General features: G+C 68.8%; 110 protein-coding genes and 4 tRNA genes (2 of these 114 only partly in view). 76 read left to right on the top strand and 38 right to left on the bottom strand.

Annotation, left to right across the window (positions count from 1 at the left end):
- Together ACWEPG_RS10015 and ACWEPG_RS10010 are read right to left on the bottom strand one after the other, a co-directional pair.
- A protein-coding gene (locus ACWEPG_RS10015; RefSeq protein ID WP_450115425.1) for a lipid-transfer protein crosses the window boundary here: on the bottom strand, nt 1-316 show its start. It extends 881 nt beyond the left edge of the window; the window shows 316 of its 1197 coding nt (coding positions 1-316); it begins with the start codon at nt 314-316; its stop codon lies beyond the left edge, outside the window.
- On the bottom strand, nt 313-759 hold the full coding sequence (locus tag ACWEPG_RS10010; protein WP_450115424.1) for a Zn-ribbon domain-containing OB-fold protein: 447 nt from the start codon (nt 757-759) through the stop codon (nt 313-315). The genes ACWEPG_RS10015 and ACWEPG_RS10010 overlap by 4 nt, the downstream gene beginning before the upstream one ends.
- A gap of 144 nt (nt 760-903) precedes the next feature.
- Here ACWEPG_RS10010 and ligD point away from each other — a divergent pair, with 144 nt between their 5' ends.
- Nucleotides 904-1875, top strand: coding sequence for a non-homologous end-joining DNA ligase (gene ligD / locus ACWEPG_RS10005; RefSeq protein WP_450115423.1), 972 nt, complete (start codon nt 904-906; stop codon nt 1873-1875).
- 72 nt (nt 1876-1947) lie between these two features.
- Here ligD and ACWEPG_RS10000 read toward each other — a convergent pair whose 3' ends face one another.
- Nucleotides 1948-2160, bottom strand: coding sequence for a BldC family transcriptional regulator (locus tag ACWEPG_RS10000; protein WP_450115422.1), 213 nt, complete (start codon nt 2158-2160; stop codon nt 1948-1950).
- 193 nt (nt 2161-2353) lie between these two features.
- Between ACWEPG_RS10000 and ACWEPG_RS09995 the strand changes: the two genes are divergently transcribed.
- The gene (locus ACWEPG_RS09995; protein WP_450115421.1) at nt 2354-2668 is read left to right on the top strand and encodes a DUF4229 domain-containing protein; all 315 of its coding nucleotides are present in this window, start codon (nt 2354-2356) and stop codon (nt 2666-2668) included.
- Between the two features lies 1 nt (nt 2669).
- Entirely contained in the window at nt 2670-3761 is a 1092-nt protein-coding gene (locus ACWEPG_RS09990; RefSeq protein WP_450115420.1) for a PLP-dependent cysteine synthase family protein, read from the top strand.
- Nucleotides 3762-3810: 49 nt separating this feature from the next.
- Here ACWEPG_RS09990 and ACWEPG_RS09985 read toward each other — a convergent pair whose 3' ends face one another.
- Entirely contained in the window at nt 3811-5694 is a 1884-nt protein-coding gene (locus ACWEPG_RS09985; RefSeq protein ID WP_450115419.1) for an ABC transporter ATP-binding protein, read from the bottom strand.
- 188 nt (nt 5695-5882) lie between these two features.
- On the bottom strand, nt 5883-6347 hold the full coding sequence (locus ACWEPG_RS09980; RefSeq protein ID WP_450115418.1) for a cupin domain-containing protein: 465 nt from the start codon (nt 6345-6347) through the stop codon (nt 5883-5885).
- A 230-nt stretch (nt 6348-6577) separates the two neighbouring features.
- On the opposite strand from ACWEPG_RS09980, the gene ACWEPG_RS09975 reads away from it, so the two are divergent.
- On the top strand, nt 6578-7054 hold the full coding sequence (locus ACWEPG_RS09975) for a hypothetical protein (protein ID WP_450115417.1): 477 nt from the start codon (nt 6578-6580) through the stop codon (nt 7052-7054).
- A gap of 21 nt (nt 7055-7075) precedes the next feature.
- On the opposite strand, the gene ACWEPG_RS09970 is transcribed toward ACWEPG_RS09975, so the two are convergent.
- A complete protein-coding gene (locus ACWEPG_RS09970) occupies nt 7076-7375 on the bottom strand; it encodes a hypothetical protein (protein ID WP_450115416.1) in 300 nt (99 codons plus the stop codon).
- 104 nt (nt 7376-7479) lie between these two features.
- Here ACWEPG_RS09970 and ACWEPG_RS09965 point away from each other — a divergent pair, with 104 nt between their 5' ends.
- Both ACWEPG_RS09965 and ACWEPG_RS09960 read left to right on the top strand, forming a co-directional pair.
- Entirely contained in the window at nt 7480-7692 is a 213-nt protein-coding gene (locus ACWEPG_RS09965) for a helix-turn-helix domain-containing protein (protein ID WP_450115415.1), read from the top strand.
- A 1-nt stretch (nt 7693) separates the two neighbouring features.
- Nucleotides 7694-8269: a Clp protease N-terminal domain-containing protein gene (locus ACWEPG_RS09960; RefSeq protein ID WP_450115414.1), complete on the top strand. Its 576-nt coding sequence runs from the start codon at nt 7694-7696 to the stop codon at nt 8267-8269.
- Between the two features lie 22 nt (nt 8270-8291).
- Here the strand turns inward: ACWEPG_RS09960 and ACWEPG_RS09955 are convergent, their stop codons facing one another.
- Nucleotides 8292-8834: a GNAT family N-acetyltransferase gene (locus ACWEPG_RS09955; RefSeq protein WP_450115413.1), complete on the bottom strand. Its 543-nt coding sequence runs from the start codon at nt 8832-8834 to the stop codon at nt 8292-8294.
- A 34-nt stretch (nt 8835-8868) separates the two neighbouring features.
- On the opposite strand from ACWEPG_RS09955, the gene ACWEPG_RS09950 reads away from it, so the two are divergent.
- Nucleotides 8869-9246, top strand: a complete 378-nt coding sequence (locus ACWEPG_RS09950) for a phage holin family protein (RefSeq protein WP_450115412.1) — start codon at nt 8869-8871, stop codon at nt 9244-9246.
- A 42-nt stretch (nt 9247-9288) separates the two neighbouring features.
- On the opposite strand, the gene ACWEPG_RS09945 is transcribed toward ACWEPG_RS09950, so the two are convergent.
- A complete protein-coding gene (locus ACWEPG_RS09945; RefSeq protein ID WP_450115411.1) occupies nt 9289-10158 on the bottom strand; it encodes a 1,4-dihydroxy-2-naphthoate polyprenyltransferase in 870 nt (289 codons plus the stop codon).
- Between the two features lie 57 nt (nt 10159-10215).
- Between ACWEPG_RS09945 and ACWEPG_RS09940 the strand changes: the two genes are divergently transcribed.
- Complete coding sequence (locus ACWEPG_RS09940) at nt 10216-13533, top strand: BTAD domain-containing putative transcriptional regulator (RefSeq protein ID WP_452594331.1); 3318 nt, start codon at nt 10216-10218, stop codon at nt 13531-13533.
- 50 nt (nt 13534-13583) lie between these two features.
- On the opposite strand, the gene ACWEPG_RS09935 is transcribed toward ACWEPG_RS09940, so the two are convergent.
- Together ACWEPG_RS09935 and ACWEPG_RS09930 are read right to left on the bottom strand one after the other, a co-directional pair.
- Nucleotides 13584-14414, bottom strand: a complete 831-nt coding sequence (locus ACWEPG_RS09935; protein WP_450114390.1) for an ABC transporter permease — start codon at nt 14412-14414, stop codon at nt 13584-13586.
- The gene (locus tag ACWEPG_RS09930) at nt 14411-15400 is read right to left on the bottom strand and encodes an ATP-binding cassette domain-containing protein (RefSeq protein WP_450114391.1); all 990 of its coding nucleotides are present in this window, start codon (nt 15398-15400) and stop codon (nt 14411-14413) included. Before ACWEPG_RS09930 ends, ACWEPG_RS09935 begins: the two co-directional genes overlap by 4 nt.
- 173 nt (nt 15401-15573) lie before the next feature.
- Here ACWEPG_RS09930 and ACWEPG_RS09925 point away from each other — a divergent pair, with 173 nt between their 5' ends.
- Entirely contained in the window at nt 15574-15777 is a 204-nt protein-coding gene (locus ACWEPG_RS09925; RefSeq protein ID WP_450114392.1) for a hypothetical protein, read from the top strand.
- A gap of 13 nt (nt 15778-15790) precedes the next feature.
- Here the strand turns inward: ACWEPG_RS09925 and menE are convergent, their stop codons facing one another.
- The 6 genes from menE to ACWEPG_RS09895 form a co-directional block, all read right to left on the bottom strand.
- Nucleotides 15791-16960: an o-succinylbenzoate--CoA ligase gene (menE, locus tag ACWEPG_RS09920; protein WP_452594330.1), complete on the bottom strand. Its 1170-nt coding sequence runs from the start codon at nt 16958-16960 to the stop codon at nt 15791-15793.
- 27 nt (nt 16961-16987) lie between these two features.
- Nucleotides 16988-18364 carry an FAD-dependent oxidoreductase gene (locus ACWEPG_RS09915; RefSeq protein ID WP_450114394.1) on the bottom strand — a complete coding sequence of 459 codons (1377 nt, stop codon included), beginning with the start codon at nt 18362-18364 and terminating at the stop codon, nt 16988-16990.
- A gap of 94 nt (nt 18365-18458) precedes the next feature.
- Nucleotides 18459-18785 (bottom strand): DUF3349 domain-containing protein, encoded by a 327-nt coding sequence (locus tag ACWEPG_RS09910; RefSeq protein ID WP_450114395.1) that lies wholly within the window; start codon nt 18783-18785, stop codon nt 18459-18461.
- Nucleotides 18786-18802: 17 nt separating this feature from the next.
- Nucleotides 18803-19126 carry a DUF3349 domain-containing protein gene (locus ACWEPG_RS09905; RefSeq protein ID WP_450114396.1) on the bottom strand — a complete coding sequence of 108 codons (324 nt, stop codon included), beginning with the start codon at nt 19124-19126 and terminating at the stop codon, nt 18803-18805.
- 62 nt (nt 19127-19188) lie between these two features.
- Nucleotides 19189-19473: a hypothetical protein gene (locus ACWEPG_RS09900; RefSeq protein WP_450114397.1), complete on the bottom strand. Its 285-nt coding sequence runs from the start codon at nt 19471-19473 to the stop codon at nt 19189-19191.
- Between the two features lie 17 nt (nt 19474-19490).
- Nucleotides 19491-20807: an anion permease gene (locus ACWEPG_RS09895; protein ID WP_450114398.1), complete on the bottom strand. Its 1317-nt coding sequence runs from the start codon at nt 20805-20807 to the stop codon at nt 19491-19493.
- A 314-nt stretch (nt 20808-21121) separates the two neighbouring features.
- On the opposite strand from ACWEPG_RS09895, the gene ACWEPG_RS09890 reads away from it, so the two are divergent.
- From ACWEPG_RS09890 to ACWEPG_RS09870, 5 genes are all read left to right on the top strand, one after another.
- Entirely contained in the window at nt 21122-22540 is a 1419-nt protein-coding gene (locus tag ACWEPG_RS09890; RefSeq protein WP_450114399.1) for an ABC transporter substrate-binding protein, read from the top strand.
- A 109-nt stretch (nt 22541-22649) separates the two neighbouring features.
- Nucleotides 22650-24995, top strand: a complete 2346-nt coding sequence (locus tag ACWEPG_RS09885) for an ABC transporter permease (RefSeq protein WP_450114400.1) — start codon at nt 22650-22652, stop codon at nt 24993-24995.
- A complete protein-coding gene (locus ACWEPG_RS09880; protein WP_450114401.1) occupies nt 24982-25761 on the top strand; it encodes an ABC transporter ATP-binding protein in 780 nt (259 codons plus the stop codon). Before ACWEPG_RS09885 ends, ACWEPG_RS09880 begins: the two co-directional genes overlap by 14 nt.
- Nucleotides 25758-26501: an ABC transporter ATP-binding protein gene (locus ACWEPG_RS09875; protein WP_452594329.1), complete on the top strand. Its 744-nt coding sequence runs from the start codon at nt 25758-25760 to the stop codon at nt 26499-26501. The genes ACWEPG_RS09880 and ACWEPG_RS09875 overlap by 4 nt, the downstream gene beginning before the upstream one ends.
- Before the next feature lie 2 nt (nt 26502-26503).
- The gene (locus ACWEPG_RS09870) at nt 26504-26857 is read left to right on the top strand and encodes a hypothetical protein (RefSeq protein ID WP_450114403.1); all 354 of its coding nucleotides are present in this window, start codon (nt 26504-26506) and stop codon (nt 26855-26857) included.
- Between the two features lie 47 nt (nt 26858-26904).
- On the opposite strand, the gene ACWEPG_RS09865 is transcribed toward ACWEPG_RS09870, so the two are convergent.
- The gene (locus ACWEPG_RS09865) at nt 26905-28515 is read right to left on the bottom strand and encodes an MFS transporter (protein ID WP_452594328.1); all 1611 of its coding nucleotides are present in this window, start codon (nt 28513-28515) and stop codon (nt 26905-26907) included.
- 169 nt (nt 28516-28684) lie between these two features.
- Between ACWEPG_RS09865 and ACWEPG_RS09860 the strand changes: the two genes are divergently transcribed.
- On the top strand, nt 28685-30124 hold the full coding sequence (locus tag ACWEPG_RS09860) for a hypothetical protein (protein WP_450114405.1): 1440 nt from the start codon (nt 28685-28687) through the stop codon (nt 30122-30124).
- A 48-nt stretch (nt 30125-30172) separates the two neighbouring features.
- Here the strand turns inward: ACWEPG_RS09860 and ACWEPG_RS09855 are convergent, their stop codons facing one another.
- Both ACWEPG_RS09855 and ACWEPG_RS09850 read right to left on the bottom strand, forming a co-directional pair.
- Nucleotides 30173-30553 (bottom strand): VOC family protein, encoded by a 381-nt coding sequence (locus tag ACWEPG_RS09855; RefSeq protein WP_450114406.1) that lies wholly within the window; start codon nt 30551-30553, stop codon nt 30173-30175.
- A 1-nt stretch (nt 30554) separates the two neighbouring features.
- Complete coding sequence (locus tag ACWEPG_RS09850; protein WP_450114407.1) at nt 30555-31028, bottom strand: hypothetical protein; 474 nt, start codon at nt 31026-31028, stop codon at nt 30555-30557.
- Nucleotides 31029-31212: 184 nt separating this feature from the next.
- Between ACWEPG_RS09850 and ACWEPG_RS09845 the strand changes: the two genes are divergently transcribed.
- Nucleotides 31213-32028, top strand: coding sequence for an IclR family transcriptional regulator (locus ACWEPG_RS09845; protein WP_452594327.1), 816 nt, complete (start codon nt 31213-31215; stop codon nt 32026-32028).
- 58 nt (nt 32029-32086) lie between these two features.
- Here ACWEPG_RS09845 and ACWEPG_RS09840 read toward each other — a convergent pair whose 3' ends face one another.
- Nucleotides 32087-33004, bottom strand: coding sequence for a 1,4-dihydroxy-2-naphthoyl-CoA synthase (locus ACWEPG_RS09840; protein WP_450114409.1), 918 nt, complete (start codon nt 33002-33004; stop codon nt 32087-32089).
- Nucleotides 33005-33101: 97 nt separating this feature from the next.
- Here ACWEPG_RS09840 and ACWEPG_RS09835 point away from each other — a divergent pair, with 97 nt between their 5' ends.
- The 10 genes from ACWEPG_RS09835 (at nt 33102) to ACWEPG_RS09790 (ending at nt 42966) form a co-directional block, all read left to right on the top strand.
- Nucleotides 33102-33740: a PaaI family thioesterase gene (locus ACWEPG_RS09835; RefSeq protein WP_450114410.1), complete on the top strand. Its 639-nt coding sequence runs from the start codon at nt 33102-33104 to the stop codon at nt 33738-33740.
- Nucleotides 33741-33772: 32 nt separating this feature from the next.
- Nucleotides 33773-34558 carry a 2-phosphosulfolactate phosphatase gene (locus tag ACWEPG_RS09830; RefSeq protein WP_450114500.1) on the top strand — a complete coding sequence of 262 codons (786 nt, stop codon included), beginning with the start codon at nt 33773-33775 and terminating at the stop codon, nt 34556-34558.
- Nucleotides 34559-34659: 101 nt separating this feature from the next.
- Nucleotides 34660-35640 (top strand): o-succinylbenzoate synthase, encoded by a 981-nt coding sequence (locus tag ACWEPG_RS09825; protein WP_452594367.1) that lies wholly within the window; start codon nt 34660-34662, stop codon nt 35638-35640.
- A 143-nt stretch (nt 35641-35783) separates the two neighbouring features.
- On the top strand, nt 35784-36230 hold the full coding sequence (locus tag ACWEPG_RS09820) for a DUF6918 family protein (protein WP_450114411.1): 447 nt from the start codon (nt 35784-35786) through the stop codon (nt 36228-36230).
- A gap of 95 nt (nt 36231-36325) precedes the next feature.
- Nucleotides 36326-38029, top strand: a complete 1704-nt coding sequence (gene menD, locus ACWEPG_RS09815) for a 2-succinyl-5-enolpyruvyl-6-hydroxy-3-cyclohexene-1-carboxylate synthase (RefSeq protein WP_452594326.1) — start codon at nt 36326-36328, stop codon at nt 38027-38029.
- The gene (locus ACWEPG_RS09810; RefSeq protein ID WP_452594325.1) at nt 38026-38436 is read left to right on the top strand and encodes a DUF3592 domain-containing protein; all 411 of its coding nucleotides are present in this window, start codon (nt 38026-38028) and stop codon (nt 38434-38436) included. Before menD ends, ACWEPG_RS09810 begins: the two co-directional genes overlap by 4 nt.
- Nucleotides 38437-38462: 26 nt before the next feature.
- A complete protein-coding gene (locus ACWEPG_RS09805) occupies nt 38463-39161 on the top strand; it encodes a demethylmenaquinone methyltransferase (protein ID WP_450135920.1) in 699 nt (232 codons plus the stop codon).
- A gap of 52 nt (nt 39162-39213) precedes the next feature.
- The gene (locus tag ACWEPG_RS09800; RefSeq protein WP_450114415.1) at nt 39214-41562 is read left to right on the top strand and encodes an ATP-binding protein; all 2349 of its coding nucleotides are present in this window, start codon (nt 39214-39216) and stop codon (nt 41560-41562) included.
- 160 nt (nt 41563-41722) lie between these two features.
- On the top strand, nt 41723-42583 hold the full coding sequence (locus tag ACWEPG_RS09795; protein ID WP_450114416.1) for an alpha/beta fold hydrolase: 861 nt from the start codon (nt 41723-41725) through the stop codon (nt 42581-42583).
- Entirely contained in the window at nt 42580-42966 is a 387-nt protein-coding gene (locus ACWEPG_RS09790) for a Zn-ribbon domain-containing OB-fold protein (protein ID WP_452594324.1), read from the top strand. Before ACWEPG_RS09795 ends, ACWEPG_RS09790 begins: the two co-directional genes overlap by 4 nt.
- Here ACWEPG_RS09790 and ACWEPG_RS09785 read toward each other — a convergent pair.
- A complete protein-coding gene (locus tag ACWEPG_RS09785; RefSeq protein WP_450114502.1) occupies nt 42959-44197 on the bottom strand; it encodes a geranylgeranyl reductase family protein in 1239 nt (412 codons plus the stop codon). The two genes, ACWEPG_RS09790 and ACWEPG_RS09785, sit on opposite strands and share 8 nt — an antisense overlap.
- Before the next feature lie 195 nt (nt 44198-44392).
- Between ACWEPG_RS09785 and ACWEPG_RS09780 the strand changes: the two genes are divergently transcribed.
- A complete protein-coding gene (locus ACWEPG_RS09780) occupies nt 44393-45424 on the top strand; it encodes a polyprenyl synthetase family protein (RefSeq protein WP_452594323.1) in 1032 nt (343 codons plus the stop codon).
- Nucleotides 45425-45528: 104 nt separating this feature from the next.
- Entirely contained in the window at nt 45529-46401 is an 873-nt protein-coding gene (htpX, locus tag ACWEPG_RS09775) for a zinc metalloprotease HtpX (RefSeq protein ID WP_450114419.1), read from the top strand.
- Nucleotides 46402-46430: 29 nt separating this feature from the next.
- On the opposite strand, the gene ACWEPG_RS09770 is transcribed toward htpX, so the two are convergent.
- On the bottom strand, nt 46431-47060 hold the full coding sequence (locus ACWEPG_RS09770) for a TetR family transcriptional regulator (RefSeq protein WP_450114420.1): 630 nt from the start codon (nt 47058-47060) through the stop codon (nt 46431-46433).
- A 90-nt stretch (nt 47061-47150) separates the two neighbouring features.
- Here ACWEPG_RS09770 and ACWEPG_RS09765 point away from each other — a divergent pair, with 90 nt between their 5' ends.
- A complete protein-coding gene (locus ACWEPG_RS09765) occupies nt 47151-48626 on the top strand; it encodes an MDR family MFS transporter (protein WP_450114421.1) in 1476 nt (491 codons plus the stop codon).
- 87 nt (nt 48627-48713) lie between these two features.
- On the opposite strand, the gene ACWEPG_RS09760 is transcribed toward ACWEPG_RS09765, so the two are convergent.
- On the bottom strand, nt 48714-49205 hold the full coding sequence (locus ACWEPG_RS09760) for a YajQ family cyclic di-GMP-binding protein (RefSeq protein WP_450114422.1): 492 nt from the start codon (nt 49203-49205) through the stop codon (nt 48714-48716).
- A 166-nt stretch (nt 49206-49371) separates the two neighbouring features.
- On the opposite strand from ACWEPG_RS09760, the gene ACWEPG_RS09755 reads away from it, so the two are divergent.
- From ACWEPG_RS09755 to ACWEPG_RS09630, 26 genes are all read left to right on the top strand, one after another.
- A tRNA-Tyr gene (locus ACWEPG_RS09755) sits at nt 49372-49454 on the top strand.
- A gap of 146 nt (nt 49455-49600) precedes the next feature.
- Nucleotides 49601-49673, top strand: a tRNA-Thr gene (locus ACWEPG_RS09750).
- A gap of 47 nt (nt 49674-49720) precedes the next feature.
- A tRNA-Met gene (locus tag ACWEPG_RS09745) sits at nt 49721-49793 on the top strand.
- Nucleotides 49794-49858: 65 nt separating this feature from the next.
- A complete protein-coding gene (rpmG, locus tag ACWEPG_RS09740; RefSeq protein WP_031937658.1) occupies nt 49859-50026 on the top strand; it encodes a 50S ribosomal protein L33 in 168 nt (55 codons plus the stop codon).
- Nucleotides 50027-50166: 140 nt separating this feature from the next.
- Nucleotides 50167-50622, top strand: coding sequence for a (3R)-hydroxyacyl-ACP dehydratase subunit HadA (gene hadA / locus ACWEPG_RS09735; RefSeq protein WP_450114423.1), 456 nt, complete (start codon nt 50167-50169; stop codon nt 50620-50622).
- Nucleotides 50622-51050, top strand: coding sequence for a (3R)-hydroxyacyl-ACP dehydratase subunit HadB (gene hadB / locus ACWEPG_RS09730; RefSeq protein WP_450135924.1), 429 nt, complete (start codon nt 50622-50624; stop codon nt 51048-51050). Before hadA ends, hadB begins: the two co-directional genes overlap by 1 nt.
- 199 nt (nt 51051-51249) lie before the next feature.
- Nucleotides 51250-51322: transfer RNA gene (locus ACWEPG_RS09725), tRNA-Trp, on the top strand.
- A 31-nt stretch (nt 51323-51353) separates the two neighbouring features.
- Entirely contained in the window at nt 51354-51782 is a 429-nt protein-coding gene (gene secE / locus ACWEPG_RS09720; RefSeq protein ID WP_450114425.1) for a preprotein translocase subunit SecE, read from the top strand.
- A 41-nt stretch (nt 51783-51823) separates the two neighbouring features.
- Nucleotides 51824-52627 carry a transcription termination/antitermination protein NusG gene (nusG, locus tag ACWEPG_RS09715; RefSeq protein WP_450114426.1) on the top strand — a complete coding sequence of 268 codons (804 nt, stop codon included), beginning with the start codon at nt 51824-51826 and terminating at the stop codon, nt 52625-52627.
- Nucleotides 52628-52707: 80 nt separating this feature from the next.
- On the top strand, nt 52708-53142 hold the full coding sequence (rplK, locus tag ACWEPG_RS09710) for a 50S ribosomal protein L11 (protein WP_450114427.1): 435 nt from the start codon (nt 52708-52710) through the stop codon (nt 53140-53142).
- Between the two features lie 126 nt (nt 53143-53268).
- A complete protein-coding gene (gene rplA, locus ACWEPG_RS09705) occupies nt 53269-53985 on the top strand; it encodes a 50S ribosomal protein L1 (protein ID WP_450114428.1) in 717 nt (238 codons plus the stop codon).
- A 427-nt stretch (nt 53986-54412) separates the two neighbouring features.
- A complete protein-coding gene (rplJ, locus tag ACWEPG_RS09700; RefSeq protein WP_450114429.1) occupies nt 54413-54949 on the top strand; it encodes a 50S ribosomal protein L10 in 537 nt (178 codons plus the stop codon).
- Nucleotides 54950-55072: 123 nt separating this feature from the next.
- On the top strand, nt 55073-55459 hold the full coding sequence (gene rplL, locus ACWEPG_RS09695; protein WP_450114430.1) for a 50S ribosomal protein L7/L12: 387 nt from the start codon (nt 55073-55075) through the stop codon (nt 55457-55459).
- A gap of 283 nt (nt 55460-55742) precedes the next feature.
- On the top strand, nt 55743-56816 hold the full coding sequence (locus ACWEPG_RS09690; RefSeq protein WP_450114431.1) for an ABC transporter ATP-binding protein: 1074 nt from the start codon (nt 55743-55745) through the stop codon (nt 56814-56816).
- A 7-nt stretch (nt 56817-56823) separates the two neighbouring features.
- Nucleotides 56824-57618: an MlaE family ABC transporter permease gene (locus ACWEPG_RS09685; protein ID WP_450135927.1), complete on the top strand. Its 795-nt coding sequence runs from the start codon at nt 56824-56826 to the stop codon at nt 57616-57618.
- Nucleotides 57619-57622: 4 nt separating this feature from the next.
- On the top strand, nt 57623-58483 hold the full coding sequence (locus tag ACWEPG_RS09680; RefSeq protein ID WP_452594322.1) for an MlaE family ABC transporter permease: 861 nt from the start codon (nt 57623-57625) through the stop codon (nt 58481-58483).
- Entirely contained in the window at nt 58480-59859 is a 1380-nt protein-coding gene (locus ACWEPG_RS09675; RefSeq protein ID WP_450114434.1) for an MCE family protein, read from the top strand. Before ACWEPG_RS09680 ends, ACWEPG_RS09675 begins: the two co-directional genes overlap by 4 nt.
- 8 nt (nt 59860-59867) lie before the next feature.
- Nucleotides 59868-60935, top strand: a complete 1068-nt coding sequence (locus ACWEPG_RS09670) for an MCE family protein (RefSeq protein WP_450114503.1) — start codon at nt 59868-59870, stop codon at nt 60933-60935.
- On the top strand, nt 60932-61930 hold the full coding sequence (locus tag ACWEPG_RS09665; RefSeq protein WP_450114435.1) for an MCE family protein: 999 nt from the start codon (nt 60932-60934) through the stop codon (nt 61928-61930). The genes ACWEPG_RS09670 and ACWEPG_RS09665 overlap by 4 nt, the downstream gene beginning before the upstream one ends.
- Nucleotides 61930-63216 (top strand): MCE family protein, encoded by a 1287-nt coding sequence (locus tag ACWEPG_RS09660; protein WP_450114436.1) that lies wholly within the window; start codon nt 61930-61932, stop codon nt 63214-63216. Before ACWEPG_RS09665 ends, ACWEPG_RS09660 begins: the two co-directional genes overlap by 1 nt.
- A 119-nt stretch (nt 63217-63335) precedes the next feature.
- Entirely contained in the window at nt 63336-64619 is a 1284-nt protein-coding gene (locus ACWEPG_RS09655; RefSeq protein ID WP_450135930.1) for an MCE family protein, read from the top strand.
- Nucleotides 64616-65863: an MCE family protein gene (locus ACWEPG_RS09650; RefSeq protein ID WP_450114438.1), complete on the top strand. Its 1248-nt coding sequence runs from the start codon at nt 64616-64618 to the stop codon at nt 65861-65863. The genes ACWEPG_RS09655 and ACWEPG_RS09650 overlap by 4 nt, the downstream gene beginning before the upstream one ends.
- 73 nt (nt 65864-65936) lie before the next feature.
- Nucleotides 65937-66548, top strand: coding sequence for a hypothetical protein (locus tag ACWEPG_RS09645; protein WP_450114439.1), 612 nt, complete (start codon nt 65937-65939; stop codon nt 66546-66548).
- A 180-nt stretch (nt 66549-66728) separates the two neighbouring features.
- Nucleotides 66729-67529, top strand: a complete 801-nt coding sequence (locus tag ACWEPG_RS09640) for a hypothetical protein (protein WP_452594321.1) — start codon at nt 66729-66731, stop codon at nt 67527-67529.
- 458 nt (nt 67530-67987) lie between these two features.
- A complete protein-coding gene (rpoB, locus tag ACWEPG_RS09635) occupies nt 67988-71488 on the top strand; it encodes a DNA-directed RNA polymerase subunit beta (protein WP_450114441.1) in 3501 nt (1166 codons plus the stop codon).
- A 96-nt stretch (nt 71489-71584) separates the two neighbouring features.
- Complete coding sequence (locus ACWEPG_RS09630) at nt 71585-75547, top strand: DNA-directed RNA polymerase subunit beta' (protein WP_450135934.1); 3963 nt, start codon at nt 71585-71587, stop codon at nt 75545-75547.
- Between the two features lie 68 nt (nt 75548-75615).
- Here the strand turns inward: ACWEPG_RS09630 and ACWEPG_RS09625 are convergent, their stop codons facing one another.
- Nucleotides 75616-75834: a hypothetical protein gene (locus ACWEPG_RS09625; protein WP_452594320.1), complete on the bottom strand. Its 219-nt coding sequence runs from the start codon at nt 75832-75834 to the stop codon at nt 75616-75618.
- A gap of 58 nt (nt 75835-75892) precedes the next feature.
- Nucleotides 75893-79900, bottom strand: coding sequence for a hypothetical protein (locus ACWEPG_RS09620; protein ID WP_452594319.1), 4008 nt, complete (start codon nt 79898-79900; stop codon nt 75893-75895).
- A 147-nt stretch (nt 79901-80047) separates the two neighbouring features.
- Between ACWEPG_RS09620 and ACWEPG_RS09615 the strand changes: the two genes are divergently transcribed.
- The 3 genes from ACWEPG_RS09615 to ACWEPG_RS09605 all read left to right on the top strand — a co-directional run bounded on the left by ACWEPG_RS09615 (nt 80048) and on the right by ACWEPG_RS09605 (nt 81539).
- Nucleotides 80048-80728, top strand: coding sequence for a hypothetical protein (locus ACWEPG_RS09615; RefSeq protein WP_452594318.1), 681 nt, complete (start codon nt 80048-80050; stop codon nt 80726-80728).
- 30 nt (nt 80729-80758) lie between these two features.
- Nucleotides 80759-81214, top strand: coding sequence for a helix-turn-helix transcriptional regulator (locus tag ACWEPG_RS09610; RefSeq protein ID WP_452594317.1), 456 nt, complete (start codon nt 80759-80761; stop codon nt 81212-81214).
- A gap of 121 nt (nt 81215-81335) precedes the next feature.
- Nucleotides 81336-81539 (top strand): hypothetical protein, encoded by a 204-nt coding sequence (locus tag ACWEPG_RS09605; protein ID WP_450114446.1) that lies wholly within the window; start codon nt 81336-81338, stop codon nt 81537-81539.
- 12 nt (nt 81540-81551) lie between these two features.
- Here ACWEPG_RS09605 and ACWEPG_RS09600 read toward each other — a convergent pair whose 3' ends face one another.
- A complete protein-coding gene (locus ACWEPG_RS09600; protein ID WP_450114447.1) occupies nt 81552-82715 on the bottom strand; it encodes a lipid II:glycine glycyltransferase FemX in 1164 nt (387 codons plus the stop codon).
- Between the two features lie 329 nt (nt 82716-83044).
- Between ACWEPG_RS09600 and ACWEPG_RS09595 the strand changes: the two genes are divergently transcribed.
- On the top strand, nt 83045-84715 hold the full coding sequence (locus ACWEPG_RS09595; RefSeq protein ID WP_450114448.1) for a 4Fe-4S binding protein: 1671 nt from the start codon (nt 83045-83047) through the stop codon (nt 84713-84715).
- A 3-nt stretch (nt 84716-84718) separates the two neighbouring features.
- On the opposite strand, the gene ACWEPG_RS09590 is transcribed toward ACWEPG_RS09595, so the two are convergent.
- Together ACWEPG_RS09590 and ACWEPG_RS09585 are read right to left on the bottom strand one after the other, a co-directional pair.
- Nucleotides 84719-85489: an acyl-[acyl-carrier-protein] thioesterase gene (locus ACWEPG_RS09590; protein WP_452594316.1), complete on the bottom strand. Its 771-nt coding sequence runs from the start codon at nt 85487-85489 to the stop codon at nt 84719-84721.
- 110 nt (nt 85490-85599) lie between these two features.
- Nucleotides 85600-86094, bottom strand: coding sequence for a SixA phosphatase family protein (locus ACWEPG_RS09585; RefSeq protein ID WP_450135941.1), 495 nt, complete (start codon nt 86092-86094; stop codon nt 85600-85602).
- Nucleotides 86095-86377: 283 nt separating this feature from the next.
- Between ACWEPG_RS09585 and ACWEPG_RS09580 the strand changes: the two genes are divergently transcribed.
- Nucleotides 86378-87910 carry a DHA2 family efflux MFS transporter permease subunit gene (locus ACWEPG_RS09580; RefSeq protein WP_450114451.1) on the top strand — a complete coding sequence of 511 codons (1533 nt, stop codon included), beginning with the start codon at nt 86378-86380 and terminating at the stop codon, nt 87908-87910.
- A gap of 88 nt (nt 87911-87998) precedes the next feature.
- Here the strand turns inward: ACWEPG_RS09580 and ACWEPG_RS09575 are convergent, their stop codons facing one another.
- Nucleotides 87999-88445 carry a PaaI family thioesterase gene (locus tag ACWEPG_RS09575; RefSeq protein ID WP_450114452.1) on the bottom strand — a complete coding sequence of 149 codons (447 nt, stop codon included), beginning with the start codon at nt 88443-88445 and terminating at the stop codon, nt 87999-88001.
- A 125-nt stretch (nt 88446-88570) separates the two neighbouring features.
- Between ACWEPG_RS09575 and ACWEPG_RS09570 the strand changes: the two genes are divergently transcribed.
- Complete coding sequence (locus ACWEPG_RS09570) at nt 88571-88945, top strand: hypothetical protein (protein WP_452594315.1); 375 nt, start codon at nt 88571-88573, stop codon at nt 88943-88945.
- A 12-nt stretch (nt 88946-88957) separates the two neighbouring features.
- Here ACWEPG_RS09570 and ACWEPG_RS09565 read toward each other — a convergent pair whose 3' ends face one another.
- Together ACWEPG_RS09565 and ACWEPG_RS09560 are read right to left on the bottom strand one after the other, a co-directional pair.
- Complete coding sequence (locus tag ACWEPG_RS09565; RefSeq protein ID WP_452594314.1) at nt 88958-89167, bottom strand: PLDc N-terminal domain-containing protein; 210 nt, start codon at nt 89165-89167, stop codon at nt 88958-88960.
- An 83-nt stretch (nt 89168-89250) separates the two neighbouring features.
- Nucleotides 89251-89856, bottom strand: coding sequence for a class I SAM-dependent methyltransferase (locus tag ACWEPG_RS09560; protein WP_450114455.1), 606 nt, complete (start codon nt 89854-89856; stop codon nt 89251-89253).
- Nucleotides 89857-90019: 163 nt separating this feature from the next.
- Between ACWEPG_RS09560 and ACWEPG_RS09555 the strand changes: the two genes are divergently transcribed.
- On the top strand, nt 90020-91261 hold the full coding sequence (locus ACWEPG_RS09555; protein ID WP_450114456.1) for an acyl-CoA dehydrogenase family protein: 1242 nt from the start codon (nt 90020-90022) through the stop codon (nt 91259-91261).
- Nucleotides 91262-91283: 22 nt separating this feature from the next.
- On the opposite strand, the gene ACWEPG_RS09550 is transcribed toward ACWEPG_RS09555, so the two are convergent.
- On the bottom strand, nt 91284-92354 hold the full coding sequence (locus ACWEPG_RS09550; RefSeq protein ID WP_450114457.1) for a class I SAM-dependent methyltransferase: 1071 nt from the start codon (nt 92352-92354) through the stop codon (nt 91284-91286).
- 75 nt (nt 92355-92429) lie between these two features.
- Nucleotides 92430-92891, bottom strand: coding sequence for an SRPBCC family protein (locus ACWEPG_RS09545; protein WP_450114458.1), 462 nt, complete (start codon nt 92889-92891; stop codon nt 92430-92432).
- A gap of 108 nt (nt 92892-92999) precedes the next feature.
- On the opposite strand from ACWEPG_RS09545, the gene ACWEPG_RS09540 reads away from it, so the two are divergent.
- Complete coding sequence (locus tag ACWEPG_RS09540) at nt 93000-93470, top strand: DUF309 domain-containing protein (RefSeq protein ID WP_452594313.1); 471 nt, start codon at nt 93000-93002, stop codon at nt 93468-93470.
- Between the two features lie 129 nt (nt 93471-93599).
- Here ACWEPG_RS09540 and ACWEPG_RS09535 read toward each other — a convergent pair whose 3' ends face one another.
- Entirely contained in the window at nt 93600-93740 is a 141-nt protein-coding gene (locus tag ACWEPG_RS09535; RefSeq protein ID WP_450114460.1) for a hypothetical protein, read from the bottom strand.
- Nucleotides 93741-94244: 504 nt separating this feature from the next.
- Nucleotides 94245-94382, bottom strand: coding sequence for a hypothetical protein (locus ACWEPG_RS09530; RefSeq protein WP_450114461.1), 138 nt, complete (start codon nt 94380-94382; stop codon nt 94245-94247).
- Between the two features lie 418 nt (nt 94383-94800).
- On the opposite strand from ACWEPG_RS09530, the gene ACWEPG_RS09525 reads away from it, so the two are divergent.
- From ACWEPG_RS09525 to ACWEPG_RS09495, 7 genes are read left to right on the top strand one after another with little or no spacing between them, the layout of a single operon-like run.
- The gene (locus ACWEPG_RS09525; RefSeq protein WP_450114462.1) at nt 94801-95592 is read left to right on the top strand and encodes a TIGR03084 family metal-binding protein; all 792 of its coding nucleotides are present in this window, start codon (nt 94801-94803) and stop codon (nt 95590-95592) included.
- Nucleotides 95589-97352 (top strand): acyclic terpene utilization AtuA family protein, encoded by a 1764-nt coding sequence (locus ACWEPG_RS09520; protein WP_452594312.1) that lies wholly within the window; start codon nt 95589-95591, stop codon nt 97350-97352. Before ACWEPG_RS09525 ends, ACWEPG_RS09520 begins: the two co-directional genes overlap by 4 nt.
- Nucleotides 97349-98500: an acyl-CoA dehydrogenase family protein gene (locus tag ACWEPG_RS09515; protein ID WP_452594311.1), complete on the top strand. Its 1152-nt coding sequence runs from the start codon at nt 97349-97351 to the stop codon at nt 98498-98500. Before ACWEPG_RS09520 ends, ACWEPG_RS09515 begins: the two co-directional genes overlap by 4 nt.
- A gap of 34 nt (nt 98501-98534) precedes the next feature.
- Nucleotides 98535-100133 (top strand): acyl-CoA carboxylase subunit beta, encoded by a 1599-nt coding sequence (locus tag ACWEPG_RS09510; protein ID WP_452594310.1) that lies wholly within the window; start codon nt 98535-98537, stop codon nt 100131-100133.
- A gap of 7 nt (nt 100134-100140) precedes the next feature.
- Nucleotides 100141-102240 carry an acetyl/propionyl/methylcrotonyl-CoA carboxylase subunit alpha gene (locus ACWEPG_RS09505; protein ID WP_452594309.1) on the top strand — a complete coding sequence of 700 codons (2100 nt, stop codon included), beginning with the start codon at nt 100141-100143 and terminating at the stop codon, nt 102238-102240.
- A gap of 4 nt (nt 102241-102244) precedes the next feature.
- Nucleotides 102245-103405 carry an acyl-CoA dehydrogenase family protein gene (locus tag ACWEPG_RS09500; RefSeq protein ID WP_450114467.1) on the top strand — a complete coding sequence of 387 codons (1161 nt, stop codon included), beginning with the start codon at nt 102245-102247 and terminating at the stop codon, nt 103403-103405.
- 2 nt (nt 103406-103407) lie between these two features.
- The gene (locus tag ACWEPG_RS09495) at nt 103408-104211 is read left to right on the top strand and encodes an enoyl-CoA hydratase family protein (RefSeq protein ID WP_450114468.1); all 804 of its coding nucleotides are present in this window, start codon (nt 103408-103410) and stop codon (nt 104209-104211) included.
- Nucleotides 104212-104293: 82 nt separating this feature from the next.
- Here the strand turns inward: ACWEPG_RS09495 and ACWEPG_RS09490 are convergent, their stop codons facing one another.
- Nucleotides 104294-104428: a hypothetical protein gene (locus ACWEPG_RS09490; protein WP_450114469.1), complete on the bottom strand. Its 135-nt coding sequence runs from the start codon at nt 104426-104428 to the stop codon at nt 104294-104296.
- Between the two features lie 166 nt (nt 104429-104594).
- Between ACWEPG_RS09490 and ACWEPG_RS09485 the strand changes: the two genes are divergently transcribed.
- A complete protein-coding gene (locus tag ACWEPG_RS09485) occupies nt 104595-105254 on the top strand; it encodes a TetR/AcrR family transcriptional regulator (RefSeq protein ID WP_452594308.1) in 660 nt (219 codons plus the stop codon).
- Between the two features lie 33 nt (nt 105255-105287).
- On the opposite strand, the gene ACWEPG_RS09480 is transcribed toward ACWEPG_RS09485, so the two are convergent.
- Both ACWEPG_RS09480 and ACWEPG_RS09475 read right to left on the bottom strand, forming a co-directional pair.
- Complete coding sequence (locus ACWEPG_RS09480) at nt 105288-107033, bottom strand: DUF5615 family PIN-like protein (protein WP_452594307.1); 1746 nt, start codon at nt 107031-107033, stop codon at nt 105288-105290.
- A gap of 203 nt (nt 107034-107236) precedes the next feature.
- Nucleotides 107237-107494 (bottom strand): hypothetical protein, encoded by a 258-nt coding sequence (locus tag ACWEPG_RS09475; RefSeq protein WP_450114472.1) that lies wholly within the window; start codon nt 107492-107494, stop codon nt 107237-107239.
- A gap of 409 nt (nt 107495-107903) precedes the next feature.
- On the opposite strand from ACWEPG_RS09475, the gene ACWEPG_RS09470 reads away from it, so the two are divergent.
- The 5 genes from ACWEPG_RS09470 to tuf form a co-directional block, all read left to right on the top strand.
- Nucleotides 107904-109328, top strand: a complete 1425-nt coding sequence (locus tag ACWEPG_RS09470) for a wax ester/triacylglycerol synthase domain-containing protein (protein WP_450114473.1) — start codon at nt 107904-107906, stop codon at nt 109326-109328.
- A gap of 273 nt (nt 109329-109601) precedes the next feature.
- The gene (gene rpsL / locus ACWEPG_RS09465; protein WP_345349761.1) at nt 109602-109976 is read left to right on the top strand and encodes a 30S ribosomal protein S12; all 375 of its coding nucleotides are present in this window, start codon (nt 109602-109604) and stop codon (nt 109974-109976) included.
- Complete coding sequence (gene rpsG / locus ACWEPG_RS09460; protein WP_345349758.1) at nt 109976-110446, top strand: 30S ribosomal protein S7; 471 nt, start codon at nt 109976-109978, stop codon at nt 110444-110446. The genes rpsL and rpsG overlap by 1 nt, the downstream gene beginning before the upstream one ends.
- A 144-nt stretch (nt 110447-110590) precedes the next feature.
- Nucleotides 110591-112693, top strand: coding sequence for an elongation factor G (gene fusA / locus ACWEPG_RS09455; protein WP_450114474.1), 2103 nt, complete (start codon nt 110591-110593; stop codon nt 112691-112693).
- An 88-nt stretch (nt 112694-112781) separates the two neighbouring features.
- Nucleotides 112782-113690: the 5' portion of an elongation factor Tu gene (gene tuf, locus ACWEPG_RS09450; RefSeq protein WP_450114475.1), read on the top strand. It continues 282 nt past the right edge of the window; only the first 909 of its 1191 coding nucleotides appear in the window; its start codon is at nt 112782-112784; its stop codon lies off the right edge, out of view.

Raw genomic sequence — 113690 nt, 5'->3', positions numbered from 1 at the left:
CGGACAGGCCGGCGAGGATCCGGGCGCGGGCGGTGTCGAGGGCCTGGGCGCCGGTCGCGCACGCCGCGTAGGAGGTGGCGACGCGGGCGCCGTTCCAGCCGAGGGCCTGCGCGAAGGTGGCGCCGGCGACGTAGCCGCCGTAGCCGTTGCGGACGGTCTCGCCGCCGACGATGTAGTCGACGTCCTGCCAGTCCACGCCCGAGTCGGCGAGGGCGGCGCGGGCCGCGGCGACGCCGTACTTGACGAACGGCTGGCCCCACTTGCCCCAGGCGTGCATGCCGACGCCGAGGATCGCCACATCGTGGTTGCTGCTCATGCCTGTGCCCCGTTCTGTGCGGTGACCGGCCTCCAACGCCAGATCGTGCGATCACCGGTCTCGTCGGTGTAGAGCGTCTCGACGACCAACTCCACCTCGTTGCCCACCTTCAGGTCCGCGACGCCGAAGCCGTCCGCGACCTGGCCCAGGACCACCAGGCCCTCGGCCAGCTCGACCGCGGCCAGCGCGAACGGCACGTACGGGTCGGTGGTCGGGATGTACGGTGCCGGCGGCTTGTACTGCGCGTCGGTGTACGACCAGACGGTGCCGCGGCGGGACAGCTCGACGTCGTCGAACTCCTCGCCGGAGCACGCCGGGTTCTTGCAGAAGGTGGTTTCCCGGGGGAAGGAGATCGTGCCGCAGGACCGGCACGAGCTTCCGATCAGGGCCGGCTCGGGGCCGGTGGTGAACCAGCCCTCGACGGCGGGGGTCGCGTCGCTCATCAAGTCCTCATCTGCAGGGGCAAGACCCGACTCGGAGGGTGGTCACGAGGCGGGTAGAACGCGTTGCAGTATTACACGAATCGGGCCGGTTTCGGGGCCGAGTTCCCACCCAGCGGGCCCTGACTCCGGGGTAGGTTGAGCGGCATGGCCGCCGCTGGTTCGGGTGCCGCCTCCATCGAGGTCGGCGGTCGAATCGTGCGGGTCACCCACCCCGACCGGGTCTACTTCCCGGCGACGGGTGCGACGAAACTGGACCTGGTCGAGTACTACCTCGCCGTCGGTGACGGCATCGTGCGGGCGCTGCGGGAGCGGCCGTGCATGTTGCACCGGTTCCCCGACGGTCTCGCGGGGGACAAGGTGCACCAGAAGCGGGTGCCGCGCGGCGCCCCGCCGTGGCTGCAGACCGTCCGGGTGCACTTCCCGCGCTACGACCGGGACGCCGACGAACTGTGCGTCACCGAACTGGCCGAGGTGATCTGGGCGGTGCAGATGTCGACGGTGGAGTTCCATCCGTGGAACTCGCGGCGCGCCGACGTGGAGAAACCCGACGAGTGGCGGATCGACCTGGACCCGATGCCCGACTGTGGGTGGGACCGGGTGCTGCGGGTCGCGGGTGTCGTGCGCGAGGTCCTCGGCGAGCTCGGTGCCATCGGCTGGCCGAAGACGTCCGGGGGTCGTGGCCTGCACGTCTATGTCCGGATCCCGCCCGACCACGGATTCGCGGACGTGCGGCGCGCGGCGCTGGCGTTCGCGCGTGAGGTGGAACGGCGCGCCCCCGGCGACGCCACCACCACGTGGTGGCGCAAGGATCGGGACCCGGCGGCCCTGTTCGTGGACTACAACCAGAATGCGCGCGACCACACGATGGCCGCCGCCTACTCGGTACGCGGGGTGCCGACCGCGCGGGTGTCGGCTCCCGTTCACTGGGACGAGCTGGATGACGCGCTCCCGGACGACTTCACGCTGGCGTCGATGCCCGCGCGGTTCGCTCGACTCGGCGACCTGCACGCGGGTATCGACGACGCGCCCTACGATCTGACGCCGCTGCTGGAGTGGGCCGATCGGGACGAGCGCGACGGCATCGCCGAGCCGCCGGAGCCCGCCCGAACGGAATGAGCGGAAGCGGTCGGTCGAGGTGGTCGACCGGCCGCTTCCGCTCACTCGGTGGGGCTGACGCGCTGCTGAAGGTCAGTGCGCGGTGGCCTCGGTGGTCAGCGACTGGAGCAGTGCCATCACCTCGGACTCGCGGAACCGGCGGTGTCCGCCCGGAGTGCGCAGGGATCCCAGGCGTCCCGCGTGTGCCCATCGGGTGACCGTCTTGGGGTCGACGTGGAACAGGGCGGCCACCTGGCCAGGGGTGAGAAGTGATTCCTGGGTGGCGTGGAACGCGGGGACGCTCATCGAGGCCCTCCCTCTAGAGTGTTGGCACGCTGCGGCCTTGGCCGCGGGCGTAGCTTCGCGGGCAGTGCGGACATCGTGGCACTCGACCCCCCGGGTACTCGAACTGTCTAAGTTCGGTAAAGGGGAGGTAATTCGCAAATCGGATAAGTCCGGCAGTGGCCGCCCGGTTCGACCCGGTCGGTAACCTGGAGGGGTGACTGACTCGACCCCCGCCCCCACCCCACCGAACGCGAAGGGCAAGCTGGCCCGCGATCTCGCGCTCTACACCGTTGCCCGGCTCGGCCTGGTCGTGGCTCTCGCGGCGGTCATCCTCGGTGGCAGCCGGTTGGTCGGTGTCGACGTGCCGCTGCTGGTTGCCCTGATCTTCGCGGTCCTGATCGCGCTGCCGCTCTCCCTGGTGCTGTTCAAGTCGCTGCGCACCCGGGTCAACCAGCAGATCGCGGTGGTGGACGAACAGCGCCGCAAGGACCGCGACGACCTGCGTTCGAAGCTGCGCGGCGAGAAGTGAGGTGACGCCCACCGTCGTGGACCGCAGCGGCCCGCGCGACTGGCTCGACGGCGCGGTGCGGCTGATCGACGCCGACACCCAGCGCAGCGCGGACACCCACCTGCTGCGGTATCCGCTGCCGCGGGAGTGGGACGTCGCCCTCTACCTCAAGGACGAGTCCACGCACGTCACCGGCAGCCTCAAGCACCGGCTGGCCCGCTCGCTCTTCCTGTACGCGATCTGCAACGGCTGGGTTACCGAGGGCACCACCGTCATCGAGGCGTCCTCGGGGTCGACCGCGGTCAGCGAGGCGTACTTCGCGAAACTGCTCGGCCTGGACTTCGTCGCCGTCATGCCGCGCAGCACGAGTCCGGCGAAGATCGCGTTGATCGAGGAACAGGGCGGTCGCTGCCACTTCGTCGACCGGTCGTCCGAGATCTACGCCGAGGCGCAGCGGCTGGCCGACGAGGTCGACGGGCACTACATGGACCAGTTCACGCACGCCGAGCGGGCGACCGACTGGCGCGGGAACAACAACATCGCCCAGAGCATCTACGACCAGATGCGACTCGAACGGCACCCGGTGCCGGACTGGGTGGTCGTCGGGGCGGGCACCGGCGGCACCAGCGCGACCATCGGCCGCTACATCCGCTACCGCAGGCACGCGACCCGGCTGCTGGTCGTGGATCCGGAGAACTCGGCGTTCATCGGCGGCTACGAGACCGGGTCGGCCGACCACCGGACCGGAATGCCGTCCCGGATCGAGGGGATCGGCCGGCCGCGCGTCGAACCGTCGTTCATCGGGCAGGTCGTGGACCGGATGATGACCGTCCCGGACGCCGCGTCCGTCGCCGCGATGCGGCACGCCAGTAGTGTCCTCGGCCGCCGGGTCGGCGCCTCGACCGGAACGAACCTGTGGGGCGCGTTCACGGTGCTCGCGCAGATGCGGGCAGCCGGGCGCGCGGGCAGCATCGTCACCCTGATCTGTGATGGCGGCGAGCGCTACGCGGGCACCTACTTCGACGACGACTGGGTGCGCGACCAGGGCATGGACCTGACCGGTCCGAGCGCGGTGCTCGCCGAGTTCGCGGCCACCGGCAACTGGCGCGGCTGAACCCCGGTGCAGTGCGCCCGGTCCGGGCTCCCGCGGTGCGCGCGCCGCCTCAGTGGACCGGCGCGCGCTGGTCGGTGTCGGCGAACTGGGTGCGGTAGAGCTGCTCGTATCGGCCGCCCGCGGCGAGCAGTTCGGTGTGGGTGCCGCGTTCGACGACGCGGCCGCTTTCGACCACCAGGATCTGGTCGGCCGCCCGGATCGTCGAGAGCCGGTGCGCGATCACCACCGACGTGCGGCCCGCCAGTGCCTCCCCGAGTGCCGCCTGCACCGCCGCTTCCGACGTCGAGTCCAGGTGTGCGGTCGCCTCGTCGAGGATCACCACCCGCGGATGCGCCAGCAGCAGCCGGGCGATCGTCAGCCGTTGCCGCTCGCCGCCGGACAGCCGGTAGCCGCGCTCGCCCACCACGGTGTCGAGGCCGTCGGGCAAGGCCCGGATCAGCTCGGTGAGCCGGGCCCGGCCGAGCACCTCCCACAGCTCGTCCTCGGTTGCCTCGGGCCGGGCGAGCAGCAGGTTCGCCCGGATCGAGTCGTGGAACAGGTGACCGTCCTGGGTGACCATGCCGACCGTCGCCCGGATGGTGTCCGCCGACAGGTCGCGCACGTCGACTCCGCCGAGGCGGACCGTGCCGCTGTCGGCGTCGTAGAGCCGCGGCACCAGCTGGGCGATCGTCGACTTGCCCGCCCCGGACGAGCCGACCAGCGCGACCATCTGGCCCGGTTCGGCGCGGAACGAGAGGTCGTGGAGTACTTCGACACCGCCGCGGCTGTCGAGGGCCGCGACCTCTTCGAGCGACGCGAGGGACACCTTGTCCGCCGACGGGTACGCGAACCGGACCCGCTCGAACTCCACCGCGACCGGGCCGTCCGGCATCGGCCTCGGGTGTTCGGGATCCGCGATCAGCGGCTCGAGGTCGAGAATCTCGAAGACCCGCTCGAAGCTCACGAGGGCGCTCATCACCTCGACCCGCGCGGACGCGAGCGCCGTCAAGGGTGCATAGAGCCGGGTCAGCAGCAGGGCGAGCGCGACCACCGATCCCGCCTCGAGTCGGCCGTTCAGCGCGTACCAGCCGCCGAGTCCGTAGACGAGGGCCAGTGCCAGCGCCGACACCAGCGTCAGGGAGGTCACGAACGCGGACTGCGTCATCGCGGTGCGGACCCCGATGTCGCGGACCCGATGGGCGCGGACCTCGAACTCGGCGGATTCCTCCCGGGGCCGCCCGAACAGCTTGACCAGGGTGGCGCCGGGGGCCGAGAACCGTTCGGTCATCTGCGTGCTCATCGCGGCGTTGTGGTTGGCGGCCTCGCGCTGCAGGCCGGCCATCCGGGCGCCGATCCGGCGGGCGGGCAGCACGAACACGGGGAGCAGCAGCAGTGCCAGCACCGTGATCTGCCAGGAGATCCCGAGCATCACGACCAGCGTCAGGACCAACGTCACCAGGTTCGCGACCACTCCGGACAGGGTGTCGCTGAAGGCCCGCTGCGCGCCGATCACGTCGTTGTTGAGCCGGCTGACCAGCGCTCCCGTCCGGGTGCGGGTGAAGAACGCGATCGGCATCTTCTGCACGTGATCGAACACCGAGGTGCGCAGGTCGAGGATCAGGCCCTCGCCGATGCTCGACGACAGGAACCGGTTGTAGAGACCCATCGCGGCCTCGACCACGGCGATGACGGCGATCGTGACGGCGAGACCTATCACGACACCGGAGTCGGTGCCCTTGACGATCGCGTCGACCACCCGGCCCGCGAGCACCGGGGTCGCGACGGCCAGAGCCGCGGTGACGACGCTGACGATCAGGAACAGTGCGATCTTGCGGCGGTGGGGCCGGGCGAATCCGAGGATGCGCCGCATCGTCGCCATCGAGAACGGCCGGCGGTCGTCGCTGGCGTTCATCATCCGGTACATCGAACTCCAGGCGACCGATTCCATGCTCATGACCGGACTCCCTCGATGCTCGTGCCGTGCTCTGCAACGACGTTGTTCACTGCCGTCCCCTCGGTTTCGGTGCTGCTCGGTGCAACGCTACGGCCCGGGTGCGACATACCCTGCCCGCCGTACTTTCCCGGGTGCGCGGCAAGGGCGACCGTAGGACCTCAAGTGAACTTCAGGTCAAGGCGGGGAGGTCAGGGGCATCGGGCGGGTGCGTCCTCCGAGAAGGGTTCGTCGTCCGGCAACAGGTAGGTCACCAGCAGGACAACCGGGTCCGGTCCGAGGTTGAGTCCGACGTGGTCGTCTCCGGGGTCCTCGGTGACCCAGGATCCCGCGGGTGAGCTGATCCGTGAGCAGTCGGCGAGGACCCGGGTGAGGGTGCCCGCGACGACGAGGCCCTGGACGTGGCCGTCGTGGTGGTGCCAACCGGTGCTGCCTCCGGGGTCGATGACGATCCGTCGCAGGGTGCCCTCCGTCTCGTCCGGGACCGGCGGGTGTCCGGGCGGAGGTGGCGGCAGGAGCGTCGGCGCGAGTTCGAGTTCCGCGAGCGTCTCCGCGGTGACGCCTTGCGCGGCTGTGGCCTGGGCGGGCGCGGCGAGGGCCAGAGCGGTGGTGGTCGTCAGGGCGACGGTGGCTGCCAGACGGGGGAGAGTGCGCATGACGGTCGGTCCGTTCGGTGATCGAGGTGGTCTTCGGTGCGAATCGTTTCGCTGCGGGATCCCTCGGGGCCGTACGCCGGTGACGTGCCGGTTCGTCGGTCTCGGAACGCGTACTGCCCGTTCATCCTCACGCGACCGGCCGGTCGGTGTCCGGGGAACGCGTGACCCTGAGTGCACGACCTGCGGCGTTGTGTTCACATCTGGAACACGTTCTCGCTAGGCTCCGGGGCATGCGCACCCCTCGACTCGTCGCCCTGTCCGTCCTCGGAGCCGTTGCCGCGGTCGCCGCGGTGGTTCTCGCCGCCGGGCCGGCGGCCGCCGGCCCGGCCGTGTCGGCCGACCCGACGCGCGTCGACACCGAACGGGAAGCGGTCGCCCGCGCCTACATCGACGCTCTGCTCTCCCACGACGCGTCGGCGGTGCGGTTCGCGTCCGGTGCCACCCGCGTCGAGGCGGGTCTCAAGACCGGGTTCAACGGTTCGCAGATGGCCTGGGACCTCGCGCACGGTCCGCAGTACCGGGTCATTCAGGGCATCCGGGACCTGGAGATGAGCGAGCAGGGGGATGTGGTCTCCACTCGCTACCTGCTCGATGCGGGCATCGCCGGGGCGAAGTTGATGACCGTGGAGATCACCGAGACGTTCGAGATCCGGGACGGCAGCATTCATGCCGTCGTCGCGCACATCGCGCCGAAGTTCGGCGCCTGAGCCGCCCCGGATCCGCGCGGGTCACTTGCTGACGAGCTGCGACGCCAGAGCGGTGCCTGCGGCGACGACACCGACCGACGGCCACGCGCCGATCTTCTTCGCCAGCGGATGCGAGGCACCGAACGCGCCCACGTAGGTGGCGACGAGTGCGGCCGTCCGGGCGGGTCCGGAGGTGCGCGCCCAGTACGTCCCGCACACGGATCCGACGACGCCGAGCACCGCGCCGCCGAGTGGGCGGTTGCCGGTCTGCCGGGCGACGGCGTAGCCGCCGACGAGCCCGCCTGCGGCGAGGGCGGATACGGCGGTCTTGTTCAGTGCCATGGAATCTCCTCCTGGGTGGTTGTCCAACTCTGATCCACGGTAGCGCTGTCCCCGATCTGTCAACTTTCCTTGACGTGGCGCGCGTGTCAATTTAGATTGACATCATGTCCGAGGCGACGAATCTGGCGGCAGCGGCGGGCAGCCCCGACCCGAAGGTCGGCCTGCGGGCGGTGCTCGCGCTGCGCCGACTGCTCGAACGGCTCGAGGCGGTGCAGGTGCAGAACGCCCGCGACCAGGGGTGGTCCTGGCAGGCGATCGCCGACTCGCTCGAAGTCAGCAGGCAGGCCGTGCATCAGAAACACAACCGGAGGAAGTGAAATGTTCGAGCGATTCACCGCAGCGGCGCGTTCGGTCGTCGTCCAGGCTCAGGGGGAGGCGAAGGACCTGTCCGCGCCGCGAATCGGGACGGATCACGTTCTTCTCGGAATCCTTGTCGTGGAATCGAACTCGCCGCTCGGGGCGATGTGCGCCGAGGCCGGCCTGACTGCGCCGCAGGTGCGGGCGAGCCTCGCTCGGGGCGCCGAGGACCGGCCGCTCGGGGAGACCGACGCGGAGGCGTTGCGGTCGATCGGGATCGATCTCGACGCGGTCCGTGACAGCGTCGAGGCGAGCTTCGGTGCCGACGCCCTCGACCGCGGCGACGAGGGCGTCGGGCGGCGGGGCTGGTTCGCGCGCCGCACCGGCCGCATCCCGTTCACCTCCGACGCGAAGAAGGCCCTCGAACTCGCCCTGCGGGAGACGTTGGCCCGCAAGGACACCGAGATCGGCACCGAGCACGTACTGCTGGGATTGCTGCGTGGCGCCGACCCCGCGGTCGTCGCGGTGATCGGGCCGCACATCGTGCCGTCCGAACTGCGGCGTCGGGTCGTCGAACTCCTCGATCGGGCCGCCTGACCGGGCCCCGTCGACGATCCGGTCACGCCCCCGGAGAGAGGTGGCGGCGCATCGCGATGCGCGGCCAGGCGTCCAGTCCGTGCGCGGCCTCCTCGGCGCGGACGGCCCGCAGACCGGGGCCGATCTCGGCCTCCGGGATCGGCTCGAAACCCAGCCGCCGGTAGTACGGCGCGTTCCACGGGACGTCGACGAAGGTGGTCAGCGTCAGCCACCGGTCGCCGCGGTCGGTGGCCCACTCGACGACGGCGTCGATCAACGCGGCACCGAGCCGGCGGCCGGCCCAGCGCGGATCGACGGACACCTGCTCGAGGTGGCCCCGCCCGTCGACGACCTCGGCGGTCGCATAGCCGACCGGGCGCTCGGGCCGGTGGTCGCCGGCCGCCGAGGCGGGGGGTGCGGTGGCGACCCAGAGCCGGCCGGCGCGCAGGAACGGCAGGAGATCGGCGACCGTCGGCGGGGCGTCGTCCGCGACCGCGGTCATGCCGAGGGCGCGGAACGGCTCACCGGCGGCGACCTCGATCACGGGCAGCAGGGGCAGGTCGGCGGTGGTGGCGGCTCGAATCACCACCCATGTCTAGCGCGTGTGCCAGCATGGGCGCATGAGCTTTCTGTTGCGTCTGGTGATCAACGCGATCGCGATCTGGCTGGCCTCGGAATGGGTGAACGGTATCGACATCGCCACCAAGGACAACGTCAACCAGGTCCTCGTGGTGCTGTTCATCGCCTTGGTGTTCACCGTGGTGAACGCCTTCGTCAAGCCCATCGTGCAGCTGCTGTCGCTGCCGCTGCTGATCCTCACGCTCGGACTGTTCACCCTGGTGATCAACGCTCTGATGCTGCTGCTGACGTCGTGGATCACCGACTCGACCGGCCTCGGCATCACCGTCGACGGGTTCTGGACGGCCGTCTGGGGCGCGTTGATCATCTCGCTCGTCAACTTCGTGCTCACGGCGGTGTTCCCCAGCGCCAAGCGCTGACCCGAGACAACCCGGTGCGGCGAGAGGTGGCGGACGTCCCGCTCAGCCGATCCAGAGCGCGAGGCCGGTTGCGGCGCCCCACACCAGCATCGCCGCGCCGGTCCCGGCGAGCGCGGGGATCAGCGCGAGGCCCCGGCCGCCGGAGCGGACCGGCGCGTTCGCCTTGACCGCCAGCGGCAGCGCCAGCAGGCCGAGCAGCGCCCACGGGGTGCGGGCGACGAGGACCAGCGTGACGACGAACGGCACCGCAAGCAGCGCCAGGTGCAGGGTGCGGGTGCGGGCGTCGCCGAGCCGCACCGCGAGGGTGAGCTTGCCGGACTCGGTGTCGGTGGGGATGTCGCGCAGGTTGTTCGCCACCAGCACCGCCGACGAGAACGATCCGACCGCGATCGCCGACACCAGGCCAACCCAGTCGACCCGCTCGGCCTGCACGAACTGGGTGCCGAGCACGCCCACGAGCCCGAAGAACACGAACACCGCGATCTCGCCGAAGCCGCTGTAGCCGTATGGCTTCGATCCGCCGGTGTAGTACCAGGCGCCGAGGATGCAGACCGCGCCGACGAGGATCAGCCACCACGCGGACACCAGCGACAACGTCACTCCGGCGACCGCGGCGACACCGAAGCAGGTGAATGCGGCGCCCTTGACCGCGGCCGGCGACGCGAGCTTCGAACCGACCAGGCGCAGCGGGCCGACCCGTTCGTCGTCGGTGCCGCGGATGCCGTCCGAGTAGTCGTTGGCGAAGTTGACGCCGATGATCAGCGCCATCGACACCACCATCGCGAGCACCGCCTTCCACCACACTGCGCCGTCGATCGACGCCGCCGCGCCGGTTCCGACGAGCACCGGCGCGATCGCATTCGGCAGGGTGCGCGGGCGGGCGCCTTCGATCCATTCGGAAACTGAAGCCATTCCCCGATCTTTCACCACGCGGCCGCGGGCCCGCGTAGGTGGCTAGCATTGGCGGCGGTGCAACCCGATTCGAACGACCTCGCCCCGGCCGCGTCCACCGGCGTCGAGGTGGCCTTGCTTGGCGAGGTGGCGACCCGGCGTGGCGGCGCGCTGGTCCCGCTGCCGGGCGCGCGCGCCCGCACGCTCCTGGTCGCGTTGGCGCGGACCCCCGGCCGGGCCCGCAGCGCGCAGGCCCTGATCGAGGACGTGTGGGGCGACGACCCGCCGCGCTCGCCGACGAACGCGCTGCACACCCAGATCTCCCGGCTGCGGGCCGCGTTGCCCGACGGTGTCCTCGAGAGCGGCCCCGCCGGCTATCGGCTGGCCCTGTCCCGGACGCAGGTCGACGTGACGCTGGCCCGCGCACTCGAACAGCGGGCGCAGCAGCAACAGGCCGACGGGGACCCTCTGGCCGCGGTGACGACGGTCCGGCAGGCGCGGGCACTGTGGCGCGGGGACCCGGGCGCGGACCTGCCGGTCGGGGAGCAGGCCGACGAACTCGCCGGCGAGGCCGCGGCGAGGGCCGCGGCGCTGGACGTCGTCGAGCTCACCGCGCTCGTCGCGACGGGCGAACTGCGGCAGGCGCTCCCGCTGGCGCGGGCGGTGGTCGCGCGGGCACCGCTCGACGAGCAGGCCCACGGGCAGCTGATGTTGGTGCTGTCGGGACTGGGGCTGGGCAACGAGGCGCTCGAGGTGTTCGCCGGGCTGCGGGAGCGGCTCGCCGACCGGCTCGGCACCGACCCCTCGCCGAGGCTGGTGGAGCTGAACACGGCGCTGCTCACCGGGACGGCGCCGTTGCCGAAGACCCGGACGATTCCGGCGATCGACGCGGAACCCGCGTCGCTGCGGCCCACCTCGGTCGGGCTGCGGGCCGCGCCGAACACCCTGCTCGGCCGCGACGCGGACCTGGCCGCGGTCGAGGCACTGCTCGGCGCGTCGCGGGTCGTCACCGTGCTCGGTCCGGGCGGCACCGGCAAGACCCGCATCGTGCACGAGGTCGGGCTCCGTGCCGCGCAACGACTTCCGGTTGCCCTGGTCGAGCTGGCGTCGCTGCGCAACGGTGCGGACGTCATCGCGGCGATCAGCGGCACACTCGGTATCGGAGAGGTGGAGCTCGCCCCGGGCACGGCGCTGACCCGCGCCCGGATCCGCGATGCCCGCGACCGCCTGCGGGAAGCGCTGTCGGCGCGTCCGTCGCTGTTGATCCTCGACAACTGCGAACACCTGATCGACGACGTCGCGGAGGTCGTCGCCGACCTGGTGGCGGCGAGCGACCAGCTGACGGTGCTCGCGACCAGTCGGGCGCCGATGGCGATCACCGCGGAGGCCGTGTACCCGCTGCCGCCGCTCGCCGTCGACGAGAGTGGTTCGCCGGCAACGGAACTGTTCCGCTCCCGGGCGCAGGCGGTGCGCCCGTCGGTGCGGCTGGACCCGTCGGCCGTCGCCCGGCTGTGCCGCACGCTGGACGGGCTGCCGCTGGCGATCGAGCTGGCCGCCGCGCGTGTCCGGACGATGAGCGTCGAGGAGATCAACGATCGCCTCTCGGACCGGTTCACGCTGCTGCGGTCCGGTGACCGGACGTCGCCGCAGCGGCACCGCACCCTGCACGCCGTCATCGAGTGGAGCTGGAACCTCCTCGAACCCGACCAGAGGACGGCCCTGCGGAGGCTGTGTCGTTTCCCGGCCGGCTTCACCCTCGAGGCGGCCGTCGCGGTCGCGGAGTGGGGCGAGGTCGTCGACGCGGCGGCCGCGGTCGAGGGGCTGGTCACGCAGTCGATGCTCACGGTCGTCGAGGATCAAGTCGGTCTGCGGTATCTCATGCTCGAAACCGTCCGCGAGTTCGGCGAGGAGCAGTTGGCCCTGGCCGGTGCCGACGAGGACGCCGTCGTCACGCAGCGGACCCTCGGCTGGGCGGAGCGGTTCTGCCGCAGCGCGGTTCGCGGATTCCTGGACGGCGACCAGGCCGCGATCACCCACGCGGCCGACGCCGAGCACGACAACCTGCTCGCGGTGCTGCGCCACGCGGTGGGTGCGGGCAGGTCCACCTCGGCGCTGACGGTGTTCCCGGTGCTCGGCGCGCTGTGGACGTTCCGTGGCACGCACTCCGAGGTGGTCGCGTGGGCGCCGCGAATCCTCGACCTCGACCCGCGCGGTGCGGGGGCGCGGGCGGTCCCGGGCAACCACGTCGCGCTGACCTACGTCCTGCTCGCCGGCGTGATCGCGTTCGGAGGTGTCAGCCGGACCTTGGCGCTCGCGCGGGTACGACTGCGCGAGATAGTCCGGGTGAGAACCGATCTCGATCCGGTGGTTGCGACGGGTGCGGGACTGATGGTGCTCCCCGTGACCGGCCGCGGCGTGCCGCGAACACTGGCCCACGCGGTCCGTCACCCCGACCGTGCGTCCCGCTGCGCGGCACTGCTCGTGCGGGCGAATCTGCGTGAGAACGCCGGCGACCTGTACGGCTCCGGCGTCGACGCCCGGGTGGCGCTCGAACTGGCCGACAGCGCCGGCGAGTCGTGGACGGTGTCGATGGTGTGCCAGCACCTGGGCAGCATCGCCGCCCAGTCGGCCCGCTACGAGGAGGCGGTGCGGTACTACCGCCGGGGCGCCGAGTTGATGCGGGAACTGCATGCCTTCGACGAGTCGGCGGCGACGCACAGCTACATCGCCGCCGCGCTGGTCGGGTTGGGGCGCGTCGACGAGGCGCGGAGCGAACTGGAGTCGGCCGGACCACTGGCCGACCTCGCGGCCGGGACGCAGGCCGACATCCCCGCGGGGGCGGCCAGATCCGATCGGACGCAGGGCGCGGCGGCGATCGCGGCCAGTCGGGCCGAGGTGGACCTGGCGTCCGGTGACCTCGACGCCGGGCTCCGCGGCTACCGGTCGGCGCTGCGGCTGGTCGGGTGGCCGGAGTCCGGGGTCGACGACGATCCGGATCCGTTCGGGCTGATGGTGTTGTCGGCCGTTGTCGACGCCCACGTCCTCGCCGGTCGGGCGACCGAGGCCGGGGATGTGGTCGACTGGTTGACCCCGCGGGTGCTCGACCAGCTCGGTCCCGGCGGGCACCGGGACCATCCGCAGACGGGCGCCGTCGCGTGTGCGGTCGGCAGCCACGACATCGCGACCGGTCACGACAGTGGTCTGCGCCTGCTCGCCCTGGCCACGAGAGTGGCCCCACGGCAGGACTTTCCGTCGATGCGGGTGGCGCGGCACCTGGATCTGGCCCGGGACGTGCTCGGCGGTGACCGCGTCGAGCAGGCGCTCGACGCGGTCACCGGCACGCCTCGTCACCGGGCCCGACTCCTGATCCTCGAGGCGCTTCGCGCCCGTGAGTAGTTCCGGCCCGCATGGGGACCGGAACCACTCACGAGCGTGCAGCGCCTGTCCTACGTCTTGCGCATGTAGGTGCGGACGGCGAGCGGGGCGAAGATCGCGATCACGGCGGCGGCACCGACCAGCGACCACACGACGGGCATGCCTGCGTGGCCGTCGTTCACCAGTTCGCGGACGGCGGTCACCAGGTGCGAGACCGGGTTGACGCTCACGAACGTCTGCATCCAGCCCGGCATGGTGTGGGCGGGCACGAACGCATTGGACATGAAGGTCAGCGGGAACAGGACCAGCATCGAGATGCCCTGCACCGACGAGGCCTTGCTCATGAGCACTCCCATCAGGGCGAAGATCCAGCTGATCGCGAACGCGCACACCATCACCAACAGGCCCGCGGCGACGAGGCCGAGTGCCCCGCCGTCCGGGCGGTAGCCCATCGCGTAGCCCATGGCGAACGTGATGGTGGTGGCGATGGCGTACCGCACCATGTCGGAGATCAGCGCACCGGCGAGCGGGGAGATACGCGCGATGGGAAGGGATTTGAATCGGTCGAAGACCCCCTTGTCCATGTCCTCGCGCAGTTGGGTGCCGGTGACGATGGATGCAGTGATCACCGTCTGCACGAGGATGCCGGGGATGATGATCGGCAGGTACGCGGAGACGTCGCCGGAGATGGCGCCACCGAAGATGTAGGTGAACATGACCGTGAAGATCAGCGGCTGGATCACCACGTCGAACAGTTGCTCGGGATTGTGCTTGAGCTTGAGCAGGCCGCGACGGGCCATCGTGAGCGACTGTGCGACGGTCGCACCGAGGCCGACGGATCGGGCCGCGGGCGGGACGCCGGCCTCGGGGACGCTGGTCCGGGTTGCCACTGCGGTGGTCATGCGATGCTCCGTTCGGTGTCGTCGGCGTCGGCCGTCTGATCGGCGTCGTGGCCGGTGATGGTGAGGAAGACCTCGTCGAGGCTGGGCTTGCTGACGGTGATCTCGTCGACCACGATTCCGTTGTCGCGCAAACGGATCAGCAACTCCGGGGTGATCGAGGTGTCGGTCAGGGGAGCGGTCAGCCGCACCGCTTCGGGGCTGACCGCGACGTCGACTCCCAGCGCGTCGGCGAGCAGGGCGCGCGTCGCCTCGACGTCCGCGCGGTCGACCAGGCTCAGTTGCAGTGACGAGGTCCCGACGGACGCCTTGAGCTCGTCGGCGGTGCCGTCGGCGATCACGCGTCCGTGGTCGATCACCGCGATCCGGTCGGCGAGCTGATCGGCCTCGTCGAGGTACTGGGTGGTCAGCAACACCGTCGAGCCCTCGGCGACCAGTCGCCGGATGGTGTCCCACATCTGCGCGCGGGTGCGCGGGTCGAGTCCGGTGGTCGGTTCGTCGAGGAACAGCAGGGGCGGGTGTGCGATCAGGCTGGCGGCCAGGTCGAGGCGCCGGCGCATGCCGCCGGAGAAGTACTTCAGCGCCTTGCCCGCCGCCTCGGTGAGCGCGAACTCCTCGAGCAGGTCGGCGGTCTTGCGTCGGGCGTCCGCCCGGCTCAGGCCGAGCAGCCGGGAGAAGATCATCAGGTTCTCGGTGGCGGTGAGGTCCTCGTCGACGGACGCGTACTGACCGGTGACGCCCACCAGCGAGCGGACGGCGGTCGGCTCCGCGGCTACGTCGTACCCGAAGATCCGGGCCGTGCCCGCGTCCGGTTTCAGCAGCGTCGCGAGCATCCGGATGGTGGTGGTCTTGCCCGCGCCGTTGGGGCCGAGCACGCCGTACACGGAACCGGTCGGGACGGTCAGGCTGACGCCGTCGACCGCCGTGAAGTCGCCGAAACGCTTGACCAGCCCGTCCGCCTCGATGGCGGGGGGAGTCGACAGGTTCATGCGGAGTCCTTTCGGATCGGTGTTGGTCCCCACCCTCCGATGGCCCGCTTGCGCGCCCCTTGCGTCGCCCTTGCGTCTCGACTCGGGATTCCGCCGGGTTCATCATGAACAGACGTTCATGAACAGGTGTTCATGCTTTTGGTGCGCAGGTCCATGCCGCGCTCCTGCAGGCGATGCGCCGGTACGAGGAGCCGGACGCGGTGCGGCTCGCCGCCTTCGCCGACGTCCCCGCGGCCGTCACCCTTATCAGCGGCGCCTGGCACGACCTGGTGCTGAGGGGACTGCAGGCCGGCGCGGTCCCTCCGGCGGCGGAGCCCGACGACCGGCTGATCGACGCCCTGGTCGCCACCGTGCTCCGCGGCATCGCGCGGCACTGACCGGGACGTCCGGTCAGCGCTCGGGGCGGGTGAAGCGGGCGGCGAGGGCGCGGCGGTCGACCTTGCCCGGCCCGCGCAGCGGCAGCGCGCCAAGCAGGTGCAGCTCGCGGGGCGCGGCGGTCGGGTCGAGGGAGCGAATCACGTGCTCGCGCAACGACTCCAGTGTCGGATTCGAGCCGGGCGTCGGGACCACGGCGGCCGTCACCCGCTGCCCCAGCCGGTCGTCGGGCAGTGCGAACACCGCGACCTCCGCGACCTCCGCGTGGGTGACGAGCGCGGCTTCGACCACCTGTGGGACGACGGTGAGCCCGCCGGTGGAGATGGCCTCGTCCAGCCGGCCGAGGATGCGCAGCACCCCGTCCTCCACGACGCCGGCATCGTCGGTGCGGAACCAGCCCGGCTCGGCGAACGCCGGATGCTCCGGCAGGTTGCGGTAGCCGGACGCCAGCACCGGGCCGCCGAGCAGAACTCGCGAGTCGTCGTCGACGCGAACCCGCACCCCGTCGAGCGCGACGCCGTCGTACACACAGCCGCCGCAGGTCTCGCTCATGCCGTACGTGCGGACCACCGTGATGCCGGCCGCCCGGGCGCGCTCGAGGACCGGCGCCGGGGTGGCGGCACCGCCGAGCATGACGGCGTCCAGATCGGCCAGCGCCGCCGTCGCCTCGGGGTGGTCGAGGGTCTTGACCAGCTGCGTCGGGACGAGGGAGGTGTAGCGCCGAGGTCCGCGCATCGCGGCGACCGCACGGGGCAGCGCGCCGGGGTCGAAGCCGCCCGAGACATCGACGACCGCCGGCTCGTGCCCGGCGAGCAGCCCGCGCAGCAGGACCTGCAGGCCCGCGATGTGGTGGGCGGGCAGCGCAAGCAGCCACGACCCCGGTCCGCCGAGCCGGTCGTGGGTGGCGGTGCCGCTGGACCGCAGCGCCGCCGCCGACAGCTGCGCTCCCTTCGGGACACCGGTGCTGCCCGAGGTCGCCACGACCAGCGCCACCGACCCGTCGATCGGTTCACCCGGGGACAGTGCGCCGGACAGCCGCGCGATCTCGCGGTCGTCGGCGGCGGGGACCGGCAGCAGTGCCGGACCGCCGCCGACGAGGGCGCGCTCGAGCGCGGGGAGAATCTCCGCGACCGCCGGACCGGTCGGGACGGTCAACGTCTGCAGCACGGAACTCACCCGCCCCATGCTGCCAGAACGCTCGGGCCTCGCCGGTCACGCGGGCATGCCTGCAGTGCGGCGGGCAGGTACGGGCGAGGTGGCACCGAGGGCGGCTGCCGGACGCAGGTTGCCGCGCAGGACCCGAGCGGCGGTCACCGGGCGCAGCAGCGCCGTGGGGCGCTCGAGCAGGTTGATCACGCGCAGGAACTGCGCCCCGACATTCGGGTCGGTGGCGGCGGCGCGATGCACCCTGGCCGTGTATGCGTTCGAGATCCGGGTGCGGGTACTGCGCCTGCCCTCGACGCAGGGAATGTTCAGGTCGCTGTCCGACGACGTCGTCCAGGCGTCGTCGAGGAGCCGCCGGATGCGGTGCAGGAAGCGGGGTGCCAGCGCCTCGATTCCCTGACCCAGGCATCGGCGCAGCGCCAGTGCCTGCGCGCCTGCGACGCTCATGCCCTGGCCGTAGACCGGGTTGAAGCAGCAGATCGTGTCCGCGAACGGCAGATAGCGCTCAGGGAGCGGGAGCGCCTCGTAGTGGCGGCGGACCGTTGTCGGGATCCGGTAGCGCACCGGCTCGTCCAAGGGTTCGGCCTCGGCGACGAACCTGCCGAACTCGGGGGCCGGGAGCGTGGCCGCGAAGGCCGCGAAACCGTCCGGGTCGAGAGGCGGTTCGTCGTGGGCGTAGCCGGTGACGGTGGTCACCCAGGCGCCCTCCTCCTGCGCGAGGATCACCCCACCGCGCGGGAGATCCGGGGTCGCGCCCACCGCCACGCCGAGCGCGCCGGCGAGTTGGGCCGGATCGCGCCGGAAGTGGCGAGTGGCGTAGGCGAGGCCGATGCTCAGCCGGTCCTCGGGGGGCCGGGGGCACCCGAACGACTCGAGCCACGGCTGCGTCTGCGAACTGCGGCCCGACGCGTCGAGCACCAGATCGGCGTCCACCGCCACGTACCTGGATGCCTGACGCACGGTGACGCCCGTGACCCGCCTGCCCGATTGGTCACCGGTGAGATCGACCGCAGCGCAGGACTCGGCGACGGAGACGTTCGGCAGCGCGCGCACCCGGTCCCGCAACTGCCACTCGATCAGCGGCCGGCTCGCTCCGACCGCGCGCACGCCCGCGTGGCTCGACAGGTGACGCTGTCCGTCGAGGACCACCCGGAACGTTTCGCCGGCGTCGCCGGTCGGGGCGCCCCTGGAGATCAGGTCCGAGGTGAACCCGGGGAAAAGGTCGTCGAATGCGTCCGCGCCCCGGGCCAGCAGCACGTGTGCGTGCCGCCCCTGTGGCACACACTTGCGCGGGACCGGATCCGTCGGGAGCGCGTCTCGTTCGACAACCGTCACCCGGTGGTAGAACTCGCTGAGCACCCGCGCGGCGACGAGTCCACCGACGCCCGCACCGATCACGACGGCATGGTCACCCTGGATCGTCATGACGATCGCCTCTTTCACACTGGATTGGCTTCAACCCAGCGTCGGCGATCGGGTGCCGCGACGTCACGAGTGGCCGACTACTCGGATCTCCCGGTCAAATCGGGCGGTACGGGTTCTGCTGCTCCTCGTCCCACGGGCCGGCGAGGGGCCAGCCGCCGGCCGCGAGGTGTGCGCGTACCCGCGCGATGTCGGTTTCGAGTGGCATCTCGTCGGTCACCTTCGTGATCAGTACGCCGATGTCGATCCGGTCGACCGGGGACTCCTGGTCGACGAGGGCGTCGGTGACCGTGCGGACCTCGTCGTCGGACAGACGACGGCGCAGCAGGGCGATCAGGGGGACGTAGTCCTGCTCCGGCACGCCGTTGGGATACCCGGCACGCAGCCAGCCGAGAATCGAGGTGAGAAACGGTGGAAGGCTCACTGGGTACCCCCCTCTCCCTAGGGTTCGTCGTCGAGGCCCGCGAGCGGCCATCCCGCGGCGACCAGCACCGATGCCACACGCGTGATGTCCTCGGTGGACGGTTCGGTGTCGGTGACCTGTTCGATCAGTTCGCCGATCTCGTTGCGCGTGATCGTCGGGTCCGGCGCCTTGCCCGCAGCCTCGGCGAGCGCCACCGAGACGTCCTTGATCTGCTCACCGGACATCTGCCGGTACAGCAGGGCCACGAGCGGGACACGGTCCTTCGGCGGCACGCCCTCCGGGTATCCGGCGCGCAACCACTTCAGTACCGACAGCGGGAATGACGCTTTCACGGTGCTCACAAACGTTGCCTCTCGACGCCATGGTCTCCCGACCATGCGGTCTCACGCCAGTGCGGTCGACGCTAGAACAGTTGGATTCCGAACGTGTGATCGAGGAAGTCCGCCATGATGAACAGGATGCCGGTGACGATCGCGATCACCACGATCGCGAAGCATGCCACGGCCGCCGCGGTGGACAGGGGGCTTCTGGTGGTGGTCGCCGGGGCACCCGACTCGTCCACGGTCGTGGTGCCGGATCCGAGCAGGCGCAGTCCGAACGCGAACATGGCGGGCAGCCCGGCGCCGAGCACGAGGCCGACGAGGATCACCTGCCACAGTGATTCGGCGGTTTTCGTCAACAGGTCCATCGGGTGCTTTCCGTCGGTCAGGCCGACACGTTGTCGGCGGGCTTGACGCGTGGGGCCGGCGTGACGGCTGTGGCGTCCGGCAGGACTTCGGTCACGCCGGGCGGGGCGGGAATGTCCTTGACCAGCGCGGCGTCCAGGGCGGTCAGATCTGTGAGCACGACGTCCGTCGTGTCCGGCAGGGACGGGACGGCGGCCTCCGGCTCGACGCGTCCGGTCCACTCCGCGTTGACGTTGCTGTGGTCGACCGGCTGACGGCGCGAACGCAGATACATCAGCGTGGCCAGCGCCAGCAGGATCGCGAAGACCACCAGCACGCCGGGCAGGCCACCGATCAGGTGGGCGATGCCCCAGCAGATCGCGCCTGCCAGTGCGGCGGACGGCAGGGTGATCAGCCACGCGACGCCCATCCGGCCCGCCACGCCCCAGCGCACCTCGGCGCCGCGCCTGCCGATGCCGGTGCCCATGATCGATCCCGTCGCGACGTGGGTGGTCGACAGCGGGAGACCGAGGTGGCTCGAGGTCAGGATGATCGCCGCGGACGACGCCTCCGCTGCCATGCCCTGCGGCGCGGCGATCTCGACCAGGCCCTTGCCCAGGGTCCGGATGACCCGCCAACCGCCGAGATAGGTGCCCAGCGCGATCGCGACCGCACAGCTGAGCTTGACCCAGAACGGCATCGGCGCATCCGCGGTGATGGTGCCGTGCGCGACCAGGGCCAGGAAGATCACGCCCATCGTCTTCTGGGCGTCGTTCGTGCCGTGGGCGAGGGAGACAAGCGACGCCGACCCGACCTGGCCGAGCCGGAAGCCGCGTTCCTTGGTGTCCTCGCGGACGCCGTGGGTGATCCGGTAGATCAGCCAGGTCCCGCAGGCCGCGACCAGACCGGCGACGACGGGGGCCAGCAGTGCGGGCACGATCACCTTGCTCAGCACGCCCGCCCACTCGACGCCGTTCATGCCGATGCCGGCGATCGCGGCGCCGATCAGGCCGCCGAACAGGGCGTGCGAGGAGCTCGACGGGATGCCGAACAACCACGTCAACAGATTCCAGAGGATGCCGCCGACCAAACCGGCGAAGACGATCAGGAGGAGGTCCTCGCCGCCGGTCGAGCTGAGATTCACCACGCCCTTGGCGACGGTGGCGGCGACCTCGACGGAGAGGAACGCACCGACCAGGTTCAGGGTTGCGGACAGTGCCACCGCGACTTTTGGTCGAAGAGCCCCGGTTGCGATGGAGGTGGCCATCGCGTTCCCGGTGTCGTGGAAGCCGTTGGTGAAGTCGAACCCGAGGGCTGTGACGACCACGACGAGAAGAACGATGAGTTCCGCGTTCACAAGCTTCCATCCTCCGTTACGACGGCGTAAAAGTCGAGTCACGAGGCGGCCGTGGGGCGTGCTCTTCGGCACAGGCGCGACAAGCCCTGGCCTGGTCGTTCGATCGGCCTTGCGAGCAGGACACGATCGGGTCACGGGGGTGGGAAGCATCACACGAGTTTCGTCGATGTGGCCGAACTCACGCTCAGGTCTCACTCACCGGGAATGGGCGATTCTGGCGGCTATCCGCTGGCTAGCGTCCCCGCATCGAGTGACGCAGAACACTTCTTTTCCGCGTCTACAGCTCGACCGCGTCAAGAACGGAGACACCGATCGTGAACCCACGCAAGCCCGCGAAGCTCCTCGCGGCCCTCGCACTGTCGGCCGCATTGGTCTCGGCATGCGCCACCGACCGTGGTGGCGACGCCGGCGTGCCGACGTCGGGCGGCGCCGGCGACGCGAAGTCCGCGTCCGCGTCCGACACCAAGTTCGGCACCCTCGCCTCCCCGTGCGGCGCCGGTGACGCGAAGGGCGCCACCGATCAGGGTGTCAGCGACACCGAGATCAAGATCGGGTTCGGCGACGACCGCGGCTACGCGCAGAGCCCCGGCCTGAACAAGGAGATGTCCGACGCCGTCTCCGCGATGATCGACTGGTGCAACGAGCAGGGCGGCATTAACGGCCGCAAGATCGTCGGCACCGACTACGACGCGGCGATGACCAACGCAAACACGGTCATGCAGGAGGCGTGCCGCTCCGAGTTCATGATGGTCGGCCACGGCTTCGCCATGGACCAGACCGCCGAGCAGACCCGCGTGGCCTGCAACATGGCCGCCGTCCCCGGCTTCACCGTCTCCCCGGACGCCGCGAGTGGTCCGATGTCCTATCAGGGCGTGCCGTTCCCGGTGGACTACGCCAACGGTGCCGCCTGGTTCCAGATGGCCCAGATGCACCCCGACCTGCTGAACGACTTCGATCTCGTCGGGTCGACGATGCCGACGATCATCACCTCGCTGGCCAAGACCCGCTCGATGGCCGAGGCCGCCGGCTTCAAGCTCAAGGACTGCGGCGTCACCCTCAACTACCAGGGTGAGCCGAGCTACGTGCCGTTCGCGGAGAAGTACAAGCAGTGCGGCGTCAAGGGCCTGTGGACCTCCCGGTCGCCGGTGCCGAACGAGTTCAACTTCTTCAAGGCGGTGGACCAGGTCGGCATCGACCCCATCATCTTCGGCGAGGCCACCTGGTACGGAAACTCCGCGCAGACCTTCAACAAGGAAAGCGGCATCCTCGACAACCTCAATGCCGACATGACCTTCCAGATGCTCGAGAACGCCGACAAGGTTCCGGCCGTCGCGAAGTACAAGGAGTTGGTCGCGGCGGAGGGCGGCAAGACCGCGCTCCTCGGCATGCAGTCCACCTCCTCGTTCCTGCTGTGGGCCACCGCGGCGAAGGAGTGCGGCTCCGACCTGACCCGCCAGTGCATGGTCACCGAGCTGTCCAAGATCCACGAGTGGGACGGCGGCGGCCTGCACGCGGTGACCGACCCGGGCAAGAACATGCCGGCCAAGTGCGGCCTGATGGTGTCGCTGAAGGGTGACAAGTACACCCAGGTCTTCCCCGAGCAGGCCGCCGAGTTCGAGTGCAACGACAAGTACCTGATCAAGACCGACCCGTCGACCTGGGGCACCGAGCTCGGCCCCGACCGGATCTCCACCAAGTACCTCGGACCGAACGTGATCAAGCCGCAGGTCTGATCGCTGCGGCTCACGGACTCTCACGGGGGCGGTGCGGCGCACGTCGCACCGCCCCCGTTATCCGACCTAGCGTTAAACACCTAGGGCCCCCACCACCAAGGGTTCTCACATGGACACTTTCGTGACATTCACGATCCTGGGCCTCGTGCTCGGTTCCGTGTACGCGATCGCCGCCTCCGGGCTGGTGCTCACCTACAACACCTCCGGCATCTTCAACTTCGCGCACGGCGCACAAGCCATGCTCGGTGCGTTCGTCTACTGGCAGCTGAGCGTTGGCTGGGGGGTGCCGACCCCGCTGGCCCTGCTGATCGTGCTCGGCGTCTTCGGGCCGCTGATGGGCCTGGGCCTGTACTTCCTGATCATGCGGGGGCTGCGGGACACCGCCGAGGTGACCAAGATCGTGGTCACCGTCTCGATCATGCTCGGGATGCTGTTCCTGTCCCAGTGGTTCTGGCACCCGGAGGACCCGCGCACCCTGCGGATGTTCTTCGGTGACGACGCCAAGTTCTCCTTCTTCGGTGCCACGGTGCACGTGCACGAGCTGATCTGCCTGATCGCCGCTGTGGCGATCGCGCTCGGTCTGCGCCTGCTGTTCACCCGCACCCGGATGGGCGCGACCATGCGTGGTGTCGTCGACGACCCGGACCTGCTCCGCCTGAGCGGCCACAATCCCGAACGGATCGCGGGCTTCTCCTGGGCGCTGAGCTCGATGCTCGCGGTGCTCGCCGGCATCCTCATCACCCCGATCAGCGGCGGCACCCTCGAGGCCAACCTGCTGACGCTGCTGGTGATCGACGCCTTCGCAGCCGCCATGTTCGGCCGGCTGCGCAGCATCCCGCGCACGTTCGTCGGCGCGGTCGTGCTCGGCCTGGCCGGCACCTACCTGCTCGGGTACGCGCCCACGACCTGGACGTGGACGTCCAACCTGCGAGTCTCGCTGCCCATGATCGCGCTGTTCGTGGTGCTGATCGTGCTGCCGCAGGATCGCCTGCGCGGCGCCGCCGTCCGCACCCGCGAGCGCTACCACGTGCCGTCGGTGCGCAAGGCCGTCGGCTGGGCCGTCGCGCTCGTGGTGATCGTGTACCTGATCCGTCTGCTGATGGTCGAGTCCGCGGTGACCACCCTGACCATCGGCATCTGCTTCGCGATCATCGCACTGTCACTGACCCTGCTCACCGGATACGCCGGCGAGATGAACCTGGCCCCACTGTCCTTCGGCGCGATCGCCACGATCATCGTGTACCACTTCGGCATCACCGGATCCGGTCTCGCGCAACGGCTCACCATCGTCGGCGTCATCCTCGGCGTGATCGTCGCGGCGCTCGTCGGCGGACTCGTGGCACTACCCGCCCTGCGCCTGCGGGGGCTGTACCTGGCCCTGGCGACCATGGCGTTCGGCGTGTTCCTGTCCAACATGGTGCTGCGCGACACCACCGAGCACGAGCTGTTCGGGCAGAAGTTCTCCATCTTCACCGGTGGCAACCTGGTGATCCCGCCGCTGCAGATCGGACCGCTCGACCTGGGGAACCCGACGACATTCCTGATGACCGTCACCGTGGTGTTCGCGGTGCTCGGCGTCGTGCTGATCGCGCTGCGCAACAGCGGCTACGGCCGCCGGCTCACCGCGATGAAGGACAGCCCCGCCGCGTCGGCGATGCTCGGGCAGAGCCTGGTCAAGCTGAAGCTCAGTGTGTTCGTGCTGTCGGCGGGCATCGCCGGTCTCGGCGGCATCCTGATGTCGTCGGCGATGGGTTCGGTCTCCGGGGAGTCGTTCACGATCATCATCAGCCTGTCGCTGCTCATGCTCACCGTGGTCGCGGGCATCGGTTACGTCAGCGGCGCCTTCTTCGGTGGCGTGATGGCCGGTGTCGGCTTCTCGGTCATCATGGTCTCCTTCAACAACCTGGCGAAGGCCCAGCCCGACCTCGAGGGCCTGTACCTGCTGCTCGGCAACATCGCCGCGGTCAGCCCGGCGCTGATCGGTATCGGTGTGGGACACAACCCGTCGGGCAGTGTGCACCAGGTCGTCGAGGGCTACCGCAAGCTCAAGGATGCCAAGCCGGTGCTGATCGGCGGGGCCGCGGTCGTCGCGGTCGCGTACGTGCTGGCACTGACCGGTGTCCTGGACAACTGGTGGTTTGCCTCGATCACCATCGTCACGGTGTTCGCGCTGCCGGTGATCGGCGAGATGCTCATGCCGACCGAGGTTCTCGGAGCCGAGGAGGCCGCGCGCCGGCGTCCCATCGACCCCGAGACGATCGGCATCGACGAGCCGTACGACGACGAGGTCATCGCACGGGTCGACCGGGAGCTCGGCCTGCCCGCGAGTGTGCGGCCGGCCTCGCCTGTCGCGGCGACCTCCGCGGCAGGCAGGCACGCCAGTGACGGTGCCGCGCCGGCGACCACCACCGGATCCGAGCCCGAGAAGGAGTTGACGACCAATGCCGTCTCCTGATGCGACACCACTGCTCGAAAGCCCGCTCCTCGAAACCCGGGGCGTCACCGTGCGATTCGGTGGTCACGTGGCGGTCAACGACGTCAGCCTCGCCGTGCACGCCGGCTCCGTCACCGGTCTCATCGGCCCCAACGGCGCCGGCAAGACCACCCTGTTCAACACCGTCACCGGTCTGCAGAAGCCGACCGCGGGGCGGGTGCTGATCGACGGGCAGGACGTGACGGGCAAGGCGCCCTACAAGCGGGCCCGGCTCGGGCTGGCCCGCACCTTCCAGCGGCTGGAACTGTTCCTGTCCCTGTCGGTGCGGGACAACCTGCGGGTGGCCGGGGACATCCACGGCACCGGACTGCGGGGGACCGGCGTTCGCGGTCGCCGTGATCTCGCGGCCGAGACCGACCGGCTCCTCGAACTGACCGGGCTGACCGACGTCGCGGACAAGGACGTGTCCGACATCCCGACCGGCCGGGCCCGGGTCGTCGAGGTGGCGCGCGCACTGATGACCGACCCGCGGGTGCTGCTGCTCGACGAGCCCGCATCCGGTCAGACCGAGAAGGAGACCGAGGACTTCGCCGAACTGCTCGTGCGGTTGGCGGGGGAGGGGCTCGGCATCTGCCTCGTCGAGCACGATCTGCCGCTCGTCATGCGGGTGTGCTCGCGGATCCACGTCCTCGACTACGGATCCCTGATCGCCTCGGGGACCCCCGTCGAGGTCCAGAACGACCCGGCGGTCATCGCCGCCTACATCGGAACGGAGGAGGTGGCATGACGGCACCCACCGAGACCGCGGCGGATTCCGTTGCGGTGCAGCCGGAACCGCTGCTCGAACTGGCAGGCGTGCGCGCCGGGTACGGGGCCATCGAGGTGCTGCACGGGGTCGACCTGCAGCTGCACCCCGGCGCCGTCGTCGCGCTCCTCGGCCCGAACGGCGGCGGCAAGACGTCGACGCTGAAGATCTGCTCCGGCATCCTTCCGGTGACCTCCGGCGAGTTCCGGCTCGCCGGCCGGTGCGTCAACGGCGCCGACGCCGCCACCCTGGCCCGGCTCGGGATCTGCACCATCCCCGAGGGGCGGGGCGTGTTCGCCAACCTCACCGTCCGGGAGAACCTCTGGGTGGCCACCGGCACCGGTGCCAGCCTGAAGGACCTCGAAGAGGTTGCCTACGAACGCTTCCCGATTCTCGGCAAGCGGCGTGGCCAGCTCGCCGGATCGATGTCCGGCGGCGAGCAGCAGATGCTGGCGCTCTCCCGTGCGCTCGGCACCGCGCCGACGGTGCTGCTCCTCGACGAACTGTCGATGGGACTGGCGCCCCGTGTCGTGACCGAGATGTACGACATCGTCGGGCAACTCGCGGCCGAGGGACTGTCCATCCTCGTCGCCGAACAGTTCGCCCGGGCCGTCCTGCCGATCGCCACCTCGGCGGCGCTGATCCTGCAGGGCCGGGTGGTCCGGACCGGGAAACCCGCCGACATCGACCGTGAACTTTCAACCAGCTACCTAGGAGGATGACGATGACCGCAATCGCGGAGGACCGTCGCGACCAGTTCAAGAAGGACGTGTCCGAATTGAAGTTGAAGACCGAGACCGGCAGCGGTGACGGCAAGGCCCGCATCGTGGGCCTGGTGTTGATGGTGGTCGGCGCGGTGGCGACTTTCATCGTCTACTTCGCGTCGCTGTCCCTGGACGATCTGCGCAACATCGCCTCGTACCAGATCCTCGCGACCGCGCTGCTGGCGCTGACCGTCATCGGTGCCGCCGTCTACCTGGCGGGAGCGGTGGCGCGGGTGCTGCGGCTGTGGCTGCTGCGCCAGCTCTACGAGGCCCAGGCGCAGGCCGACCGCATCACCGAGGCCCTCGGCAAGTAGAGGCACCGCGCGCCCGTGCGTGATCTTCACCCCGACCTGGGTGAAGATCACGCACGGGTGACCGGATCGCGCGGAAGGCGGCGGGCCGCGAAGAGCGCACCCGCCGTGATCAGCGCGGCGAGCGAGAACGCCACCTGCAGCGCCTCGAGACGGGCCTGCGCGTTCACCTCGACCACCGCATTCACCGTGTCCGCCGGGATGCCGGCCTCGTCGAGGGCCGCAGTCAGCTGGGTGTCGGACAGGAACGGCACCCCGGCGACCAGTTCGGTACTCGCCTGCTGCTGCACCGACGGCGGCACCGCCGGGTTCGACTCGATCCCCGCGACGACCGACGAGCTCAGCGTCGCGATCAGCACCGACCCGATCAGCGCCGTCCCCAGCGAGGCGCCCAGGTTGGTGGCGGTGTTCTGCAGGCCCCCGACCTCCGGGCTCTTCTCGTCCGGCACCGCCGACACCGTCACCGCGCCGAGCTGCGAGGACAGTGCGCCGAGACCGAGGCCCATCAGCAGCATCGGGAACGCGACGACCGCCGCGTTCGCGCCGGGATCCATTCCCGCGGCGAGGATCACGATGCCGACGAGCATCGCGATCAGCCCGAGCCGCACCACCCGCCGCGGGCTCGCTCGCGGCCACACCTTCGGGATGCCCACGGCCGCGACCAGCAGCGCCACCGACAGCGGCAGCAGGCGCACACCCGTGCCCAGTGCGCTCAGCTGAAGCACCACCGACAGGAACAGTGGGACGGCGAAGAACACCCCGGCCTGAATCATGAACTGCGCGAGGAACATCGTGAGCCCACCGTTGAGCTGACGGTTGCGCAGCAGTGTCAGGTCAAGCAGCGGCTGCCCGCCGCGCGCGGCCAGGCGCGACTCCCAGCGCAGGAACAGCTGGATCACCAGGAGTCCGGCGAGGATCAGCCAGAACACCGGCGACAGCCCGAAGAACTCGGGGCCGCCGGGACGCACCCGCACCCACCCCCATTCGCTCGACCTCAGCACACCGAACACCGCCAGGCCCAGGCCCGCAGCGGACAATCCCGACCCGACGAGGTCCAGCTTCACCCGCTGCGGCGGCACGTCGGAGATGCGCCGCAGCACCAGCAGGATCGCCACCACGATCACGACCTCACCCGCGAACACGTACCGCCAGGACGCGAACGTCGTCACGGCGCCGCCGATCAGCGGACCGGCCGCGACGGCCATCGCGCCGGCCGCGGCGATCAGCCCGTACGCGGACGTCCGGCGCTCGGGCGGGAAGTTCGCGGCCACCAGCGCCACGATCGCAGGCATGATCAGCGCCGCACCGATCCCCTCGAGGAGGGACCAGCCGATCAGCAGCACGGCCAGGTTCGGTGCGAGGGCCGTCGTCGACGACCCGAGGCCGTAGATGACCAGCCCGAGTCCGAATGCCCGGCGCCTGCCGAGGATGGTGCCGATCTTGCCGCCGGTGATCATCAGGGTCGCCATCACCAGCGTGTACAGGGTGATCGCCGTCTGGATCCCGGTGATCGTGGTGCCGAGGTCGGCGGCCACCGACGCCATCGACACGTTCATCACCGAACTGTCCAGCGTCATCAGGAACTGGCCGGCACCGAGGACGGTGAGCACCAGTGCGGAGCCGCTCCGGGTGGTGTCGGGTTCTCGGGTACCAGCACTCATGGGGCCGCCTCGCCGTTGTCGCCGTCCGGGCACACCGATTGTGCGCCGCGCGCACCGCGAGCACAGCATCTCCGGCGGGTCGGGCCCGGGAATCACCCCGGGCGGATGAGGCGGGCCGACCGGCGGTTCTGGTGTGATACTCGCGGGGCGACGAACAGGGAGGTCGGCGATGACAGGACCGGAGCACGGTGCACCGCTGACACCGGACGAGCGGGCCGAGCTGGAACGGCTGCGACGTGAGGTCGCGGAACTGCGGGCGGCCCCGCCCGCGCCGCAGCCGGCGGTCGCGGCCGCCCCTCCGACCTCCGGACATCCGGCGCTGCGGTGGACGGCCGCCGGTCTGCTCCTCGTGCTCGTCGCGGTCCTCGGAATCGGTGCGGTGGCGGCTCGGTACGCGCGCAGTCAGATCCTCGACACCGACCGCTACGTACAGACCGTGGCGCCGCTGGCGTCGGACCCCGCGCTGCAGGCGGCACTGACCGACGAGGTCACCGACCAGATCATGACCCGGGTCGACGTCGAGCAGATGACCGCCGACGCGCTCGGCGCACTCACCGAGGTCGCACCGCGCGTGCCGCCGGCCGTGGTCGGCCTCGCCCCGGTGATCGCCGGACAGGCGCAGTCCTTCGTGCACAACACCGTGTCGCGGCTCGTCACGTCCGATCAGTTCGAGACCATGTGGGTCGAGGCAAACCGGCAGGCGCACCAGGAACTGGTTTCGGTTGCCACCGGTGAGAACTCGGGCGCCCTCAAGGTCAACGACAAGGGCGAGGTGAGTATCTCCCTCGCCGCGATGATCAACACCGTCAAGGCCGAGCTCGTGCAGCGCGGATTCGCGTTCGTCGACAAACTGCCCGACGTCGACGCGACCTTCGTGATCTTCCAGTCGGCCGACCTGGTCAAGGCCCAGCGGCTGGTGAACTGGCTCGACAAGGCATCGGCGGTGCTGCCCTGGTTGACCCTCCTGACCGCGCTGCTGGCGATCTGGGCCGCCCCACGCGGCGGGCGGCGGCGGGCGCTCGCACTGGTCGGGGCGGCTCTTGCGATCGGGATGGGGATCCTGGCCGTCGCGATCAGCATCGGACGGTCCGTCTACCTCGGGCAGGTGCCCACCGACGTGCTGCCGCCCGATGCGGCCGGTGTCCTGTTCGACACCCTGGCGCAGCCCCTGCGCACGACCGTGCGGGCGGTGTTCGTCCTGGCCGTGCTGATCGGGATCGTCGGCTACCTGTCCGGATCGTCGCCGTCCGCGACCGCGATCCGGCGGGCGTACAGCCGGTCGATGGACCGGCTGCGTTCCCCGGACACCGAACGGGAGCCGCGAGCCGTCGAGACCTACGCGGCCCGGTTCCGGATGCCACTGCGGATCGCGATCATCGCGATCGCGGTTGCGGCGCTGGTGTTCTGGCGATACCCGTCCGGGATCGTCGTCATCGTGACGATCCTGATCGCGGTCGTCGCGCTGATTGCCGTCGAACTTCTAGCCCGCCCCGCCCTGGCCCGTGCCGGAGCCCCGGCGCCCGCCGCCGCGTCGGAGGCCGAGGCCGCGGCCGTGGCCGGTCCGAGTGAGCCGCCGCAGCCGAGTGAACGGAATCGTTCGGTCGAGTAGATCGAGTGAACGGAGCATTCGGTCTGCCGGGGGCTCGCCGGGATCGGGTCAGCGGGTGTCGCGGCGCAGCGGGTGGTCGGCGGGGACCTGCACCAGCACGATCGACACCCCGTCCGGGTCGGCGATCCACATCTCGTGCAGGCCCCACGGCTCCTGCCTCGGCTCGCGCGCGATCGTGACCCCCGCGGACATCAGCTCCGCCTGCGCGTCCTCGAGATCGCGGACCTGCAACCAGATCGCGCCCTCGAAGGTCGACTCCACGTCGCCGCCGCCGTGCCCGGCCACCTCGATCAGGTTCTGGCCCGCGAAGAACACCGTCCCACCGGGGTACTCGCGGGCGATCGCCAGACCCAGTGCGTCCCGATAGAACGCGAGGGTTGCCGGATAGTCCTTCGGACGCAGGATGATTCGGCTGCTCAGGATCTCCATGTCACTCCTGTTCCGGATCGGCGGGCCGGGACTCGTGGCCCGGACGGCCGTGGGTACGCCGCGCTTCCTTCATCTCGGCCTCGTTCACGTGCCTGCGTCCGCCGAGTACCCGCTCCCGGGCGGCGGCGTCCCACCGCCGGAACGTCGTCCAGTAGCCGTCGTCGAACTCCTCGACCACCTGGAACGTCCACCTCCCCGGAAGCACGTTGCGGCCGAGCAGGTCGGTGTCGATGTCCCCGGCCAACTCCGGATGGCCGGCGGCTCGCAACGCGGCCACGGCCTCGCCGACCTGGTTGTCCGCGTGCCCGATCAGCTGGTGGAAGGTGTACAGCTGGCCGCGTGCTCGTTCGACCGTCTCGAGGGCCTCGGACAGCTTCCCCACGGCGGCGACCTCGGCGTCGGTGACGCCGTCCGGTCGGGTGTGCCTGCTCTCGGGGCGCTCTCTCGGGTCGTCCGGTGCGACGGCTTCGGTCATGGGGTCAGTCTGCCCGAGTTTCGCCCGGTGTGCGGCGTCCCGTCGTCCGGTGAACCGTTGAAGGAAGGGCACGTGTTTCGTCTGCCGGGTGACCGTCGCGGCCGCGACGCGACCGGACTTGAGCTGTGGCCCCCGTCACTGTAGAAAGAAATTGATTTCAGTTCGGGAACGGGAGGCGGACACCGTGACGGTTGTCGACATCGGACAGTGGCAGGCGGACGCTCCCCGCGACCGAACATCCGCGGCGGCGCGGGAGGGCAGGCGGGAATCGATGCTCGAGCGGATGACGCGGATCATCGACGCCTTCGACGACCCGAACGAGGGGCTCGGCCTCGAGGACGTCACCACCCGCACCGGACTGCCGCGCTCCACCGTGCACCGGATCATGGTCGAACTCCTCGACCTCGGTTGGATCGGCCGCGACGGCCGCGAGTACCGGCTCGGTGCGCGTGCACTCGGCGCCGTCGGCCCGCAGGCGACCCACGCCCGAATCCGCATGGCAGCGGGCAACATCGTGCAGGAGCTGTACCTGCGTACCGGGCTCGTCGTCCACCTCGGGGTGCTCGAGGGCGGTCGAGAACACTTCCTCGACAAGGTCGGCGGCCCGTTCGCGCTCGCGATCCGCAGCCGCGTCGGGTCGTCGCTGGCCGCACACCGCGGCACCGGCGGCCGTGCCATGCTCGCCACCCTGGCACCGGAAAAGGTCGACCGCCTGGTGCGCGCCGAGATCGATGCGGGGGAGCGGCTCGACGGCTGGACGTTGTCGAGTCTGCACCGGGAACTGAACAGGATTCGCGGCGCGGCGGGTATCGCCGTGCAGCGCAGCGAAACGAATTCCGGGATCGCCGACGGCGGCATCGCGTCGGTCGCGTCCGCGGTGCGGGCCGGCGACGGGACCGTCGTTTCGCTCTGCGCGGCCGGTCAGGCCCACAAGGTCCGCCTCGACCAGGTGGCACCGCTCGTCAAGGACGCGACGAACCGGCTCGCGGTCGCACTGTGACGGCGTGCGGCCCGGACACCGAAAGCGTCCGGGCCGCACCGTCATCCGCGCGAGTCGATCAGAAGTACCACGGGTACGGCGACCAGTCGGGGTCGCGCTTCTCCAGGAACGAGTCGCGGCCCTCGACCGCCTCGTCGGTCATGTACGCCATGCGGGTGGCCTCGCCGGCGAACAGCTGCTGGCCGACCAGGCCGTCGTCCTGCAGGTTGAACGCGTACTTGAGCATCCGCTGCGCCTGTGGGGACTTGCCGTTGATCTTCGCCGCCCACTCCAGCGCGACGTCCTCGAGCTCGGCATGGTCGACGACCCTGTTCACCGCGCCCATGTGGTGCATGTCCTCGGCGGTGTAGGTGTCGCCGAGGAAGAAGATCTCGCGAGCGAACTTCTGGCCCACCATCTTCGCCAGGTACGCGCTGCCGTAGCCGCCGTCGAAGCTGCCCACGTCGGCGTCGGTCTGCTTGAAGCGGGCGTGCTCGCGGGAGGCCAGGGTCAGGTCACAGGTGACGTGCAGGCTGTGCCCGCCGCCTGCCGCCCAGCCGTTCACCAGCGCGATGACCACCTTCGGCATGAACCGGATCAGACGCTGCACCTCGAGGATGTGCAGCCGGCCCGCGCGCGCCTTGTCGACGGTGTCCGCCGTCTCGCCCGCGCGGCCGGTGGTCGCATCCACCGCCGTGTACTGGTAGCCGCTGCGGCCGCGGATCCGCTGGTCGCCGCCCGAGCAGAACGCCCAGCCGCCGTCCTTCGGGCTCGGGCCGTTGCCGGTCAGCAGCACGCAGCCGACGTCCGAGGTCATCCGCGCATGGTCGAGGGCCTGGTAGAGCTCGTCGACGGTGTGCGGGCGGAACGCGTTGCGCACCTCCGGCCGGTCGAACGCGACGCGGACGGTGCCCTGCGTGACGTGCCGGTGATAGGTGATGTCGGTGAGGTTCTCGAACCCGGGGACGGGACGCCACAGCTGCGGATTGAAGGTCACGGAGAGCAAGGATAGGCCGAGGGCGAGTCGTCGCCTGCGCGGCGGCGTTGGCGCCGCCTGCGCGACCGCACCCGAGTGGGGGATTACCGTGCACGTCATGAGCGAGAAGGCCGAGCGTGACGGCGACTACGAGCATCACGGCGGATTCCCGGTGTACGCGGCCGACGCCGACAACGGCGGCCCGCACTTCGGTCGGCTCGTCGAGGCGCTGCGCACCGTGCAGGACCTGGCCGTGTCCACCGCGCCGCCGCAGGACGTGATCGAGCAGGCCGCCGAGCAGGCGGAGGCCCTCGCCGCGCTCCTGGCCCCGCATCGGGCACCGGAGGGGCACTACCCCGCCGGCCGGTCGGTCGGACTGCCCGGCCGCGGCAGCCTGCTGATGCTGCCGTGGACGATCGAGAAGTTCGACACCACCGGCGTGCGCTCGACCGGGGTGTTCCGGCGCTACCACATGGGAGGCAACGGCGCCGCGCACGGCGGGGTGCTGCCGCTGCTGTTCGACGACCTGTTCGGCATGGTCACCCACGCCTACGGGCGCCCGATCAGCCGCACCGGCTACCTGCACGTGAACTACCGCAAGATCACCCCGTTGGAGACCCCACTGGTCGTCGAGGGCGTCGTCGACCGGGTGGAGGGCCGCAAGACCTTCGTCACCGCTCGGCTCACCGAACCCGACGGCACGCTGCTCGCCGACGCCGAGGCGCTGATGATCGTGCTCCTGCCCGGGCAGCCCTGAGCCCCGTGTCCACGTTCGACAGCCCGAAGGCGGTGCTCCCGGAGCACCGCCAGTACGGGCACCGGATCCGGTTCGACTGGGGCCGGGAGGGGGCGGCCGCCGTCGCCGACGGCTGCGAGGTCGCGGTCGTGGTCGACGTGCTGTCGTTCACCACGACCCTGACCGTCGCGCTCGACGCCGGCGCCGCCGTCTACCCGTACCCGTGGGACCCGGCCGGCGCCGCCTCCTACGCGGCCGAGCGGGACGCGGTGGTCGCGGTCGGCCGTTCCGTCGCCGGGCCGGGACAGCCCAGCCTGTCGCCGCTGTCTCTGCGTGCCGGCGCCGTGCCGCGGCGACTGGTGCTGCCGTCGCCGAACGGTTCGGCGCTGGCCTTCGCCCTCGCCGACACCGATACCGCGGTCGGTGCCTCGCCGCTCGTCGTCGGGGCGTGCCTGCGCAACGCGTCCGTCGTCGCCCGCTGGATCGCCGGCCGCGGCGCCGGATCCGTCGCGGTGCTCGCCGCGGGGGAGCGGTGGCCCGACGGCACGTTGCGCCCGGCCGTCGAGGACCTGTGGGGCGCCGGGGCCGTCCTGCGGGCGCTGGCCGACCTCGGCGGTCACGGAATGTCCCCCGAAGCGCTCGCGGCCGCAGCGGCTTTCGTGGACGCGCGCCCGTCGATCGGCGCGCTGCTCGACGACTGTGCGAGCGGCCGGGAGCTGACGGCGAAGGGCTTTGCCGGGGACGTGGGCGTCGCCGCCGAGATCGACACCAGTGGCGTGGTGCCGCTGCTGCGTGACGCCGCGTTCGTCGACGCCTCGACCGAAGGAGCTGCCCGGTGACCGACCGAACCCCCGCCGAGGCTTCGCCCGAGCAGAACCGAACCCCCGCCGAGGCTTCGCCCGAGCAGAACCGAACCCCCGCCGAGGCTTCGCCCGAGCAGATCCGCCCCACCCTCGACGAACTTCGCTCCACCGCCAGGGTGGTCGCCCTGCCGATGCGGGTTCGTTTCCGCGGCATCACCGTGCGGGAGGTGCTGCTCGTGCGCGGACCCGCCGGGTGGGGCGAGTTCGCGCCCTTCCCCGAGTACGACGACGCCGAGTCCGCCGCCTGGCTGCGCTCGGCGATCGAGAGCGCGTGGGTCGGGCCGCCGCCGCCGCGCCGCGCGTCGATCGAGGTCAACGCGACCGTGCCCGCCGTCCCCGCCGAGCAGGTCCCACAGATCCTCGCCCGGTTCCCCGGTGCCCGCACCGCGAAGGTGAAGGTCGCGGAACGGGGCCAGACCCTCGCCGATGACGTCGCCCGCGTCGCCGTGGTCCGCGAGCACGTCGACCACGTCCGCGTCGACGCCAACGGCGGCTGGACCGTCGACGAGGCGATGGCGGCGTTGTCGGCACTGACCGACGGCGGCGCCCTGCAGTACGCCGAACAGCCCTGCGCCACCGTGCCCGAACTCGTCGAGCTGCGCCGGCGTCTCGCCGAGCGGGGACTCCGCGTCCCGATCGCCGCGGACGAGAGCATCCGCCGCGCGGACGACCCCCTGCGCGTCGTCCGTGCCGGTGCCGCCGACGTCGCGGTCGTGAAGGTGGCGCCGCTAGGGGGGGCCCGGGCCCTGCTGGGACTGGCGGACGAACTGGCCGTGTACGGCGCGCGCGTGGTGGTCTCCAGCGCCCTCGATTCCGCCGTGGGGATCGCAACCGGGCTGGCCGCCGCGGCGGCGCTGCCGTCCCTGGACCTCGCGTGCGGGCTGGGCACCGGTGGCCTCTTCGAGGCCGACGTCGCTCCGCCGCTCCGGTTGTCCGGCGGAGAACTCGCGGTCGCCGCCGTGACGCCGGACGAGGATCGACTCGCCGCACTGGCCGCATCGTCCGAGCGCACGGCGTGGTGGTTGGATCGGATGGCCCGCTGTCACGCGCTGCTGTGAGTGCGCTGGGAGATTGCTGTCCGGTTCGACCGGCTCCGTGATTCTCGTGGCTGCTGTGGTCTGGGTGACTGGAGTTGATGGTGGGGTCGGGTCGTCGTATAGGGTCGGCGCTCTACATTCACGCACTATCGGAGGCATTGAAAGTGGTTGCAGCACTGAACGAAACCCTGCTCGACCCGGCGCGGCTGCCCGCAGTCGTCGCGGACGTGCAGGAGCTCATCGACGCCGAGGTTTCGGACAAGTCCGGCGCCTCGGGTCTGGCCCTCAAGACCGGCTACGGCGCCGTCAAGAAGGTCGGCCCGTCGATCGTTCCGGACGCGGTCGAGGGTCTGCTGCCGAGCTTCGTCTCCCGCCTCGAGCCGTTCTGGCAGGACTACGGTTCCGCCGGTGGAGCGGGCTTCGGTGACTTCCTCACCGCCCGCGGCGACGAGGTCGCGGACGCCCTGCTCGGGGTGACCGACGAGAAGATCGAGGGCACCAGCAAGGGCGCGGTCAAGAAGGTCTACTCGACCCTGCGTCCGTCCGCGAAGAAGAACGTCGTCGAGGCCCTGCCCCGGCTCGGCGCGCTCGTCCAGAAGCACGCCGGCTAGGCAGCTTCGCTGCCTGTGCGCGTTTTTGGTGGCCGGAGTCACCAAAAGCGCGCACAGGCGCGCAGCGCGTTTGCGGCGTCTGACACCCTGGAACCGTGAATCCGTCCACCGCCCAGGCCACCGCAGTCGTCGACGAACTGATCCGCGGTGGGGTTCGTGACGTCGTGCTGTGCCCGGGTTCGCGCAACGCGCCCCTTGCCTTCGCGCTGCAGGCCGCCGACGCCGCCGGACGGATCCGACTGCACCTGCGGATCGACGAGCGCACCGCCGGCTTCCTCGCTCTCGGACTCTCGGTCGGCTCCGGTCTTCCGGTGCCGATCGTGATGACCTCGGGCACCGCTGTCGCCAATCTCGGGCCTGCCGTGCTGGAGGCCAATTACGCCAGGGTGCCGCTCGTCGTGCTCTCCGCGAACCGGCCGTACGAAATGCTCGGCACCGGCGCCAACCAGACCGTCGAACAACTCGGGCTTTTCGGCTCCCAGGTGCGGGCCACGATCAGTCTCGGTCTCGCCGAGGCCACCGGCGAGGGGCTCCGCGCGGGAGGCGATGGGTCGTTCCGCGGGCTCCGTTCGGGGGCCGACCAGAACAGCCAGTGGCGCAGCGCGGTGTGCCGGGTACTCGCCGCCGCCCGCGGCACCCGCTCCGGCAACGCCGGACCCGTGCACTTCGACATCCCGCTTCGCGAGCCGCTGGTGCCCGACGTACATCCGCAGGGGCCGGTCCCGGAGGGCAGGCCCGACGGTGCCGCCTGGACCACGACGGCGCACGCCACCCTCGACGTGCCGCTCGAGATCGACCTCACACCGGACACGGTGGTGATCTCCGGCCACGGCTCGGCGCACCGCCCCGAACTCGCCGGGCTGCCGACGGTCGCCGAGCCGACCGCACCCATGCACGGGCTGCCGGTGCACCCCCTTGCGCTCTCGCAACTGAACCCGCGACAGGCGATCATCACAGGCAGGCCCACCCTGCACCGCCCGGTGTCGAAGCTGCTCGCCGACCCGCGGGTGTCGGTGTTCGCGCTGACCACCGGGCCGCGCTGGCCCGACGTCTCCGGCAACGTCCTGGCCACCGGCACCCGGGCCATCGTGAGCGGGGCGCCCGCGCAGTCGTGGCTGGATCGTTGCCGGCACCTGACCGAACACGCGGACAAGGCCGTTCGTCAACAACTGTCCGCGCACCCGCGGGCCACCGGACTGCACGTCGCCGCGGTCGTCACCGACGCCCTCAGCGGAGGATCGGCCGCCTCCGGCAGCGCCGGCGACCAGTTGCTCCTCGGCGCGTCCAACCCGGTCCGGGACGCCGCCCTCGTCTGCTACCCGCGACCCGGCGTCAAGGTGTTGTCGAACCGCGGCGTCGCCGGCATCGACGGCACCGTCTCGACCGCGGTCGGTGCGGCACTGGCCGCCGACGCCGCCGGCGGTGGCCGGACAATCGCACTGATGGGCGACCTGACCTTCCTGCACGATGCGTCCGGGCTGCTGATCGGCACCGGGGAACCGCGGCCGACGGACCTGACCATCGTCGTCGCCAACGACGACGGCGGCGGGATCTTCGAACTGCTCGAGCAGGGTGACCCGCAGTACGCGGGCGTCTTCGAGCGGATCTTCGGCACCCCGCACGGCATGGACCTGTCCGCACTGTGCGCCGCCTATCGGATCGAACATCACGCCGTGACCTGCGACCAGCTCGCCACCGAGTTGACGCAGCCGTTCGGCCGCGGCATCCGGGTCCTCGAGGTCGCCACCGACCGGTCCGGTCTGCGTGACCTGCACGCAGCCGTCCGGGCCCAGCTGTGACCGCCACGAGCGCGCGACGCGTCACCCGCGGGGTGCTGGTGGCCGCCGTCGCCATCTCGGTGCTCGCGGTGCTGCTGGTGCTCGCGGCCTGGCGCAACGACCACACCATCGACTCGGACAAGGGTGTCGCGACGGCGGAGGTGCTCTCCGCGGGCGCCCTGCGTTCGGCGGTCAGCTTCGTCACCCCGGACGGCGTGACGCACACACCGCGGCTGGGCGTGCTGTACCCGACCAACCTGACCGCCGGCCAGCGCATCGACGTCGAGTACGCGCGCTCGGATCCCGACCTGGTGCGGGTGTCGGGCCGCGACGTGCGGGTCGCGTTGCTGCCCGCCGGGTCCGTGATCGTGGTGACGTGGCTGGTCGCGGCGCCGATCCTGTGGTTGGTCCGGCGGCGGACGGCGTGACCCGGCGCGCCTGTACGGTTGGCGGTGTGGCAGCAACGAAAGGCTCGCGGGCCTCGCTCGAGAAGCAACCGCACGAGGTCGCGTCGATGTTCGACGGGGTCGCGAAGCGCTACGACCTGACCAACACCGTCCTGTCGTTCGGGCAGGACCGGCAGTGGCGGAAGGCGACCCGTGCCGCGCTCGACCTGAAGCCGGGGGAGCGGGTGCTCGACCTGGCGGCAGGCACCGGCGTGTCGACCGTGGAACTGGGCCGATCCGGCGCCTGGGTGGTGGCCACCGACTTCTCCAAGGGCATGCTCCACGCCGGGGCGTCCCGGCGGGTGCCGATGGTCGCCGGCGACGCGATGGCGCTGCCGTACGCGGATGCCGTCTTCGACGCGGCGACCATCTCGTTCGGCCTGCGCAACGTGTCCGATTTCGAGGCCGGGTTGCGGGAGATCGCCCGCGTGACCAAGCCCGGTGGCCGGCTGGTGGTCAGCGAATTCTCCACCCCGACCTTCGGTCCGTTCCGTACCGTCTACATGAACTACCTGATGCGGGCGCTGCCCCAGGTGGCGCGGGCCGTCAGTTCCAACCCGGACGCCTACGTCTACCTGGCCGAATCGATCCGGGCGTGGCCGCGGCAGGACGAGTTGGCGCGAACGATTGAGGCGGCGGGCTGGCGGGACGTACAGTGGCGCAACCTGACCGGTGGGATCGTGGCACTGCACCGAGCCCGCCGGTAACTCTCGGAGCGTTGTCGGGGCGCCCCGAGACTAGGACGGGAGTGACGCGGTTATGAACCAGTTCGGCGGTCGCGGTGCACAGGGCAACCTGCCCCAGGAGCTGACGAGTTTCGTCGGTCGGCGGCGCGAACTCACCGACGCCAAGCGGCTGCTCTCGACATCTCGCCTGGTCACGCTCACCGGCATCGGCGGCGTCGGGAAGACCCGCCTCGCGCTGCGGGTCGCCGAGGACTCCCGCCGCGCGTTCCCCGACGGCGTGTGGCTCGTCGAACTCGGCGAACTGCACGACCCCGACCTGGTCGCGGACACCGTCGCCAGCGGACTCGGGCTGCGGGAGCAGCCCCTGTACCCGCCGCTGGCGCTGCTCTCCGACCACCTCGTGTCCCGCAACCTGCTGCTGGTCCTCGACAACTGCGAGCACCTGATCGACTCGATCGCCGCGCTCGCCGAGGCCCTGCTGCGGACGTGTCCCGACCTGCGGATCCTGGCGACCAGCCGGGAACCCCTCGCGATCGGGGGCGAGGCGGTGCTCCGGGTGCCGTCGCTGACGGTGCCGGATCCGCAGCGATCCACCCAGTTGGAGGGACTGCCGCAGTACGAGGCGGTCTCCCTGTTCGTGGAACGCGCCGCCGCCGCGGTCCCGGGTTTCGCGCTGACCGACGAGAACCGGGTCGCGGTCGCCCAGATCTGCCAGCAGCTCGACGGACTGCCGCTGGCGATCGAGCTCGCCGCGGTCCGGCTGCGCGCGATGTCCGCCGAGCAGATCCTGCACCGGCTCACCGACCGTTACCAGCTGCTCACGAAGGGCAGCCGTGGCGCCCCGACCCGTCAGCAGTCGCTCCGAATGAGCATCGACTGGAGCCACGAGCTGTGCACCGAGACCGAACAGGTGATGTGGCGGCGGCTGTCGGTGTTCGCGGGCAGCTTCGAGCTCGACGCCGCCGAGGGCGTGTGCGGGGAAGACGGGGCCGATCTCGTCCCGCTCGACGGGGTCGCGTCGCTGGTGGACAAGTCGATCCTGATCCGAGACGAGGTCGGGGCAGGTGTCCGGTACCGGATGCTCGAGACGCTGCGCGAGTACGGCCGGGAGAAACTGCGCGAGGCCGGCGAGTTCACCGCGATGCAGCGCAGACACCGCGACTGGTACGAGTCGATGACGGCCGCCGCCGAGTCCGACTGGATCGGCCCGCGGCAGGTCGACTGGATCCGCCGCCTCGAGCGCGAACAGCCCAACCTCCGCGAGGCGATCACCTTCGGCGTCACCGAGCCGGGAGAGGTGGACGGCGCGCTGCGGATCTGCACCGCCCTCTATCCGTATTGGCTGTGCCGCGGTATGTCCGGTGAGGGTAGGCACTGGCTCGATCGTGCGCTCGACCGCGATCCCGACACCCCGAGCTTCGACCGGATCAAGGCGCTGTACGTGAACAGCGTGCTCGCCGGCACGCAGGGCGACCTGGTCCCGGCCGCCGAGCTGGTGGCGCGGGCACAGCGGCTGGCCGCCGAGCTGGGAGATCCCGAGGCCGACCTGCTGACCAACCTGGCGGTCGCGTCGGAGGCGCTGTTCGCGGGCCGGTTGACCGAATCCATCGCCCCGTTCGAGTCGGTCATCGTCCGGTTCCGGGCCTCGGGGGACCTGCTGAGGCTGACCACGTCGCTGGTCGGTGTGGCGGTCGCCACCGCGGTCACCGGAGACGAGGACCGGGCGATCGCGGCCCACGAGGAAGTGCTCGACATCACCACCGAACACGGCGAGTCCGCGATCCGCGAGTACTCGCTGCTGGCGCTCGCGCTGAGCCGGTGGATCGACGACCCCGACAGCGCGAGCGACCTGCTCGAACAGGGCCTGCGCCTGGGACGGGTCGTCGACGACCCACTCGGATGCAGCTCGTGCATCGAGGTGCTCTCGTGGATCGCCGCCGCCGGCGGACGGTATCGGCGGTCGGCGGTCCTCATGGGTGCCGCGCAGGCCCGCTCGCAGGCCGTGGGCAGTCCCACCGTGCTGCTGCCGAACGTGCTGGTCTACCACGAGGAGGCGGAGAAGCGCGCCCGTGACGCACTCGCCGAATCGGTGTTCGAGTCGGCGTGGCGGCAGGGTCGAAACATGACGTGCGACGAGGTACTGGGGTACGTGCTCGGTGTGCAGCAGGCCACCGCGACACCGGAACCGGAATCCGTCACCCTGACCCGGCGCGAGAAGCAGGTCGCCGAGCTCGTCGCACAGGGACTGACGAACAAGGCGATCGCCTCGAAGCTGGTGATCTCGCAGCGCACCGCGCAGGGCCACGTCGAGCACGTGCTCGCGAAGCTCGGGTTCAACTCGCGCACACAGATCGCTGCCTGGTACGTGGAGCAGCAGGCTCATCGGGCCGCGTCGGCGAGCAACGCCGGCGCCGAGCAGTGACCTGGGGTTTCGCCTGATTTCAGGTACCCGAATACGGAAAAACAGGTACCCATCCCCGTCATTCCACCGTCGTGCGATCCGCGCAATCACGGCACTGTGATGAACGTCTCAACTACCCGAGTCGTTCTGCGACAGTGCCGCGAAGTCGAGGTACCCCGAAATGCGCGAGTCCACACTCAGATCTCCCTCGGCCGCCTTCCAGCGGCCCACGCAGGACGTCCGCTGGCGCCGCGTCCCCGTCGACGGGACCACGGTGGACTACGCGGTCGGCGGCCACGGCCGGCCGGTCGTCTTCCTGCACGGATGGGGACTCGGACCCGCCGCCTACCGGCCCGCCCTGCGCGAACTCGCCCACCGCGGGGTACGGGTGTACGCCCCCGCGCTGCCCGGCTTCGGTGGCACCCCGGAACTGCCCGCCGGTGAGCGCGACCTCGACGGGTACGCGCGCTGGGTCGGCCGGTTCGTCGACGCCATCGGTATCCGCGGCCCCGTCACGGCGATCGGGCACTCGTTCGGCGGCGGCGTCGCCGCCCGCGCCGCGCACGATCTACCCGATCACATCGGGGAACTGGTGCTCGTCAACTCCGTCGGCGGGGCGCAGTGGTCGCCCGCCCGGCCCATCCACGAACGGCCGCTCTGGGACTGGGCGCTGCGGTTGCAGGCCGACGCACTCGGTTCCCGCTCGGTGGGCCAGGTCGTCGGGGCGATCGCCGGTGCGGCGGTGCCGAACGTGCTGCGCGGCCCGGGGGCGATCTGGCGGACCGGGCACCTCGCCCGCACCGCCGACCTGCGACCCGAACTCGCCCGGCTCGCCGAGCGGGGCCTTCCGGTCACGCTGCTCTGGGGGACCGCGGACGCCGTGATCCCGGAGGCGAGCTTCGAGTCGATGCGGGCGGCTCTCGGTGACCCGAAGGTCGTGATGGTGTCCGGCAACCACTGCTGGCCGATCGGCGACCCCACCCGATTCGGGGACGCCGTGGGCCGGGTCCTGGCTCCGTCGCGGGAGCAGGTGCCGGCATGAGCGTGGACGCGGTGACCCGGCCCTTCGAGACCGAGGCGTTCATGCTCAGGTCCTGTGGCCACTGCGCGACCCTGTTCGCGCCCGAGACCTGGGTGTGCAAGGCCTGCGACGGGGATCTGGAATGGGTGCCGTCGACGGGTCGCGGAACCGTGGTGTCCTGGACGCGGCTCGACCCGTCCGCGGCCTCGTCGGGGGTGGGTGCTCGGGGACTCGAGCCGCTGACCATCGCGATCGTCGAACTCGACGAGGGGCCGTGGATCTACGCGGCGATCGAGGGCGGTCAGCCCAACTCGGATCCGGGGCATGCCCGGGTGGTTTTCGGCAGCGAGCCCGTCGTCGGCCGGTTCCCGGCCTTCGTCCTCAGCCGGTCCGCGCTCAGCTGAACGGCGGCCGCCCGTCCAGCCGCAGCGACGACGCGCCGGCGACGCGCCACGCGCGGGCGGTGAGGTCCGCGTCCGCGTCGGTGACGAGGTTGCCCATCACCCGGACCGCGACGGTCATCAGCGTCCGCGACCGCATCGCCACCGGGCCACCCGCGGGCAGCACCCGGGGCACCGTCAGCAGTCCGGCCAGCCTGCGGGCGATCGAGAAGGACCGGCCGTAGCGTCGCCGCAACACCGCCGGCCACAGATCGGTGAGGTCGCCGGCGCCGAGCACGTCCGCCACCATCCGGCCCGTCTCGAGGCCATAGTCGATGCCCTCGCCGTTGAGCGGGTTCACGCAGGCGGCGGCATCACCGATCAATGCCCAGTTCGGGCCCGCGACCCCCGACACCGCCCCGCCCATCGGCAGCAGCGCCGACGCGACCGACCGGATCGGGCCGTCCAGTTGCCACTCGTCGCGGCGCCGGCTCGCGTACAACTCGATCAGCGGCCGCAGTGCGCCCGGCGCGGGGCGGGCGGCGGTCGCCAGCGTCCCGACACCGATGTTCACGCGTCCCCCGCCGAGTGGGAAGACCCAGCCGTATCCCGACTGAACGGTCCCGGCCGTGTCACGCAGCTCCAGATGCGAGGTGATCCACTCGTCGTCGGCGCGACCGGAGTCGACATACGCGCGGGCTGCGACCCCGTAGGCGGTGTCGCGGTGCCACTCGCGGCCCAGCAGCTTGCCCAGGGGAGATCGCACCCCGTCGGCGACCACCAGGTACCGGCACCGAACGGTGCGCGGGCCGTCCGGGGTCGTGAAGGTCACCGCAGTGACGGCGGTGCCGTCGGGAGCGCGCTCGACGCCCACCGCCTTCGCGCCCTGCAGCATCGTCGCGCCCGAGTCGACGGCGACCCGGCGGATCCGGTCGTCGAGTTCGGTCCGTGGCACCGCGCTACCCGTCGACGGGAACGACCCGTCCGGCCACGGGAGCTGCAGTTCGTGTCCGAAGCCGGTGAGCCGCAGCCCGCGGTTGACCGGGTGCTCCGAGAGCCAGTCACCGAGTCCGAGATGCTCGAGTTCCGCGATCGCGCGTGGCGTCAGTCCGTCGCCGCAGGTCTTGTCGCGGGGGAACGTCGCGGCATCGGCAAGCACGACCTCGCGCCCCGACCGCGCTGCCCAGGCCGCGGCGGCCGACCCCGCCGGGCCTGCGCCGACGACCAGTACCTCGGTCCGTTCGGGGGCACTCACCGGTTCGGGACGGGCATGCTCGGGCTGATCGGTTTCGGCAGGCGGAGGCACCACGGCAGTATCTTGTCAGGCCGGTCGTTGCGACTCGTGACAGCCCGGGTACCGAACGTGGACGATGGATTCACTACCGTGGCACCCGGCGGTTGTCGGCTGGTGACCGTGGGGTCCGGTTTGCGGGCGCCTCGTCAGAACAGGATGGGTACTGAGATCGTGAGCACGAGCGAAGCGACGAGCACCGTCGTCGCCGGTGTGGATCTGGGCGACCAGGCACTGGCCGAGGCGGTGCGGACGGGTCTGACCGATGTGGAGACGCTGCTGGTCAGCGAACTGTCCGACGGGGAGGACTTCCTCACCGAGGCCGCACTGCACCTCGCCAAGGCCGGAGGCAAGCGGTTCCGTCCGCTGTTCACCCTTCTGACCGCGCAGTTGGGGCCGCGGGGCGCCGACCCGTCCGTGGTCACCGCGGCCACTGTGGTCGAGCTGGTGCACCTGGCGACGCTGTACCACGACGATGTGATGGACGAGGCGTCGATGCGCCGCGGCGCCCCGAGCGCGAACTCCCGTTGGGACAACAGCATCGCGATCCTCGCCGGCGACTACTTGTTCGCGCACGCGTCCCGGCTGGTGTCGACGCTCGGGCCGGACGCGGTGCGGATCATCGCCGAGACGTTCGCCGCACTCGTCACCGGGCAGATGCGGGAGACCATCGGCGCGAAGCAGAGCCAGGATCCGATCGAGCACTACCTCAAGGTGGTGTGGGAGAAGACCGGTTCCCTGATCGCCGCCTGCGGCCGGTTCGGCGGAACCTTCTCCGGAGCGTCGGCCGAGGACGTCGAGCGGCTCGAACGGCTCGGTGACGCCGTCGGCACCGCATTCCAGATCGTCGACGACATCATCGACATCTCCTCGGAGTCGGCGCAGTCCGGCAAAACGCCGGGCACCGACCTGCGCGAGGGTGTCCACACCCTGCCGGTGCTCTACGCACTGCGGGAAGAGGGACCCGACGCGGATCGACTGCGGGTGCTGCTGGACGGACCGGTCACCGACGACGACGAGGTCGCCGAGGCGCTGGTGCTGCTCGAACGGTCGCCCGGCATGGTCGCGGCGAAGGCGAAGCTCGGGGAGTACGTGGACCTGGCCCGCGCCCAGCTCGCAGAGCTTCCCCAAGGGTCGGCAAACGACGCGCTGAAACGCCTGGTCGAATACACGATTGCCCGGGTCGGCTGAAGTAACGTTCCCCGATGAGGGAACCCAGCTTCGGGGTCCCTCGTTGACTTGGTGACGGGTCGGTTCGGCCGGCCGGTCGTGATCGACTCGGGGAAGAGGCGGCAGTGCATCGGTATTCGAACGGGATGAAGACCTTCGGCCTGCTCGTGGTCATGTCCGCGCTGATCGTCTTCATCGGCTCGCTGTTCAACAACCGGACCATCCTGATCTTCTCGATCGTGCTGGCCGTCGCCACCAACGCGTGGGCCTACTTCAACAGCGACAAGCTGGCGCTGCGCGCGATGCACGCGCAGCCGATCACCGAGGTCGAGGCGCCGATCATCTACAAGATCGTTCGCGAACTGGCGACCGCCGCACACCAGCCGATGCCGCGGCTGTACATCAGCCCGACCGCGGCCCCGAACGCGTTCGCGACCGGCCGCAACCCTCGCAACGCCGCCGTCTGCTGCACCAGCGGGATCCTGCAGATCCTCGACGAACGCGAACTGCGTGCGGTGCTCGGGCACGAGCTCTCACACGTCTACAACCGGGACATCCTGATCTCCTCGGTGGCGGGGGCGATGGCGGCGGTGATCTCCGGACTGGCGAACATGGCGATGTTCGCCGGCATGTTCGGTGGCCGCGGCGACGACCGCCCGAACCCACTGGCACTGCTGCTGGTGTCGCTGCTCGGGCCGATCGCCGCCACCGTGGTCAAGCTGGCGGTCTCGCGGTCCCGGGAGTACCAGGCGGACCAGTCCGGCGCCGAGCTGACCGGGGATCCGCTGGCACTGGCGTCGGCGCTGCGCAAGCTCGAGCGCGGTACCCAGGCGGCGCCGCTGCCGCCCGAGCCGAAGATCGCCGCGCAGTCGCATATGATGATCGCCAACCCGTTCCGTGCCGGCGACAAGATGAGCCGGATGTTCTCCACCCACCCGCCGATGGCCGACCGGATCGAGCGCCTCGAGGATCTTGCCGGCAGAAGGCTGCCGGAGTAGCGCCATCAGCGCGGACCGAAGGGGAGCGCTCAGCGCTCCCGTTCGCTCGGTGGGGCGCCCAGGATCCCGTGCAGTTTCGCCCGGCAGTCGCGGTAGATCACCGCGAGGTCGGCCACCTCCCCGGCCTCGGCGTGCTCGACCCAGATGTCGAATGCGACGCGCAGCGTGGCGGAGCTCGTCTCGACGATCAGCCGCGGCAGCACCGGATCCGCGTCGGGGGAGAGGGTGGCCGCGATCTGCTCGGTCAGTTTCCGGACGTTCTCGAAGTCCATCAACGCCGCGGCCCCGCGCAGGTCGGGGTCGTTCATCACCAGCCGCCGAACGCGCAGGATCCGTAGGACGGCGTCGGGGTCCCCGCTGATGAGGTCGTCGAGAAGTCTCAGGTGAGCGGCTTCGACGTGCTCGAGCACCAGGTCCTCGGGCATGCCGTCGGTCAGGGCGGCGGCCAACGCCGTGCTCAGGTCTTCGACCCCGGTGAGGACCGTGTCCTCCTTGGTGGGGAAGTACCGGAAGAACGTGCGCTGTGACACGCCGGCGCGGGCGGCGATGTCGTCGACGGTGGTGCCGGCATATCCGCGTTCCTCGAACAGTTCGAGGGCGGCGTCGCTGATCTCGTGGCGGGTCTCGCGGCGCCGTCGTTCACGGAGTGTGGGTGGCATCGACCGCTCGCTTTCTCCTGGCTGGAGCTGACAAGACTACAGACGACGGCTAATTGACAGTCTCTGCCATATTGCGTGAAACTGACAGTTATGAATGTTCAGGTCGACGCCGTCGATACCCACCCACCATCGAAATCGCACGAGGCGCCGGTCGGCCTGTCCTCCTCCGATCGGCTCGTGATCGGGCTGCTGGTGGTGGCCGCGTTCGTGGTGATCCTCAACGAGACGATCATGGGTGTCGCACTGCCTCGGCTGATGGAGGACCTGTCGATCACCGCAGGCACCGCGCAGTGGCTCACCACCGCGTTCCTGCTCACGATGGCCGTGGTGATCCCGGCGACCGGCTATCTGCTGCAACGGTTCTCGACGCGAGCGATCTTCATCACCGCGATGTCGCTGTTCAGCCTCGGCACCCTGCTCGCCGCGGTGGCCCCCGGATTCGAACTGCTGCTCGCGGGCCGGGTGGTGCAGGCGGGCGGCACCGCGATGATGATGCCGCTGCTGACCACCACCGTCCTGAACCTGGTTCCGCCGCAGTCCCGCGGCCGGACGATGGGCACAATCTCCATCGTGATCGCCGTGGCCCCGGCGATCGGCCCGACCGTGTCGGGCCTGATCCTGCGGGCGCTGAGCTGGCGGTGGATGTTCGGGATCGTGCTGCCGATCGCGATCCTGGCGCTGGTGATCGGCGCGGTGCTGATCAAGAACGTCACCGAGACCCGACGGGCCCCGTTCGACCTGCTGTCGCTGCTGCTGTCGGCGGTGGCGTTCGGTGGCCTGATCTACGGCCTGAGCAGCATCGGGGAGTCGGCCGCCGGGCACACTCCGGTCGCGCCGTGGATCCCGATCGTCATCGGTGTCGTCGCGCTGGCCGCGTTCGTGGCCCGGCAGTTCTCGCTGCAGCGCACCGACCGCGCACTGCTCGACCTGCGCACTTTCGCCAGCACCCCGTTCTCGATCGCGGTCGCGGTGCTGGTGGTGAGCATGATGGCGTTGTTCGGCTCGCTGATCGTGCTGCCGCTGTACCTGCAGAACGTCCTCGGTCGGGACACCCTCGCCACAGGCCTGATGATGCTGCCCGGCGGGCTGGTCATGGGTGTGCTCTCGCCGGTGGTCGGCCGGCTCTACGACCGAGTCGGGGCCCGGCGTCTGGTGCTCCCGGGCACCATGGCGGTCAGTGCCGCGCTGTGGCTGATGACGCTGCTCGACGCAGGCAGTGCCACCGGCATGATCATCGGGATCCACGTGCTGCTCAACGCGGGGCTCGCCTTCGTGTTCACCCCGCTGCTGACCTCGTCGCTGGGCTCGCTCCCGCAGCGGCTCTACTCGCACGGCAGCGCGATCGTGAGCACGATGCAGCAGGTCGCGGGAGCGGCGGGTACCGCGCTGTTCATCACGATGATGACCACCCGCACCACGTCGGAGTTGACCGCGGGTGCCGATGCGCTGGACGCCGCGATGTCCGGAATCCACGCCGCGTTCCTGTGCGGGGCGGTGATCTCGCTGCTGGCAGTCGTGGCCTCGCTCTTCGTGCGTGACGTCCGGAGCGAGGAGATCGTGAGCTGATCCTGGGTGCCCGCCGACGAGAACGGCGCCGGTCGCCCCACGCGGGGTGACCGGCGCCGTTCTCGTCGGATCGGTACCGGGGCGTGCCTAGCGGTAGTTGACGAACTGCAGCGCGATGCCGAAGTCCTCGCCCTTGAGCAGTGCGATGATCGCCTGCAGGTCGTCGCGCTTCTTGCTGCTCACCCGGAGTTCTTCGCCCTGAATCTGCGCCTTGACGCCCTTCGGTCCCTCCTCGCGGATCTTCTTCGAGATCTTCTTCGCGTTCTCGGAGGAGATGCCCTGCACCAGCGAGCCGCTGAGCTTGTAGACCTTGCCGGACTGGGCCGGCTCGCCCGCGTCGAACGCCTTGAGTGAGATGTCCCGGCGGATCAGCTTCTCCTTGAAGACCTCCAGAGCCGCCTTCAGACGCTCCTCGGTGTCCGCGGTCAGGGTGATGGTCTCCTCGCCCGACCATTCGATGGTCGCGCCGGTGTTGCGGAAGTCGAAGCGAGTGTTCAGCTCCTTCTCGGCCTGGTGCAGTGCGTTGTCCACTTCCTGCCGGTCGACCTTGCTCACCACATCGAAGGACGAATCCGCCACGTCTTTCTCCCTACTTCGTCGGTCGCCACCCGGTCTCCGGGGGCTCGAGAACCCACGATAACCACACGGTTTGCATTAACCCGCCCCGGTAGTTGTATTCTTCTCATCGCGCCAGGGAGAACCGGGAAGCCCGAGAGGGTCGAACGCGGAATCCTGGATGACACCAGGCAGGTTGCCCGAGCGGCCAATGGGAGCGGACTGTAAATCCGTCGGCTTACGCCTACGTAGGTTCGAATCCTACACCTGCCACACCTGGGTCCCGGCGAGTGCGAGCTCGCTGGGACCTGGTGGTTAGACAGTTTGAAAAAGGGTCCTGACCAGGCGGTTTGGAACTCCGGACACAGACTGTGTAACCTTCGGAAGGCTTCAAAGCGCGGCAACGCGCAGCGGAGCATGCCCCCTTAGCTCAGTCGGCAGAGCGTTTCCATGGTAAGGAAAAGGTCAACGGTTCGATTCCGTTAGGGGGCTCGCTGGATTGGGTGCCTACTCGACTTAGACTGGCATCGATGCACCGAGGCGGTGTAGCTCAGTTGGTAGAGCAAACGACTCATAATCGTTGTGTCGCCGGTTCAAGTCCGGCCATCGCTACACAAGACGACATGGCAACACACCCTGATTGATCCCGATCAGATTCACTCGAAAGAAGGCATACCGTGGCCTCCTCCACTGACGTTCGCCCCAAGATCACCTTGGCATGCGAGGTATGCAAGCACCGGAACTACATCACGAAGAAGAACCGGCGCAACGATCCTGATCGGCTCGAGCTGAAGAAGTTCTGCCCGAACTGCGGAACGCATCAGGCGCATCGGGAATCCAAGTAACATCAATCGCGTGCTCCGCAGATGCGGGGCACGCGATTTTTTTGGTTATGACGCAGGGGCCGGGACGGGGTGAACCCGTGGTCGGCCCATCGCTGTGTTCCAGTGCAGCCGCGTCCAGTGCAGATAAGGGTCCTGCTTCGGTGAAACTGAATGCTGATCTCGTTGGCCTGCATCACAGGTTCAGCGACTACTACGAGGTCGGCCGCGAGAAGGTGCGCGAGTACGCGCGGGCGGTCAAGAACGACGACCCGGCCTTTCGCGACGAGAACGCCGCGCGTGAGCTCGGCTACGACGGCCTCGTCACGCCCCTGACGTTCATCTCGGTGTTCGGGTTCATGGCGCAGGAGGAGTTCTTCGACACCCTCGGCCTCGAGCTGGACCTGAGCAACATCCTGCACACCGATCAGCGGCTCGTCTTCAGCAGGCCGATGAAGGTCGGCGACAGGCTCTACTGCGACGTGTACGTCGACTCCCTGAGGGTGATGGGCGGCAGCGACATCATCGTCACCCGCAACGAGATCACCGATCAGGACGGCGAGCTGGTGCTCACGACCTACACCACGCTGATGGGCCGGCACGTCGAGGAGGGCGAGTGATGGCGTTGCGAAGTTTCGGGGACGTCGTCGCCGGGCAGGAGCTGCCCGAGAAGACCGTTCCGCTGACCCGGTCCGACCTGGTTCAGTACGCGGGCGTCGCCGGCGATCCGAACCCGATCCACTGGGACGATGCGGTCGCTCAATCAGTGGGTTTGCCAATGGCGGTCGCACACGGCATGCTGACGATGGGTATCGGAGCCGGGTACATCACGTCCTGGCTCGGGGACCCGGGCGCGGTGCTGGAGTACAACGTCCGTTTCACCAGCCCTGTCTACGTGCCCAACGATGGCAGGGGTGCCGAGATCGAGCTGACCGGTAAGGTACGCTCGGTCGACGACGAGAACCGCACAGCGGTGATCGCCATCGTGGCCAAGGTGGACGGCAAGAAGATCTTCGGTCGGGCCACCGCAACCGTCCGACTCGGCTGATTTCCAGCCGATTGGGTTTGTTAGACCACCGTGCAGTACACTGAGATTTCTGGGATTGTTCAGCGCTGCGCGCTGCCCTTCGGTACTTGTTGTGCCGACTGGGGTGGCGCGCGTGTTGTGTGGTCACAGAGTTGGTTGATCGGCTCGTGAGAGCGCACTCGAGAGAGTGCACTGTTTGTGAGCAGCACGGATCGACCAAAGGGGCGTAGCTCAACTGGCAGAGCAGCGGTCTCCAAAACCGCAGGTTGCAGGTTCAAGTCCTGTCGCCCCTGCCCCGGATGTCAGCAACTGAGAGGAACGACGGTGAGCGAGGATCGCGGAAAGGCCGAGAACTCGGCGGGGTCCTCGGGCACCGACGATGCCGCCGCGAATGCCGCCGCATCGTCCTCTCGACCGACTGGCAAGCGTCCGGGCCGCCGTTCCAGCGCGGCCACGGACGTTTCCGCGACTACCACCGTCGCCGCCGGTTCGCCGGCCAAGTCCGCCGCAGGCGAGCCCGCCAAGAGTGCCGCGAAGTCGAAGGCGGACAAGCCGCGCAAGGAGAATCTCTTCAAGCGCCTGCGTCGGTTCCTGCGTGAGGTGATCGCCGAACTCCGCAAGGTGATCTGGCCGAACCGCAAGCAGATGGTCACCTACACCACGGTCGTGCTTGCCTTCGTGGCGTTCATGGTGGCGTACATCAGTGGATTGGACTTGGCGTTCATCAAGGGCGTCACCTGGTTGTTCGGCTGATCCCGGACACCGACATGCAATGAGAGGAAGCGAGCGCGCCAGTGAGCACCCCCGATAACGACGCAAATGAGGCCCTGGCCGGAGAGCCTGTTGCCGATGACGCGGTCGCTGCGGAGTCCGCTGACGGCGTGATCGCCGACGAGGCCGTGACCGACGAGTCCGCCGTCGACGGCGAGTCCGGCGAGGGCGAGGCTCCCGCCGAGGAAGCCGCCGCCGAGGAGGCCGTCGATCCGGTTGCCGAGATGAAGGCCGCGCTCCGCCGCGCCCCCGGTGACTGGTACGTCATCCACTCCTACGCCGGGTACGAGAACAAGGTGAAGGCCAACCTCGAGACCCGCGTGCAGAACCTCGATGTCGGCGACTACATCTTCCAGGTCGAGGTCCCGACCGAAGAGGTCACCGAGATCAAGAACGGCCAGCGCAAGCAGGTCAACCGAAAGGTGCTGCCGGGCTACATCCTGGTGCGCATGGAGCTCAACGACGAGTCGTGGGGCGCGGTGCGCAACACCCCCGGCGTCACCGGGTTCGTCGGTGCGACCTCCCGCCCGTCGCCGCTGACGATCAACGAGGTCGTCAAGTTCCTCATGCCGCAGCAGGGCGCCAAGAAGCCCGCCGCCGCTGCCGCCGCCGCAGGCGAGGCCGTCTCCGAGGCGGTTGCGAAGCCGCTGGTCGAGGTCGACTTCGAGGTCGGCGAGTCGGTCACCGTCATGGACGGCCCGTTCGCGACGTTGCCTGCGAGCATCAGCGAGGTCAACGCCGAACAGCAGAAGCTCAAGGTCCTGGTCTCGATCTTCGGTCGTGAGACCCCGGTCGAGCTGTCGTTCAACCAGGTCTCGAAGATCTAGGCCCGCACGGTTCGCAGGTCCGCGCGGCCCCCACACTTGCACTGCAGCAAGAAACACAACCGCAAGAATTAGGAACGAAGATGCCCCCCAAGAAGAAGAAGCTCGCAGGGCTGATCAAGCTTCAGATCCAGGCCGGTCAGGCGAATCCTGCCCCGCCGGTGGGTCCCGCGCTCGGTCAGCACGGCGTGAACATCATGGAGTTCTGCAAGGCCTACAACGCGGCCACCGAGTCGCAGCGCGGCAACGTGATCCCCGTGGAGATCTCGGTCTACGAGGACCGGACCTTCGACTTCAAGCTGAAGACCCCGCCCGCCGCCAAGCTGCTGCTCAAGGCCGCTGGTGTGCAGAAGGGCTCCGGCGAGCCGCACAAGACCAAGGTCGCGACCGTGACCATGGATCAGGTGCGCGAGATCGCGAAGACCAAGCAGGAAGACCTCAACGCCAACGACATCGACGCCGCCGCGAAGATCATCGCCGGCACCGCCCGTTCCATGGGCATCCTCGTCGAGGGCTGAGCGAGGCCTCGTCAGCTTTCGAGCTGAGCAGTACCGAACGCGTGGGAGGGCCGGCCAGGCCCGCAACCACAACTGAACCATTCACCCGGGTGTGAAACCCGCCGGTGAGAAGTAAGGACAGAACACATGGCAAAGCGCAGCAAGGCATACCTCGCCGCCGCTGAGAAGATCGACCCGAGCAAGCTCTACAGCCCGCTGCAGGCTGCGAAGCTCGCGAAGGAGACCTCCTCCTCGAAGATGGACGCGACCGTCGAGGTCGCCGTCCGCCTCGGCGTCGATCCCCGCAAGGCGGATCAGATGGTCCGTGGCACCGTCAACCTCCCGCACGGCACCGGTAAGACCGCCCGTGTGATCGTGTTCGCCGCCGGCGAGAAGGCCGCCGAGGCCGAGGCCGCCGGTGCGGACGCAGTCGGTGCCGAGGACCTGATCGAGCGCATCCAGGGCGGCTGGCTGGACTTCGACGCCGCGATCGCCACCCCGGACCAGATGGCCAAGGTCGGCCGCATCGCCCGCGTCCTCGGACCGCGTGGCCTGATGCCGAACCCGAAGACGGGCACCGTCACCACCGATGTGGCGAAGGCCGTTGCGGACATCAAGGGCGGCAAGATCAACTTCCGCGTCGACAAGCAGGCCAACCTGCACTTCGTGATCGGCAAGGCGTCGTTCGACGATGCCAAGCTGGTGGAGAACTACGGCGCCGCTCTGGACGAGATCCTGCGTGCGAAGCCGTCGTCGGCCAAGGGCCGCTACGTCAAGAAGGTCACGGTTTCGACCACCACCGGACCGGGCATCCCGGTGGACCCGAACCGCACCCGCAACCTCCTCGAGGATGCCGAGGCGTAGTCACACGCTCGACGAGAGGCCGGTCCGGAGTTCGCTCCGGGCCGGCCTCTTTCGTGTCCGGATGCGCGCAGGTCGGGGCCCGTTTTGGAGTTCGTCAGGGGTGTCCGGTAGTGTGGCTCGAGAGTTCGAACCTATTTCGAGTTCACCCCAAGAAGTTCTACCCAAGACCGTTGGTCACCGGTGTGCGCTGTCGGCAGTGTCAAAGCTGTTGCGGCGAGATCGGTTGAAGGTCCGGAGCAGGTCCGGCGGCCCACGCAGGAGGACGAGGCAGGGGAGAGTCCGTCCGGCGTGAGCCGGGTCGATCGCTCCTCGTGTACGCCCCGTGTGCCCTGCACCGGGGCGTTTGTCGTGTTGCGGCTCCTTCCGCCGGATGTTTCACACCGTCCGGCAGGACACACCAACACGATGTCACGAGAGGAGGCGAAGTATGGCAAAGCCCGAGAAGGTCACCGCGGTTGCGGAGATCGCTGAGCAGTTCAAGGGTTCGACTGCCGCCGTGGTCACGGAGTTCCGTGGTCTGTCGGTGACCAGTCTGACGCAGCTGCGTCGCGCGCTCGGAGAAGGCGCTACCTACTCCGTCGCCAAGAACACCCTGGTCAAGCGTGCCGCCGCTGAGGCGGGCGTCGAGGGCCTTGACGACCTGTTCGTCGGACCGACCGCCATTGCATTCATCAAGGGCGAGCCGGTCGACGCCGCGAAGGCGCTGAAGAACTTCGCGAAGGACAACAAGGCGCTCATCATCAAGGGCGGCTACATGGACGGCGCTGCGCTGTCCGTGGACGAGGTCAACAAGATTGCGGACCTCGAGTCCCGCGAGGTCTTGCTGGCCAAGATGGCCGGCGCGATGAAGGGCAACTTGGCAAAGGCCGCAGGCCTGTTCAATGCCCCCGCGTCGCAGGTGGCCCGTCTGGCCGCTGCGCTGCAGGAGAAGAAGGCCGCGGAAGGTTCCGCAGCCGAGAGCTGATCCGCACGAGACGTCGGGTCGCGGGCGCCCTGCTCGCGGTTCCGGGTCTTGCGTATCACGTACCACCACCCATCCCACCTCGTCGCGGATCAGCGACATGGGACTTACAGGAAGGACGCCATCATGGCGAAGCTCACCACCGAAGAGTTGCTGGACCAGTTCAAGGAGCTCACCCTCCTCGAGCTCTCGGAGTTCGTGAAGGCCTTCGAGGAGACCTTCGAGGTCACCGCCGCTGCTCCGGTCGCCGTTGCCGCTGCCGGTGCCCCGGCCGCCGCCGCTGAGGCCGAGTCCGAGCAGGACGAGTTCGACGTCATCCTCGAGGGTGCCGGCGACAAGAAGATCCAGGTCATCAAGGTCGTCCGTGAGGTCGTCTCCGGCCTGGGCCTGAAGGAGGCCAAGGACCTCGTCGAGGGTGCGCCGAAGGCGATCCTGGAGAAGGTTGCCAAGGACGCTGCCGAGGCCGCCAAGGAGAAGCTGGTCGCTGCCGGCGCGACGGTTTCCGTCAAGTAAGACGCTTCGCGCGTCACGCTTCGGCGTCACGTTCGAGAAGAAGGGCCGTTCCCCATCGGGGAGCGGCCCTTTTTCGTGCCCGAGAGCGGCGTCACTGGACGCCGGTCCAGCTCGGTTTTTCCCTGTTGTCGCAGGTCGGAGATGGTGTGGAGCAGTCGAAACCTCGGTATTGCGCACCGTACTTACTCGTGAGTAGGATTGGCGGTCACGGGTACCACATCGATGCGATAGAGTGACCCAACCCACAGTGGGGGCGACCTATCGAACAGCGTGGAGGTAAGTGGTGGGAGTAGAGGTAAAGGTCGAGGGACTTACGAAGTCGTTCGGCTCCCAGAAGATTTGGCAGGACGTCTCCCTGACGTTGCCTGCCGGTGAGGTCAGCGCGCTGCTCGGGCCGTCCGGCACCGGCAAGTCGGTGTTCCTCAAGTCGCTGATCGGCCTGCTGCGACCCGAGCAGGGATCGATCGTGATCGACGGCACCGACATCCTCCAGTGCTCGTCGAAGGAGCTGTACGAGGTCCGGCAGATGTTCGGTGTGCTGTTCCAGGACGGCGCGCTGTTCGGGTCGATGAACCTCTACGACAACGTCGCGTTCCCGCTGCGTGAGCACACCAAGAAGTCCGAGTCCGACATCCGCAAGATCGTGATGGAGAAGCTCGAGCTCAACGGTCTGCTCGGCGCGGAGAACAAGCTGCCCGGCGAGATCTCCGGCGGTATGCGCAAGCGCGCCGGTCTGGCCCGCGCTCTGGTGCTCGATCCCGAGATCATCCTCGTCGACGAGCCCGACTCCGGCCTCGACCCGGTGCGCACCACCTATCTCAGCCAGCTGCTGATCGACATCAACGCGCAGATCGACGCGACGATCCTGATCGTGACGCACAACATCAACCTCGCTCGCACCGTGCCGGACAATCTCGGCATGCTGTTCCGCAAGCAGCTCGTCATGTTCGGACCGCGCGAGGTGCTGCTGACCAGCGAGGAGCCGGTCGTCAAGCAGTTCCTCAACGGCAGCAAGATCGGCCCGATCGGCATGTCCGAGGAGAAGGACGAGTCGCAGATGGCTGCGGAGCTGGCGATGAAGGAGGCCGGTCACCACGACGGCTCCCAGGAAGTTTCCGGTGTGATCCCTCAGATGCAGGCGACGCCCGGCATGCCGGTCCGTCAGGCCGTTCACCGCAGGCAGGACCGCGTCCGGTCGATCCTGCACACCCTGCCCCCGGAAGCGCAGCGCAGCATCCTCGAGAGCCTGGGCGACGGCGACGCCGCCACCCAGGTGATCCCCGTGTACAGCGAGTCGGCCGCGACGAGCGGAGCGACGGGAGACATCACGGAGTCCTCGTCCTGGACCAACGGGTAGAGCGCGCGTGGGGGGTTCGAAGAGCACGCTGCTGAGTCCGATATCGGCAGCGTTGACCCAGGCCGGCCTGATCGTCCAGCTGTTCGTCGACGTCGTCCGCAACCTGTTCCGCAAGCCGTTCCAGTTCCGCGAGTTCATCGAACAGGCATGGTTCATCGCGAGCGTCACCATCCTGCCGACCGCGCTCGTCGCGATTCCGTTCGGTGCGGTGGTGTCGTTGCAGACGGGGTCGCTGATCAAACAGCTCGGTGCAGAGGCGTTCACCGGTGCGGCCAGCGTGCTGGCCGTGATTCAGCAGGGCAGCCCGATCGTCACCGCTCTGCTGATCGCAGGCGCGGCCGGTTCGGCGGTCACCGCGGACCTGGGTTCCCGCACGATTCGTGAGGAGATCGACGCGATGGAGGTGCTGGGCATCAATCCGATCCAGCGTCTCGTCGTGCCCCGTGTCCTCGCGATGGTGCTCGTCGCGGTGCTGCTCAACGGACTCGTCTCGGTTGTCGGGATCGCGGGCGGTTACTTCTTCAACGTGATCCTCCAGGGGGGTACCCCGGGCGCCTACCTGGCGTCGTTCTCGGCACTCGCGCAGTTGCCGGACCTCTACATCGCGGAGGCGAAGGCGGCAATCTTCGGTGTCATCGCCGGTGTCGTCGCCGCGTACAAGGGCCTGCACCCGAACCCGGGCCCGAAGGGCGTCGGCGAGGCGGTGAACCAGACGGTCGTCATCACGTTCCTTCTGCTGTTCTTCGCCAACCTGATCCTGACCATGGTGTATCTGCAGGTCGTGCCGGCCAAGGGGGCTTGAGTAGATGACCATCGCGAGGGGGCGCGGTGATCGCGCGCTGATCCATGCGCGTCGAGCCGGACGCGCCCCGCTGAACGTGCTCGACCGCGCGGGCGACCAGATGTCGTTCTACGCCCGCGCGATCGCCTGGATCCCACGGACGATCACCCACTACGGCCGGGAGGTGCTGCGCCTGCTCGCCGAGGTCACCTTCGGCAGCGGCGCGCTGGCCGTGATCGGCGGCACCATCGGCGTCATCGTGATGATGTCGGGCTTCACCGGTGTCGTCGTCGGACTGCAGGGATACGCAGCACTCGACCAGCTCGGCAGTTCGGTGCTCACCGGCTTCCTGTCCGCGTACGTCAACACACGCGAGATCGCGCCGATCGTGGCGGCCCTCGCGCTGTCCGCGACTGTCGGATGCGGCTTCACCGCCCAGCTCGGTGCGATGCGGATCTCGGAGGAGATCGACGCGCTCGAGGTCATGGCCGTGCCGTCGGTGCCGTTCCTGGTGACGACCCGAATGGTCGCCGGATTCGTCGCGGTCGTCCCGCTGTACATCGTCGGCCTGCTGGCGTCGTACTTCGCGTCTCGGCTGATCAGCACGCTGTTCAACGGTCAGTCGAGCGGCTCCTACGACCACTACTTCAACCTGTTCCTGCCGCCCGCCGACGTGCTGTGGTCGTTCGGCAAGGTGCTGGTCTTCGCGTTCGTGCTGATCATGATCCACTGCTACTACGGCTACACCGCGTCCGGCGGTCCGGCCGGCGTCGGTGTGGCGGTGGGACGCGCGGTGCGGACGGCGATCGTGACGATCGCGGTACTGGACTTCTTCCTCAGCCTCGCGATCTGGGGCACGACGACCACGGTGCGGGTGGCCGGATGAGCAACGACGGGTCGGCCCTGCGCCGGCGGATTCTCGGTCTGGTGTTCTTCCTGGTGTTGGCCCTGTTCCTGGCCTTCACCATCGGGATGTACAACAAGTCGTTCAAGGACGTCGTCACCGTCAACCTGGTGACCGACACGGTCGGCAACTCGCTGCCCGATCATGCCGACGTGAAGGTCCGCGGGCTGATCGTCGGCGAGGTCCGCTCGTCGTCGTCGGAGAAGGGCGAGGTGACGTCGGTTCTCGCGATCGATCCGGACAAGGCGGAACTGATCCCGGCGAACACCACCGCCAGGCTGTTGCCCAAGACGCTGTTCGGGGAGCGGTACGTGGCGCTGATCGTGCCCGCCGGGGACACGGCGGCCCCGATCACGGACGGTGACACCCTGCACCAGGACAAGAGCGGCAACGCCATCGAGATCGGTGAGCTGCTCGACGGACTGCTGCCGTTGCTGGAGGCGGTGCCGCCGCAGGACCTCGCCAACACCCTCGGTGCCCTCAACCAGGCACTGACCGGCCGCGGCAACGACATCGGCGTGAGCCTGGAGCGGCTCGAAACCATCTTCGCGGGCGTCAACACCGAGCTGCCGAACCTGGAGCAGGGGCTGAAGGGTCTGGCCGACTTCTCGCAGACCTACACGGACGCGGCACCCGAGCTGGTCAATGCCCTGGACAACCTGCGGACGACCGGCGCGACCGTGGTGCAGCAGCAGAACCAGATCCGCACCCTGATGTCGGCGGCGACGTCCACCGCGGGCAGCACGGCCGATTTCCTGGCGGCGAACCGGGACTCGCTGATCTCGATCGCAGCGGACTCGCGGGATTCCCTAGAGGTGCTCGCCGCGGCCTCGCCGACATTCGGATGCACGTTCGCGCAGTTCGTGCCGATCGTCTACAACGCGAGTGCGATCCTCGGCCTCAACCCGGACGGAAGCCTGCAGGACCACCCGGGTGCCCGGGCCGCGACGGTGTTCGTCAATCCGAAGGGTCGGTACCTGCCCAACCAGGACGAGCCGCGGCTCTTCGACAACCGCGGGGCCAAGTGCTACACCCCGGCCGCTCCGGGTGACAAGTTCCCGCAGTACCCGGGCGGCTCCTACAACGACGGTGCCTACCAGGTGCCGTCGCGCAATCCGGGCCCGTCGTACGTGCCGTCGCCGGAACGGCCGCAGTACGCACCCGTGCCGAGCACCGCAGGTGTGCAGGTGGCGGGTGCGGCGGACGCACCGGCGAGCTATTCGGGGTCGACGTTCGAGCAGGACACGCTCGCGGTGATCTACGGGGAGGGCACGGGCACACTGCCCGAGAACGTGCCGGGTTGGACAACGCTGCTGGGGGCCCCGGCACTGAGGGGGACGGAGGTGAGTGTCAGATGAAGGCGCAGCTGAGGGGGCTCGCGGCTCCGCTGACCAAGCTCATCATCTTCGCCGTCGTGACCGTGGTGGCGACCGCGCTGCTGGCGTTCACGATTGCGAACACCGGCGGTGGTGGCGGCACCAGATTCAATGCCGTCTTCTCCGACGTCACCTCCCTGAACAGGGGTGACGAGGTGCGCATCGCGGGGGTCCGGGTCGGGCAGGTGGACGAGATCTCGATCGTCAACGAACGGGAGGCGAAGGTCCAGTTCTCGCTGTCCGATCGGGACTGGCTGCCCGCCGGTTCCAGGGCCACCATCCGGTACCGGAACCTGGTCGGGCAGCGCTACATCGCGCTCGAACAGGGGGAGGGGCCGCAGGGCGTGAAGCTGACCGCGGGGCAGACCATCGCGCTCGACCACACCAAGCCGGCGGTGAACCTGACGACCCTGTTCAACGGGTTCCGCCCGTTGTTCCAGACGCTCAGCGCCGACGACGTGAACACGCTGTCGTACCAGATCATCCAGGTGTTCCAGGGGGAGGGCGGCACCATCTCGGAGCTCGTGCGCAACACCGCCTCGCTGACGAACACGATCGCCGACAAGGATCGGGTGATCGGGGACGTCATCAACAACCTCAACGGTGTCCTCGACACCGTCAACAAGCACGACGAGGAACTCGGCTCGTTGATCGTCAACACCGAGCAGTTGGTGACGGGCCTCGCCAACGACCGCGGCGTCGTCGGTGACGCGGTCACCTCGCTCGCCACCCTCACCGACACGGCGTCGGATGTGCTCGAACCGACCCGGCCGTCGATCCAGGGATCGGTGTCGGCGTTGAACACGCTCGCCGGCACGCTGAACGAGCAGGAAGCGGCGGTGAACAAGACCCTCGCAAACCTGCCGGTGAAGTTGGAGAAGCTGAGCCGGATCGCCAGCTACGGTTCGTGGTTCCAGTTCTATCTGTGCGGCATCGACGTGGTCGCCGGGCCGGGTGAGTCGAAGTACCTGAACCTGCCGACGGGGCTGCCGACGATCAACCAGCCGCTGTACACCAACTCCGCACCGCGGTGCTCGGCGAACGGGGCCGGCCAATGAGCAGGCAACGGCGCAGCCCCGCCACGATCGGCGCGCTCGGCATCGTCATCGTGCTGCTGGCGACGATTTCGGCCTTCTTCCTCGACGACCTGCCGATCATCGGCGCCGGTGCGACGTACCGCGCCGAGTTCAGCGAGGCCGCCGGTCTGAAGCCGGACAACGAGGTCCGCATCGCCGGTGTGAAGGTCGGCAAGGTCACCGACGTCACCCTGAACGGGGACAAGGTCGACGTCGCGTTCAAGGTCAAGGACGCCTGGGTCGGTGACCAGACCACCGCGTCGATTCAGATCAAGACGATCCTGGGGCAGAAATACCTGGCTCTCGATCCGCGCGGATCGTCCACGCTGCGGCCGTCGAACCCGATTCCGCTCGACCGGACCACCTCGCCCTACGACGTGATCGACGCCTTCTCCAGCGCGGCGACCACGCTCGAGCAGATCGACACTCCGCAGTTGGCGCAGAGCATGCAGGTCCTCTCGGAGGCGTTCGAGGGCACCCCGGCGGATGTGCGTGCGTCCCTCGACGGGGTGGCGCGGCTGTCGGCGACGATCGAGACCCGTGACGCGGAACTGACGAAACTGTTCGCCGCGACCGCGAAGACGTCGAAGGTGCTCGCGGACCGCAACGCGGAGTTCACCCAGCTGATCTCCAGTGCGGGTCTGCTGCTCGGGGAACTCAACGCCCGCCAGCAGTCGATCGCACAGTTGCTGACCGGCACGCAGCGACTGTCGCAGCAGCTCACCGGGCTGGTGCGCGAGAACGAGGAGCAGATCGGGCCGGCGCTCGAACAGCTGCGGGGGGTCGTGCAGATCCTGCAGGACAACAACGACAACCTGGACCGGGCGATCAAGCTGTACGCGCCGTTCACCCGCCTGTACTCGAACATCGTGGGCAACGGTCGCTGGTTCGACCAGGTGGTGGTCAATCTGACGCCGCCGGCGCTGCCGCTGATTCCGGGCTACCGCGACCCGGTGCGCACCCTGGGGGACAACTGATGACGGGCATCACGTCGGGCCGCATGCCGAGATTCAGCCGTGCCCAGATCCTGACGACGATCGCGGTCGTCCTCGCAGTTCTCGCGGTCGCGGTCGGCGGCTGGTGGCTGTTCGCCCGCGCCGGCACCACGAAGATCACCGCGTACTTCGACAAGTCCGTCGGCATCTACACCGGGTCGGATGTACGGGTGCTCGGAGTCAAGGTCGGCGAGGTGAACGAGGTGACGCCGCTCGGCGATCAGGTCCGGGTCGTGATGCGAGTCGACCGCGGCGTGGAGATTCCCGCGGACGCGAAGGCCGCGCAGGTCACCCCGTCGGTGGTGTCGGACCGGTACATCCAGCTGGCGCCCGCGTACTCGGGTGGCGACGTGATGGAGTCCGGAGCGACCATTCCGCGTGAGCGGACGGCGACCCCGGTGGAGGTGGACCAGCTGTACTCGAGCATCGAGGAACTGTCCGAGGCGCTGGGGCCGAACGGCGCGAACAAGGACGGCGCCCTGTCGAACCTGGTGGACACGGCGTCGCAGAACCTCGACGGCAACGGCGAGGCGCTGGGCACCACGATCACCGAACTGTCGAAGGCGGCCGCGACCCTGAACTACTACCGCGGGGACCTGTTCGAGACGATCAGGAACCTGCAGACGTTCGTCAGCGCGCTCGCCGCGAACGACGAGCAGGTTCGTCAGTTCAACGGCCAGCTCGCCGACCTGACCGGGTTCCTCGACGGGGAGCGGGCGAATCTGGGCGCGGCCTTGAACCAGTTGTCGATCACCCTGGGCGACGTCGCGGTCTTCGTCCGGGACAACGAGGATCTGGTCGCGAGCAATGCGGAGGGCCTGGTGCAGGTGACGCAGACTCTCGCCGACAACCGTCAGGACCTGGTGGACGCGCTGACCACTTTGCCGCTCGCGATCAGCAACGTCGTCAACTCGTACGACGCCGAGTCCGGCACCCTCGCGTCGCGGGTCAACCTGCCCGAGACGCAGGACCCGTTCGGCGCGCTGTGCAAGCTGATGGATCTGGGCAAGCTCATGCCCGGCGACCCGAGGTTCGACGCGCTCAGCCGTCAGATGCGGCCGGTCATCGACAACTGCGGGGTGATCATGGACCAGGTCACGGCCGGGGTGAAGACGCCGACGCTGAACCTGCCCTTCGGCATCCTCAGCGGCGACAACCTGCAGCGCCCCTCGCAGCCGGGCACCGTGCCGGGGACGATCTCCCCGCGGCTGGGCAACTCGCAGGCACCCGGACTCAGTGACCAGAACATTCCGCGGGGTGGGCAGTGAAGCGGGTGGGAATGACGCTGCCGTGGGCAGTGAAGCGGGTGGGAATGACGCTGCCGTGGGCAGTGAAGCGGGCGGGAAGGACGCCGGAGCAGGCGTCGAGGTGGGCTGTGAGGAGGGGGATGGCGGTCGGCCGGGCGGTGACGATCGGTGCGGGTGTCTGCGCGGTGGCCGTGACGGTGTCGGCCTGTGGTTCGGGTGGCATCTACGGCATCCCGCTTCCGGGTGGCGCCGACATCGGTGCGAACCCGATGCACCTGACGGTGCAGTTCGACGACGTGCTCGACCTGGTTCCGCAGTCGACGGTGAAGGTCGACGGCGTTCCCGTCGGTCGGGTGGAGACGATCGAGGTACCGGACGACGGCTGGATCGCCGCGGTGGGTGTCGTGATGGATTCTGCGGTCGATCTCCCGGCGAACGCGGTGGCGAGTGTGCAGCAGACCAGTCTGCTGGGTGAGAAGTTCATCGAACTGACCGCGCCCGAGGTGGATCCGGCGACCGCCCGCCTGTCCGACGGTGCGACGATCCCGGTGGACCGGACCCGGCACGCCACCGACATCGAGCAGGTGCTCGGTGCGTTGTCGTTGCTGCTCAACGGTGGTGGTGTGGCGCAGCTGCAGCCGATCATCCAAGAGCTGTCGGCCGCCTTCGACGGTCGTGAGGACCGGGTGCGGTCGTTGCTGGATCAGGCCAACACCCTGATCGGCGGGCTGAACCGGCAGCGTGACGACATCGTCCGCGCGCTGGACGGTCTCGATGCTCTCAACGGTCGGGTGGTGGAGCAGACGGGGCAGATCGACAAGATCCTCGCCGAGATCCCGCCCGCGGTGCAGGTCCTGAACGAGCAGCGGCCGCAGTTCGTGCAGCTGCTCGGGCAGCTGGACCGCCTCGGACAGGTGGGCAGTGACGTGCTGGTCAGGTCGCGGGACAACCTGATCGCCGATCTGCGGGCGCTGCGGCCGACGTTGCAGGCGCTCGCGGACTCCGGGGACGACCTGGTCACGGTTCTGCCGCTGGTCCCGACGTTCCCGTTCCCGGACGGCGCGGAGAAGGTCATCCACGGCAACTCGATGAACCTGATCCTGACGGTCGACATGCGCCTGGGGCAGCAGTTGGAGGCTCTCGGCGTCGGTATGCCGGATCCGGTGTACGTCCCGCCGCCGCCGGGCTACAACGGGCACGTGCCGACGGTCGATCCGTCGAATCCCTACTACAACGGCAACGGACCGCGGCCGGGGTGGCCGACGGTGTCGCTGCTGCCGTTGCCGCCGATCGTTCCTGCTCCCGCGCCGCCGCCGGGTCAGCCGGTCGCTCCGGGGACCGAGCCGGTGTCCGGGAACGCGGCTGCGGCGCCGCAGAACCCGCTCAGCGGAATTCTCGAGAAGCTGGGGGTGGGTGGCCGATGAGGTCCCGATTGGTTCGGTTCCAGTTGATCGCGTTCATCCTGGTCGCGGCGGTGGGTCTGCTGTATGTGGGTGCCAAGTACGTGCGGCTGGACAACCTGCTCGGCTTCGGGCAGTACACGGTCACGGCCGACTTCGCCGACTCCGGCGGCATCTTCACCAACGCCGAGGTCACGTACCGCGGCGTGCCGGTGGGACGGGTCGGTGACCTGCACCTGACCGAGGACGGTGTGCGGGTGGACCTCGAGCTCGACGCGGGGGCGCCCGACGTGCCCGCCTCGGCGCGGGCGGTGGTCGCGAACCGGTCGGCGATCGGTGAGCAGTACGTGGACCTGCAGCCGACCAGCGAGGGCGCGCCGTACCTCGTGGACGGTTCGACCATCACCCGGCAGGACACGTCGATTCCGGTTCCGGTCGAGCAGGTCCTGTCGAGCGTGAACTCGCTGGTTCGGTCGGTTCCGTTGGACGCGCTGAACACCACGGTCACCGAGTTGGGTAGGGCCTTCGACGGTCGCGGCGACGATCTCCAGGTGCTGGTGGACTCGCTGAACTCGTTGTCCCAGGCGGGGATCGAGAATCTGCCGCAGACGTTGACGCTGATCCGGGACAGCAGGACGGTGCTCGACACGCAGTCGGTGCAGTCGTCGGCGATCCGCCAGTTCAGTGCGGATCTGAACCGGATCTCCGCGCAGCTGCGCGACAGCGATCCGGACCTGCGCCGGCTGATCGACACCGGGACCGCGGCCAGCACGGCGGTCGGGTCGCTGGTCGACACCGCGGGGCCGGCGTTGTCGAGCGACCTGCACAACCTCGCGTTGGTGTCGGCGGCGCTCGGGCCGCGATCGATCGCGCTGAACATCCTGCTCACGTTCCTGCCCGCGCTGGCGGCGGGCGCGAGCACGGCGGCACCGGGGGACGGCACCCTGCATCAGGGTCTGCTGCTGGAGACGAACAATCCGCCGCCGTGCACCCAGGGTTACGAGGGCACGCACGAGATCATCGATCGGATGAAGCGGGAGAACCCCGACTTCGACCCGACCCGCGACGACTTCCCGCTGAACACGCAGGCCAACTGCACGACACCGCTCGGCAGTGTCACCGGTGTGAGGTCGGCGAACCGGATCGTGTACGCCGATCCGAACACGCCGCAGCCGTGGGACGACAAGCCGAAGGTGGCGCCGGACGCGCTGAATCTCAACCCGATCGCGACGCAGCTCGCGACCCTGATGGGGATCACGCCGAAGTAGGGCCGGGGCGGGGCGCCGCGGTCGGCCGAGCGGCCGCAGCGCAGAAGTTACTTTCAAGTAGGGTGGAAATGTGATGCGTAGCACGACACTGCTCAAACCCGCCCTCGTGGTGGTGAGCGTCCTCGCCCTGGTGGCGTTGGGGTTCGCCGCCTGGTTCGGCTACGGCTGGGCGCACGCCCTGCTGAGCGACAAGCCCGCGGCCGAGGCCCGGGACGACGCGCTCACCGGTGCGCGGCAGGCCGCGATCAATCTCAACACCGTCGACTCGGCGAACCTGGATCAGACGTTCGCGAACATGGAGTCCTCGATCACCGGTGACGAGATGGTGGGCGCGCTGAACGAGACGAAGGACCAGATGGCCGAGCAGGTCCGGCAGACCGGCGCGAAGAGCGAGGCCCAGGTCGTCGACGCCGCACTCACCGACTTCGGTCGTGACGAGGGGACGGCGACATCGCTGGTGGTGCTGACGACCACCACAACGTGGCCGGACCAGCCGCCGAAGAAGGTGAAGGTGACGATGCGCATCGGGTTGACCGAGGTGGACGGGGTGTGGAAGGCGTCTCGAGTCGAGAACGTCGGAGCCCCGCTGGCCATGGATGCGGGCACCGCCGAGCCCGCCCCGGTGACGCCCGCCCCCGAGGCGCCTGCCCCCGCCCCCGACGACGCGAGCGGCGACGGACAGTAGTCCCTCGCGCCACGAGCTTTCCCGCGCTTGACAGGAGTATCAACGGTGCCCCCCACTCGTCGCAGCAACAGCACCCCGCAACCGAAGGGCCGACGTCCCAAGATTGCAGGTCAGCAACCATCCCGCCGCGTCCCGTCGGAGGACGCGGGGTCGGCGGGCCGGGCGGCGACCGAGCCCCCGGTGATCGAACCGACGGAGACCGACGTGGTGGGCGAGGCCCCGAATGCCGCCGCCGGGGCGGTCGACGAGGTGACGTCCGCCGTCGACAGGACGGGAACGGGGGAGTCGTCGCCCGGCACGCCGGACGCCGGCACGGTGCCGGTCGACGAGGCGGGGTCGGTCGACTCGACGACGGGCGGGACCGCGGTCGCCGCGTCGGTTCCGGAGACGGCGGCCCCGGGCCGGCCGGTCAACCGGACCAGCGCGTTGCGCCCGCGGCAGCGTTCGGCGGAGGACGTCGAGGTGGAGGACGCCGGCGATCCCGCGGCCGAGCGCCGGGGGTGGCGGCGGGTGGCTGTGATCGGCGTCGCCGCGCTGGCATTGGCGGCTTTCGCGCTGCTCGCAGCCTTCCGGTCCGGGGCCGACGTGTCCAACCGCGCGTGGGTGGACACGAGCGCGACGACGCAGGTGGCCGCTGCCGCCCGCGGAGCGATCCAGACCCTGTACACGTACAAGTTCGACACGGTCGACCAGGACTTCGACAACGCGCGCGCAGTGCTCACGGACAGCATGCGGACGGAATTCGACCAGACCGCCCAGGTCACGCGCGATGCGGTGATCCAGACGAAGACGGCGACGGAAGCGCAGGTCACCGACATCGGCGTGAAGCTGTTGAGCGACGATCGCGCGGAGCTGGTGGCGAGCATGAACGTCAGCGCGAGCAACGACGGCGTGGCGCAGGGGAGCGCCGCGGGGCCGCTGTCGGTGACGATGTCGAAGGTCGGCGACATCTGGCTGCTGTCCGACATCCGCGACCGCTGACCGCCGGTTCGTCCACAAAACCCCGGGTCGGTCTTGACGGAAGGCGCCTGAGGCGTCACTCTATTGGTCGAGACATGCGAGAGATCGCGGGTCCGGGTGGTCACGCGCCGGCGCAAATGGAGGCATCGGGCGCGGATAGTCATAGACCGCCGGGTTTCGTGAACTTCGAACTGATCCCTCACGCGGCGCCGCTCCGGTGGCGCCCGCTGCCGTTGATTGACTGTTGTCGACGAGACGAAATCGGGTGCTCGGCACTGCCCGGTTGTATTCTGCGCCGGTTTCCGGTACCTTTGGACGTTGCGCTGGCTGCCTCCTGTCCATCTCTCGCCCTTGCCGCATCGAAGTTTTTGCTTCCTGCGTGGTGTCGACGAGTTTCGTTCGGGTTGTGACCAGCGAATTCGCCCCACAGAAGAAGCAGATACAGCGGCGGTCGCACTCCAGCGAGCGGCCCGCGTGAGGTGCTGGAAGGACGCATCTTGGCAGTCTCTAGCCAGACCAAGGCCGGAATCCCCGGAGCCCCGAAGAGGGTCTCGTTCGCGAAAATTCGCGAACCCCTCGAAGTTCCGGGTCTACTTGATCTTCAGACCGATTCCTTCGAATGGTTGATCGGCTCGCCGGCATCCCGAGAGCGGGCCAAGGCTCGCGGCGACGAGGGTGCGACCGGCGGCCTGGAGGACATCCTGGCCGAACTGTCCCCGATCGAGGACTTCTCGGGTTCGATGTCCCTCTCCTTCTCCGACCCGCGCTTCGACGAGGTCAAGGCCTCCGTCGAGGAGTGCAAGGACAAGGACATGACGTACGCGGCGCCGCTGTTCGTCACTGCCGAGTTCATCAACAACAACACCGGTGAGATCAAGAGCCAGACGGTCTTCATGGGTGACTTCCCGATGATGACCGACAAGGGCACCTTCATCATCAACGGCACCGAGCGTGTCGTGGTTTCGCAGCTCGTCCGGTCCCCGGGCGTGTACTTCGACGAGTCCATCGACAAGGGCACCGAGAAGACGCTGCACAGCGTCAAGGTGATCCCGGGTCGCGGCGCCTGGCTCGAGTTCGACGTGGACAAGCGCGACACCGTCGGCGTGCGTATCGACCGCAAGCGGCGTCAGCCGGTCACCGTGCTGCTCAAGGCCCTCGGCTGGACCACCGAGCAGATCGCCGAGCGCTTCGGTTTCTCCGAGATCATGATGTCCACGCTGGAGAAGGACAACACCGCCGGTACCGACGAGGCGCTGCTCGACATCTACCGGAAGCTGCGTCCGGGCGAGCCGCCGACCAAGGAGTCCGCGCAGACCCTGCTGGAGAACCTGTTCTTCAAGGAGAAGCGCTACGACCTGGCGCGCGTGGGTCGCTACAAGATCAACAAGAAGCTGGGCGTCAACACCGGCCAGCCGATCACCGCGTCGACCCTCACCGAGGAAGACATCGTCGCGACCATCGAGTACCTGGTGCGTCTGCACGCCGGCGACCAGTCGATGACCGTGCCCGGTGGCGTCGAGGTGCCCGTCGAGGTCGACGACATCGACCACTTCGGCAACCGTCGCCTGCGTACCGTCGGCGAGCTGATCCAGAACCAGATCCGCGTGGGCCTGTCCCGCATGGAGCGCGTCGTGCGTGAGCGGATGACGACCCAGGACGTCGAGGCGATCACGCCGCAGACCCTGATCAACATCCGCCCGGTCGTCGCCGCGATCAAGGAGTTCTTCGGAACGTCCCAGCTGTCGCAGTTCATGGACCAGAACAACCCGCTGTCGGGCCTGACCCACAAGCGCCGCCTGTCGGCGCTGGGCCCCGGCGGTCTGTCCCGTGAGCGCGCCGGCCTCGAGGTCCGCGACGTCCACCACTCGCACTACGGCCGCATGTGCCCGATCGAGACCCCTGAGGGTCCGAACATCGGTCTGATCGGTTCGCTGTCGGTGTACGCGCGGGTCAACCCGTTCGGTTTCATCGAGACCCCGTACCGCAAGGTCGAGGACGGCCAGGTCACCGACGAGGTGCACTACCTGACCGCCGACGAGGAGGACCGCCACGTCGTCGCCCAGGCGAACTCGCCGGTCGACTCGTCCGGTCGCTTCAGCGAGGACCGTGTCCTGGTCCGCCGTAAGGGTGGCGAGGTCGAGTACGTCGCGTCCTCGGACGTCGACTACATGGACGTCTCGCCGCGGCAGATGGTCTCGGTCGCGACCGCGATGATTCCGTTCCTCGAGCACGACGACGCCAACCGCGCGCTGATGGGCGCGAACATGCAGCGTCAGGCCGTGCCGCTGGTCCGCTCCGAGTCGCCGCTCGTCGGCACCGGTATGGAGCTGCGTGCCGCGGTCGACGCCGGCGACGTCATCGTCACCGAGAAGACCGGTGTCATCGAGGAGGTGTCCGCGGACTACGTCACGGTGATGGCCGACGACGGCAGCCGCAAGACCTACCGCCTCAACAAGTTCGCCCGCTCCAACCAGGGCACCTGCAGCAACCAGCGTCCGATCGTGGACGAGGGCCAGCGGGTCGAGTCCGGCCAGGTGCTGGCCGACGGTCCCTGCACCGAGAACGGCGAGATGGCGCTCGGCAAGAACCTGCTCGTGGCGATCATGCCGTGGGAGGGCCACAACTACGAGGACGCGATCATCCTGTCGCAGCGCCTCGTGGAGGAGGACGTGCTCACCTCGATCCACATCGAGGAGCACGAGATCGACGCCCGCGACACCAAGCTCGGTGCCGAGGAGATCACCCGGGACATCCCGAACGTCTCCGACGAGGTCCTCGCCGACCTCGACGAGCGCGGCATCGTCCGGATCGGTGCCGAGGTCCGCGACGGTGACATCCTCGTCGGCAAGGTCACCCCGAAGGGCGAGACCGAGCTGACCCCGGAGGAGCGCCTGCTGCGCGCGATCTTCGGTGAGAAGGCCCGCGAGGTCCGCGACACCTCGCTGAAGGTGCCGCACGGTGAGACCGGCAAGGTGATCGGCGTCCGCGTGTTCTCGCGCGAGGACGACGACGACCTGCCCCCGGGTGTCAACGAGCTGGTCCGGGTGTACGTGGCGCAGAAGCGCAAGATCCAGGACGGCGACAAGCTCGCCGGCCGGCACGGTAACAAGGGCGTCATCGGCAAGATCCTCCCGCAGGAGGACATGCCGTTCCTGCCCGACGGCACCCCGGTCGACATCATCCTGAACACCCACGGCGTCCCGCGTCGTATGAACATCGGTCAGGTCCTCGAGACCCACCTCGGCTGGATCGGCAAGACCGGCTGGAACGTGCAGGTCGCCGGCGACGGCACCCGCCCGGACTGGGCGGCGAGCCTGCCCGAGGAGATGCTCTCGGCTCCCGCCGACTCGAACATCGCCACCCCGGTGTTCGACGGTGCCAAGGAGGACGAGCTGACGGGTCTGCTCGGCGCGACGCTGCCGAACCGTGACGGTGAGCAGATGGTCGGGTCCGACGGCAAGGCGACGCTGTTCGACGGCCGCTCCGGCGAGCCGTTCCCGTACCCGGTCTCGGTCGGCTACATGTACATCATCAAGCTGCACCACCTGGTCGACGACAAGATCCACGCCCGTTCGACCGGTCCGTACTCGATGATCACGCAGCAGCCGCTCGGCGGTAAGGCCCAGTTCGGTGGCCAGCGCTTCGGTGAGATGGAGTGCTGGGCCATGCAGGCCTACGGCGCGGCGTACACACTGCAGGAGCTGCTGACCATCAAGTCGGACGACGTGGTGGGTCGCGTGAAGGTGTACGAGGCGATCGTCAAGGGCGAGAACATCCCCGAGCCCGGCATCCCCGAGTCGTTCAAGGTTCTCCTCAAGGAGCTCCAGTCGCTGTGCCTGAACGTGGAGGTGCTCTCCAGCGACGGTGCCGCCATCGAGATGCGTGACGGCGATGACGAGGATCTGGAGCGCGCGGCCGCGAACCTGGGCATCAACCTGTCCCGGAACGAGGCTGCGACGGTCGACGACCTCGCCAACTAGGAGCCGACCCGGTGGGGAGCGTGAGCTCCCCGCCGGGGCCCGGCAGCAATAGCGAACTAGCAGCAATTTCAACCCGAACAGGGGAAAGGAAGTTACGTGCTCGACGTCAACTTCTTCGATGAACTCCGTATCGGTCTCGCCACCGCGGAGGACATCCGGCAGTGGTCCTACGGCGAGGTCAAGAAGCCGGAGACCATCAACTACCGCACGCTCAAGCCCGAGAAGGACGGCCTCTTCTGCGAGAAGATCTTCGGCCCCACCCGGGACTGGGAGTGCTACTGCGGCAAGTACAAGCGCGTCCGCTTCAAGGGCATCATCTGTGAGCGCTGCGGCGTCGAGGTGACCCGTGCGAAGGTGCGTCGTGAGCGGATGGGCCACATCGAGCTCGCCGCCCCCGTCACCCACATCTGGTACTTCAAGGGTGTGCCGAGCCGCCTCGGCTACCTGCTGGACCTGGCGCCGAAGGATCTCGAGAAGATCATCTACTTCGCCGCGTACGTGATCGTCGGTGTCGACGACGAGCTCCGCCACAACGAGCTGTCCACGCTCGAGGCGGAGATGGAGGTCGAGAAGAAGACCATCGCCGACCAGCGCGACGCCGATCTCGAGGCCCGCGCCCAGAAGCTCGAGGCCGACATCGCCGAGCTCGAGGCCGAGGGCGCAAAGTCCGACGTCCGCCGCAAGGTCAAGGACGGCGGCGAGCGTGAGATGCGTCAGCTCCGCGATCGCGCCCAGCGTGAGCTGGACCGGCTCGAGGAGATCTGGACCACCTTCACCAAGCTGGCCGTCAAGCAGCTGATCATCGACGAGAGCATCTACCGCGAGCTCGTCGACCGCTACGGCGAGTACTTCACCGGCGCGATGGGCGCGGAGTCCATCCAGAAGCTGATGGAGAACTTCGACATCGATGCGGAGGCCGAGAACCTTCGCGAGACGATCCGCAGCGGCAAGGGTCAGAAGAAGCTGCGCGCGCTCAAGCGGCTCAAGGTCGTCGCTGCGTTCCAGCAGTCCGGCAACTCGCCCATGGGCATGGTTCTCGACGCCGTCCCGGTGATCCCGCCGGAGCTGCGTCCGATGGTGCAGCTCGACGGTGGCCGCTTCGCGACCTCCGACCTCAACGACCTGTACCGCCGCGTCATCAACCGCAACAACCGCCTCAAGCGACTGATCGACCTCGGCGCCCCCGAGATCATCGTCAACAACGAGAAGCGGATGCTGCAGGAGTCCGTGGACGCGCTGTTCGACAACGGTCGTCGTGGCCGGCCGGTCACCGGTCCGGGCAACCGTCCGCTCAAGTCGCTGTCCGATCTGCTCAAGGGCAAGCAGGGCCGGTTCCGTCAGAACCTCCTCGGCAAGCGCGTCGACTACTCGGGCCGTTCGGTCATCGTCGTCGGCCCGCAGCTCAAGCTGCACCAGTGCGGTCTGCCGAAGCTGATGGCGCTCGAGCTGTTCAAGCCGTTCGTGATGAAGCGTCTGGTCGACCTGAACCACGCGCAGAACATCAAGTCCGCCAAGCGCATGGTCGAGCGTCAGCGCGCCCAGGTGTGGGACGTCCTCGAAGAGGTCATCGCCGAGCATCCCGTGCTGCTCAACCGTGCACCCACGCTGCACCGCCTCGGCATCCAGGCCTTCGAGCCGCAGCTCGTCGAGGGCAAGGCCATCCAGCTGCACCCGCTCGTGTGTGAGGCGTTCAACGCCGACTTCGACGGTGACCAGATGGCCGTGCACCTGCCGCTGTCTGCGGAGGCGCAGGCCGAGGCCCGCATCCTGATGCTGTCGTCGAACAACATCCTGTCGCCGGCGTCGGGTCGCCCGCTGGCCATGCCGCGTCTGGACATGGTCACCGGTCTGTTCCACCTGACCCGTCTGGACGAGGGTGCGACCGGCGAGCTGACCTCCGCCACCTCGGAAGGTCCCGAGCAGGGCGTCTACTCCTCGCCCGCCGAGGCGCAGATGGCCGTCGACCGGGGTGCGCTGAAGGTGCAGTCCAAGATCAAGGTGCGCCTGACCACGCAGCGTCCGTCCAAGGAGATCGAGGACGCGCTGTTCGGCGACGAGGGCTGGAACTACGGTGACGCCTGGGTCGCCGAGACCACCCTCGGCCGCGTGCTGTTCAACGAGCTGCTCCCGGCGGACTACCCGTTCGTCAACGAGCAGATGCCGAAGAAGCGGCAGGCGACGATCATCAACGATCTCGCCGAGCGGTACCCGATGATCGTGGTCGCGCAGACCGTCGACAAGATGAAGGACACCGGCTTCTACTGGGCCACCCGCTCGGGCGTCACCGTGTCCATCTCGGACGTTCTGGTGCCGCCGGAGAAGGCCCAGATCATGGAGTCCTTCGAGGCGCAGGCCGATCAGATCGAGAAGAAGTACCAGCGCGGCGCGCTCAACCACGCCGAGCGCAACAGTGCACTCGTCAAGATCTGGTCCGAGGCCACCGACGAGGTCGGCAAGGCCATGGAGGCCCACTTCCCGGACAACAACCCGATCCCGATGATCGTGAAGTCCGGCGCGGCCGGCAACATGACGCAGGTTCGGTCGCTGGCCGGTATGAAGGGCCTGGTGACGAACCCGAAGGGTGAGTTCATCCCGCGTCCGATCAAGTCCTCCTTCAAGGAGGGCCTGACGGTTCTCGAGTACTTCATCAACACGCACGGTGCTCGTAAGGGTCTGGCCGATACCGCTCTCCGCACCGCCGACTCGGGTTACCTGACCCGTCGTCTGGTGGACGTCTCGCAGGACGTCATCGTCCGCGAGGTCGACTGTGGCACCGAGCGCGGCATCATCACCACGATCTCGGAGAAGCAGCCGGACGGCTCGGTCATCCGCGACGCGCACGTCGAGACCTCGACGTACGCCCGCACCCTGGCCGCCGACGCGGTCGACGAGAACGGCAACGTGATCGTCGAGCGTGGCCACGACCTGGGCGACCCGGCGATCGACGCGCTGCTCGCCGCCGGCGTCACCGAGGTGAAGGTGCGCTCCGTGCTCACCTGCACCACCGGCACCGGCGTCTGTGCGACCTGCTACGGCCGCTCGATGGCGACCGGCAAGCTCGTCGACATCGGCGAGGCCGTCGGTATCGTCGCCGCCCAGTCGATCGGTGAGCCCGGTACCCAGCTGACCATGCGTACGTTCCACCAGGGTGGCGCGGCCGGCGCGGCCGACATCACCGGTGGTCTGCCGCGTGTCCAGGAGCTGTTCGAGGCCCGCGTCCCGAAGGGCAAGGCCCCGATCGCCGACGTCACCGGCCGGGTGCAGCTCGAGGACGGCGACCGCTTCTACAAGATCACCATCGTCCCGGACGACGGTGGCGAAGAGGTCGTGTACGACAAGCTGTCCAAGCGTCAGCGTCTGCGCGTGTTCAAGCACGACGACGGTTCCGAGCGCCTGCTGGCGGACGGTGACCACGTCGAGGTCGGCCAGCAGCTCATGGAGGGTGCTGCCGATCCGCACGAGGTGCTGCGCGTGATGGGCCCGCGCCAGGTGCAGATCCACCTGGTCAACGAGGTGCAGGAGGTGTACCGGAGCCAGGGTGTGTCGATCCACGACAAGCACATCGAGGTCATCGTGCGCCAGATGCTGCGCCGCGTGACGATCATCGATTCGGGTGCGACGGAGTTCCTGCCCGGTTCGCTGGTCGAGCGTGCCGAGTTCGAGAACAGCAACCGTCGCGTCGTCGCCGAGGGCGGCGAGCCGGCGTCGGGTCGTCCGGTGCTCATGGGCATCACGAAGGCCTCGCTGGCGACCGACTCGTGGCTGTCGGCGGCGTCCTTCCAGGAGACCACTCGCGTGCTGACCGACGCGGCGATCAACTGCCGCTCGGACAAGCTGATCGGTCTCAAGGAGAACGTCATCATCGGCAAGCTGATCCCGGCCGGCACCGGCATCAACCGGTACCGGAACATCCAGGTTCAGCCGACCGAGGAGGCGCGCGCCGCGGCCTACGCCGTGCCGTCGTACGACGACCAGTACTACAGCCCGGAAGGCTTCGGCCAGGCGACCGGCGCTGCGGTTCCGCTGGACGACTACGGCTTCGGTAGCGACTACCGGTAAGCGTTTCGCGCAACAGCCGAACGGCCCCGCACTCGATCGCGAGTGCGGGGCCGTTCGGCGTTCCGGCGCTATGTGGGGTACGGGCCGGGAGCCGTCCCGTACGCCGGGCGGGCCTGCCGGCGCCGAGCCGCCTTCACTCTCGCCCGGGTGACACGGGCCGCGTCCCGGTCGCGTTCGCGGGCGGTCCCGGACACCGCCGCCGCGTAGAAGTCCATCGAACCGTCGCCGTTCAGGCCGAGTACGAGGACGACGCACAGCACGGCAGCGGCGACGAAGAGAACCGACATTCGAATCACCCCTTCTGGGGTTCGGGTGCGTCACATGCGTGGTGGTGGGCTGCAGCGGTCAGACCGACACCACGGCCGGCTGGCCGCCCGGTGCGCCGGTGACTGCGTACACGGCGGCGTCGGCGTAGTCGGTGACGTACAGCGTGCCGGTGCCCGGATCGACGATCAGGGATCGGTAGGGTCCGTAGAACTCGGAAGTCGAACTGTCCGGGTCGGTCACGAACGTCCCGAGGACGGCGTAGTTCGAGGCGTCGACCACCGAGACGGTCCGCCCGTCCGCGCCGGAGACGTAGAGCAGTCGGCCGTCCGCGCTGATCGCCACGTTCTGTGCTCCCTCGGGCAGCCGGACCGCCGCAAGTTGGGTCCCGTAGTTGGCACTGGACCGGTCGACGTCGATCACCGCGACGACCTCGTATCCGCCCGTCACACGCCAGAGCCGTCCGGTGCTGTCCTGAATGAACGATCCGTTGGAGTAGCCGCCGCTGGCGAGCTCCACAGTGCTGACGTGGTAGGTGGCATAGGCTCGCGTGCCGGTCGCGTTGACAGCGACGCTGCTCGTGACATCCGTGAACTCGCTGCTCGAGCGGGTGAGGTCCCACGCGGGCCCGACGCTCACGGTGCGGATCGCTGTCATGGATTGGGTGTCGATCACGGTGACGGCCGCGCCGTTCGTGCCGTACAGGCGACTGCCGTCCTTGCTGACGGCCAGGTCGGTGAAGGTGCCGAGGGGTCGCGAGATCACGACGGTGTTGGTGGCTGTGTCGATCACGGACACGGTGCCGTCCTCGCCGCTGGTGTACAGGCGAGTGCCCGCGGCGTTCACGGCCATCTCCTGCGCCAGGCTCATCCCCTGGAATTCGGGGTCGGTGGGAAGCAGGAGCGTGTCGACGACCGTGCCTGTGGTCGTGTCGATCACCGAGACGGTGCCGGTGTAGGGACTGTTGACGTACACCCGGTTGACCAGCGGGGAGGCCGCGATGTTCGACGACGCCCAGTCGACCGCGATCGACGACCCGACGACCTGGCCGCTGTTGCGATCGATCACGCTCACCGAGCCTTCGTCGCTCACGACGTACAGCCGGTCTCCGGCGAGCACCGCTTCGCTCGGACCGCTTCCCACTGCTGTTTCCCTCGAATCTACGGTGAACGTGCCTGTGGCCGCGGCCGGTGAGATCGGGACGGTGACGGCGACGTTGGTCACGTACTGGCCGTCACCGACGGTGAGGGTGACTGTGTCGGTGTGCGCTCCCGGCGTCTGCCGGGCGAGGTCTCGGGTGGCCTGAGTCGGGGTGTAGACGAACGCTCCGACACCGGCGGTGACGACGGAGCCGGATGCCGGTGAGGCATAGGTGACGGTGACCGGGTCGCCGTCCGGGTCGGGCGGGATCGTGATCGTGACCGCGCCGTCGGAGGCGCGGGGAGTGCCGACCGTGGATGCCGCGGACGGCGCGGAGTTCACCTGGGTGAGGGACAGTGCCAGCGCCCGGCCATCGGCCGCGTCGGTGACCAGCCACCGAGTGCCGTCGGCGTTCTTGACGATGCTGTGCGCGCCGGCCTCCGGAGACGTGTCGATGCCGATATCGGACACCACGGCGCCGGTCGCGGTATCGATGACCCACAACCGATCGGAGTCCGTCACCACGTACGCCGCGCTGCCGTCGGAGGAGAAGCTCACGGCGGTCGGACGGGCTCCGACGGCGACGGTCTTGGCGACGGTGTTGCTGACGGTGTCGATGACGGCGACCTTGCCGGTGCCGCCGAGGGTGACGTACGCGCGTGTCCCGGTCGGGTTGACGGCGACGGCGTTGGGTGAGGTGCCGGTGCCGATGTTGACGGTCGTCAGGACGGTGTTGTTGGTGGTGTCGATGACGGCGACCTTGCCGGTGCCGCCGAGGGTGACGTACGCGCGTGTCCCGGCCGGGTTGACGGCGACGGCGTTCGGGGCGGTGCCGGTGCCGATGGTGACGGTCTTGACGACGGTGTTGTTGGCGGTGTCGATGACGGCGACCTTGCCGGTGCCGCCGAGGGTGACGTACGCGCGCGAGCTCTTCGGGTTGACGGCGACGGCGTTCGGAGTGGTGCCGGTGCCGAAGGTGACGGTCTTGACGACGGTGTTGGTGCCGGTGTCGATCACCGACAAATTTCCACTGCCACTGTTGGTCACGTAGACCTGTGAGCCGTCCGTCTTCGCGGCGACGGCGGTCGGTGAGGTTCCGATTCCGACGGTCACCGTACGGATGACGGTGTTGTTGGAGTCCAGTACGGACACGCTCCTGGAACCCGGGTTGGCCACGTACGCGTTGGTCTTCGCGAACGCGGCTCCGGCCGGGCCGGAGCCCACCGCGGCTGGCGACTGCGTGAGCTGCATCCGGGCCGCCGATACCGGTACCTGCACGGTCACCGGTGTACTGGTCTGCCCGGAGGTGACGGTGACGATGAACGAGTCGTAGTCCGCACTCGGGTCCAGCGCCGCGGCCTGCCGCGCGGCGGAGGTCGGGGTGTAGGTGAAGGTGCCGGTCGCATCGACAGCGGCCGAGCCACGGCTCGGCTGACCGGTGATCGCGTAGCCGAGCTGGCTTCCTGCCGGGTCGATCGTTCCGCTGACCTTCCCGGTTGTGCGGTCCGGAGCCCCGACGACCGGCCCGGTTGCGGCGGTGACAGCCAGTGTCGTACCGGCGGACAGGTCGCTGCCGAAGGCCGTCGCCATCGTCCTACCGGCGGACAGGTCGCTGCCGAAGGCCGTCGCATCCGCGGCTGGGTCGCCGAACGACTCGACCGGTTGGCTCGTGGTCACCTGAGCGGCGGCCAGGCCCCGGTTCGCGTCGGTGGTGACGGCCGTTTCCTGTCGCCGGCACCATGCCGCGGCCAGCGCCACGAATGTCGGTGACTCGATCGGCGCGAGCGGGTCGTTGGACAGGTGCGGGCTCAGCCCTACGGCTCCCAGGATGCTGGACACGACGCGGGAGGCGGTTTCCGCCGCCTCCGAGGGGGTCGGGACGGCCGCGGCGATTGTCTGCACGGCCTCGCTCCCGTGTGCCTGCCGCGACAGGGCTGTCGAACTCAGGGCCGTCGGCGCGTCGAGCGTGGCGCCGGCGGCCGGGGATGCCCCCGGCAGCCCGAACAGCCCTGCCGCCCCCGGCGGCACGCGGATGCCTGCCGGTCCCGGCAGCCCCGCAAGGGCCGCCTGCGCGTTCGGCGCGGGCCCCCGCATGGCCGGGTTCGTTGCCACCGCGGCCGGGCTGGGTTCCGTGCCGGCCCGGGTGTCGGATTCCGTGCTCGCCTGGTCCGCACCCACGGCGGTCATCGACTCCGGCCCGCCGGCTCCGGCCGTGTTCGTGCCGTCCGTGTCCGCGCGCGAGTCCGAGGTCGGTGCCGGTGCCGGTGCCGACGGTGCGAGTGAGTTGAGGCCCGAGGAGTCGGCACGTTCAGCGGGTCCGGCGCTCTGCGCGTTCCCGGTGCCGGTGTTGTCGACGGCGGTGTTGTCGATGGCGGCCTGGCCCGCGATGGCCGCATCCGGTCCCGCAGATCCAGCTCCGTCGGCGACCGCGTCGGGGGCCGGTGTGCCGCCGTCCACGGTCTGGCCGGATGACCCGGCGGGCGCTGTCGAGGCGTCCGGTGCAGTCCTGCTGGTGTCGATGTTCGGGGCGGATTCGTTCGTCGTATCGTCGGTGGATTGCCCGGTTGCGGGGCCGATTCCCGACGAATGCGAACCGTCTCGTGTCGAGTTCGAGTCGCTGCTGTCCGACGTGCGGTCGTTCGAGTTGCGGTTCGACGGGCTGTCCGAGGTGCTGTTGTCCGAGGTGCTGCTGTTCGAGTGGCTGTTGTCCGACGTGCGGTCGTTCGAGTTGCGGTTCGACGTGCTGCTCTGCGAGTCGCGGTGCGACGTACGATCGGCCGACCCGCTGTGCGCCGACGTGCCGTCCGAGGAGCCGACGCTCGACGACGTGCCCGAGTCGTTGTCGGCGGGGGCGGCAGCCGCTACGCCGACCGGTGCGGCCACGGCAAGTCCGATGCCCAGCGTGACCGCCAACTCGCCGATGTACGCGAGGTGCTTTTCGTTGCTCACGATAGGTCCAATCCTCGTCGGCGCCGCAGTCCCGTTCGAGGGTCACTGTGTCGCCGTCACAAGAACAAGCGTGGTCGGCGCAGCGGCCACGAGACCATCCCGCGAATCTGGGATTGTGACCGGAAGGGACGGGCGTACGCTTCAGAGGTGACCGGAGATGCGTGGTCGCACGTCAGCGACGGCATCGAACGGCTGCGTCATCGTCGCCTGACCTGGGTGGATTTCGGTGCGGCCGCCGCTGAAACGCTCTCCGGAGGTCTCCGATTCGACGCGTTCTGCGTCCACACCGTCGACCCGGGAACGATCTTGTTCACCAGCAGCATCAACCGTGGCGTCCAGTGCTCGGGATCCTGGCTCGCGCACCACGAGTACGCCATCGACGACGTCAACCAGTGGAGATACCTGGCCCGCAGCGGAAAGATCGCCGGCTCGACGAGTATCGACACCGGCGGTGACCTGTCCCGGGCGACTCGGTACCGCACGCTCGAGGCGTACGGGTTCGGCGACGAGCTCCGCGTGGCGCTGGTCGCCGACGGAATCTACTGGGGTGCCGCAGCATTCCTGCGCCACTCGGACCGGCCCGCGTTCACCGAGGCCGACGTCGGGAAGCTGAAGGCGCTGGCGCCTTCCCTCGCCGCCGGAATGCGGCGGGCGGTTCTGGGCGAGCCTGCATCGTTCGCGACGACGGACCTCGACCATGGGCCGGGAGTCGTCGTGCTCGACGAGCACGGCCGAATGGAGTCGATCTCGCCGGCGGCCGAGCGCTGGATCGCCGAATTCGTCGAGGAGCCCACGCCCGTGCAACCGTCCGAAGCCAAGGTGGTATAGGCGATCGCCGCCCGAGCACGCGCGATCCCGGTGGGCGCCGACCCGGTCGAGCGCGCGGCCCGCGTCCGCGTCCGTACCCGCAGCGGGGTGTGGCTGCTGGTCTACGGCACCCGGCTGACCGGCAACCGTGGGTCGGCACGAACGGCGGTGATCATCCACCCCGCCACTCCGCAAGATGTCGCTCCGGTGATCGCGCTGTCCTACGGCCTGACCGATCGTGAGAGCCAGGTGGCGATGCACTGCGTTCAGGGCCGAGACACCCGAGGTATCGCCCACACGCTCGCCCTGTCGCCGTTCACCGTTCAGGATCACCTCAAGTCGATCTTCGCGAAGACCGGCGTCCACAGCCGAGGTGAACTGGTCGGCCGGATCTTCCTGGATCACTACTGCACTCGGTGGGAAGCTCCGACGCCCGAACCGCCCGGCCTGCGCGTGCTCGGCCTCAACCCGGTCCACAACCAGGTCCATCGGGCGGCCCGTGAGTGAGTTCCACGCCGATGCGGTGAAGGTTGCGCATGGGGGAGTGGGGGCGTTTCACGTCTATCGTTGGGGACGAACCGGACATTCGGCTCCGGCGCAGCGAGAGCGAACCTGAGGGAGCGGTGTGATGGCGGGCAAGGGAATCGACCGGAACAAGACACAGGCGGCACTGGAGACGGTCAAGGAAAGCCCGGCAATCGCCGCGATCGTCGCCGCGCCGGTGGTGATCGGTTTCGGTGTGCTGTGGTGGGCGATCGGATTCTGGCCCGCGCTCCTCGCGGTGATCGTGGTCGCGGCCGTGGTCGTGGGGCTTCGCAAGTTCCTCGGGTGATCGGTGGTTCCGTCAGCGGAACCAGGCGAGGTCGGGGTTGGTCCGTACGGTCCGCCCGGTGATCCGCGCGAACAGCTTCGACCGGTGGAGTCTGACTGCCAGGCGCTCCGATCGGTACATGAGCCACGCCGGAATTCGGCGGACCGGCACGTCGTAGCACCCGATGTAGTCCGTGACCTCCTTGTTGAAACTCAGCTTGAACTGTCCCACGCCGTACAGCGGGTGCTCCGTGTCGTCGATCGTCGCCGACGACGGCGAGCCGTACATGTCGTAGCGGGTGCACCCGCCCTCCCGGGCCCAGCGCATGATTTCCCACTGCACCGCGTGCCCTACACCGTGGGCGCCCAGCCCGTTACCCTCCGAGCTTCCCGGATCCTTCCGGACGGACGCGCCGGTCAGGTACAGCGCGCTTTCTCCGAGCCTCATCGCGTAGGCGCCGGCGACGATCCTTCCCTCGTGACGGGCGAAGAACAATTGCCCGTTACCCGCCGCCTGGAGCTGCTGGTAGGAGCCGGTGGTCGCAGCGAGATTCATGATCGAGAACCGCTGATCCGCGGTGGCCTGCAGGAGTTCGTATTTGAGTCGGCAGTTCTCGTCGGTGGCCTCGACCCGTTCGACGACAACGCCGTCGCGGGCCGCACGCTTGATCCACCGCCGCGCGCGCGTGCTGAACCTCCCGAGCACCTCCTCGTCGGTGCCGCTGATGTCGACCAGCACCGTGTGATCGGTGGTCCAGGAGATCGTGCGCCGGAGTCCCCGGCTCTCGAGGTGGCGCCGGACCGTGTCGTCCTCCCTGATCTGCGGGTCGACGCGAACGGTGAAGATCCCGTTCTCCGCTGCGAGTGCGACCAGGGCGTCGGTGACAAGCAGCAGGTCGTCGACGTCGCTCACGCCCGGCCCGGGAATCTGCCAGAAGGAGCCGAGGCGTGGAACCCGCACCTGGGCCGCGGTCACCGCGAGGTCGTCCACGAACAGGTAGACCGGTGTGTGGCCTTGAAGCCGCAATGACTCGGCAAACGCGTGACTGCGGAAGACGGAGCCCTCGTCGGGATTGCGGACGACGAACTCGTCCCAGAGTTCGATCTCTTCGGGAGTGGCGAATCGCGCCCGAGGGTTCCCCGATGTGGGTGTCGAGTGCTTATATAGTTCGTGCTGCGAACTTTCGTTCCTGGTCACCGTCGAACTCCCCCGGTCTCGTTCGACCCACCTGGGCAGCCTCGGTCGTGCGTCCATGGCAGATGGGCCAGAAAACGGGGACATCGTATGGCGCGGAGCGGTCCGCCGCCCGGCGAACCGGCAAATGTGTCGCAATTTCACCTTTCGGGCGCTTTGGTGCACGCGCGCCCGGTGGTACCCATGGTGAGTCGTCCGGTGTCGCAGGCCGTCGCGGATCGTCGGTGGCGTTGTCGAAAAACTCGGCCGGTCAACCGTGGATTCTCGGTGACTCTGCTTGCGTTGCCCGGGTATTGTTGCGAGAACAGGTTCTAGTTTGGAGGAGATCGACAGTGGCGTTCGTGATCACTCAGCCTTGCTGCAACGATGCCAGTTGCACCGAGGTGTGCCCGGTGGACTGCATCCATCCGACGCCGGACGAGCGGGCGTTCAAGACCACCGAAATGCTATACATCGACCCCGAGACCTGCATCGACTGCGGTCTCTGTGTGGACGCCTGCCCGGTGAACGCCATCTTCCGCGACGACGACCTGCCCCCGGGGATGGAGCGGTACGCGTCGATCAACGCCGACTACTTCGCTGCCGTTGACGTCGAGGACGCGGCCCCCGGACCGTCGCTGAAGTTCCCCAAGACCGACCAGGACCCGTTCCGGGTCGCGATCGTCGGCTCCGGTCCTTCCGGCTTCTACGCGGCGCGGGAGTTGCTGGCGCTCAAGCGGTCCGGGATCGAGGTCGACATGTTCGACCGACTGCCGACCCCGTGGGGGCTCGTGCGCGCCGGTGTCGCGCCCGACCATCCGGAGACGAAGGCCGTCACCGACCTCTTCGCCGAGGTGTCCCGCAGGCCGGGGTTCCGCATGCACCTCAACGTCGAGGTCGGCAAGCACATCACCCACGCCGAACTGCTCGAACACCACCATGCGGTGCTCTATGCGGTTGGCGCGCCCAGCGACCGGCACCTCGGCATCCCGGGGGAGGACCTGCCCGGCAGCCTCGCCGCGACCGAGTTCGTGGCCTGGTACAACGGCCATCCCGACTATGCCGGACGGGAATTCGATCTGACCGGTACGCGAGCCGTCATCGTCGGCAACGGCAACGTCGCGCTCGACGTGGCGCGGTTGCTGGTCGTCGATCCCGACACCCTCGCCAAGACCGACATGGCGCAGCACGCCGTCGAGGCACTGCGGGCGAGCTCGATCGAGGAGGTCGTGTTGCTCGGCCGCCGCGGGCCCGCGCAGGCGGCGTTCACGAACCCGGAACTGCTCGCGCTCGGGTACCTGCCGGGAGTCGACATCGTGGTCGATCCAGCGGAACTCGAACTCGACGACGTCAGCGCCGCCGAGGTCGAGGGCAACCCGGCGAAGAAGCTCAAGCTCGACATCCTGCGCGAGTACGCAGCCCGCCCCCTGGCCGGTCACCCCAAGCGAATCGTGTTGCGGTTCCTGGCTTCCCCGGTCGAGGTGCAGGGCGCCGACCACGTGACCGGGCTGCTCGTCGCCCGCAACGAAATGGTCGCGGACGAGTCCGGCACGATGCGCGCCCGCAGCACCGGCGACACCGAGCTCCTCGAGACCGGCCTGGTGCTCAGGTCCGTCGGCTACCGCGGGGTCCCCGTCCCGGACATGCCGTTCGACGAGGCGCGGGGCACCATCTCGAACGTCGGCGGCCGCGTCACCGAGGTCGGCACCGACGTGCCGGTCGCCGGTACCTACACGGCGGGCTGGATCAAGCGGGGGCCTTCGGGTGTCATCGGCACCAACCGGCAGTGCTCGCACGACACCGTCGCGCTGATCCTCGAAGACCTTGCGGCAGACCGGTTGAACCCGCCGAAGGGGGACCGCGACGCGCTGGTGGCGCTGCTCGCGGACCGGCAGCCCGACGAGGTCGACTGGGCGGGCTGGAAGCTGATCGACGCCCGCGAACGCGAGCTCGGCAAGGCTGCGGGCCGGCCCCGAGTCAAGCTGCTCGACGTCGGCGAGATGGTGTCGATCGCAAAGGGGTGACCCTCACGGGCATGTGACGGAGACGTCGAGCCGGGCCATCCGCGCGGTGGCCCGGCCGACGCCATCGACAAGGAACCACAGCGTCACCGAGTCCGCGTCCTCGCGCCGCCTGACGACCAGGTGCTCGCCGGAGGTGATCGGGGATCGGTACTCGATCACCAACCGGTGCGGCCCGGCCAGCAGATCGGGGCGCGTGATCGCGTGGTCCTCGACGGCATGCAGGTACGCGGCGTTGTTGACGTGCTCGAGGGGGTCGAGGTCCGTCGACCGCAGCGGGAACGGGGTGTCGGTGCCGTCGTCGTCCGGCATCGGCTCGTCGAGCCAGGACTTCCACTTGAGCCGGTTCTCGTCCGTGTGGCTGCCGAGCAGGGCGAGGGTGCCGTCACTGATCCGGGTCGGCATCCCCGTGTCCGGGTTGATGTTGATCCAGAATCCCTCGGTCTCGATCCGGGCACCGCCCTCGCTGCGGAACTGCACACGCATGTTCGACCAGCGCGTGGAGTAGGCCGAGCACCACCGGCGCAGGTGCATCCGGTCCGGCCACAACGCGGGGGTGAGCACGTCGATCACCGTGCGGCGCAGGATCCAGACGGGATCGGAGTCTCCGAATTCGCCGGCGTCGACATTGTCGGAGGCGATGTCCTGCAGGTACCGGGCGATCCCGTCGAAGCGGAGCCGGTTGTCCGGGGCGACGTCGCCGGTCCGAACCGGACGGGACGTGGCGAACAGCTCGCCGCGGGCGGGCGGAGGGGCGAGCGGCTGATCGAACGGCAAGGCGGGTCCTCTCCTGGGGTGGGCGCCGGGTGCGCCCCAGTATCGCCGAACCATCGCCCACCCCGTTGGAGTGGTGAGGCACTGCCTCGTGACCTTTGTGAGGCGCCGCCTCAGCGGGGGACGTGAAACGCCGTCAGGGTCGCCCCGGCGGCGTGGATCCCAGACCAGGCGTCGGTGACGGAGAGGGTCGCAAGCGCCGAGGTGGGGAACTTGTCCGAGATCCGGTCGGCGTATCGCGACCTCGGGTCGAGTGCCATCGCCGCGCCAGGAATGCCGGGGTCGTGACCGACGACAAGCAGGGTGCGGACATCGGTGTCGGCGCAGGCGATCTCGTGCAGCACCTGCGCCGGTGTCGCGCCGTAGAGCAGGTCGCTGTACCGGGTCGGTGCGTCGATACCGGTCGCGGCGAGGGTGAGACGGGTGCGGGTGGCGGTCGAGCACAGCACCGCGTCGACCGGCGGTTGGGTGCGCCGGATCCAGTCGCCGGCGAGGGCGGCCTCGCGTCGACCCCGCCGAGCGAGTGGCCGATCCTGGTCCCCGATGCCGTCGGGATACGCGGACTTGCCGTGGCGCATGAGGATCAGGGTGCGGACGGCGTCGGCCATGAACTGCAGCGTAGCCGCGCAGGGGAACGCCCGGGTGTACGGGAATATTCGGTTGCCCGACGGGCCGGCATCGTGATCGGATCGACGGGCTGGGTGATTGCCCTCACAAGTGTTCGCGTTTGGGTGGCGGTGTGCGTCATCGTTGACACTTGCCTTGTGTCACGAGGTGCGTGGATTCACCGGGTCTCGGTCGATCATCACCCACCCGTTCCGGCACGCCAGTTCTGCCAGTATCACTCGCGGGCGAAGTCCGCCGAGCCAATCGCAATTGTCAGGAGACCTCATGACGACGCCGACACCTCCGGGAGCCCCGGCGGCCTCGGACAAGATCGACGGCGCAGTTCTCAAGATCGCCAGCGTGGTGGTGCTCGGTGCCATCATGTCCATCCTCGACGTCACCGTCGTGTCGGTCGCGCTGCCGACCTTCATGCAGGAATTCGACGCCACCTACGCGACCGTCGCCTGGACGATGACCGCGTACACGCTGGCGCTGGCGACCGTCATCCCGGTCACCGGGTGGGCGGCCGACCGGTTCGGCACCAAACGGCTCTACATGACGGCGCTGGTGCTGTTCGTGGCGGGTTCGGTGCTGTGCTCCATGGCGTGGAACATCGAGTCCCTGATCGCGTTCCGCGTGGTTCAGGGTCTCGGCGGCGGCATGCTGATGCCGCTCGGCATGACGATCATGACGCGAGCCGCCGGCCCGCAGCGGGTCGGCCGGGTGATGGCCGTGCTCGGCATCCCGATGCTCCTCGGTCCCATCTGTGGACCGATCCTCGGCGGCTGGCTGATCGAGGCCGCGACCTGGCACTGGATCTTCCTGATCAACCTGCCGATCGGCATCATCGCGCTGATCGCGGCGTTCGTGCTGCTGCCCTCCGACAACCCGCAGCCGTCGGAGTCGTTCGACTTCCTCGGCATGCTGCTGCTCTCGCCCGGTCTGGCGCTGTTCCTTTTCGGTGTGTCCTCGATCCCCGAGACCGGGACCGTCGCGTCCGCTCGCGTTCTCGTCTCGGCAGTCGTCGGCCTGGTGCTGGTGATCGCGTTCGTGTTCCATTCGCTGCATCGCGCCGATCACCCGCTGATCGACCTGCACCTGTTCAAGAACCGCAACCTGACCATCGCAGTGTGCACCTCGAGCCTGTTCGCGATCGCGTTCATGGGCGCCGGCCTGCTGTTCCCGAGCTACTTCCTGCAGGTGCGCGGTGAGACCACCCTCGCGGCGGGCCTGCTGCTGGCCCCGCAGGGTATCGGAGCGATGGTCACGATGCCGATCGCGGGCAACCTGGTCGACAAGATCGGCCCCGGCAAGATCGTCATGTTCGGTGTCGCGTTGATGTCGGTCGGCATGGGTGTCTTCACCCAGCTCGGTGCCGACACCCCGTATCCGCTGCTGCTCGGGGCGCTCTTCGTGATGGGTCTCGGCATGGGCTGCACGATGATGCCGATCATGACCGCTGCGATGCAGACGCTCACCGATCAGACGGTGGCCCGCGGTTCGACCTTGATGAACATCGTCCAGCAGGTGGCCGGTTCGATCGGCACCGCGACGATGTCGGTGGTGCTGACCAACCAGATGCTCGATCGGGGTCTCGACACCAAGACCGTTGCCATGCAGCATGTGCCGGAAGTTGCCGCCGCGCAGCCTCCGGGCATGGCGGAGCAGATTCTCGGTCAGGCCGCGGACGCGTTCGGCAACACCTTCATGGTCGCGCTGGTGCTACTGCTGCTGACGCTGATTCCGGCGTTCTTCCTGCCGCGCCGCAAGCCGGCCGCGCCCGTCGAGGGCGAGTCGGCGCCGATGATGATGCACTGACGTAACCCGCGCCGCGCCCGTTCCCCGCTGTCGCATTCGGTCACCTCGAGTGGCCCGATGTGACAGCGGGGAACTGTGCGTTCGGGGGTCACTTCGCCGTCCGGCTCCGGTCGATCAACGCGGCGGATCCCTGCGCGGCGGCGCACAGCGTGGTGCCGTTCGGGCCCTCGACGTACACCTCGCATCTGCACAGCGCCTGCCTGCCGGTGCCGGTGACGACGCTCGCCTCGGCTCGCAGCAGCGTGCCGACGGCGGGACGCAGGTAGCTGATCGTGAACCCGGAGGTGACGATGCTCGGTCCGAGCACCGTGCCCGCCGCGAAGGTCAGCGCGTTGTCCGCGGCGTACGACAGCACCCCGCCGTGCACGAAACCGTGCTGCTGCAGCAGCTCGGGCCGGATCGGGATCTCGAGGGTGGCGATGCCCTCGGAGTACTCGGTGACCCGGGTACCGAGGAGGACACTGAACGGTTGCGCCGCCAGGACCGCGGCCGCGTCGGTGAGAACAGGGGGCGGGACGTCGTTGCGACTGTTCACGGCCGCGATGATGCCACCACGGCGCGGTCGAGGTTGGGCGTGGCGCCGCAATCCTGTCGGTGCCCGGCGTTAACGTCTAACGCAGCGGAACCGATGTGGGAAGCACACACGGAAGAAGGCGCACCATGGCGACCGTACCCACGCCGACCGAAGCCCGACTCGCTGCCGGCACCTCGACTGCATCCGCGACGGAGGGCAGTGACTGGGCCTTTTACGCCGTCGTCGGCACCTCGGTCCAGGGTGGTCACACCCTGGCGCGCTTCGGCCCGGAACGGACTGCTCTCGGCGCGCTGCGGTTGGCGGTGCAGTCGGTCAACCACACCGCCTACTCGATGCTCGAACAGGGCGTTCCCGGCGACCCCTGTGCCGACCCGCGCCTGCTGGAACGGCTGCCCGTCACCGACTTCAGCATCGAGCGGCGTCGTCCCGGCAGTGCCGAACCCGACATGACGTGGGGGCTGACGGGCGGTCGGCACCAGCGACGGCGTCGGGCCGCCTGAGTTCGCGGGCCGTCAGGCGCGGCGACGCCCGTAGACGAAGTATGCGATCGGGCCGAGGAAGTTGACGAACGACGCAGCCGTCCACGCCTTCTTCGACCCGCGGATCGTGTTCGGGTCGCGACGGCGGATGTCGAGCAGGGCGGCACCGGTCAGTGCGATCTGGATGGCGGCGGCGACCGCGATCGGGACGCGGAGGCGGGGATCGAGGGGCTTGCGGCTCATGGCCTCAGTATCGTCGTTCGCCGGTGCGGTCGCCGAGCGCAACACGCGACCGCTTTCCGAATCCGACCCGGGATCCCGGCCTGTCACTCGGTGCGGGTCAGGTGGTACCACCGGGGTGCGGCGCTGCGCAGTGGGCGGGGAAGCTCGGTCGGGTCCGACGCCTCGTCCTTGTCGAGTGTCCAGTGGGTGAAGGTCCGCGCCACTTCCGCGTGACTGACGCCCGCGGGGACCGGACCGCGCCGGCCCGGACTGAACGCGAACATCAGCAGGTGCGCGCCGGGGTCGGTGACGGCGGTGACCTCCCGCGCGTAGTCGAGGCGCTGCGAGTGGGTCAGCCCGTGGAAGCATCCGACGTCGAGCACGAGGTCGAATGCGCTACCGGCGAAGGGGCCCAGTCGGGTGGCATCGCCGACGAGGAACGTGACGTCCACCTTTTCGGCGGCGGCCTTGCGGCGGGCCCGTTCGACGGCCGCATATACCGCGTCCACGCCGGTCACGTGCCAGCCGCGGCCGGCGAGTTCGATCGAGTGGTCGCCGGTGCCGCATCCGACGTCGAGGGCCCGACCGGGCTTGCCCGACCGTTCCTCGTGGTCCAGGTGGTCGCCGAGTTCGCGGCGAAATCCGGCTCGCGGGTGTTCCCACGGTGTGATCCGGAGTAGGTATGCGAGCGTGTATCCCAGATGGTTCATTGTGGCTCCCGACCGCATGGGCGCCGATGTGGCCGTCGCCCGAGTGCAGTGTGCGCCGGCGGCTGCGCCGCTGTCCAGGGCGATCTCGGCGACACGGAATAAGAACGTGTTCTATATTTGCATCGTCTGCGTTCTTTACCCGAAAACACTTGGAGTTCACGACATGTACGAGTGGTCCGACACCGACCTGATGTTCCGCGACGCGCTGCGTGGCTTCATCGACAAGGAGATCAAGCCACACGTCGACAAGCTCGAGAGCGGTGAACTGCCTCCGTTCGGGATCATCCGGAAGATGTACGCCACCTTCGGCATGGACGAGATGGCGCGGGAGGCGCTCGACAAGGCCTTCGCGAAGGAGGAGGCGCGCGAGCGCGGCGAGACCGTTGCCGAGTCGGGGGAGAAGGGCGGCGGGTTCAGCGGCGCCGGCAGCATGGGCGTGATCCTCAACAGCGAACTCGCGGGTGTGAGTCTCGGCCTCGTCGCGTCGATGGGTGTGAGTCTCGGCCTCACCGTCGGCACGCTGCGCAGCCGCGGCACCCTGGCGCAGAAGAAGCGCTGGCTGCCCGAGCTCGTCACCATGGAGAAGGTGGGCGCGTGGGCGATCACCGAGCCCGACTCCGGCTCGGATGCGTTCGGCGGCATGAAATCCTACGTCCGCCGCGACGGCGAGGACTACATCCTCAACGGCCAGAAGACCTTCATCACGAACGGGCCGTACGCGGACGTGACCATCGTGTACGCGAAGCTGGACGAGGGGGACGCCTCGGTCGATCGCCGGGACCGCAAGGTCCTCGGCTTCGTGCTGGACAAGGGCATGGAGGGCTTCACTCAGAGCGCTCCGTTCAAGAAGATGGGCATGAACTCTTCGCCCACCGGCGAGCTGTTCTTCGACAACGTCCGGATCACCAAGGACAGGCTGCTCGGCGAGACCGAGAACCCTGCGAAGGGTGACGGCAAGGAGAGCGCGAAGGAGTCGTTCGCGGCCGAGCGCATCGGCATCGCGTCACTCGCACTGGGCATCATCAACGAGTGCCAGCGCCTGTGCATCGACTACGCCAAGAACCGCAAGCTGTGGGGCAGGGAGATCGCACAGTTCCAGCTCATCCAGCTCAAGCTGGCCGAGATGGAGGTTGCGCGCCTCAACGTGCAGAACATGGTGTTCAACGCGATCGAACGCACCGCGGCAGGCAACAAGGTGACGCTCGCGGAGGCGTCGGCGATGAAGCTGTATTCCTCGCGCGCGGCCACCGAGGTCGCGATGGAGGCGGTGCAGCTGTTCGGCGGCAACGGTTACATGGCCGAGTACAAGGTGGAGCAGCTCGCGCGGGACGCCAAGTCGCTGATGATCTATGCGGGCAGCAACGAGATCCAGGTGACCCACATCGCCAAGGGGCTTCTGGCCTGAGGGTGCCTCCGGCCGGCCGCCTTCAGTCGGTCAGCCGGTAGAAGCGCCAGAACCCGAAGTTCTCGATCGGGAGGACCTCGAAGCCGGTGAACCCGGCCGCGGAAGCGTAGTCGCGCAGCGTGTTCGGCCGCATCACGGTTCCGGTGCCCGCGCTCGGCGGATGACTCATGCCGTCGGGAAGGCAGACGAACAGGCTGAAGCCGTACATCAGGCGTTCGGTCTCGTCACCGGGAGCGGTGAACTCCTCCGCGACGGCCTCGTCCATGACGACCACGCACCCGCCGGGCCGCAGTGACCGCCGCGCAGCGGTGAGGACGGCGACCGGGTCCGGCATGTCGTGGACGCACTCGAACGCGAACACCGTGTCGAAGGCCGCGCCCGGCAGCTGCGCGGCGTCCCCGGTGTGGAAGGCGATCCGGTCGGCGACCTCAGCCGGGACGTTGCCGGTCGCCATCCGCACCGAGGGTTCGTCGACGTCGTATCCGTCGACGCGCGCGTCGGGGTAGGTGCGGGCCAGCGTGATCGTGGACCAGCCGCCGCCGCAGCCGATGTCGGCGATCCGGGTTCCGGCCCGGCGCAGCTGTGAGTCGAGGTCGGGGACGGATTCGAGCGCGCCCGGCAGCTCCCGCTCGTACCAGGGCCGGTTCATGTCGGCCTGGGATTCGCGGGCATCGCCGCCGAACTGCGCCCAGCCCACGCCGCCCCCGTTGCGGTACGCGTCGAGCAGGGCGGGAAGCTGGCCGGCCGCGCCGGCGAACATCCGGGCGAGTGGAGCCAGGTAGGTGAGGCTGGTGGTGTCGGTCAGCACTTCCGCGGCGGCGGCAGGCAGCGTGAACCGGCGCGGGCCGACTTCGCTCACCTCGGCCTCGAGAAGCCCGGTCACGGCCTGTTGTTCGAGCCACTCGCGGGTGTAACGGGGGTCGGTGCCGGTCCGGGCGGCGAGGTCGTCCGCCGTTGCCGGGCCGTCCGAGGCCAGGTTGCGGTACCAGCCGAGCCGGTCGCCGAGGTAGATCGCGAGCAGATCGATGGTCCCGAGAGACGCGTCCAGCAGGCGCTGCGCGAGTAGGTCGGTGGGAGACACGGTGGTGGACACGGGTGGCCCTCCTTCGATCACGGGAGCGGGATCGGTGTCTCCATCGTGGTCCCCCGCAACGGCGGTGTCACCGCCTCAGGACCGGCGTGCGCCCCTGTCGAGTTCCTCCACCAGGGCCCGGAGCGTGGACTCGGTGTGGGCGACGGCGGTGCCGACTATCGGCTCGACGATCTTCGCAAGGGCCCTGCCGAGCAGGCCGCCGGGCAGCGTGTAGTCGAAGTCGACGGCCAGTTCGGTGTGACCGTCGTCGGTGGGGGAGAAGCGCCACGTCGACCCGTTGCTGATGCCGTCCACGGATTCGAGGCGGATCAGCCGGTCCTGCTCCCACTCGGTGATCCGGACCCGTGAGTGCAGTGCCTTCGGGCCGAGTTGCATCGTCGCGTCGAAGGTGGCGCCGAGGCCCTGGTTCTCCACGCCGACGGGCGCGAAGCGCGTTACCCCGAACATCCAGCGGGGGACGTTGCGGTAGTCGTCGACGTACGCGAATCCGGTGCCGACGGGGGCCTTGGCGACGGCGGTGCGGTGAATGTGACCCATGATTCTCCTCGAGTGGCCAGGTCCCCAGGGACCTGTTACCGACAGTAACGGATACATACTCGAGTTGGGTGCAGGTTGGACCGGGCGATGTGCGCATAGGGTGGAACGGTGGAGCAGCGCGAACGGGACGAGAAGGGCAGGCCCCGTAACGAAAGGCCCCGGGACGGACTGGGTCGCCCGCTGCCCCGTGGGGCGATCGGCGTCCCACGCGCGCCCGAGGGTCTGATCCGGACTCCGTCCGACACGGTGGCCGAGGCGCAGCGACTGTTCGACGCAGGGATGCCGTTTCACGCGCACGAGGTCCTCGAGGATGCCTGGCGGTCGGCGCCGGAGGCCGAGCGTTCGTTGTGGCAGGGGCTCGCGCAGCTCGCGGTCGCGCTCACCCACTTGCGTCGGGGCAATCAGAAGGGGGCGCGGACCCTGCTCGCGCGCGGGAGCAATCGACTCAGGCCGTTCGCGGCCGATCCGCCCCACGGACTCGACGTGCGTGGACTGCTCCAGTGGTCGAACGACGTGCTGCTCGTGCTGGATTCCACCGGGTCCGGCGATGCCGTTTCCGGCCCGCGCCTGGCCGGCTGAACCCGGTCGGGGCGACGCCGGACGGCGAGGGCTCGGAGGGGCGCGGCGTGGGCGGCAGATCCGATCCCGAACAGGTTCACCTACCGGGATCGGATTCCGCCACTCGATCACGAAATGATTGCGGGAGCCCTAGCTCAGGCTGACGCCGAAGCTGCCGAGGCTGCCGAAGTTGAGCTCGAATCCGGTCGGGCTGAAGCTGCTTCCGATTGCCTGGGAGTTGATGGGCTGCACGCCCATCAGGTCGTGGACGATGTTCTCGAGCGATCCCATGTTTGCTCCTGAGGTCGAGGTCCGATGTGACGCCCCGGGTGAGGGGCGCACCAGTTCTACCGCACCCTGAAGCCCGGCGGATCGGATTTCCGGTAGGGGGTGTTCTGGTTCGGCTCGATGAAAGTTCTTGGTGTTCAACGCTATTCGATTTGATCGACTCGGGGAATGCGAAAGGCCACCGGCGTCAGCCGGTGGCCTTTCGGAGTGCTTCGCTTGCGTTACTCGGACGACAGGCCGCTGGTCGAGCCGCCGTCGCCGGAGCCGCTGGAGATGCTGTCGAGCGCGTCGAACACGATGGCCAGACCGCCGAACAGGTCCGCGAGATCAGACGAGAGCATAGTTACTCCTGGTTTGCTGGTGCCTACTTGGTGGACGCCTGGACAAGCGTTCGGCTATTTGTACACGACGAGACCTCATCGTGACCATGCTTTCCGGCGGAATCCTGGCTGATGTCCGCCGTTCGGCCGACATTCGCTGCGGTTTTCGTCGCGGCGCTGCGGTGGGTCAGCTGAAGAAGCTGGCCGAACCGAGATTCAGGACGTAGCTGGGGGTGGTGTCGACGTCGACCTCGGTGTTGGCGTCGGACTCCAGTAATGACGCAATGAGCGAGGTCAGGCCCGGCAGGGCTGGGATGACAATCACACCGTCTCCTCTGTGTGTCGGCGGGAAGTATTCGTGTCGGCGCGGATAGTACCGTCAGCTGCCGAAGTCGAGGGTGAAGAACGGAAGACCCACGCTGCTTCCGGTGTCGGCGGCGGCGGCGATGTCGCCGTCGGTGAGCAGGCTGGAGAGTGCGGTGATCGGATCGAGCATGGCTCACTCCTGGGGTTCGGTGGTGTGTGTCTGCGCCCGGGGTGGCGCCGGTCTGTTGTACAGCAAATCTGCGGCACTCGGAGTCGTTTTGTTGTCACGACAGTTGCGTTGAACGCTAATGCGGCGCAACGGTGTTCGTGCTTCCGGCAAGGGAGGTGGGGGTCCGTCCGTTCAGATAACAAGCATGCGTGCTTGCTTTTTTGTCGACGCGGGGTGATCCTGGACACATCATCGTGGAGGGAGATGCATGGCCGAGCTGGAAACGGTGGTCGCGGACCTGCTTGCCGAGGGCGCCGGGCTGGACGCACTGGTCGCCGACCTCGAGGTGGGCGGGTGGCGCACAGCCACGCCTGCTCCGGGGTGGACGATCGCGCACCAGATCGGGCATCTCGCCTGGACCGATCGCGCCGCCCTGCTGTCGGTGACCGACCCGGACGCCTTCGCAGAGTCGTTGACAGCGGCATGGGCGAACCCCACGGGATTCGTCGACGAGGGCGCCGAGGCGGAGGCCCGGCGGCCGCCGGCCGAACTGCTCGCGGACTGGAGGGCCGGCCGTGACGCCCTGGCGAAGGCATTGGCCGAGGTGCCCGCCGGAAGCAAACTGCCGTGGTACGGCCCGCCGATGAGCGCGATGTCCATGGCGACCGCGCGGCTGATGGAGACCTGGGCGCACGGACAGGATGTCGCCGCCGCGCTGGGAGTCGTGCCCGAGCGCACCGACCGGCTGCGGTCGATCGCGCACCTGGGGGTGCGTACCCGCGACTTCGCGTACGCCGTGCACGAACTGCCGCCGCCGGACACGGAGTTCCGGGTCGAGCTCGTTGCGCCGAGCGGTGAGCTGTGGGTGTGGGGGCCGGAGGACGCTTCCCAGCGGGTGACCGGACCTGCCCACGACTTCTGCCTGCTGGTGACGCAGCGGGCGCACCGCGACGATCTCGCGTTGACGGCGACCGGCGACGACGCCGACACCTGGTTGGGCATCGCCCAGGCGTTCGCGGGGCTGCCCGGCGCCGGGCGCGAACGAAAGGCGGGCGAGTGAGCAGGACGATCCGGATCGGAAACTGCTCCGGCTTCTACGGCGACCGGATCTCCGCGATGACGGAGATGCTCACCGGCGGTGAGCTGGACTACCTCACCGGCGACTACCTGGCCGAGCTGACCATGCTGATCCTCGGCAAGGACCGGATGAAGGACCCGGGCCTCGGCTACGCCAAGACCTTCCTTCGGCAGATGGAGGACGGCCTCGGCCTGGCGATGGACAGGGGCGTCAAGATCGTCGTCAACGCGGGTGGGCTCAACCCCGCCGGTCTGACCGCGAAGCTGCGCGAGCTGGCCGACCGGCTCGGCGTGCCGGCACGGATCGGGCACGTCGAGGGCGACGACCTGACGTCCCGCGCCGGCGAACTCGGGCTGGGGCAGCCGCTGACCGCCAACGCGTACCTCGGCGCCTGGGGTATCGCCGAGTGCCTCGCGGGCGGTGCCGACGTGGTCGTCACCGGCCGCGTCACCGACGCGTCGGTCGTGGTGGGTCCGGCGGCGCACCACTTCGGCTGGCAGCGAACCGATTACGACAGGCTGGCCGGTGCGGTGGTGGCCGGGCACGTCATCGAGTGCGGTACCCAGGCGACCGGCGGCAACTTCGCGTTCTTCACCGAGATCGCCGACCTCACCCGCCCCGGGTTCCCGATCGCCGAGATCCGCGAGGACGGATCGTCGGTCATCACCAAGCACGCAGGCACCGGTGGCGCCGTCACCGTGGACACCGTCACCGCGCAGTTGATGTACGAGATCCAGGACGCGCGATATGCCGGACCGGACGTGACCGCGCGGATCGACACCGTCGCACTGACGCAGGAGGCCCCGGACCGCGTCGAGATCTCGGGGGTGCGCGGCGAGGCACCACCGCCACAGCTGAAGGTCTCGCTCAACACCCTCGGCGGATTCCGCAACGAGATGGCGTTCGTGCTCACCGGACTCGACATCGAGGCCAAGGCCGACCTCGCCCGCACCCAGCTCGAGTCGTGGCTGACGGTGCGCCCGGCGGAGCTGACCTGGGACCTGGCGCGTCTGGACCGGCCCGACGCCGAGACGGAGGAACAGGCCAGCGCGATCCTGCGCTGCGTCGTCCGCGACCCCGACCCGAACAAGGTCGGCCGCGCGTTCTCCAATGTGGCCGTCGAGCTAGCCCTGGCCAGCTACCCAGGCTGCACCTTCCTGTCGATGCCGGGCAACGGCTCGGCATACGGCGTGTACACGCCGGGATATGTCGACGCGGGGCAGGTTCCGCACGTGGCGGTGTTGCCGGACGGTTCCCGGGTCGACGTCGCACCCGCCTCCGAGACCCGGCCCCTCGCCGCGGTGGCCGCTCCCGTGCTGCCGCAGCCGCTGCCGGACGGTGAGACCCGGGACCTGCCGTTGGGCACCGTGGCCGCCGCGCGCAGCGGCGACAAGGGTGGCAACGCGAACATCGGCGTCTGGGTCCGCACCGACGAGCAGTGGCGCTGGCTCGCGCACGCGCTAACCGTCGACGAGGTGCGCCGGCTGCTGCCCGAGACGGCGGAGCTGCCGATCACCCGCACACTGCTGCCGGAGCTGCGGGCGGTGAACTTCGTGATCGAGGGGATCCTCGGCAAGGGCGTCGCCTACCAGGCCCGATTCGACCCGCAGGCCAAGGGACTGGCGGAGTGGCTGCGCTCGCGGCACCTGCCCATCCCGACCGCGTTGCTCGACCAGACCACGACATCCGACCCGGCACGCCCGGGCCGGGCTCGAGATCCACTGCAGGAGGCCACCTCGTGACCGACGACTGGAACACCCCGGAGCGCCGCGAACTACGGGAAACCGTGCGCCGCTTCATGGACAAGGACGTCCTGCCGCATCAGGACGACTGGGAGCGGGGTGGCGAACTGCCGCGCGACCTGCACCGCCGCGCAGGCGAACTGGGACTGCTCGGTGTCGCCTTCCCGGAATCCGTCGGCGGCGGTGGCGGCGATCCGATCGACGCGATCGTGGTCTGCGAGGAGATGCACTACGCGGGGTGCTCGGGCGGCCTCTTCGCCTCCCTGTTCACCTGCGGGATCGCGCTGCCGCACCTGATCGCGGCCGGTGATCCCGAGCAGATCGAGAAGTGGGTGCGACCGACCCTCGCCGGGGATCTGATCGGCTCGCTCGCCATCACCGAACCCGGTGGCGGCTCCGACGTCGGGCACCTGACCACCCGTGCGGTGCGGGACGGCGAGGACTTCATCGTCAACGGCGCCAAGACGTTCATCACGTCCGGCTGCCGCGCCGACTTCGTGGTCACAGCGGTCCGCACCGGTGGCGAGGGCGCGGGTGGGGTGTCGCTGCTCGTGATCGAGAAGGGCACACCGCGATTCACCGTCTCGCGCAAACTGGAGAAGATGGGCTGGCTCGCCTCGGACACCGCGGAACTGTCGTTCGCCGACTGCCGGGTTCCGGCCGCGAACCTGGTCGGTGCCGAGAACACGGGCTTCGCCCAGATCGCCCAGGCGTTCGTCACCGAACGGGTCGCGCTCGCCGCGCAGGCGTACTCGAGTGCGCAGCGTTGCCTGGACCTCACACTCGAGTGGTGCCGCGACCGCGAGACGTTCGGCCGGCCGCTGATCAGCAGGCAATCCGTGCAGAACACCCTCTCGGAGATGGCGCGCAAGGTCGACGTGGCCAGGGTCTACACCCGCACCGTCGTCGACCGGTACACCGCGGGTGACGAGAACGTCCTCGCCGAGGTGTGTTTCGCAAAGAACACGGCGGTCGAGGCGGGCGAGTGGGTGGCGCACCAGGCGGTGCAACTGTTCGGTGGGCTCGGTTACATGCGCGAGTCGGAGGTCGAGCGGCAGTACCGCGACATGCGGATCCTCGGCATCGGTGGCGGCACCAACGAGATCCTGACCTCCCTGGCCGCAAAACTTCTGGGTTTCCAAGCGTGACCGGCTTCCAGCCTGACAAGTGGGGTAGCAGACGATGACACTGATCGGATCGACATTGGACACCGCGGGTGAGGGATTCGTCGCCGCCGCGGAGTCGATGCAAGCCAAACTCGCCGAGGTCCAGGGCGAGTTCGACAAGGCGCTCGCCGGAGGTGGCGAGAAGGCCGTTGCCCGGCACCACAAGCGGGGGAAGCTGCTCGCCCGGGAACGGATCGAGCTGCTGATCGACGAGGACTCACCGTTCCTCGAACTCTGCACGCTGGCTGCGTGGGGCAGCGAGTTCCCGGTGGGCGCCAACGTGGTCACCGGTATCGGGGTGATCGAGGGCGTCGAGTGCATGATCGTCGCCAACGATCCGACCTCGCGCGGCGGTGCCAGCAACCCGTGGACGATCAAGAAGAGCTTCCGGATCAACGAGATCATCGAGCAGAATCGGCTGCCCGTGATCTCCCTGGTCGAGTCCGGTGGTGCGGACCTGCCCACCCAGAAGGAGGTCTTCATCCCGGGCGGTCGGATGTTCCGGGACCTGACCCGGGCCTCGGCGGCCGGAATCCCCACCGTGTCACTGGTGTTCGGCAACTCGACCGCCGGCGGTGCCTACATTCCCGGCATGTCCGACCACGTGGTGATGATCAAGGAACAGTCGAAGGTCTTCCTCGGCGGACCGCCGCTGGTGAAGATGGCGACCGGCGAGGTGTCCGACGACGAGTCCCTCGGCGGTGCCGAGATGCACGCCCGCAAGTCCGGGCTCGCCGACTACTACGCCCAGGACGAGTACGACGCGATCCGGATCGGCCGGAACATCGTCAAGCGGTTGAACTGGCGCAAGCAGGGGCCCGCGCCCCGAGCGGAGGTGATCGAGCCGTTGCACGACGCCGAGGACCTGCTCGGCATCGTGCCCACCGACCTGAAGATCCCTTTCGATCCCCGCGAGGTCATCGCCCGGATCGTCGACGGCTCCGATTTTGACGAGTTCAAACCGATGTACGGCAGCTCTCTGGTCACGGGATGGGCGGAGCTGCACGGGTATCCGGTCGGCATCCTCGCCAACGCGCGCGGCGTGCTGTTCTCGGAGGAAGCGCAGAAGGCCACCCAGTTCATCCAGCTGGCCAACCGCGCGAACACCCCGCTGATCTTCCTGCACAACACCACCGGCTACATGGTCGGTAAGGAGTACGAGCAGGGCGGCATCATCAAGCACGGCGCGATGATGATCAATGCGGTGTCCAATTCGACGGTGCCGCACCTGTCGATCCTGATGGGCGCCTCTTACGGTGCCGGGCACTACGGCATGTGCGGCCGGGCCTACGATCCGCGCTTCCTGTTCGCCTGGCCCAGTGCGAAGTCCGCGGTGATGGGGCCGGCCCAGCTCGCCGGTGTCGTGTCCATGGTGATGCGCGGCAGCGCCGAGGCGAAGGGGGTGCCGTTCGACGAGGAGGCCGACAAGGGCATGCGCGCGATGATCGAGGCCCAGATCGAGGCCGAGTCGCTGCCGTTGTTCCTGTCCGGCCGGGTCTACGACGACGGCATCATCGACCCGCGCGACACCCGCACCGTGCTGGGAATGTGCCTGTCCGCCATCGCCACCGCCCCGATCGAAGGCACCGCGAACTTCGGTGTCTTCAGAATGTGAGCCCTTCGTGACTGTCCCCACTTCCCGGAACGCGATCACCTCCGTACTCGTCGCGAACCGCGGCGAGATCGCCCGCCGGGTCTTCGCGAGCGCGCGTTCGGCCGGCGTCGCCACTGTCGCGGTGTACTCCGACGCGGACGCGGAATCTCCCCATGTCCGGGAGGCCGACGTCGCGGTGCGCCTGCCCGGAAACACTCCCTCCGAGACGTACCTGCGGGGCGAGAGAATCGTCGAGGCCGCCCTGGCCGCCGGTGCCGATGCCGTCCATCCGGGCTACGGATTCCTTTCCGAGAACGCCGAATTCGCCAAGGCCGTACTGGACGCCGGCCTGACGTGGATCGGACCGCCCGTCAAGGCGATCGAGCTGATGGGCTCGAAGGTCGAGTCGAAGAAGATGATGGCCGCCGCCGGCGTTCCGGTGCTGGCCGAACTCGACCCGGCACACGTCACCGAGTCCGATCTTCCGGTGCTGATCAAGGCGTCCGCCGGTGGTGGCGGCCGGGGGATGCGGGTCGTACGCGCGCTCGGCGACCTGGCGGGGCAGATCGAGGGCGCCCGCGCGGAGGCGCAGTCCGCGTTCGGTGACCCCACCGTCTTCTGCGAGCGGTACCTCGAGACCGGCAGGCACATCGAGGTACAGGTCATGGCCGATGCGCACGGCACGGTCTGGGCGGTGGGGGAGCGGGAGTGCTCGATCCAGCGTCGCCACCAGAAGGTTGTGGAGGAGGCGCCGTCTCCCCTCGTCGACCGGCTCGAGAACGCCGGTACAGGCATGCGCGCCAAGCTGTTCCAGGCCGCCGTCGATGCGGCCGCTGCGATCGGCTACGAGGGTGCGGGCACCGTCGAGTTCCTCGCCGACGAAGACGGTGGCTTCTACTTCCTGGAGATGAACACCCGCCTCCAGGTCGAGCACCCGGTCACCGAGCTCACCACCGGACTCGACCTGGTGGACCTGCAGATGCAGGTCGCCCGGGGCGACGCGCTCGGTGAACGGCCGCCTGCCGCGTCCGGCCACGCGATCGAGGTCAGGCTGTACGCGGAGGATCCCGCGCAGGAATGGCAACCCCAGTCGGGCGTCGTCCACACCTTCGAGATCCCCGGTGTGGATGTCGAATTCGGGGTTCCGGGTTCCCGGCGCGGGTTGCGACTGGACTCCGGCATCGTGGACGGTTCGACGGTCGGCGTCCACTACGACCCGATGCTGGCGAAGGTGATCGCCTGGGCGCCGGGCCGGCAGGATGCGGCCGGCCTGCTAGCCGCCGCACTGGCGAAGGCGAAGATCCACGGACTGGTCACCAACCGGGACCTGCTGGTGAACGTGCTGCGCCACCCGGCCTTCCTGGGCGGGGACACCGACACCGCCTTCTTCGACCGGCACGGTCTGGACGTGCTCTCCACGCCGGTCGCGTCACCGGAGGCCGAGCGGGTCTCGGCCCTGGCCGCGGCGCTGGCCCTGGCCGCAGGCAACCGCGACGCGGCGCGGGTGAACGGCGGGCTGCCGAGCGGATGGCGCAACGTGCCGTCGCAACGTCAGCGCAAGGTCCTCGGGGGCACCGGCACCCACGAGGTCGACTACCGCATCGGGCGCCGTGGCGAACTGGACACCGACTTCGTCGCGGGCGTACAGCTCGTGTCCGCCACCGCCGAGACGGTTGTGCTCGCAGTCGGAGGACTCACCCGTCGCTTCGCGGTGGCCCGCTACGGCGACCTGGTGTGCGTCGATTCGTCTCTGGGCGCGTGCGCATTCCGGGCGCTGCCGAGGTTCGTCGATCCGTCGACTGTGGTGGCGGCCGGCTCGCTGCTGGCCCCGATGCCGGGCGCGGTCGTTCGGGTCGCTGCCGTGGTCGGTGACCGGGTCACGGCGGGTACCCCGATCCTGTGGCTCGAAGCCATGAAGATGGAGCACACCATCGCCGCGCCATCCGACGGTGTGCTCACCGAACTGAATGTCGCCGTCGGCCAGCAGGTCGACGTCGGCGCGGTCCTCGCGATCGTCGACGACACCGCGCCCGAGGGCACCGCGACACCTGAAAGCACCGCGACACCCGACAGCACCGCGACACCCGACAGCACAGTGACACCCGACAGCACCGGAAAAGGGGAGTGAGTCGATGAGTTTCATCGAGACCGACGAGCAGAAGGAACTGCGGGCCGCGGTTGCCAAGCTCGGCGAACGCTACAACTACGTCGACTACGTGCTGCCGCGTGCGCGCAAGGGCGAACCGTTGACCGAACTGTGGAACGAGGCGGGCAAGCTCGGCTTCCTCGGAGTGAACCTGCCCGAGGAGTACGGGGGAGGAGGCGCGGGGATCTACGAGCTGGCACTGGTGCAGGAGGAGCTGGCCGCGCAGGGTGCCGGACTGCTGCTCGTGGTGGTGTCCCCGGCGATCTGCGGGACCATCATCGGCAAGTACGGCACCGACGAGCAGAAGCGGACCTGGCTCCCTGCGCTCGCCGACGGCAGCAAGATCATGGCGTTCGGCATCACCGAACCGGACGCGGGATCGAACTCGCACCAGATCACCACCACCGCCCACAGGGACGGGGAGGACTGGATCCTGCGCGGGAACAAGATCTTCATCTCCGGTGTGGACCAGGCCGACGCCGTCCTGATCGTCGCTCGCACCGAGGATCACCGGTCGGGCCGGCTCAAGCCCGCGCTGTTCATCGTCCCCACCGACGCCGAGAACTTCGTGCGGACCCCGATGGAGATGGACATCGTCGAGCCCGACCATCAGTTCACCCTGTTCCTCGATGACGTCCGGCTGCCGTCCGACGCCCTGGTGGGCTCCGAGGACGCTGCGCTGATGCAGCTGTTCGCGGGCCTGAATCCGGAACGCATCCTCGGCGCGGCCATGGCGGTCGGTATGGCCCGGTACGCGATCGACGCCGCCGTGAAGTACGCGCGCGAGCGCACCGTCTGGAAGACCCCGATCGGCGCACACCAGGGCATTGCGCATCCGCTTGCCCAGTGCAAGATCGAGCTCGAGCTCGCGAAGCTGATGATGCAGAAGGCCGCGACCCTCTACGACGGTGGCGACGACTTCGGTGCCGCGGAGGCGGCGAACATGGCCAAGTACGCTGCCGCCGAGGCCGCCATCAAGGCGCTCGATCAGGCAATCCAGACGCACGGCGGCGGCGGACTGACCAAGGAGTACGGACTGGCCGCGATGCTCGGCGCCGCCCGGATCGCCCGCATCGCGCCGGTGAGCCGGGAGATGATCCTGAACTTCGTCTCCCAGCACTCGCTCGGACTGCCGAGGTCGTACTGACGATGGGGACCGAGCAGAGCCCCGGCCCCTTCGTCCGCTACGAGGTGGCGGGAGGTTTCGCGACGCTGACCCTGGACTCCCCGCACAACCGCAACGCGATCTCGACGCGGTTGGTGGGTGAGCTTCGGCAGGGCCTGACGGATGCGGCGGCAGACGAGGGAGTCCGCGCCGTGGTCCTGACGCACACCGGCGGCACGTTCTGCGCGGGGGCCGACCTGTCGGAGGCCGCGGCGGTTCCGGACGCCGATCCGGCGGAGCTGGCGGCGCAGCGCACGAGGCAGATGACCGAGTTGCTGCGGGCCTTCCTGGAACTGCCCAAGCCGATCGTCGCCCGCATCGACGGGCACGTCCGGGCCGGCGGGATGGGTCTGGTCGGAGCGTGCGACCTGGTGGCGGCGGGGCCGTCGAGCACCTTCGCACTGACGGAGTCGCGACTCGGGCTGGCGGCGTCGATCATCTCGCTGACCGTGCTGCCGCGGATCTCGTCGCGCGCGGCGGGCCGCTACTTCCTGACCGGGGAGAAGTTCGGGCCCGTCGAGGCCGAGGCGATCGGGTTGATCACGGCCGCGGCCGACGACGTCGATGCCACCGTGACGGCGTGGCTGCGGGAGTTGGCGCTCGCGTCGCCGCAGGGGCTGGCGGAGTCGAAGCAGCTGACCACTGCCCGGTTGCTCACGGACTTCGACAGGTACGGCGATGGCCTGGCGGCGCAGTCCGCCCGGCTGTTCGGCACCCCCGAGGCGATCGAGGGGATGACCGCTTTCCTGCAACGTCGGCCGCCTGCGTGGGCACCCGACCGGTCCTGACCGGGAAACGATCGTGACCAGGAGACGAAGGAACCCGCGCACGAACTTCGTGCGCGGGTTCCTTCGCGGTCCAGCGGGGGGATTACGCCTCCGGGAACAGGCCCGCGGCAGCCTCGGAGGAGCCGGCGAAGAAGCTCAGGGCGCCGGCGAAGTCGCTGATCGCGCCGGTGAAGTCGGCGGCGAAGTCGAGGAAGGGGATGATCTCAGCAGAACCCATGAGGTGCTCCTAGTGTCTGTGTAACGGTCGTACAACGAGTGGCCCCCCTCTAGGAGCCACCTCATTCGTACCGTGCCCGATTTGTGATTTCAATGTGATCTGCAACCTGAAACGTGGAGTTTCCCCGTGTGTTACATGGGGCGCGTGAGGAGGACCGAGGTAACCGATGCGTGAACCGCAGCAGGACCGCAGCAGGATGACCAGGCAGCGGCTGCTCGAGGCAACCATCGACTGCCTCGCAGAACAAGGCTGGGCCGCGACCACGGTCGGAGTGGTGGCGCGCCGCGCGGGCGTCTCGCGCGGCGCCGCACAGCACCACTTCCCGACGCGTGAGGACCTGATCACCGGCGCGCTCGAGTTCATGTTCGATTCGAGAATGCAGCAGGCCCGCGAGGAGGTGGTCGACCTCCCGGTCGGCCTGGACCGGACGACCGCGGTCGTCGAACGCCTCGTCGACTACTACACCGGCACCCTGTTCAAGGCGGCACTCCAGGTGTGGACGGCCGCAGCGTCGGATCCAGCGCTGCGCGAGCGCGTGCTGCCGCTCGAAGAGCGCTTCGGTCGCACCGCGCACCGGGTCGCGGTCGACCAGCTCGGCGTGGACGGCACCGACCCCCGGATTCGCTCGCTCGTCCAGGCGACCCTCGACCTTGCGCGTGGTCTGGGTCTCGCCGACGTACTCGCCGACGACTCGCGGCGCCGCCGAGAGATCGTCCGGAGCTGGTCGCAGCAACTCGACGCCGCACTCTCGGGCGAAGCCTCGGGCCGATGGGACCTGACGGATTCCGGCCGGACGAGCGAGGCGAACACGCCGACGCCCCGGTGAACACGGGGTTCACCGGGGCGTCGACGGGATGGGTCAGGCCCGCCGCAGCGGCAGTTCCCGAGCCCGGATCCGCTCGCTGTCGAGCGTGACCAGCGAACCGGTGCGCAGTGCGTTCAGGATCACCGGCGCGCAGGTCGCGATCACAGAGGTCTGCTCCGCGATCTTCGCACCCGGTCGGCGCAGCACGAGCAGGCTCGGAGCGACGGCACCGGAGTCGGCCAGGTCGTCGAGGTAGCTCAGCTCGTTGGTCACCAGGATGCGGTTCTCACGGTTGGCCGCGTCGAGCGCCTGACCGTTGTGACCGGCATCGGCACCGACGTCGCGCAGATGCACGGCGTCGTACCCTTCGGCACGCAGACCCTCGGCGACCTGGGGGCTGAGGTTCTCGTCGATCAGGAACCGCAGGCCGTCGACCGCGCCGGTGGAGGCGGAGGTGATGGCGTCGGCGTAGGCGACGTTCTGGCTGTCGACGCCGCCGAACCGTCCCAGGGCGGTGTCGAGCTGGGTGTCCGGTCCGGTCGACCTGGCATTCAGCCAGGCCAACCCGGCCAGGCCCGCGGCACCGGCCGCGCCGAGCCCGGCGGCCTTGCCCGCGACCGAGCCGATTCCGCCGCCGTTGCCCGTCACCGAGCCCAGGTTCGGCGCCTTGACGTCGGCGCCCGGGGTGGCGAGATGGCGCGCGCCGCCGAGGTTCGGCGACTTCACGTCGACGTCAGGCGTCTTCAGCCGGGTGGCGTTGACGTCGACGTCCGGGGTCTTCAGCCGGGTGGCGTTGACGTCGACGTCCGGGGTCTTCAGCCGGGTGGCGTCGATGTCGGCGCCCGGCGTCTTCAGATTCGGGGCGGCGACGCGCGGTGCGTTGACCGAACCGCCCCGGCGGCGGCCGACCAGGCCGGCCAGGCCGCCCGCAGCGCCCGCGATGGCCAGACCCGGAATCAGCGCCCACCACTTGGAGTTCGAGTCGGAGTCGGAATCGACGTCGGCAACTTCCACGTCGGTGGCTTCGAGGTCGACGTCCGGAACGTTCACACCGGTGGGCGCGGCGACACCGGTCGGCGGGTTCACCACGGCGCCGGGAGCGAGGCCGGGAACCGAGACGTCGAGACCGGCGAGTTCGGCACCGATCGCGGGCGGCACGGTGACGAATCCGTTCGCCTTGCTCCAGCGGACCTCGACCGGGTTGCCGTCACGACCACTGAAGGTCTGGGTGTAGACGTCGCCGACCACGGTGGTGTCGCTGAGCGGGCTGCCGAGCACACCGTTGGTGGCACCCAGGTGGGACCAGGCGGTACGGATCGGGCCGCGCACCAGCCAGGCGCCCTTCTCCGGGCTCCAGTAGATGGTCGCGCCGTCGGGCGCCGAGAACTCGCTGAAGCGGGCCGCACCCGGCTCGTCGGAGTCGGACTCGTCATTGGTGGGAAAGCCGATGTCGCCGGCGCCACCACCGAGGACCAGGTACTTGTCGAGAATCACGCCGTACATCACCTGCGCGCCCGTCTCGGGCGACCAGACGATCTTGCCGCCCTGGAAGTCCTGCGCGACGCCGTCCGTTCCGAACTTGTACGGCTCGCCGACCGGCTGGCCCAGGGGGTTGGACGCACCGCCCACCTCCTGGTGGTGCGCGGCAATGGCCGCGTCGGCGGCGGTGTTTCCGGACTGGGCGAACGCGGGACCACTGAGCAGCACCGCGCCACCGATCGCGGCGGCGAAGCCGAGGCCGGCGAGGCGCACAACGGGTGCCTTCCTGTTCGGCGACGAGTTCGTGGGGGATGTGTTCATTGGGCTCCTTGAGACGTGGCAGGGGGCGGGTGCGCCGGTGGTGATGGCCGGCAGGGGATGTTTGTCACTGGAGCGTCGGGCGCGAATCTTCTCGCTCGCGAACAGTGATTTGCCATACAGTTGCGAGCCGGTCGGATCGGTGAACCGATATGCCGTGAATTTAGTGCCGCGGCGCGCCGAGGAATTTCGCCACTCGGCGCGGATCAGCGGGTGGCGGCCTTGGACTTGGTGGTGACGTTGAGGATGGCGGAGATCGCCGCGCCCACGACGCCGCCGATGCCGACCTGGCCGAGAATCTGGGAAAAGTCGAGCCCACTGCTGGTCACGGCCTGGATGATGGCGCCGGTGATGCCGCCGCCGACAGCGCCTGCGGCGCCGTTGCCCAGTGGGCCGAGCGGATTCTTGGCGCCGCCGATTCCGCCGCCAATAGCCCCGCCGAGGAGGCCGAGAAGCCATTCCATTGAATACTCCTTACCTAGGGAATAACTGGACATTTCTGAGCAGACCGTACGATATGGACGGTCTTTCAAATCGGCAGCGCGCCTTTCGGCGTGTCGAGAATTCGGGGTGCATATCGAACAGGGCGGCCGGCGGTGCCTCTGCGCCGATGCCGTGGGGTGCTCGGCGCCCGTGGTCGTGGGGGCGCTCGGCGCCCGTGGTCGTGGGGGCGCCCGGCGCCCGTGATCGTGGGTCGCTCGGCGCCCGTGGTCGTCCGCTCGTGAGTGCGTCCGGTCGTTGGATCTCCCGGAGCGTCACAACTTTCCCGGCACGTGGTGTCGGGCACTCCTCTTCGGTGGAGTCGAACTACGATGACGACTTCGAGGGGACTGTCCGGTACGTGCGGCATCGACTCCGGCGAGGCGGAACTTGATGGACCAATTGACACCAACCGATTCGACTCATGTCCTCATGGAATCCGGGACCCACATCCCCCGGATCGTCGACGGCTACATCTTCGATGCCGATGGACTCCCCGGGAGCATCGATCTCGAGGACGTACTCGAGTGGGTGAGGCCGCGGATCGAACATTCCGCGGTCTTCCGCAGCCGGATTCAGCGTTATCCCCGCGATGTGGACTTCCCGTACTGGGTGCCGGACCCGGACTTCGACCTGCGCAACCACGTCACCGTCGAGGCCGCGCGCGGCCCGGGATGGCCCGCGGTCCGCGATCGGATCGCCGTCCTCTGCGGGGAACGGCTGCCACCGGGCCGGCCGCCCTGGGAGTTGCTCGTCATCACCGGCATGACGGAGGTCGACGACGTTCCCGACGGTTCGTGTGTGGTGGTGCTGAAGGTCCATCACGCGGTGGGCGACGGGATGGAGACCGTCGAGCTTGCCCGGGGACTGTTCGCGCAGCAGCCGCTACCGCCGGGCCGGCCCACGCCTGCGGTCACCCCTGCCGCCGCGCTGCTGCGCGCGATCGCGCGCGCGCCGGTGGGCGCCGCCCGGCTGGCGTGGGGGTCCGCCCGGGCGCAGGTGCTCACCCGTGCCGCAGCCAAGGCGAGCGCGCGGGGGGAGGTGCTCGCCCCGCGATGGCGATGGCCCTCGACCAGGTTCAACCGCCGACAGGGCCCGGGCTTCACCTTCGATGCGGTCACCTTCGACCTCGCCGAGATCGGCGCGGCGCGGTCGCGGTTTCCCGGGATCACGGTCACCGACGTGGTCATCGAGGTGATCGCGAACGCCATGGTGTCCTATCTGCGGGAGCACGGTGAGGAACCACCGGAGTCGCTGGGCGGGAAGGTGTCCTACTCGACCCGGGGGACGGCCGAGTCGAAATCTCGCAACAACTTCGTCGTCCTCTCGGTCGACCTGCACACGGACATCGCGGATCCGATCGAACAACTGCACGCGATCCACGACTCGATGGATTCGGAGAAACGCAGATTCCGGCATCCGGCGGTCGCCGAGTTGTCCTCGGCGCTCGAGTGCGCGCCCGCGCCGTACGTCAACTGGCTGGTGTGGAGGCGCTCGCAGCTCCCGATCGGTGAGGGCGAGACGGTGGCGCTCGGAAACACCATGATCTCGAACGTGCCGCGGCAGTCCGACGACATGCGATTCCTCGGGAGTCGGGTGATCGGCGGCTTCGGTGTTCTCGGGATCGGCGACGGATCGTGCCTGAACCACTACATTGTGACCGTCGGCACGCGGGTGACCGTGACCTTCGGCGTCGACCAGGCGCGAATGCCCGACACCGGCCGGTACGTGACCCTGTTGCGGGAGGCGTTCGATGATCTGGCTCGAGCCTGCCTCGGGCCGGTCCCGCAGACCCGTCCGGCAGACCCGCCGCTTTGACCTCCACGCTCGCCGACGGGTATCGTTGACGGTCGTGTCCGGACTTCCCGGGCCGATTTGTGTGCCTAGCGAGGTAGTCGCGCGCGCAATCACGTCGTCTCGGATGTGAATGTGTGAGCATTCGGCTGCCTGTGTGGGGGTATGCGACACGCCCGACCTCGTGGTCGAGGAATGGGTGAGGAGCAGCGTTTTCTTGCTCCAACTGCTAGATCCCTGAATACACAACGCCAGGTTTGCCTCCGGGCAAGCGGCGAAGAAGAAGAAAGCCGGTATATGCCAACCATCAACCAGCTGGTCCGCAAGGGGCGGCGCGACAAGCCGTCGAAGCAGAAGACCGCTGCACTGAAGGGCAGCCCGCAGCGTCGTGGCGTGTGCACCCGCGTCTACACCACGACCCCGAAGAAGCCGAACTCCGCGCTGCGTAAGGTCGCCCGTGTGCGCCTGACCAGCTCTGTCGAGGTCACGGCGTACATCCCCGGTGAGGGCCACAACCTCCAGGAGCACTCGATGGTGCTCGTCCGTGGCGGTCGTGTGAAGGACCTCCCGGGTGTTCGCTACAAGATCATCCGCGGCTCGCTCGACACCCAGGGTGTCAAGAACCGCAAGCAGGCGCGTAGCCGCTACGGCGCGAAGAAGGAGAAGGGCTGATGCCTCGTAAGGGTCCCGCTCCCAAGCGGCCGCTCGTCGCGGATCCGGTCTACGGTTCGCCGCTGGTCACCCAGCTCGTCAACAAGATCCTGCTGGACGGCAAGAAGTCCACGGCCGAGCGCATCGTCTACGGTGCCCTCGAGCAGGCGCGGGAGAAGACCGGCACCGATCCGGTCGTCACCCTCAAGCGCGCGCTTGACAACGTCAAGCCCGCCCTCGAGGTCCGCAGCCGTCGCGTCGGTGGCGCCACCTACCAGGTTCCGGTCGAGGTTCGTCCGGGTCGCTCCACCACGCTGGCGCTGCGCTGGCTGGTGACCTTCTCGCGGCAGCGTCGTGAGAAGACCATGGTCGAGCGTCTGGCCAACGAGTTGCTGGACGCCAGCAACGGCCTGGGCGCGTCGGTCAAGCGTCGCGAGGACACGCACAAGATGGCCGAGGCCAACAAGGCGTTCGCGCACTACCGCTGGTGATTCGACGCCGGGCGGCACCTTGCAATCGAGGTGTCGCCCGGACGTCGTCACTGCAGTGTCGGGTCCTTCAACGGACCGGCTGCCAACACAAGAAGAATGTGGTCCGGGTAGGGCCGACACGAGCTACGAGCGGGGAAGAATCCTGTGGCACAGGAAGTGCTGACCGACCTGAACAAGGTCCGCAACATCGGCATCATGGCGCACATCGACGCCGGCAAGACCACCACCACCGAGCGCATCCTCTTCTACACCGGTGTGAACTACAAGATCGGTGAGACCCACGACGGTGCGTCGACGACGGACTGGATGGAGCAGGAGAAGGAGCGTGGTATCACCATCACCTCCGCTGCTGTCACCTGTTTCTGGAACAAGAACCAGATCAACATCATCGACACCCCCGGCCACGTCGACTTCACGGTCGAGGTCGAGCGTTCGCTGCGCGTCCTCGACGGCGCGGTCGCGGTGTTCGACGGCAAGGAAGGCGTCGAGCCCCAGTCCGAGCAGGTCTGGCGCCAGGCTGCCAAGTACGACGTTCCGCGCATCTGCTTCGTCAACAAGATGGACAAGATGGGCGCGGACTTCTACTTCACCGTGCAGACCATCATCGACCGCCTCGGCGCGAAGCCGCTGGTCCTGCAGCTGCCGATCGGCGCCGAGGACGACTTCGACGGCGTCGTCGACCTCGTCGAGATGCGCGCCATCACCTGGCGCGGCGTGGTGCCGACCGGCGCCGAGCCGACCATCGAGGAGATCCCCGCGGATCTGGCCGACAAGGCCGCCGAGTACCGCGAGAAGCTGCTCGAGACCGTCGCCGAGTCCGACGAAGCTCTCATGGAGAAGTACTTCGGCGGCGAGGAGCTCACGGTCGAGGAGATCAAGGGCGCCATCCGCAAGATGACGGTCGCCTCCGAGCTGTACCCGGTGCTCTGTGGCTCCGCGTTCAAGAACAAGGGCGTTCAGCCCATGCTCGACGCGGTCATCGACTACCTGCCGAACCCCCTCGACATCGGCGAGGTTCACGGCCATGCCGTGAACAACGAGGAAGAGGAACTGGTCCGCAAGCCCAGCAAGGACGAGCCGTTCTCGGCTCTGGCCTTCAAGATTGCGGCGCACCCGTTCTTCGGCAAGCTCACCTTCGTGCGCGTCTACTCGGGTCGTATCGAGCCGGGTGCCCAGGTCCTCAACGCGACCAAGGGCAAGAAGGAGCGCATCGGCAAGCTCTTCCAGATGCATGCCAACAAGGAGAACCCGGTCGACGAGGCCGTCGCGGGCCACATCTACGCGATGATCGGCCTGAAGGACACCACGACCGGTGACACCCTGTGCGACCAGGCGAACCCGATCGTCCTCGAGTCGATGACGTTCCCGGACCCGGTCATCCAGGTCTCGATCGAGCCGAAGACCAAGTCCGACCAGGAGAAGCTGGGCACCGCGATCCAGAAGCTCGCCGAAGAGGACCCGACCTTCTCGGTCGAGCTGGACGAGGAGACCGGCCAGACCGTCATCGGCGGCATGGGCGAGCTGCACCTCGACATCCTCGTCGACCGTATGCGTCGCGAGTTCAAGGTCGAGGCCAACGTCGGCAAGCCGCAGGTCGCGTACCGCGAGACCATCACCAAGGTGGTCGACAAGCACGAGTTCACCCACAAGAAGCAGACCGGTGGTTCCGGCCAGTTCGCGAAGGTGATCATCGCGCTCGAGCCGTACGTCGGCGAGGACGGCGAGTCCTACGCGTTCGAGAACAAGGTCACCGGTGGCCGCGTTCCGCGCGAGTACATCCCCTCCGTCGATCACGGTGCGCAGGACGCGATGCAGTACGGCGTGCTCGCCGGCTACCCGCTGGTGAACCTGAAGCTGACGCTGCTCGACGGTGCGTACCACGACGTCGACTCCTCGGAAATGGCCTTCAAGGTTGCCGGTTCGCAGGCGCTGAAGGAAGCCGCCCGCAAGGCCGGCCCGGTCATTCTCGAGCCCATCATGGCTGTCGAGGTCACCACGCCCGAGGACTACATGGGCGACGTGATCGGCGACCTCAACTCCCGCCGTGGCCAGATCCAGGCCATGGAGGAACGCAGTGGTGCCCGTGTCGTCAAGGCGCTGGTTCCGCTCTCGGAGATGTTCGGTTACATCGGTGACCTGCGGTCGAAGACCCAGGGTCGCGCGAACTTCTCCATGGTGTTCGATTCCTACGCAGAGGTTCCCGCGAACGTCTCGAAGGAAATCATCGCCAAGGCGACCGGCGAGTAACCTCGGTCTCGTCGACCGCAGTACGACCAAAGTAATAACAACCGCACTGCTGCATACCGCAAGCACAATCAGTCCAGGAGGACATCCAGTGGCGAAGGCGAAGTTCGAGCGGACCAAGCCGCACGTGAACATCGGCACCATCGGTCACGTCGACCACGGCAAGACCACCACCACGGCTGCGATCACCAAGGTGCTGGCCGACAAGTACCCGGATCTGAACGAGAGCTTCGCTTTCGATCAGATCGACAAGGCGCCGGAGGAGAAGGCTCGTGGTATCACGATCAACATCTCCCACGTCGAGTACCAGACGGAGAAGCGCCACTACGCGCACGTCGACGCTCCGGGTCACGCGGACTACATCAAGAACATGATCACCGGTGCCGCCCAGATGGACGGCGCGATCCTGGTCGTGGCCGCCACCGACGGCCCGATGCCGCAGACCCGTGAGCACGTGCTGCTCGCCCGCCAGGTCGGCGTGCCCTACATCCTCGTCGCCCTGAACAAGGCCGACATGGTCGACGACGAGGAAATCCTCGAGCTCGTCGAGATGGAGGTCCGCGAGCTGCTGGCCGGCCAGGAGTTCGACGAGAACGCCCCGGTCATCCCGATCTCGGCGCTCAAGGCGCTCGAGGGCGACGCCAAGTGGGTCAAGTCCATCGAGGACCTGATGGCTGCCGTCGACGAGTCCATCCCGGACCCGGTTCGTGAGACCGACAAGCCGTTCCTGATGCCGGTCGAGGACGTCTTCACGATCACCGGTCGTGGCACCGTCGTCACCGGTCGTATCGAGCGTGGCGTCGTCAACGTGAACGAGGAAGTCGAGATCGTCGGCATCCGCCCGGAGACCACCAAGACCACGGTCACCGGCATCGAGATGTTCCGCAAGCTGCTCGACCAGGGCCAGGCGGGCGACAACGTCGGCCTGCTCGTCCGTGGCATCAAGCGCGAGGACGTCGAGCGCGGCCAGGTCGTCATCAAGCCGGGCACCACCACCCCG

The organism is Rhodococcus sp. NPDC004095 (assembly GCF_053604015.1).
The sequence above is the reverse complement of the archived record's forward strand: the minus strand, read 5'-3'. Positions and strand labels throughout refer to the sequence as shown.

Bases quoted from the DNA above. Each gene is read 5' to 3' on its own strand.
- ACWEPG_RS10010 (WP_450115424.1), bottom strand. From the start codon at position 759: ATGAGCGACGCGACCCCCGCCGTCGAGGGCTGGTTCACCACCGGCCCC.
- ligD (WP_450115423.1), top strand. From the start codon at position 904: ATGGCCGCCGCTGGTTCGGGTGCCGCCTCCATCGAGGTCGGCGGTCGA.
- ACWEPG_RS10000 (WP_450115422.1), bottom strand. From the start codon at position 2,160: ATGAGCGTCCCCGCGTTCCACGCCACCCAGGAATCACTTCTCACCCCT.
- ACWEPG_RS09985 (WP_450115419.1), bottom strand. From the start codon at position 5,694: ATGAGCATGGAATCGGTCGCCTGGAGTTCGATGTACCGGATGATGAAC.
- ACWEPG_RS09980 (WP_450115418.1), bottom strand. From the start codon at position 6,347: ATGCGCACTCTCCCCCGTCTGGCAGCCACCGTCGCCCTGACGACCACC.
- ACWEPG_RS09975 (WP_450115417.1), top strand. From the start codon at position 6,578: ATGCGCACCCCTCGACTCGTCGCCCTGTCCGTCCTCGGAGCCGTTGCC.
- ACWEPG_RS09970 (WP_450115416.1), bottom strand. From the start codon at position 7,375: ATGGCACTGAACAAGACCGCCGTATCCGCCCTCGCCGCAGGCGGGCTC.
- ACWEPG_RS09965 (WP_450115415.1), top strand. From the start codon at position 7,480: ATGTCCGAGGCGACGAATCTGGCGGCAGCGGCGGGCAGCCCCGACCCG.
- ACWEPG_RS09960 (WP_450115414.1), top strand. From the start codon at position 7,694: ATGTTCGAGCGATTCACCGCAGCGGCGCGTTCGGTCGTCGTCCAGGCT.
- ACWEPG_RS09950 (WP_450115412.1), top strand. From the start codon at position 8,869: ATGAGCTTTCTGTTGCGTCTGGTGATCAACGCGATCGCGATCTGGCTG.
- ACWEPG_RS09945 (WP_450115411.1), bottom strand. From the start codon at position 10,158: ATGGCTTCAGTTTCCGAATGGATCGAAGGCGCCCGCCCGCGCACCCTG.
- ACWEPG_RS09935 (WP_450114390.1), bottom strand. From the start codon at position 14,414: ATGACCACCGCAGTGGCAACCCGGACCAGCGTCCCCGAGGCCGGCGTC.
- ACWEPG_RS09930 (WP_450114391.1), bottom strand. From the start codon at position 15,400: ATGAACCTGTCGACTCCCCCCGCCATCGAGGCGGACGGGCTGGTCAAG.
- ACWEPG_RS09925 (WP_450114392.1), top strand. From the start codon at position 15,574: ATGCGCCGGTACGAGGAGCCGGACGCGGTGCGGCTCGCCGCCTTCGCC.
- menE (WP_452594330.1), bottom strand. From the start codon at position 16,960: ATGGGGCGGGTGAGTTCCGTGCTGCAGACGTTGACCGTCCCGACCGGT.
- ACWEPG_RS09915 (WP_450114394.1), bottom strand. From the start codon at position 18,364: ATGACGATCCAGGGTGACCATGCCGTCGTGATCGGTGCGGGCGTCGGT.
- ACWEPG_RS09900 (WP_450114397.1), bottom strand. From the start codon at position 19,473: ATGGACCTGTTGACGAAAACCGCCGAATCACTGTGGCAGGTGATCCTC.
- ACWEPG_RS09885 (WP_450114400.1), top strand. From the start codon at position 22,650: ATGGACACTTTCGTGACATTCACGATCCTGGGCCTCGTGCTCGGTTCC.
- ACWEPG_RS09880 (WP_450114401.1), top strand. From the start codon at position 24,982: ATGCCGTCTCCTGATGCGACACCACTGCTCGAAAGCCCGCTCCTCGAA.
- ACWEPG_RS09875 (WP_452594329.1), top strand. From the start codon at position 25,758: ATGACGGCACCCACCGAGACCGCGGCGGATTCCGTTGCGGTGCAGCCG.
- ACWEPG_RS09870 (WP_450114403.1), top strand. From the start codon at position 26,504: ATGACCGCAATCGCGGAGGACCGTCGCGACCAGTTCAAGAAGGACGTG.
- ACWEPG_RS09865 (WP_452594328.1), bottom strand. From the start codon at position 28,515: ATGAGTGCTGGTACCCGAGAACCCGACACCACCCGGAGCGGCTCCGCA.
- ACWEPG_RS09860 (WP_450114405.1), top strand. From the start codon at position 28,685: ATGACAGGACCGGAGCACGGTGCACCGCTGACACCGGACGAGCGGGCC.
- ACWEPG_RS09855 (WP_450114406.1), bottom strand. From the start codon at position 30,553: ATGGAGATCCTGAGCAGCCGAATCATCCTGCGTCCGAAGGACTATCCG.
- ACWEPG_RS09850 (WP_450114407.1), bottom strand. From the start codon at position 31,028: ATGACCGAAGCCGTCGCACCGGACGACCCGAGAGAGCGCCCCGAGAGC.
- ACWEPG_RS09835 (WP_450114410.1), top strand. From the start codon at position 33,102: ATGAGCGAGAAGGCCGAGCGTGACGGCGACTACGAGCATCACGGCGGA.
- ACWEPG_RS09800 (WP_450114415.1), top strand. From the start codon at position 39,214: ATGAACCAGTTCGGCGGTCGCGGTGCACAGGGCAACCTGCCCCAGGAG.
- ACWEPG_RS09795 (WP_450114416.1), top strand. From the start codon at position 41,723: ATGCGCGAGTCCACACTCAGATCTCCCTCGGCCGCCTTCCAGCGGCCC.
- ACWEPG_RS09790 (WP_452594324.1), top strand. From the start codon at position 42,580: ATGAGCGTGGACGCGGTGACCCGGCCCTTCGAGACCGAGGCGTTCATG.
- ACWEPG_RS09780 (WP_452594323.1), top strand. From the start codon at position 44,393: ATGGGTACTGAGATCGTGAGCACGAGCGAAGCGACGAGCACCGTCGTC.
- ACWEPG_RS09770 (WP_450114420.1), bottom strand. From the start codon at position 47,060: ATGCCACCCACACTCCGTGAACGACGGCGCCGCGAGACCCGCCACGAG.
- ACWEPG_RS09765 (WP_450114421.1), top strand. From the start codon at position 47,151: ATGAATGTTCAGGTCGACGCCGTCGATACCCACCCACCATCGAAATCG.
- hadB (WP_450135924.1), top strand. From the start codon at position 50,622: ATGGCGTTGCGAAGTTTCGGGGACGTCGTCGCCGGGCAGGAGCTGCCC.
- rplK (WP_450114427.1), top strand. From the start codon at position 52,708: ATGCCCCCCAAGAAGAAGAAGCTCGCAGGGCTGATCAAGCTTCAGATC.
- rplA (WP_450114428.1), top strand. From the start codon at position 53,269: ATGGCAAAGCGCAGCAAGGCATACCTCGCCGCCGCTGAGAAGATCGAC.
- rplJ (WP_450114429.1), top strand. From the start codon at position 54,413: ATGGCAAAGCCCGAGAAGGTCACCGCGGTTGCGGAGATCGCTGAGCAG.
- rplL (WP_450114430.1), top strand. From the start codon at position 55,073: ATGGCGAAGCTCACCACCGAAGAGTTGCTGGACCAGTTCAAGGAGCTC.
- ACWEPG_RS09680 (WP_452594322.1), top strand. From the start codon at position 57,623: ATGACCATCGCGAGGGGGCGCGGTGATCGCGCGCTGATCCATGCGCGT.
- ACWEPG_RS09675 (WP_450114434.1), top strand. From the start codon at position 58,480: ATGAGCAACGACGGGTCGGCCCTGCGCCGGCGGATTCTCGGTCTGGTG.
- ACWEPG_RS09665 (WP_450114435.1), top strand. From the start codon at position 60,932: ATGAGCAGGCAACGGCGCAGCCCCGCCACGATCGGCGCGCTCGGCATC.
- ACWEPG_RS09660 (WP_450114436.1), top strand. From the start codon at position 61,930: ATGACGGGCATCACGTCGGGCCGCATGCCGAGATTCAGCCGTGCCCAG.
- ACWEPG_RS09655 (WP_450135930.1), top strand. From the start codon at position 63,336: ATGGCGGTCGGCCGGGCGGTGACGATCGGTGCGGGTGTCTGCGCGGTG.
- ACWEPG_RS09650 (WP_450114438.1), top strand. From the start codon at position 64,616: ATGAGGTCCCGATTGGTTCGGTTCCAGTTGATCGCGTTCATCCTGGTC.
- ACWEPG_RS09645 (WP_450114439.1), top strand. From the start codon at position 65,937: ATGCGTAGCACGACACTGCTCAAACCCGCCCTCGTGGTGGTGAGCGTC.
- ACWEPG_RS09625 (WP_452594320.1), bottom strand. From the start codon at position 75,834: ATGTCGGTTCTCTTCGTCGCCGCTGCCGTGCTGTGCGTCGTCCTCGTA.
- ACWEPG_RS09605 (WP_450114446.1), top strand. From the start codon at position 81,336: ATGGCGGGCAAGGGAATCGACCGGAACAAGACACAGGCGGCACTGGAG.
- ACWEPG_RS09585 (WP_450135941.1), bottom strand. From the start codon at position 86,094: ATGGCCGACGCCGTCCGCACCCTGATCCTCATGCGCCACGGCAAGTCC.
- ACWEPG_RS09580 (WP_450114451.1), top strand. From the start codon at position 86,378: ATGACGACGCCGACACCTCCGGGAGCCCCGGCGGCCTCGGACAAGATC.
- ACWEPG_RS09570 (WP_452594315.1), top strand. From the start codon at position 88,571: ATGGCGACCGTACCCACGCCGACCGAAGCCCGACTCGCTGCCGGCACC.
- ACWEPG_RS09565 (WP_452594314.1), bottom strand. From the start codon at position 89,167: ATGAGCCGCAAGCCCCTCGATCCCCGCCTCCGCGTCCCGATCGCGGTC.
- ACWEPG_RS09560 (WP_450114455.1), bottom strand. From the start codon at position 89,856: ATGAACCATCTGGGATACACGCTCGCATACCTACTCCGGATCACACCG.
- ACWEPG_RS09555 (WP_450114456.1), top strand. From the start codon at position 90,020: ATGTACGAGTGGTCCGACACCGACCTGATGTTCCGCGACGCGCTGCGT.
- ACWEPG_RS09545 (WP_450114458.1), bottom strand. From the start codon at position 92,891: ATGGGTCACATTCACCGCACCGCCGTCGCCAAGGCCCCCGTCGGCACC.
- ACWEPG_RS09535 (WP_450114460.1), bottom strand. From the start codon at position 93,740: ATGGGATCGCTCGAGAACATCGTCCACGACCTGATGGGCGTGCAGCCC.
- ACWEPG_RS09525 (WP_450114462.1), top strand. From the start codon at position 94,801: ATGGCCGAGCTGGAAACGGTGGTCGCGGACCTGCTTGCCGAGGGCGCC.
- ACWEPG_RS09510 (WP_452594310.1), top strand. From the start codon at position 98,535: ATGACACTGATCGGATCGACATTGGACACCGCGGGTGAGGGATTCGTC.
- ACWEPG_RS09500 (WP_450114467.1), top strand. From the start codon at position 102,245: ATGAGTTTCATCGAGACCGACGAGCAGAAGGAACTGCGGGCCGCGGTT.
- ACWEPG_RS09495 (WP_450114468.1), top strand. From the start codon at position 103,408: ATGGGGACCGAGCAGAGCCCCGGCCCCTTCGTCCGCTACGAGGTGGCG.
- ACWEPG_RS09490 (WP_450114469.1), bottom strand. From the start codon at position 104,428: ATGGGTTCTGCTGAGATCATCCCCTTCCTCGACTTCGCCGCCGACTTC.
- ACWEPG_RS09485 (WP_452594308.1), top strand. From the start codon at position 104,595: ATGCGTGAACCGCAGCAGGACCGCAGCAGGATGACCAGGCAGCGGCTG.
- ACWEPG_RS09480 (WP_452594307.1), bottom strand. From the start codon at position 107,033: ATGAACACATCCCCCACGAACTCGTCGCCGAACAGGAAGGCACCCGTT.
- ACWEPG_RS09475 (WP_450114472.1), bottom strand. From the start codon at position 107,494: ATGGAATGGCTTCTCGGCCTCCTCGGCGGGGCTATTGGCGGCGGAATC.
- ACWEPG_RS09470 (WP_450114473.1), top strand. From the start codon at position 107,904: ATGGACCAATTGACACCAACCGATTCGACTCATGTCCTCATGGAATCC.
- rpsL (WP_345349761.1), top strand. From the start codon at position 109,602: ATGCCAACCATCAACCAGCTGGTCCGCAAGGGGCGGCGCGACAAGCCG.
- rpsG (WP_345349758.1), top strand. From the start codon at position 109,976: ATGCCTCGTAAGGGTCCCGCTCCCAAGCGGCCGCTCGTCGCGGATCCG.